The 115,343-nt window shown below is 67.3% G+C and carries 64 protein-coding genes, 3 tRNA genes, 9 pseudogenes and 1 other annotated feature (2 of these 77 cut by a window edge); of the genes and pseudogenes, 39 read left to right on the forward strand and 37 right to left on the reverse strand.

Annotated features, from left to right (window positions below; genetic code table 11):
* Nucleotides 1-795, forward strand: the 3' portion of a protein-coding gene (locus LTT61_RS24645) for a hypothetical protein (protein WP_233016421.1). The gene continues 510 nt to the left of window position 1, outside the view; only the last 795 of its 1,305 coding nucleotides appear in the window; its start codon lies beyond the left edge, outside the window; it ends in the stop codon at nt 793-795.
* A gap of 2 nt (nt 796-797) precedes the next feature.
* On the opposite strand, the gene LTT61_RS24650 is transcribed toward LTT61_RS24645, so the two are convergent.
* Together LTT61_RS24650 and LTT61_RS24655 are read right to left on the reverse strand one after the other, a co-directional pair.
* Entirely contained in the window at nt 798-1,577 is a 780-nt protein-coding gene (locus tag LTT61_RS24650) for an ABC transporter permease (RefSeq protein WP_233016422.1), read from the reverse strand.
* A 23-nt stretch (nt 1,578-1,600) separates the two neighbouring features.
* Complete coding sequence (locus LTT61_RS24655) at nt 1,601-2,548, reverse strand: ATP-binding cassette domain-containing protein (protein WP_233016423.1); 948 nt, start codon at nt 2,546-2,548, stop codon at nt 1,601-1,603.
* 92 nt (nt 2,549-2,640) lie between these two features.
* Here LTT61_RS24655 and LTT61_RS24660 point away from each other — a divergent pair, with 92 nt between their 5' ends.
* A complete protein-coding gene (locus LTT61_RS24660; protein WP_233016424.1) occupies nt 2,641-3,360 on the forward strand; it encodes a TetR/AcrR family transcriptional regulator in 720 nt (239 codons plus the stop codon).
* 9 nt (nt 3,361-3,369) lie between these two features.
* Here the strand turns inward: LTT61_RS24660 and bcp are convergent, their stop codons facing one another.
* Nucleotides 3,370-3,840: a thioredoxin-dependent thiol peroxidase gene (gene bcp / locus LTT61_RS24665; RefSeq protein ID WP_233016425.1), complete on the reverse strand. Its 471-nt coding sequence runs from the start codon at nt 3,838-3,840 to the stop codon at nt 3,370-3,372.
* A 120-nt stretch (nt 3,841-3,960) separates the two neighbouring features.
* Here bcp and LTT61_RS24670 point away from each other — a divergent pair, with 120 nt between their 5' ends.
* Nucleotides 3,961-4,182 (forward strand): DUF3618 domain-containing protein, encoded by a 222-nt coding sequence (locus LTT61_RS24670; protein ID WP_067654418.1) that lies wholly within the window; start codon nt 3,961-3,963, stop codon nt 4,180-4,182.
* A gap of 61 nt (nt 4,183-4,243) precedes the next feature.
* Here LTT61_RS24670 and LTT61_RS24675 read toward each other — a convergent pair whose 3' ends face one another.
* Nucleotides 4,244-4,537 (reverse strand): excalibur calcium-binding domain-containing protein, encoded by a 294-nt coding sequence (locus LTT61_RS24675; RefSeq protein WP_067654420.1) that lies wholly within the window; start codon nt 4,535-4,537, stop codon nt 4,244-4,246.
* Between the two features lie 163 nt (nt 4,538-4,700).
* Between LTT61_RS24675 and LTT61_RS24680 the strand changes: the two genes are divergently transcribed.
* Nucleotides 4,701-6,758 carry an acyltransferase family protein gene (locus LTT61_RS24680; RefSeq protein WP_233016426.1) on the forward strand — a complete coding sequence of 686 codons (2,058 nt, stop codon included), beginning with the start codon at nt 4,701-4,703 and terminating at the stop codon, nt 6,756-6,758.
* A gap of 18 nt (nt 6,759-6,776) precedes the next feature.
* Nucleotides 6,777-7,232, forward strand: coding sequence for a MarR family winged helix-turn-helix transcriptional regulator (locus LTT61_RS24685; protein ID WP_233016427.1), 456 nt, complete (start codon nt 6,777-6,779; stop codon nt 7,230-7,232).
* 3 nt (nt 7,233-7,235) lie between these two features.
* On the opposite strand, the gene LTT61_RS24690 is transcribed toward LTT61_RS24685, so the two are convergent.
* From LTT61_RS24690 to LTT61_RS24710, 5 genes and pseudogenes are all read right to left on the reverse strand, one after another.
* A complete protein-coding gene (locus LTT61_RS24690; RefSeq protein ID WP_233016428.1) occupies nt 7,236-7,550 on the reverse strand; it encodes a hypothetical protein in 315 nt (104 codons plus the stop codon).
* 28 nt (nt 7,551-7,578) lie between these two features.
* Nucleotides 7,579-8,181, reverse strand: coding sequence for a transglycosylase SLT domain-containing protein (locus LTT61_RS24695; protein WP_233016429.1), 603 nt, complete (start codon nt 8,179-8,181; stop codon nt 7,579-7,581).
* 380 nt (nt 8,182-8,561) lie between these two features.
* Entirely contained in the window at nt 8,562-8,831 is a 270-nt protein-coding gene (locus LTT61_RS24700) for a hypothetical protein (RefSeq protein ID WP_233016430.1), read from the reverse strand.
* A 233-nt stretch (nt 8,832-9,064) separates the two neighbouring features.
* On the reverse strand, nt 9,065-9,646 hold the full coding sequence (locus LTT61_RS24705; protein ID WP_233016431.1) for a metallophosphoesterase: 582 nt from the start codon (nt 9,644-9,646) through the stop codon (nt 9,065-9,067).
* 159 nt (nt 9,647-9,805) lie between these two features.
* Nucleotides 9,806-10,537 (reverse strand): annotated as a pseudogene (locus LTT61_RS24710) (transposase).
* 153 nt (nt 10,538-10,690) lie between these two features.
* Between LTT61_RS24710 and LTT61_RS24715 the strand changes: the two are divergent.
* Entirely contained in the window at nt 10,691-11,566 is an 876-nt protein-coding gene (locus LTT61_RS24715) for a transposase (RefSeq protein ID WP_233016432.1), read from the forward strand.
* Nucleotides 11,567-12,085: 519 nt separating this feature from the next.
* On the opposite strand, the gene LTT61_RS24720 is transcribed toward LTT61_RS24715, so the two are convergent.
* The 4 genes from LTT61_RS24720 to LTT61_RS24735 form a co-directional block, all read right to left on the reverse strand.
* The gene (locus LTT61_RS24720; protein WP_233016433.1) at nt 12,086-13,147 is read right to left on the reverse strand and encodes a sensor histidine kinase; all 1,062 of its coding nucleotides are present in this window, start codon (nt 13,145-13,147) and stop codon (nt 12,086-12,088) included.
* 1 nt (nt 13,148) lies between these two features.
* Nucleotides 13,149-13,832, reverse strand: coding sequence for a response regulator transcription factor (locus LTT61_RS24725; protein ID WP_233016434.1), 684 nt, complete (start codon nt 13,830-13,832; stop codon nt 13,149-13,151).
* Between the two features lie 913 nt (nt 13,833-14,745).
* A protein-coding gene (locus LTT61_RS24730; protein ID WP_233016435.1) for an IS5 family transposase occupies nt 14,746-15,548 on the reverse strand; the annotation gives its coding sequence in 2 pieces (ribosomal slippage) (nt 14,746-15,212 and nt 15,212-15,548; 804 coding nt in all).
* 74 nt (nt 15,549-15,622) lie between these two features.
* Nucleotides 15,623-16,425 (reverse strand): IS5 family transposase gene (locus LTT61_RS24735; protein WP_233016410.1). Its coding sequence is split into 2 segments (ribosomal slippage): nt 15,623-16,089 and nt 16,089-16,425, totalling 804 coding nucleotides; the frame shifts between segments, so codons are not numbered across the junction.
* Nucleotides 16,426-16,897: 472 nt separating this feature from the next.
* On the opposite strand from LTT61_RS24735, the gene LTT61_RS24740 reads away from it, so the two are divergent.
* The gene (locus tag LTT61_RS24740; RefSeq protein WP_233016436.1) at nt 16,898-17,698 is read left to right on the forward strand and encodes an enoyl-CoA hydratase/isomerase family protein; all 801 of its coding nucleotides are present in this window, start codon (nt 16,898-16,900) and stop codon (nt 17,696-17,698) included.
* A gap of 550 nt (nt 17,699-18,248) precedes the next feature.
* Here the strand turns inward: LTT61_RS24740 and LTT61_RS24745 are convergent.
* The 3 genes and pseudogenes from LTT61_RS24745 to LTT61_RS24755 form a co-directional block, all read right to left on the reverse strand.
* Nucleotides 18,249-18,539 (reverse strand): integrase core domain-containing protein, encoded by a 291-nt coding sequence (locus LTT61_RS24745; RefSeq protein WP_233016437.1) that lies wholly within the window; start codon nt 18,537-18,539, stop codon nt 18,249-18,251.
* Between the two features lie 19 nt (nt 18,540-18,558).
* Nucleotides 18,559-18,766, reverse strand: a pseudogene (locus tag LTT61_RS24750) (transposase); the annotation flags it as partial.
* 117 nt (nt 18,767-18,883) lie between these two features.
* Nucleotides 18,884-19,013, reverse strand: a sequence feature (AL1L pseudoknot).
* The gene (locus tag LTT61_RS24755) at nt 18,974-19,213 is read right to left on the reverse strand and encodes a hypothetical protein (protein WP_233016438.1); all 240 of its coding nucleotides are present in this window, start codon (nt 19,211-19,213) and stop codon (nt 18,974-18,976) included. (Overlaps the previous feature by 40 nt.)
* Nucleotides 19,214-19,934: 721 nt before the next feature.
* On the opposite strand from LTT61_RS24755, the gene LTT61_RS24760 reads away from it, so the two are divergent.
* The 10 genes and pseudogenes from LTT61_RS24760 (at nt 19,935) to LTT61_RS24805 (ending at nt 68,977) form a co-directional block, all read left to right on the forward strand.
* Nucleotides 19,935-21,923 (forward strand): dehydrogenase E1 component subunit alpha/beta, encoded by a 1,989-nt coding sequence (locus tag LTT61_RS24760; protein ID WP_233016439.1) that lies wholly within the window; start codon nt 19,935-19,937, stop codon nt 21,921-21,923.
* The gene (locus LTT61_RS24765) at nt 21,923-29,002 is read left to right on the forward strand and encodes a type I polyketide synthase (RefSeq protein ID WP_233016440.1); all 7,080 of its coding nucleotides are present in this window, start codon (nt 21,923-21,925) and stop codon (nt 29,000-29,002) included. Before LTT61_RS24760 ends, LTT61_RS24765 begins: the two co-directional genes overlap by 1 nt.
* Before the next feature lie 2 nt (nt 29,003-29,004).
* Entirely contained in the window at nt 29,005-34,422 is a 5,418-nt protein-coding gene (locus tag LTT61_RS24770) for a type I polyketide synthase (RefSeq protein WP_233016441.1), read from the forward strand.
* Between the two features lie 128 nt (nt 34,423-34,550).
* Nucleotides 34,551-45,656 (forward strand): type I polyketide synthase, encoded by an 11,106-nt coding sequence (locus tag LTT61_RS24775; RefSeq protein ID WP_233016442.1) that lies wholly within the window; start codon nt 34,551-34,553, stop codon nt 45,654-45,656.
* Nucleotides 45,657-45,757: 101 nt separating this feature from the next.
* Nucleotides 45,758-53,474: pseudogene (locus tag LTT61_RS24780) on the forward strand (type I polyketide synthase); the annotation flags it as partial.
* A gap of 337 nt (nt 53,475-53,811) precedes the next feature.
* Nucleotides 53,812-60,387 (forward strand): annotated as a pseudogene (locus LTT61_RS24785) (type I polyketide synthase); the annotation flags it as partial.
* 12 nt (nt 60,388-60,399) lie between these two features.
* Nucleotides 60,400-64,485 (forward strand): annotated as a pseudogene (locus LTT61_RS24790) (type I polyketide synthase); the annotation flags it as partial.
* 110 nt (nt 64,486-64,595) lie between these two features.
* Entirely contained in the window at nt 64,596-67,658 is a 3,063-nt protein-coding gene (locus LTT61_RS24795; protein WP_233016445.1) for an SDR family NAD(P)-dependent oxidoreductase, read from the forward strand.
* Nucleotides 67,659-67,706: 48 nt separating this feature from the next.
* Nucleotides 67,707-68,477, forward strand: coding sequence for a thioesterase II family protein (locus LTT61_RS24800; protein WP_233016446.1), 771 nt, complete (start codon nt 67,707-67,709; stop codon nt 68,475-68,477).
* Nucleotides 68,478-68,638: 161 nt separating this feature from the next.
* Nucleotides 68,639-68,977 carry a hypothetical protein gene (locus tag LTT61_RS24805; RefSeq protein WP_233016447.1) on the forward strand — a complete coding sequence of 113 codons (339 nt, stop codon included), beginning with the start codon at nt 68,639-68,641 and terminating at the stop codon, nt 68,975-68,977.
* Nucleotides 68,978-69,060: 83 nt separating this feature from the next.
* On the opposite strand, the gene LTT61_RS24810 is transcribed toward LTT61_RS24805, so the two are convergent.
* Nucleotides 69,061-69,417, reverse strand: coding sequence for a transposase (locus LTT61_RS24810; RefSeq protein WP_233016448.1), 357 nt, complete (start codon nt 69,415-69,417; stop codon nt 69,061-69,063).
* 6 nt (nt 69,418-69,423) lie between these two features.
* Here LTT61_RS24810 and LTT61_RS24815 point away from each other — a divergent pair.
* A pseudogene (locus LTT61_RS24815) lies at nt 69,424-70,043 on the forward strand (IS701 family transposase); the annotation flags it as partial.
* Between the two features lie 319 nt (nt 70,044-70,362).
* Here LTT61_RS24815 and LTT61_RS24820 read toward each other — a convergent pair.
* The 5 genes and pseudogenes from LTT61_RS24820 to LTT61_RS24840 all read right to left on the reverse strand — a co-directional run bounded on the left by LTT61_RS24820 (nt 70,363) and on the right by LTT61_RS24840 (nt 75,498).
* The gene (locus LTT61_RS24820) at nt 70,363-71,433 is read right to left on the reverse strand and encodes a hypothetical protein (RefSeq protein WP_233016449.1); all 1,071 of its coding nucleotides are present in this window, start codon (nt 71,431-71,433) and stop codon (nt 70,363-70,365) included.
* A 9-nt stretch (nt 71,434-71,442) separates the two neighbouring features.
* Nucleotides 71,443-72,057 carry a hypothetical protein gene (locus tag LTT61_RS24825; RefSeq protein WP_233016450.1) on the reverse strand — a complete coding sequence of 205 codons (615 nt, stop codon included), beginning with the start codon at nt 72,055-72,057 and terminating at the stop codon, nt 71,443-71,445.
* A gap of 1,032 nt (nt 72,058-73,089) precedes the next feature.
* A pseudogene (locus LTT61_RS24830) lies at nt 73,090-73,818 on the reverse strand (IS701 family transposase); the annotation flags it as partial.
* A pseudogene (locus LTT61_RS24835) lies at nt 73,811-74,811 on the reverse strand (IS481 family transposase). The pseudogenes LTT61_RS24830 and LTT61_RS24835, both read right to left, overlap by 8 nt.
* A 614-nt stretch (nt 74,812-75,425) precedes the next feature.
* Nucleotides 75,426-75,498 (reverse strand) — tRNA-Lys (locus LTT61_RS24840).
* 226 nt (nt 75,499-75,724) lie between these two features.
* Here LTT61_RS24840 and LTT61_RS24845 point away from each other — a divergent pair.
* Nucleotides 75,725-76,933, forward strand: a complete 1,209-nt coding sequence (locus LTT61_RS24845) for a L,D-transpeptidase (RefSeq protein WP_233016452.1) — start codon at nt 75,725-75,727, stop codon at nt 76,931-76,933.
* Between the two features lie 63 nt (nt 76,934-76,996).
* On the opposite strand, the gene LTT61_RS24850 is transcribed toward LTT61_RS24845, so the two are convergent.
* The 3 genes from LTT61_RS24850 to orn all read right to left on the reverse strand — a co-directional run bounded on the left by LTT61_RS24850 (nt 76,997) and on the right by orn (nt 78,244).
* Entirely contained in the window at nt 76,997-77,332 is a 336-nt protein-coding gene (locus LTT61_RS24850; RefSeq protein WP_233016453.1) for a hypothetical protein, read from the reverse strand.
* Nucleotides 77,333-77,489: 157 nt separating this feature from the next.
* Nucleotides 77,490-77,562: transfer RNA gene (locus LTT61_RS24855), tRNA-His, on the reverse strand.
* A gap of 55 nt (nt 77,563-77,617) precedes the next feature.
* Entirely contained in the window at nt 77,618-78,244 is a 627-nt protein-coding gene (gene orn / locus LTT61_RS24860; RefSeq protein WP_233016454.1) for an oligoribonuclease, read from the reverse strand.
* Nucleotides 78,245-78,364: 120 nt separating this feature from the next.
* On the opposite strand from orn, the gene LTT61_RS24865 reads away from it, so the two are divergent.
* The gene (locus LTT61_RS24865; RefSeq protein ID WP_233016455.1) at nt 78,365-80,074 is read left to right on the forward strand and encodes a helicase HerA-like domain-containing protein; all 1,710 of its coding nucleotides are present in this window, start codon (nt 78,365-78,367) and stop codon (nt 80,072-80,074) included.
* A gap of 10 nt (nt 80,075-80,084) precedes the next feature.
* On the opposite strand, the gene cmrA is transcribed toward LTT61_RS24865, so the two are convergent.
* The 3 genes from cmrA to LTT61_RS24880 form a co-directional block, all read right to left on the reverse strand.
* Complete coding sequence (gene cmrA / locus LTT61_RS24870) at nt 80,085-80,888, reverse strand: mycolate reductase (RefSeq protein WP_233016456.1); 804 nt, start codon at nt 80,886-80,888, stop codon at nt 80,085-80,087.
* A 153-nt stretch (nt 80,889-81,041) separates the two neighbouring features.
* On the reverse strand, nt 81,042-83,069 hold the full coding sequence (locus tag LTT61_RS24875) for an NADPH-dependent 2,4-dienoyl-CoA reductase (RefSeq protein ID WP_233016457.1): 2,028 nt from the start codon (nt 83,067-83,069) through the stop codon (nt 81,042-81,044).
* Nucleotides 83,066-83,617 (reverse strand): PadR family transcriptional regulator, encoded by a 552-nt coding sequence (locus LTT61_RS24880; RefSeq protein ID WP_233016458.1) that lies wholly within the window; start codon nt 83,615-83,617, stop codon nt 83,066-83,068. Before LTT61_RS24880 ends, LTT61_RS24875 begins: the two co-directional genes overlap by 4 nt.
* Before the next feature lie 62 nt (nt 83,618-83,679).
* Here LTT61_RS24880 and LTT61_RS24885 point away from each other — a divergent pair, with 62 nt between their 5' ends.
* Nucleotides 83,680-85,068 (forward strand): MFS transporter, encoded by a 1,389-nt coding sequence (locus LTT61_RS24885; protein WP_332909254.1) that lies wholly within the window; start codon nt 83,680-83,682, stop codon nt 85,066-85,068.
* A 4-nt stretch (nt 85,069-85,072) separates the two neighbouring features.
* On the opposite strand, the gene LTT61_RS24890 is transcribed toward LTT61_RS24885, so the two are convergent.
* Entirely contained in the window at nt 85,073-85,690 is a 618-nt protein-coding gene (locus tag LTT61_RS24890) for a TetR family transcriptional regulator (RefSeq protein WP_332909205.1), read from the reverse strand.
* A gap of 179 nt (nt 85,691-85,869) precedes the next feature.
* Here LTT61_RS24890 and LTT61_RS24895 point away from each other — a divergent pair, with 179 nt between their 5' ends.
* The 5 genes from LTT61_RS24895 to ectB all read left to right on the forward strand — a co-directional run bounded on the left by LTT61_RS24895 (nt 85,870) and on the right by ectB (nt 90,186).
* Nucleotides 85,870-86,934, forward strand: a complete 1,065-nt coding sequence (locus LTT61_RS24895; protein WP_233016461.1) for a ferredoxin reductase — start codon at nt 85,870-85,872, stop codon at nt 86,932-86,934.
* A gap of 10 nt (nt 86,935-86,944) precedes the next feature.
* The gene (locus tag LTT61_RS24900) at nt 86,945-88,093 is read left to right on the forward strand and encodes a fatty acid desaturase family protein (RefSeq protein ID WP_233016462.1); all 1,149 of its coding nucleotides are present in this window, start codon (nt 86,945-86,947) and stop codon (nt 88,091-88,093) included.
* Nucleotides 88,093-88,407 carry a hypothetical protein gene (locus LTT61_RS24905; protein WP_233016463.1) on the forward strand — a complete coding sequence of 105 codons (315 nt, stop codon included), beginning with the start codon at nt 88,093-88,095 and terminating at the stop codon, nt 88,405-88,407. Before LTT61_RS24900 ends, LTT61_RS24905 begins: the two co-directional genes overlap by 1 nt.
* Before the next feature lie 118 nt (nt 88,408-88,525).
* Nucleotides 88,526-88,831, forward strand: a complete 306-nt coding sequence (locus LTT61_RS24910; protein WP_233016464.1) for a hypothetical protein — start codon at nt 88,526-88,528, stop codon at nt 88,829-88,831.
* 107 nt (nt 88,832-88,938) lie between these two features.
* Entirely contained in the window at nt 88,939-90,186 is a 1,248-nt protein-coding gene (gene ectB / locus LTT61_RS24915; protein ID WP_233016465.1) for a diaminobutyrate--2-oxoglutarate transaminase, read from the forward strand.
* A gap of 78 nt (nt 90,187-90,264) precedes the next feature.
* Here ectB and LTT61_RS24920 read toward each other — a convergent pair.
* Nucleotides 90,265-90,338, reverse strand: a tRNA-Arg gene (locus LTT61_RS24920).
* Between the two features lie 125 nt (nt 90,339-90,463).
* Between LTT61_RS24920 and LTT61_RS24925 the strand changes: the two genes are divergently transcribed.
* From LTT61_RS24925 to LTT61_RS24955, 7 genes are all read left to right on the forward strand, one after another.
* Nucleotides 90,464-92,515 (forward strand): cytochrome c oxidase assembly protein, encoded by a 2,052-nt coding sequence (locus LTT61_RS24925; RefSeq protein WP_233016466.1) that lies wholly within the window; start codon nt 90,464-90,466, stop codon nt 92,513-92,515.
* Nucleotides 92,508-93,440 (forward strand): pyridoxal-phosphate dependent enzyme, encoded by a 933-nt coding sequence (locus LTT61_RS24930; RefSeq protein WP_233016467.1) that lies wholly within the window; start codon nt 92,508-92,510, stop codon nt 93,438-93,440. Before LTT61_RS24925 ends, LTT61_RS24930 begins: the two co-directional genes overlap by 8 nt.
* A gap of 123 nt (nt 93,441-93,563) precedes the next feature.
* On the forward strand, nt 93,564-94,103 hold the full coding sequence (locus LTT61_RS24935) for a single-stranded DNA-binding protein (RefSeq protein ID WP_233016468.1): 540 nt from the start codon (nt 93,564-93,566) through the stop codon (nt 94,101-94,103).
* A 75-nt stretch (nt 94,104-94,178) separates the two neighbouring features.
* Complete coding sequence (ettA, locus tag LTT61_RS24940) at nt 94,179-95,855, forward strand: energy-dependent translational throttle protein EttA (protein ID WP_233016469.1); 1,677 nt, start codon at nt 94,179-94,181, stop codon at nt 95,853-95,855.
* 358 nt (nt 95,856-96,213) lie between these two features.
* The gene (locus LTT61_RS24945; protein WP_233016470.1) at nt 96,214-101,094 is read left to right on the forward strand and encodes an NAD-glutamate dehydrogenase; all 4,881 of its coding nucleotides are present in this window, start codon (nt 96,214-96,216) and stop codon (nt 101,092-101,094) included.
* Nucleotides 101,095-101,108: 14 nt separating this feature from the next.
* On the forward strand, nt 101,109-101,570 hold the full coding sequence (locus LTT61_RS24950) for a thioesterase family protein (RefSeq protein ID WP_332909206.1): 462 nt from the start codon (nt 101,109-101,111) through the stop codon (nt 101,568-101,570).
* A gap of 4 nt (nt 101,571-101,574) precedes the next feature.
* The gene (locus LTT61_RS24955; protein WP_233021179.1) at nt 101,575-102,243 is read left to right on the forward strand and encodes a hypothetical protein; all 669 of its coding nucleotides are present in this window, start codon (nt 101,575-101,577) and stop codon (nt 102,241-102,243) included.
* Nucleotides 102,244-102,373: 130 nt separating this feature from the next.
* Here the strand turns inward: LTT61_RS24955 and LTT61_RS24960 are convergent, their stop codons facing one another.
* Nucleotides 102,374-103,078 (reverse strand): HNH endonuclease, encoded by a 705-nt coding sequence (locus tag LTT61_RS24960; RefSeq protein WP_233016471.1) that lies wholly within the window; start codon nt 103,076-103,078, stop codon nt 102,374-102,376.
* A gap of 242 nt (nt 103,079-103,320) precedes the next feature.
* Here LTT61_RS24960 and LTT61_RS24965 point away from each other — a divergent pair, with 242 nt between their 5' ends.
* From LTT61_RS24965 to LTT61_RS24980, 4 genes are read left to right on the forward strand one after another with little or no spacing between them, the layout of a single operon-like run.
* Complete coding sequence (locus tag LTT61_RS24965; RefSeq protein ID WP_233016472.1) at nt 103,321-103,722, forward strand: globin; 402 nt, start codon at nt 103,321-103,323, stop codon at nt 103,720-103,722.
* A gap of 54 nt (nt 103,723-103,776) precedes the next feature.
* Complete coding sequence (locus LTT61_RS24970; RefSeq protein ID WP_233016473.1) at nt 103,777-105,360, forward strand: glycoside hydrolase family 13 protein; 1,584 nt, start codon at nt 103,777-103,779, stop codon at nt 105,358-105,360.
* Nucleotides 105,361-105,409: 49 nt separating this feature from the next.
* A complete protein-coding gene (locus LTT61_RS24975) occupies nt 105,410-105,658 on the forward strand; it encodes a hypothetical protein (RefSeq protein ID WP_233016474.1) in 249 nt (82 codons plus the stop codon).
* Entirely contained in the window at nt 105,645-106,109 is a 465-nt protein-coding gene (locus LTT61_RS24980) for a DUF5130 domain-containing protein (RefSeq protein WP_233016475.1), read from the forward strand. Before LTT61_RS24975 ends, LTT61_RS24980 begins: the two co-directional genes overlap by 14 nt.
* A gap of 336 nt (nt 106,110-106,445) precedes the next feature.
* Here LTT61_RS24980 and pepN read toward each other — a convergent pair whose 3' ends face one another.
* The gene (gene pepN / locus LTT61_RS24985; protein WP_233016476.1) at nt 106,446-109,025 is read right to left on the reverse strand and encodes an aminopeptidase N; all 2,580 of its coding nucleotides are present in this window, start codon (nt 109,023-109,025) and stop codon (nt 106,446-106,448) included.
* A 99-nt stretch (nt 109,026-109,124) separates the two neighbouring features.
* Between pepN and LTT61_RS24990 the strand changes: the two genes are divergently transcribed.
* Complete coding sequence (locus tag LTT61_RS24990; protein ID WP_233016477.1) at nt 109,125-109,964, forward strand: phosphoribosylaminoimidazolesuccinocarboxamide synthase; 840 nt, start codon at nt 109,125-109,127, stop codon at nt 109,962-109,964.
* 34 nt (nt 109,965-109,998) lie between these two features.
* Here LTT61_RS24990 and LTT61_RS24995 read toward each other — a convergent pair whose 3' ends face one another.
* The 4 genes from LTT61_RS24995 to LTT61_RS25010 all read right to left on the reverse strand — a co-directional run bounded on the left by LTT61_RS24995 (nt 109,999) and on the right by LTT61_RS25010 (nt 113,414).
* The gene (locus LTT61_RS24995; RefSeq protein WP_233016478.1) at nt 109,999-110,487 is read right to left on the reverse strand and encodes an NUDIX domain-containing protein; all 489 of its coding nucleotides are present in this window, start codon (nt 110,485-110,487) and stop codon (nt 109,999-110,001) included.
* Nucleotides 110,484-111,707, reverse strand: coding sequence for an RNA polymerase sigma factor (locus LTT61_RS25000; protein ID WP_233016479.1), 1,224 nt, complete (start codon nt 111,705-111,707; stop codon nt 110,484-110,486). The genes LTT61_RS24995 and LTT61_RS25000 overlap by 4 nt, the downstream gene beginning before the upstream one ends.
* Complete coding sequence (locus tag LTT61_RS25005) at nt 111,704-112,096, reverse strand: YciI family protein (RefSeq protein WP_233016480.1); 393 nt, start codon at nt 112,094-112,096, stop codon at nt 111,704-111,706. The genes LTT61_RS25000 and LTT61_RS25005 overlap by 4 nt, the downstream gene beginning before the upstream one ends.
* A gap of 82 nt (nt 112,097-112,178) precedes the next feature.
* Nucleotides 112,179-113,414, reverse strand: coding sequence for an NAD(P)/FAD-dependent oxidoreductase (locus LTT61_RS25010; protein ID WP_233016481.1), 1,236 nt, complete (start codon nt 113,412-113,414; stop codon nt 112,179-112,181).
* 176 nt (nt 113,415-113,590) lie between these two features.
* On the opposite strand from LTT61_RS25010, the gene LTT61_RS25015 reads away from it, so the two are divergent.
* Complete coding sequence (locus LTT61_RS25015) at nt 113,591-114,220, forward strand: DsbA family protein (protein ID WP_233016482.1); 630 nt, start codon at nt 113,591-113,593, stop codon at nt 114,218-114,220.
* A gap of 460 nt (nt 114,221-114,680) precedes the next feature.
* Here LTT61_RS25015 and LTT61_RS25020 read toward each other — a convergent pair.
* A pseudogene (locus LTT61_RS25020) lies at nt 114,681-115,343 on the reverse strand (M48 family metallopeptidase) (its annotated part continues 216 nt past the right edge of the window); the annotation flags it as partial.

The following is a 115,343-nucleotide window of genomic DNA, read 5'->3' on the forward strand; positions in this document are numbered from 1 at the left end:
GCCCGCGACCAGCTGGACGCCGCCGAGACCAGGCCGGACGCGGTGGTGCTGATCGGCTCCGCCGCCGCCGAGCCCGCCGTCGCGGAGGCCGTGCGGGCGCTCGGCGCCCCGGTGCTGCCCTGCACGGTGGCGGCCATCGCGCCCGCGCTCGGCGCCGCGCTGGCCGTCTGCGCCGAGCCGGGCGGGGTGGCGGAGCCGCCGGTGCCGCGGTCGCGCTCGATGCGCACCGCCGCACTGCTCGGCGCGGCCGCGCTGGCCGCGGGGTTCACCGTCGCGGGCGGGGCGTACCTGATGAGCGACGCGCGGCCGGTGCCTACTCCGCCGACGGCAGCTGCCGCCGCGCCGGTCGCCCCGGCCGCATCGGCTCACGTTCCGGCCGCGCTGCACCACATCGCGGCGGTCGGGGTGCTGGAGCGGGCGGAATCGGTGCCGCAGCGGCAGGCGGTCTGGAGCCCTGCGGTGGCGCAGAGCCGGACGTACGAGCCGCTTCCGCTGGTGCCCGCCGAGCTTGCGCCGGGACCGGCGCCCGCGCCCGCAGGCAGCCTCGCCTGCCCGCCGCCCGCCGGGGCGGTCACCGCAGCCGGCCCTTCGCCATCCGCCTGCGCTCCGGAACCCGCTGTGCCCGGCACGGGCGTGCCCGCCCCGGACGACCGGGTCGGCGCCCCGGACGCCGCGCTGCTCTTCCCCGGCGAAGCACCCGCCCCGGCCCCGTTCACCCCGGAGTCGGCCGCCTGGTGGGGCAACCACGTCCGGCTCACCGTCGCCTGGGCCACCCAGCAGCTGCTGCCCGGCTGAACTCACTCCCTGGTGCGCGCCCGGAACGCGGCCAGCGCGCCCACGTACCCCAGCACCGTGAACAGCGCGCACCAGCCGACCGCGAACAGCGCGCTCGACCCGATCGGGGTGCCGATGAGCAGCCCGCGCACGGTCTCGATCACCGGCGTCACCGGCTGGTGCTCGGCCACCGGCCGCAGCCAGCCCGGCATCGACCCGACCGGGACGAAGGCGCTGCTCACGTAGGGCAGGAAGAGGAACGCGAAGGTGGAGCCGTTCGCCGCCTCCACGCTGCGGGTGAGCAGCCCGAGCGCCGCCGAGATCCAGGAGAGTGCCAGCACGAACAGCGCGACCAGCCCGAGCGCGGCCAGCCAGCGCAGCGGATCGGCGCTCGGCCGGAACCCGATCAGCACCGCCAGCACGGTGACGATGGCGGTGGTCACCAGGTTGCGCAGCAGGCTCTCGGTGACGTGCGCGTTCAGGAAGGCCGAGCGCGCCACCGCCATGGTGCGGAAGCGGTCGACGATGCCCTCGGTGACGTCCGAGCAGACCGCGACCGCGGTGGTGGCCGAGCCGAACCCGGCGCACAGCAGCAGGATTCCCGGCACCACGTAGTCGACGTAGGTGCCGCCGCCCACCTCGATGGCGCCGCCGAGCACGTAGACGAACATGAGCAGGATCATCACCGGCACCGCGATGGTCATGATCAGGGCGTCCGGGCTGCGCAGCGAGTGCCGCAGGTTGCGGTCGAGCATGGTGCGGGTGTCCAGCAGTACCCGGACTCCGGCGGTGGGGGCGGTCATGGTGGCTCCTGTCGGCACGGTGGTCACGCGGCCTCGGCCGGGGCGGGGTGCCCGGTGAGCGCGAAGAAGACGTCGTCGAGATCGGGGGTGTGCACGGTCAGCCGCGCCACCTCGATGCCGAGCTCGGCGCAGCGGTTCAGCAGCGCGCGCACCTCGGCGGCGCTGCCGTCCGACGGCAGCTGCAGCAGCAGCTGCTCCGGCTCGGCGCGCCACCCGTCGGGCAGCGGGAGCGCGGCGCGGGCGGCGCCGAGCTCGTCGGCGGTGCCGAAGCGCAGCCGCAGGTGCCCGCCGGGCGCGCGCCGCTTGAGCTCGTCCGGGGTGCCGTCGGCGACGACGACGCCGTTGTCGAGCACCGCGATCCGGTCGGCGAGCTGATCGGCCTCCTCCAGGTACTGGGTGGTGAGGAAGACGGTGGCGCCGTCGGCGGCCAGCCCCTGGATCACCGCCCAGAGCTCCCGCCTGCTGCGCGGGTCGAGCCCGGTGGTCGGCTCGTCGAGGAAGACCATGCGCGGCCCGCCCATCAGGCTCATCGCCAGGTCGAGCCGGCGCCGCATGCCGCCGGAGAAGCCCGCGGTGCGCCGGTCCGCGGCTTCGGCGAGGTCGAAGCGATCGAGCAGCTCGGCCGAGCGGCGGGCCAGCTCGGGGCCGGGCAGGTGCAGCAGCCTGCCGGTGAGGCGCAGGTTCTCCCGCGCGGTGAGCACGCCGTCGACCGCGGAGTACTGCCCGGTGACGCCGATCAGCGCGCGTACCGCGTCGGCGTCGGTCACCACGTCGTGGCCGAAGACGCTGGCGCTGCCGCGGTCCGGCGCGGCCAGCGTCGCGAGGATCCGGACCAGGGTGGTCTTGCCCGCGCCGTTCGGCCCGAGCAGGGAGAAGACGGTGCCTGCGGCAACCTCGAGATCGAGGCCGCGCAGCACCGGTTGATCGCCGAAACCCTTGTGCAGGGCGGAGATCGAGAGCGCGGAGGTCATGATGGCTCCAGACTGAGAAACTGTGTATCGAATAAACCAAGTTTATAGAGTAAACAGTTCTTCGGCGCAAGAGCGGCGATCGAGGAGGTGTGGTGGAGAAGCGGGATCCGAGCAGCGCCCTGCGGCTGCTCTGGGGGATGGAGGCGGCGGGCACGCGCGGCCCCAAGCGCGGGCTCTCGCTGGAGGGCATCGTGGACGCGGCCATCGCGGTGGCCGACGCCGACGGCTACGCGGCGCTCTCGATGAAGCGGGTGGCGGAGGAGCTCGGCTTCACCGCCATGTCGCTCTACCGCTACGTGGATAGCAAGACGACGCTGGTCGAGCTGATGTCGGACCGGGTGATCGGGCTACCGCCCGACTCGGACCCCGCGCTCGGCTGGCGGGACGCGCTGCGACGGTGGGCGGTCAGCGAGTACGAGCTGATCATCCGGCACCCGTGGTGGCTGGAGATTCCCATGGTGACCCCGCCGCTCGGGCCGAACAACATGGCCTGGCTGAACTCCGGCCTGACGATCCTGGAGCGCACCGGCCTGCCCGCGGGGGTCCGGCTGCGGCTGGTGATGAACCTGACGCTCTTCGTGATCGGCCGGATGCGGCTGAGCGTGGAGCTCGGCCAGGCCGACACCGAAGACGACACCTTCGACGGCCTCTTCGCGACCATGGATCCGCGGCGCTTCCCCGCCGTGCTCGCCGCCGCCGCCGAAGGCGCCTTCTCCGACGACGAGATCGACTGGGCCCGCGCCGATTTCGAGTTCGGGCTGGACCGCACGCTGGACGGCTACGAGCACTTCATCCGCGGCCTGCGGCCCTGACCCGGAGCGTCAGACCGACAGATCGCGCCGCAGCTTGGCGACGTGCCCGGTGGCGCGCACGTTGTACTGCGCGACCTCGATCTTGCCCTCCGCGTCCACCAGGAAGGTCGAGCGGATCACGCCGGTGACGGTCTTGCCGTACATGGTCTTCTCGCCGAAGGCGCCGTACGCCTTCAGCACCGCGCGGTCCGGGTCGGAGAGCAGCGGGAAGGTGAGCTGTTCGGCGTCGCGGAACTTGGCCAGTTTGGCTGGCTTGTCCGGCGAGATGCCGACGACGGCGATCCCGGCGCCGTCCAGTTCGGCCAGGCTGTCCCGGAAGTCGCAGGCCTGCTTGGTGCAGCCGGGGGTGCTGGCGGCCGGGTAGAAGTACACGACGACCTTGCGGCCGCGGTAATCGGCCAGGGAGACGGTGTTGCCGTCGGCGTCGGGCAGGCTGAAATCGGGGGCCGGGTCGCCGGGGGAGAGTCGAGTGTCGGTCACGTCCAGCACGGTAACCGAACCGGCGGACAGGATGGCTACGGATACACTCGGGCGAGTTCGTCAGGGCCTGCCGGTCTGTGCGGGCCCGCGGGCACATCGACCGACAGGAGGCGTGGAGACGTGGCAAGGGACACCGAGCGGATCGAGCGTGACATCGAGGCCGCGCGCACGCGGCTGGCAGGCACGCTGGACGAGCTCGCGGTGCGGGCCGATCCGCAGCGGATCGCCGGCGACACCAAGAACCTGGTGCTGGCCAAGCTGAACGAGCCCAAGGTCAAGTACAGCCTGATCGGCGCGGGCGCCGTCGTGGTCGGCCTGGTGCTGGTCAAGCTCTTCCGCTGACCCGCTGGAAACGACGACACCCGGTGCCTGCGCACCGGGTGTCGTCGTCTCATCGGGTCGCTCAGACCGTCGGGCAGGCGAAGCCGTCGCCGTCCGGGTCCAGGTGCGGGCCGTAGCCCGGTTCCCCGCGGAACAGCGGCGCGCGCCCGGCGGCCTTGGCATCCTCGCAGTTGGCGAAGGCGCCGCCCGCGGAGCCGGTCTGGGTCAGACCGGCCGAGCCGGTGAGCCCGACCCCGGCGTCGATGGCGGAGGACCCGGTTCCGGCGGAACCGGTGGGCACGGCATGGGCGGCCGGAGCCGCGAGGAGCGTGAGCCCCGCGGCGGCAGCGCTGACGGTGAGCCGGCGAACGTTCATGTATTCCTCTGTGGTGTGCTGCGGTGGATCGGCGTCCGAATCAGACGCCGCCCCCACTGTCGTGAGCCTCCGCCGCGTTGTCAACCGAGCCGCCCGCGAGCGGTGCCATCCAGACGCCGCCGATGAATTCCGTCGAAACAATCCGGTGTGATACTCCTTCGACATGCACGACGATCGACCACCGGCTCTGCGCTATCGGCACGACCTGGACGGGCTGCGCGGAGTGGCGATCGCGTTGGTGGTGGTCTTCCACGTGTGGTTCGGCCGGGTTTCCGGTGGTGTCGACGTTTTCCTGGTGCTCTCCGGCTTCTTCTTCACCGGCATGCTGCTGCGCCGCGGCGCGGGCGGCGGGGTCTCGGTGCCCGCGGTCGCCGTGCGCACCCTGCGCCGGCTGCTTCCCGCGCTGCTGGTGGTGCTGATCTCGGTGGCGGCCTGGGCGGTGGCGACGCTGCCGTACACCCAGTGGACGGAGCTCTCCCGGCAGCTGCTCGCCTCGGTCTTCTACTACCAGAACTGGCAGCTGGCCAGCGCCGCCGCCGACTACCTCGCCGCCGACCCATCGGTGAGCCCGCTGCAGCACCTGTGGTCGATGGCGGTGCAGGGCCAGTTCTACCTGGCCGTGCTGCTGCTGATCGCGTTCGTCGCGCTGGTCTGCCGCCGGGTGCTGCGCAGGCCGCGGCTGCTCCGCCCCGCGGTCGGGGTGCTGGTCGCCATCGGTGCGGCGGCGTCGTTCTGGTACGCCGCCACCCGCCCGGCCGTCGAGCAGGACTGGACCTACTACGACAGCGCGGCACGGGCGTGGGAGCTGCTGGCGGGCGCGCTGCTCGCGGTGCTGCTGGCCTCGGGGTCGCTGCCGACCGGCCGGGTGGCCCGGTTCCTGCGCGCGCTGCTCGCGCTCGGCGGGCTGGCGGCGGTGCTCGCCTGCGGCCTGCTCTTCGACGGGGCGCAGCAGTTCCCCGGCCCGGCTGCGCTCTTCCCGGTGCTCGCCACCGTCGCGCTGATCGTGGCCGGGGCGGGGGAGCGCCCGCCCGCGATCTCCCGGCTGCTCGCCGCCTGGCCCTTCGTGGAACTCGGCGCCATCGCCTACGCGCTCTACCTGTGGCACTGGCCGCTGCTCATCGGCGCGCTGATCTACACCGGCTCCGGCGGCGCCGGGGTCGGCAGCGGGATGGTGGTGGTGGGGCTCGCGCTGCTGCTCGCGGTGCTGACCAGGCACGGGATCGAGGAGCCGCTGCGGCAGCGCTCGGACCGGCGGGCCGGGGCGCCGGTGCTGGTGCGGCGCGGGATCGGCGCGGTGGTCGCGCTGGCCGGGGTGACGGTGCTCGGCGCCGCCTGGTTCTGGCAGGCCGTGCTCTTCGACAACGAAAGGCCGCTCAGCGCACTGGATCCCGTGGTCTACCCGGGTGCCGACGCGCTGGTCGCCGGGGTCGCGGCGCCGCCGGCCGCGGTCCGGCCGTCGATGCTGGAGGCCCCGCGCGACGTCCCCGCCTCGACCACCGACGGCTGCATCTCGGATTGGCACACCACCGCGGTGGTCACCTGCGACTACGGCGACCCCGACGGCGAGCGGACCATCGCCGTCGTCGGCAACTCGCACGCCGAGCACTGGCTCACCGCGCTGGACGCCATCGGCCGGGCGCGCGGCGTGCGGATCGCGGTCTACCTCAAGATGGGCTGCTCGCTGAACCTGCGCGAGGACTCGCTCTACCGCGGCGAGCCGATCTCGGACTGCCGCGACTGGTCCCGCGCGGTGCTGGACCAGCTCACCGTGGACCGTCCGGACTGGGTCTTCACCACCGCGACCGCCCCGGTCTGGCCGGTCGGCGGCGACGAGGTGCCGCAGGGCTTCGTCGAGGTGTGGGGCGCGCTGGCCGAGCGCGACCTGCGCGTGCTCGCGGTGCGCGACACCCCCTGGCTGCGCACCGCGTACGGCCGCTACAGCGCGGTCGACTGCCTCGCCGCGGGCGGCACCGCGGAGAGCTGCGGCATGTCGCGTGCCGACGCGCTCGCCCCGGTCAACCCCGCGCTCGAACCCGCCGCAGGCTTCCCGAACGTGCACCTGCTCGACCTGAGCGACGCGGTGTGCGGGCCGTACGTGTGCCGGGTGGTCGAGGGCAATGTGCTCGTGTACCACGACGAGCACCACCTGACCGCCAGCTACGTCCGCACCCTGACGCCGGAGCTGGAGCGGCAGATCGGCGCCGGGACCGGGCTGTGGTGAGCGCTCTAGGATGCGGGAATGGTCCGATGGCTCTCCGATGACGAACAGACCACCTGGCAGGCCTTCATCCGGCTGAACCAGCGGCTGGACGCGGCCATCGCGCAGGGGCTGGCCAAGCACGGATTGTCCACGCCGGACTACGAACTCATGGTCGCGCTCTCCGCCGCGCCGGACGGCGCGCTGCGCGCCAAGGATCTGGCGGCCGAGGTGTGCTGGGAGAAGAGCAGGCTCTCCAAGCACCTGGCCCGGATGGCCGGGCGCGGGCTGGTCGAGCGCAAGCCGGTGGCCGACGACGCCCGCGGCGTGCTCGTCGTCCTCACCGAGCAGGGCAGGAGCACGCTGGAGCTGGCCGCGCCGAGCCACGTCGAGCTGGTGCGCAGGCTCTTCGTGGACGCGCTCAGCGCGGACGAGGCGCGCTCGCTGCGCTCGCTCGCGGCCAAGGTGGTGACCCGCTCGGAGGCCGAGGTGCTGTGACGCTCAGTTCCATGGCGTCACCGGCGGTTTGACCCACAGCAGCTTCTCGTCGGCGTGCGGCCGCCCGGCCGCCGGGTGGTTCGGGTGCCTGGCGGCCCACGCGTCCTTCTCGGCCAGCAGCTCGGCGGCCACGTCCCAGGTCTCGCCGGTGCTCGGCGGGTTGGTGCCTGCCGCCCGCGCCAGCTTGCGCCGCGCGGCGGGGGCGAGGGCGCGCAGCTCGGCCGCGGTGATACCGCGGTCCCACAGGTAGGCGGCGAGCGCGCGGGCCTTCTCCGCCCGGCTGCGGGCGGCGTGATCGTTGTGCGTGTAGTCGGGCATCGCGGACAGTATGGCGAGCCCCACCGACTCAGTAGGCGCCGTGCACGTTGTCCATCGAGCCGTAGGTGTGCGCGGCGTAGTTGCAGGCGGCCACGATATTGGCGACCGGGTCCCAGACGTCGAACGGCGTGCCCGGGACGTGGAACTTGGCGAAGGTCGGGTCGATCACCTGGAGCAGCCCCTTCGACGGGATGCCCGCGGCGGCGTTCGAGTCGTAGAGGTTGATCGCCCGCGGGTTGCCGGTCGACTCGCGCATGATGTTGCGGTGGATCGACTCGTAGCTGCCCGGGATGCCGTTGGCGTGCATCACGTCGAGCGCCTGGCTGATCCAGCCGTGCAGGTTGTCCGGGTAGAAGGCGGTCGCCGCCCGCATCTCGGCCTGCTCCACCAGCGGCGCGGCGGCGGGCAGCACCTCGGCCACGGGCGCGGCGGCGGGCTGGGCGGCCTGCGCCTGCTCGGCGGCGGCGGGCTGCTGGTCGGCGATCAGGGCGATGCGCGACGGCACGCTGTTGTCGGCCACCGAGACGGCGGAGGACGCGCAGACGGCGACCACGCCCGCGGCCGCTACCGCGCCGGTGATGCTCTCGCGCAGGGTGGGGCGCCGCAGGGTGGACAATCGTGAGTCGGGCATGCGAATTCGATTCCTTGCTTCGGTCGGTGACGGGCCCCGAACCCGATTCCGGGCAGCACCGATCGACCGGCCGCTCGGCCGGTTCATGATTCGTGGTGCGGGGTTTTCCGGTGTCTCCGGACGATGTGCTCTTGTCGGGTTCTGTTGTCGGGGACCTACGTCCCACTCCTACTCGAACGGAGCTCGGCCGCTCGGGCCAGATTGCAGAATGGTCACGAAAGGTTAACGGAAGGTGAACGAGATCCGTCTCGATGGCGTTGGAGCATGATCGAATCCAGCACCCGTGCCGGAAATCGCGCCGTGACCGGGGTGGATAGAAGTAAACGCCTTGTGCGTAGCGTCACAGAATTACAACGGTGACGATTCGCGTTTCGCGGGTTTCAGCCCGGGAGGGAGAGGTCGATGGCGAGTTCGAACGCGGGTGTATCGATCCGGATCGGCGTCGCCGGAGTGCCCGTGCCGCCGAAGTCGCAGTGCCCGCTCGGCGCGATCGCCATCGCGCGGCCGTCCGCGCCGGGGAGTGTTATCCGCGCCGCACCGTACAGCTCGACGCCGTCCAGCGGCAGCAGGTCGTGCACCCAGGGTGCCAGGTACGGCTTCGCGACCACCGTCGTCGCCTCCAGGCTCTCGTCGATGCGTACCGGCGGCACCTGGACCGGCGAGAACTCCGGTGTGAGGTTCCGCGCCGGATCGATCCCGGCCCCGTTGGCGGGGTTGCCCGTAATCGGGCGCCGCCGCCTGCGCGCTCCCCGCCGCGAGCCCGCCCGCGATCACCCCCGCCGCGATGATCCCCGCCACGATTCGCATGGTCTCGATTGTCGCCGTGCAGTCGGGGCGGCGCGAGCATTGCGCTCGGGCCGATCCGGGCCCGGCTGTCGGCGCACTACCCCGCGCTCTCGACCTGCTCCGCGACCCACTCGCGGGTGACCGGCCGCAGCTCGTGCGCATCCAGCCCGACGTGAATCTGCCGCCCCCGCACCTTGACCTCCGAGTGCGTATGCCCGTGCAGCAGAAACTGCCCGATATCCGGAACCCGCCACTCCTCGAACCGATTCTCCGGCGTGTGATCCCCCTCCGGATCGAACCGGAACGGAAAGTGCGACAGCGTCACCCGCTGCCCCCCGATCTTGTGCACCGCCGTCTGCTGCACCGAGGCGAAGCCGCCCGCCAGGTAGGTCGCCTGCCAGGCGGCGGCGCGCGACCGCATCGGGTGGCACCCGTCATGGTTCCCGGTGATCAGGTGCTTCTCGCCCGGGCGGCGGGCGATCCACTCCAGTGCCGCGGTCTCCTGCCGTTTACCGCCGACGGAGATGTCGCCGAGCACCCACACCCGCTCGTCGGGCCCGACGAGCGCGTCCCAGCGCCGGGCCAGCTCCTCGTCGTGGGCGGGGATGTCGGGGAAGCCGCGCAGCTCGGACAGCAGCCGATGGCCGATGTGCAGATCGGCGGTGTACCAGTCGATCACATCGGCCTTCCCTATGGAACGTGCCGTAGTTCGATAGCTGACCTGCGGCTGTTCTGCATCGTACTCACTTCGGTCACAGAGCCACGCGCCGTTCGAGCACCCTAAAAGGGAATCCCGTAAGTCCTGTAGGGCTGTGCAGGCTGGCGTCGGATCCCAGGATCAGGCGGTGCGGGCGAGGTTGGCCACCCGGGCGACTCCGGCTATCGCATCTGCTACTCCGTTGCCGTGCTGGCGGCAGTCATGCAGGATCTTGCAGGTCTTCATCCGCGCCAGGACGTGCTCGACCCGTGCGCGGACCCGCCGTTGGGGGCGTTGTGTTCCTGTTTCCAGGCGGGCAGTTCGCGTTTCGGTGGCTTGCGGTGCGGGATGATCGCGGTCGTGCCCTGGTAACCGCCGTTGGCGATTACTGTCGCGTTGCGGCAGGAATGAACCGCGCCAGACTCAGCGTAGGCCCGGCAGTCGTTGCGGTTGCCCGGCAGCGGTCGCCCGAGCGCGACCACGAGTTCGGTGTCGGCGTCGATGACGACCTGGTGATTGATCGAGTACCGATAGTTCTTCGACTGCGCGGCGATGCCGCGGTCGCGGGTCGGGATCAGGGTGCCGTCCACGATCAGCACCGCCCCGCGCGGGAAACGGGCCCGGGGTCGCAGTGTCAGGGCGGGGCCGAGGTCGTCGATCACCCGGGCCGTCGCCGACTTCGAGATGCCGAATACTGCGGCGAGCTGGCGCATGGTCAGTTTCGTGCGCCAGTAGCAGGCCACCAGCAGGACCCGGTCCTCGAACCCGAGTGCCAAGGGCCGGCCTCGCAGCGGCCGGTCGGCGCCTTCGCTTCGCAAGGCGGTGATCAGCCGGGTGAACTTGCGGTCGCAGCCTACTGAACAGCTCCACCATCACCGGATCAGACGCCGAGATCAGCGCCACGACAGCACATTACCGTTGCCCCGCAACGACTTACGGGACAGCCTCTACGACCTCGTGCATGATTGGCGCCTCGGGCTGAGATGATCTTGGTGTGGGTCGTGGGGCCGCGTTGCGGCGCGGCGGGTGACGGGTCTGCCGGTGGAGTTGATCGCAGGGTTGGCGGCCGAGGTGGAGCCGGTATGGCGAGCACGTCAGGAAGCGCGGCGCGCTGTGCGGGTCCGCGCCCCAGGCGCCGGTACTCGGTATAAGCTGGTCTTCCTCGACCGGCTTCTGGTGACACTGGTCCACCTTCGCCACGGAGTCACCCACGACGTGCTCGCGGCATGGTTCGATGTGGATCGCTCCACGGTGACCCGCGCGATCGGTGAGATCCGGCCGATCCTGGCCGAGCGCGGCTGCCGCGCTGGAAACTGCACCCGGCTGCGCACGCTCGATGAAGTCGTTGAGTTCCTGGGCGCGGCAGCCGATTACGCGATCATGGACGCGACCGAGGTCCGTGTTCGCCGACCTGCCGCGCGAGCGCTGAGCCGGGACAAGTTCGTGTCCGGCAAGTCGCGACAGAACGCGATCAAGACCCTGGTGATCACCGACTCCGTGGGAAGGCTGCTGTTCTGTGGCGCCACCGCACCCGGATCGGTCGCCGACATCACCCAGGCGCGGCGCAGTGGCTTGCCCGGAATGCTCGCCGGGTCCGGTGCCCGGGTCTTGGCCGACGCCGGCTACCAGGGCCTGGGCACCCAGAACGGTGGTGCGGTGATAACCCCACCGCACCGCAAGATGCGACGCAACCCGCCAGCCTGGTACGAGCAGCTCTACCGAGAACAGCGTAAAGCACACTCGCGCCTACGGATTCGTGTCGAACATGCCATCGCACACCTAAAGAACTGGCGCTCACTGTCGCGCCACCTGCCCCGCCGCGCGTCTTTCGCGCACAACATCCTCGCCGCGGCGGGACTGCTGTCGGACTTCCAGCACGTCAGCCGCCCGCAGTCAACGTAGTGAGCCCGCGCTCCGGCGTCGCCCGAGCGCGTTCTCTCCGCAACCATGCACGAGGTCGTTAGGGCAGCTCTCGGATGGGGCGAGCTCGGTTGAGATATGTCGACGCAAATGGTCGGCCGGCTGCGCCCTCGACAAGCTTCCCAGACGGAGGAAGCGAACGCGCTTGCCCGCATCGATGTGAAGCGAAGGCCGATTCGCCGGCGAGCGGGTTGCGGAAAACGCGATGGAGCGGGCCCGTTCGCCGGGTGCGCGGCGGCGATTGCTGCGGTGTGCGCATCAGACGATGCGACGTCGAGCGATCACTGGCAACTTTTTTCGCAACATGTCGGTGGTACCCCCATACGGCGCTTGGGGTTGTGCTCGTTCGACATGAATGATCGAAGGCGGCGGGCTGCGAGTGCAAGTTGTTTCGGATGCCCGTCTTCGTGCTTTTCTAGAGAAAATCTAGCGAAATAAGACTTGAACCTTTCCGGTACTGTGCGGAGGATACTTGGTAACCGGTCGGCGCTGAGCCTACCGCTATATGCTGCGGAGGTCGAGTGTGATCGAATACGGCGTCCCGGTCGCGTCGTTCGAGTGCGGGGGTGATTCCGATGTTCTTCGGTCGAACACGACCGGAAAGTAAATGCTCACTTCGAGTCCGTGCCCCGAAGACGCGGCATCCAGAGTCAGCCGGCCCTGATTCGATTTCACCAGCATCTCTGCGATCGACAGCCCCAAGCCTCGACCGGGTATGTCACCGGAATCCGCTCGCCAACCGCGTTCGAGTGCGTGTTCTCGTTGGGTCGCGGTGATGCCTGGCCCCTGATCAACGACTCTGACTGCGACCTGCTCCCCAGTCGGGCTGACCTGTGCGGATACCAGTATCTCGCAATGCGCTGGCGAGTATTTCGTCGCATTGTCGAACAGAATGTCCAACAAATGTTCGAGGGTGCCGCGTTGCGTAACAATCACCGCCGAATCGATCGTCATCGGTCGGAGCGTGAGCGATCCGCGTCGCGCGGCCTCGTCCGACCAAGCGTTCAATCGGTCCATCACCACCTTCCGGACGTCGATTGCGGTTGGTGGCGTGGTCGCTCTGCCGGTTGGGTCATCGAGTTGCTCGGTGAGAATGTCACGCAGTCGGGCCAAATCAGCTCTCACCTTCGCGAAGATCGCCGAACGTTCCTCTGTGACAGAGGTTTCGAGCCGATCTATCCGGGCCGTCAGTAGCTGCAACACGGTACGGAGTTGGTGTGCGAGATCGGCTTTTCCGCTGCTGTTGGGATCATGCCGGGTCGTTGCGTCCTCGGTCGCAGGATTGACGAAGCAGACACGGTCGGGTACATCCGGCGAACCGTTATGTGCGTCCTGCCTGCCGATCCTGCCGCTTCCGAGCTGTATCTGCGCTCTTCTGAAGGTATCGGTGGAAGGACGTGCCCGCCGTGTGAGGGGTCGGGCGAAGAGGGCGATGGACGATCCGGCCAAGCCGCCGCAAATAAACCCGGGGAAGAATCGAGACACCCCGAGCGGCAACATCGTGAGTAGGCCGACTATAACGGCGGCGGCAATCAATCCGGCCAGGATAATTCGCTGTACCATGTTATGATGCCAAGCGAAAGCCGACGCCGCGCACGGTCTCGATCGCAGGCACACCCAGCTTTTTTCGTAGGCTGGCTACGTGAACGCCTAGTGTTCTCGTGTCACCGGCTCCGTCATGTCCCCACGCCTCGATCATGATATCTTCCCTGCTGAAAACCTTGCCCGGTTCACGAGCCAGCAGCTCAAGGAAAGCAAACTCTCGCCGAGTCAGGCTCACTTCGCGATTCTTGACGGTAACCTTGCGGCTGCCGACATCGATGCGTATCTCTCTCAACACACGGACATCGCCCTCGATCCGGGCAATGCCGGCGGGGGACGAATTTTCCCCACTCTGCCGGGCGCGGCGTATTACGGCCTCCAATCGGGCCGCGAGTTCCCGTAGGCTGTGTGGCTTGATCACGTAGTCGTCTGCTCCGAGCTTCAGCCCAAGTACTCGGTCGATCTCGTCCGATCTGCCACTCAGGATGATGATCGGTATGTTGGAGATCGTCCTGATCTTGCGGCAGACCTCCAAACCGTCCATATCGGGCAAGCCTATGTCGAGTAATACCACCTCTGCCTCGGTGTGCAGGATGAGCGCGTCGCGTCCAGTGTTGGCAACGAATCCCTGAAATCCCTGAGACTCGAGGCCCCGGTGCAACTCCTCTGCTAGATCGTGGTCGTCCTCGACGATCAGTACCTGCATAGGTCCCCCTATCCTTGTTTGTCTTTACCGAGTGTCGCTCAGTGTGTGGTGTGATACGTGACTGTCGCCCCGTGCCCCGAACTGCACCGACCTCTCGAAGTTGCCTCCCACTCGAAGTGGTTCGGCTCGGTGCCCCGAGGTCGCCACTGATAGGCGAGGGTGAGCAAGGAGCTTCGACTACCCGGCCGATCCTGCGCATCAGGCATCGCACAGACCCGCTTATCCCGGCGGCGAGGCATGTGAGCGGTGCGGAAGCGCAGCATGTGCGCGGAGCCGCGGGCCTCCGCTTCGTTGAGGCCGCGCGTCGATCGGGTCTTCCCGGTGGGAACAGGTACCGACCAGAACGCGAATGTCCAACACGAGCAGAGCGAGATGCTCTCTGCCACTTGCTCTTTCGACGCGACGACGCGACTGTGTTGATCCGACTTCTGTGCACGTTCAACGCACCCCCCGAGCTGCGGTTCGAGCCCGTACCAAATGGTACTAGTCTCCAATTGTCGCGCCTAACCGAGCGGCGTTGCGAATCTCATGTTGACACGCGCGAAACGACCTGCATCGGGCACTGGCTACCCGCATCCTCCTTTGACGCCGCACCGCTCGGGACCGGCGCCCGCCGAACGTGAGCGTGGTCGCAACAGGCGACAACGACCACATCGAGGCACTGCAGACAGCGAAAACATCCCAGTCCCCGAGTTGTCTTCGGCTACCGAAGAGGCAAGTTCGGCCGGGCTGTCGAACGATCGAGTCGTCGAAACCCTCGCTGTTCTCCGGCAGCGTGAGTGGCCGGGTGTCGGTACCGCCAGGGCAGAGCCGCCAACCGTGCCTGCTGGGGCTGTCGAGCAGGCACCGGCGCTGTTGTGTCGGTTCCGTTGGCGACGTCTGCGAAGCCGACCTACTCGAAAGCTCTTACTGATCAGTTCAGAATGAGATGTCGTAGGCAGATCATGGAGCAGGCCAGGCTCAGCAGGGCTTGATGGACATCGGCGCGGCGTTCGGTGCGGACACGCAGTCGGCGGTAGTTCTTGATCCAGGCGAAGGTCCGTTCGACCGGCCAGCGGTGGGTGCCGAGACCGGATCCGTGGCCGGTGCCGCGGCGGGCGATGAGCGGGGTGATGCCGCGGGCGCGGACCAGGCGGCGGTACTTGTCGTGGTCGTAGCCGCGGTCGGCGTAGATCCGCCGCGGCCGGCGAAGCGGGCGCCCGAGCATGCCTCGGATGGGCGGGATGGCTTCGATCAGTGGGAGCAGCTGGGTGACGTCGTGGCGGTTCCCGCCGGTCAGGAGGACTGCGAGGGGGATTCCGGTGGCGTCGGTGATCAGGTGGTGCTTGGAGCCGGGTCGTGCGCGGTCGACCGGGCTGGGGGCGGTGTGGGCCCCCCTTTGAGCGCGCGCAGGTGGGTCGCGTCGACGAGGGCGGCCGACAGGTCCAGCTTTCCGGCCGCGCGGAGTTCGGCGAGGAGTTTTTCGTGCAGTCGCTGCCACACCCCGGCCTCGTGCCACTCGGTGAGCCGCCGCCAGCAGGTGGCCCCGGAGGCGCCGAACAATGCGGTGGGCAGCCGGTTCCATCCGCTGCCGGTACGGGTGACGAACAAGATGCCCTCGAGGGCGGCACGGTCGTCGGCTCGTCTGCGTCCGGGGTAGCGGAAACGTCTGGGCTGCTGCGGGATCAAGGGTTGCAGTCGCGTCCACAGTTCATCGGTCAGGATCTCCTCACGCACACCGGCATCATCGATGCCGTTGCTGGGCAGGAGAAGACGACACGCCAGTTCATTCTGAACTGATCTCTTACTGATCAGTTCAGAATGAGATGTCGTAGGCAGATCATGGAGCAGGCCAGGCTCAGCAGGGCTTGATGGACATCGGCGCGGCGTTCGGTGCGGACACGCAGTCGGCGGTAGTTCTTGATCCAGGCGAAGGTCCGTTCGACCGGCCAGCGGTGGGTGCCGAGACCGGATCCGTGGCCGGTGCCGCGGCGGGCGATGAGCGGGGTGATGCCGCGGGCGCGGACCAGGCGGCGGTACTTGTCGTGGTCGTAGCCGCGGTCGGCGTAGATCCGCCGCGGCCGGCGAAGCGGGCGCCCGAGCATGCCTCGGATGGGCGGGATGGCTTCGATCAGTGGGAGCAGCTGGGTGACGTCGTGGCGGTTCCCGCCGGTCAGGAGGACTGCGAGGGGGATTCCGGTGGCGTCGGTGATCAGGTGGTGCTTGGAGCCGGGTCGTGCGCGGTCGACCGGGCTGGGGCCGGTGTGGGCCCCCCTTTGAGCGCGCGCAGGTGGGTCGCGTCGACGAGGGCGGCCGACAGGTCCAGCTTTCCGGCCGCGCGGAGTTCGGCGAGGAGTTCTTCGTGCAGTCGCTGCCACACCCCGGCCTCGTGCCACTCGGTGAGCCGCCGCCAGCAGGTGGCCCCGGAGGCGCCGAACAATGCGGTGGGCAGCCGGTTCCATCCGATGCCGGTACGGGTGACGAACAAGATGCCCTCGAGGGCGGCACGGTCGTCGGCTCGTCTGCGTCCGGGGTAGCGGAAACGTCTGGGCTGCTGCGGGATCAAGGGTTGCAGTCGCGTCCACAGTTCATCGGTCAGGATCTCCTCACGCACACCGGCATCATCGATGCCGTTGCTGGGCAGGAGAAGACGACACGCCAGTTCATTCTGAACTGATCTCTTAGTGAAAACCTAGTATTCGCTGTGTCGAAGTCATCGCGGTCGGCAGGCTAGGGTTCATAGTTGTGTTCGACGACGTGGCTACGACGAGACGAGACAATCAGTCACGCAGTGACATTCGGCGGCCGGGCGCAGTCTGCGCCGTCGGCGACAGGTTGTTCGGTCCGGAGCGGCGGACCTCAACCCTGGCCATCACTCCACGCGACGGCCTACTTCGGCGAGCCTCGCCCGCGGTCCGCACCGCCCGCCAGTGCGCAATCCCTGACTCACCGCTGCATACCCAAGCCAGGAGCTTCGATCGGGTAGACCACGCTACGCCACCGTGGTGCAGGACGAATGAAACCTTCCCGCGCGGCAATCGATGTCAGCTGATCGGCGTAGCACAACAGGATGACAGGAAACCGAGATGAGGAACAACTCCATACGCACTGCGCGCTTGGAGCGCCACACCACACCCCGCGGTGCGGAAACGGCGGTACTCACAATCGATCATCCCCCACGCAACCTGTTCGAGCCGGTCCTGTGGGAAGCGCTGATCGCGCATATCGCGTCGCTGCAGCAGGCGCCGCCGCGCGCGGTACTCGTACGCGCCGAGGGCCCGGTGGTGTGCGGTGGTGCGGACGTGGCAGCATTCGAAGGCCGCGACGCGGCCGGTGCCGTAGAACTCTGGCGGGATCTGCACAGTCGGATCATCGCTCCCCTGGAGGCGCTACCGTGTCCCGTGGTGTTCGCGGCGCATGCGTTGACGCTGACTGCAGGGGTCGAGATCGCGTTGGCATGCGATCTCATCGTCGCGCATCCCCGAGCGCAGTTCGGCTTCGTGGAGACGGTGGTGGCACTCACACCGTCCATGGGGGGCGTCCAGCGGCTGGCCGGGCGGGCGGGAGCAGGGCGGGCACGACAGATGGTGCTGACAGGCGAGCTGTACGGCGCGGCAACACTGCACAACTGGGGCGTCGTCGACATTCTCGCCGAGGACACCGACCGCGAAGCGCGCATGCTGACCGATCGGCTTGCCGACGGTGGAACGCGAGCGCACGCCGCAACGAAATCCATAGTCGCTGCGTGGAGTTCTGGCGGACTGGCAGCGGCGGACGCAATCACCGCACAGGTGGCGGGAGCACTGTTCGACACCGCAGACGCCCGTGACGCGATCCGGAGCTTTCTCGAGGTCGGACCCGGTAGAGCGCGGTTCACCGGCCGCTGAATCCTGCTCATGATCTCGGCGTTCCGCCAGCACAACAACCCTGGAGAGTGTGCTGAGAGCTTCTGACGAGATGCAACCGCACGGCGAGTCATGCTGTCGTACAGCCTGTTCAGCGGTGGAGCCATCCGCGGATCGCAGGCGATGAGTTGCGCGGTGATCGAGCCGCTACTACCGGTGCAGGTTCCGGGATCGCGCCGAGGTCCGGCTCGTATCGACAACCAGCCGGTGCTCCAGCGCATCCTGTTCGTACTGCTCACCGGCATCGGCTGGGAAATTCGCTCTAGTGGTCCGTATTCGAGGTCGTTGGGCGTTGGGCCTTGGCGAGGATCTCTTCGGCGGTCTTGGTCCAGACGAACGGGTGGGGCTGGGGGTCCCAGCTGATGTGATGAAAGCCCGTATCTTGGTGGGGAGTTTACCGACGTTGCGGAAGGTGCCGCGCGGTGGATGGCTTGGAGCTCGATGACGCCGAACTAGACCTCGACCAGGTTCATCCAGGATGCCGAGGTTGGGGGTGAAGTGAACCGTCACGGGTTGAGGAGCGGCTTCAGTTTCAGGCCAGCGCCGGTCGGCGTGGTGGTTGTTGAGCGTAGTAGGCGGCCTCGTACTCGGCCGGGGTCAGGTAGTCCAGCCGCGAATGCAGGTGGGCGTTGTTGTACCAGTCGCACCATTCAATGAGCGCGAACTCGACCTCGGTGAGAGTCTCGAACGGACCGTGCCGGTTGACGACCTCGGTCTTGAACAAGCCGATGATCGACTCCGCGAGCGCATCGTCATACGCGTCACCGACCGAACGAACCGACGCCGACAAGCCATGCATTGCCGGTGATTCGGTGAACTTCACCGAGGCATATTGGGTGGATTCAACCGGTCGTTGCAACACCGGGTTGTGAGAGTGAGCCGTAGCTGCTCGTCGAACACCCCGGCAGGAGTCTTCCACCCGAGGCTCTTGCGGGGCCGGTTGTTGAGCGCGAGAGCGACTGCTTCGAGGTCTTGCGCGGACCATCGTGAGAGGTCCGTGCCAAGCCCGTTGGTGTTCTCGTTCGTTGGCCGCTGCCAGGGCGAGTGCGGACGATCTCGCCGGGCGGCCCGAGCAGATGTACCGCCCCGGCGCAGTGTGTTCTCGAGGTAGGCGTCGGTCAGAATCCGGGCCGAGGGTGGCCGACTGCGGGCTCTGCGGTAGGTCCGCGGCGCGATCTGCACCCCGTGCGTGGACAAACGCACGGCAGATCGACTCGACGCCGTAGACCCGGCGATACTCGTCGACGAACCCGACGATCACCGGTGTCGCGGGTCGAGTTCCCGCGCGAAGAAGGCCGTCGCCAGCTTCAAGATCTCGTTGGCCTGCTTCAACTCCCGGTTCTCCCGGCACGGCATGCTCAGCTCGTCACGCTCGGCCACCGACAACCCCGCGCCGGCCGTTCCGCTCGGTCGGGCGCCCTCTGCCAAGGCCTTCTTGATCCAGATCCGCAACGTCTCGAAATGGACATCGACCAGCGGCGCGATGGCCTGGGCCACCGCATACAGGGTGCCGTATTCATCGAGCCGTTCCAGAGCCCAGGCGCACGGCCTTCTCAAGAACCTCGGGCGGGTATCGCTTCGACATGATGGGAACCATCTTCCTCTAGTGGGAAGCGGTACCCAACCCGTGACGGTTCACTTGGACCATGAAGTCCCCGGCGGAGTACATGGTCTGTTCTAAATCTATACAATCAGATACGTGAAGAGCTAGTTCAATCCTAGAATTCTCCGGTCTTGTATCTCACGAAAGCGGCGACGAAGATACTCATTGAATGACCGAAGGCGTCATGAATGCCTAAGGCAGTGCGATAGCGGCGAAGTGCGATCTCGATTCGAGATCGCGAGCGCTGATCGAGTATGTGGGGGTGACTGACGATTCTATCGTGGGCAGTGACGGCCGTCGGCGGCTCGACAGATTTCGAACCTTTGATATGATCATGTGGTAACGAGTGAGCAGAAGCGACTTGTACTGCCGAAGCCGAATACGGCAGCGATGGGGTGCTTCGCCGTTTCCGGGGCTCGCCCGATGTTTCACCGTCGAACGCTTACCTGCATGGCGCGAAGTCATGCGGCTGATGCAGCCATCGAGCTGGTACTGCAAGCTGCTTGCTCGCAGGGGTCGGTGCCGCGACCAGCGATCGACCTGGTGCGCCGTTTTCTCCGAATCCGTCCCGAACCCGACTAACTCGCGTCGGTTCGTCTGCAATATCGATAGTGGGTGGTTGGTTTGATCGAACAGACGACTTGCATCACGGATTGCCAGGGAATCGGCGACAGCGAATCGTTGGATCTTTTGCGCACAATGATGCGTTCGCGTGAGTTCGAGCGTCGAGCTGGCCTGCTCTGTCGGCAGGGCGTTGCTTGGTTTCATCTGGCTTCTTCCGGTCACGAAGGGCTGGCAGGCGCGGCCGCCGCTTTCGGGCCGGACGATCTCATTTTTCCACATTATCGCGATCGCGCTACTCTGATGGCGCGAAGTATGAGTATTGTCGATATGACTCGAGATCTGATAGCGAGCAGCGGATCGCACTCTCGTGGGCGAAATATGGGTTCGCATTTCTCCGACCGGCAAAGCAACATTTTTTCGATTGCTAGCCCTGTCGCGAGCCAATGTCTTCCCGCTGTCGGTGCGGCATGGGCGCAAAAGCTGACCGGCGGCGGCGGGATCGTTCTGTGCTCGATCGGCGAGGCATCCACGAGGCAGGGTGAGTTCTTCGAGGCCGTTATGTTCGCCGTTGATCGGAAACTGCCCGTTGTTTTCCTGGTTTCGGACAACGGTTACGGCATCAGTACACCTACGCGCGGACTTGCGCCTGTGCATTTACCGGTTCTGCATGATTCCCTGGTGGTTCGTGTCGACGGCGTTGATCCCGAAAACATGCGAAACGCCGCATTGGTCGCAGCGCAAAAGGCTCGGATCGGCGGCGGTCCGTCAGTGCTATGGTGCGAACTGGACCGGCTGGACTCGCACACATCGTCGGATGATCAACGAGTGTATCGAGACTCAAGTGAAATCGCATCGATGAGAGATCCCATCGTGGTGTTCACGGATCGGCTGATCGGTCGGGGGACATTGTCGAAAGAAGATGCGACGGCATTATGGGATCAGGTGCGCATCGAGGTCGAACAAGAAGTTTCGTCGGTGGTCGGCGAGGCGGTCGATGATGTCCGGAATCTTCGTTCCCATCTGTTCAGCCCTTCGCGGGGTGGCGTCATCGAAGCGCACGGCCGATTCGAAACCATTGTCGATGCAGTAAATGGCGCGCTGCGGCGCGGCCTCGCCGAGATACCGGAGATGTTGATGTTCGGGGAGGACATCGAAGATCCGAAGGGTGGTGTATTCGGATTTACGAAGGGTCTTGGCACTGCTGCTGGTAGACGTGTGTTCAACTCGCCCCTGGCCGAGGCCACGATCGTGGGCGCGGCCGTCGGTCTGGCAAGTGTGGGACTCCGACCGGTCGTTGAGCTTCAATTCATCGATTTCGTCGGGCCCGCTTGGAATCAGATAGCAAATCAAGTCGCGACATTGCGATGGCGAACTGCGGGAGAATGGTCTTGCCCGCTTGTAATATATGCGCCGTATGGCGCCTACCTGCCGGGTGGGGGAATTTGGCATTCTCAAAGCAACGAAGCGTTTTTCACGCATATGCCAGGGCTGAGGGTCGCTGTAGTCGGAAACCCGGTCGACACCGAGATGATATTCCTGGACGCATTTACTTCTAATGATCCGACCCTGATACTGGTGCCGAAGCATCTCATGCGAATACGCTATGCAGATAAACTCCTCGAACCGGTGCCGCACGGAGGCGCGAGGATTGTCGAGGGTGGTACTGACGCGACCCTGGTCACCTGGGGAAACGGCGTGGAGATCGCCACGGCGGCCGCATCCCTCCTCGCCTCGCAGGACATATCGGTAGAAGTGATCGACCTGCGTTGGCTTGTTCCGTGGGACCGAAAGACCGTCGTAGAATCTCTGCGCAGAACCGGCCGATTGATCGTGCTGCAGGAGGACAACCGGACCAGCAGTTTCGGTGCTGGACTGATTGCTGATCTGATCACCGATGACGACAATTTCGCGGAACTCCTGGCGCCACCGCGTCTGGTGGCACGCGATGACATCCATATTCCTTTCCATCCCGATTTGGAATCAGCAGTAATGCCGACGCCGGATGATGTTGTGCGCGCTGTCCTGTCGACCGTTGTTTGATGATTGAAGGCGTGATGAGTGGACCTCGTGAAGTGCGGCGACTGACGATTCCTCAGCTGGGTGAGGGGCAAGTCGACGTGCGAATCGTGCGCTTGTACAAGACACCCGGAGATGCTGTCGCCAAAGACGAACCAATTTACGAGGTGGAGACAGTTAAAGCGACTGTCGACATTGAGTCTCCGGTAGCGGGTGTGCTCGGCAGCTGGCTTGTCGAGGAAGAGGACACTGTCGACATCGGGGCGGAGGTTGTTGAAATTCTCAGCGTGGTCGCAGAAACGGGTTCGAGCCCCGAGCGCGCCGCCGTAGACGAACCGGCCAGCGGCAACATCGAGAGCCCACCCGGACGCGCTGAGCGAATAATACCTCCCAAGACACGGAAGTATGCGGGCAGCCTCGGCATTTCCGAGGAGGAGTTGGCAGCGGTACCCGGCAAGGGGAGATTTTTGGCTCCAGCCGACCTCGACGTGCATCTCAAGAATCGAGAACGCGCGGTGCGTCCCTCCTTCTCCGACCGGAGAGTCAGTGAGCGGCAACGTGTCCTGAACACAGTGATGCGTAACGGGCTGGCTTCGGTCGTGCCCGCCAGCGTTGCAGTGTCGATCGACGCCGATCTGCTCCAACGGGCTACCTGGGCGATCAGCGATGCCGGATCGGCCGGTTTCGTCACCGAATTCGAAGTGTTCTCGTACTGTGCTGCCCGTGCTGCAGCGTCCCACCCTGCTCTTCGCTCCAGAACGCTGGATCGCGACAACATCCGGGTGTTCGACAATGTGAATATTGGTATCAGCGTCGCCGCGTCTGATGGTGATCTTGAGGTCGCTGGAATTGCTGGGGTCGAGCGTCTCTCTTTCGACGAATTCCATAACAATTGGGTTCGTTCTATCGAGACTGCGCACGCAGGCACTTCGTCGGTGGATGGCAGTGCAACGCTGTTATTATCTTACCTCGGCGACAACGTGAGTGACGCTGTTCCTACGGTGGTGCCACCAGCCGTAGCTACGCTGTTTCTCGGCGGCCTGGCTACAGGAGCTTCCGAGTCGCAGCGCAGGGTCGTTGTAGCGTTCGATCACAGCGTCTTCAACGGGGTACAGGCAGCGAACTATCTGTCGGCTGTCGTCGCAGAGTTGGGTTCGATGACGAGTGGACCGGCTCTGCTACCGGTGGATGCATCGGATCAGGCACCGACTGAGCCTGCAGGCTCACCGGTGGAGCTGATCGAAGAGCTGGCCGGTGAAGTTGTCGGACGCGACCTCGATGCGTACCGCCCGATCGGCGAGTTGCGCATCAATTCTGTGCAAGCGGTAGCTATCACCGAGGCGGTGAATGCGAAGTTCGGTAGTCGGCTGCCCGCCACGGCGCTGTATCGATGCGCAACCCTCGCGGATCTCGGGGCTGCGGTGACCGGTCTGAATCCATCGGATGTCTGCGATGCGACCGATACGCTGGTATCGGCCACTGCCGCTCGGGTACGACGTGCCGCGGACTCGGTTGGCGAAGACGATCAGATTGTGATCGTGGGTATGGGTTGCCGGTACCCGGGTGGGGTTCGGTCGGCTGATGATCTGTGGTCTGTGGTGTCGCAGGGCCGGGATGTGATCTCGGGGTTCCCCGGTGATCGCGGGTGGGATGTGGAGGGTATCTACGACCCGGATCCCGATCGGGCGGGGACGTCGTATGTGCGTGAGGGCGGGTTTCTACAGGACGTGGCGGGTTTCGATGCCGAGTTCTTCAACATCTCTCCCCGCGAGGCGCTCGCGATGGACCCCCAGCAGCGCGTGCTTCTCGAAACCGCGTGGGAAGCGTTCGAATCCGCGGGAATCGTGCCCTCGGCATTACGCGGATCACACACCGGCGTATACATCGGGACGATGGGTCAGGACTATGTCGATCTGGGAGGTGCTCCGGCTCACCTGGAGGGGTATCTGGCGACGGGGGTCGGGGCCAGTGTCGCGTCGGGTCGTATCTCCTACATCTTCGGCTTGGAGGGGCCCGCGGTCACGGTGGACACGGCGTGCTCGTCGAGCCTGGTGGCACTGCACCAGGCATGCCAGGCATTGCGAGCCGGGGAATGCACGATGGCACTGGCCGGCGGCGTGACGGTGATGTCGACACCGGGATCGTTCGCGGAATTTTCCCGGTTGCAGGCGTTGACGCCGAGCGGGCGTTGTCAATCGTTCTCGGCGCGCGCCGACGGATTCGCCCTCGCCGAGGGTGCTGGTTTGGTGGTGTTGGAGCGGTTGTCGGATGCGCGTCGTCTCGGGCATCGGGTATTGGCGGTGGTCCGGGGCAGCGCGGTCAACCAGGACGGCGCTTCCAACGGTTTGACCGCTCCCAACGGCCCTGCGCAGGAACGGGTGATCCGGCGGGCGCTGGCCAACGCGGGAATCCCGGCCACCGCGGTGGATGTGGTCGAAGCACATGGCACCGGTACCTCGCTGGGTGACCCGATCGAGGCGCAGGCGCTATTGGCCACCTACGGGCGGGAACGGGATTCCGATCGTCCGCTGTGGCTGGGATCGCTGAAATCCAATATCGGCCATACCCAGGCAGCCGCGGGAGTGGCCGGGGTGATCAAGATGGTGATGGCGATGCGTCACGGGATACTCCCGCAAACCCTGCATGCCGACGAGCCCACACCACACGTGGACTGGTCCGCGGGAGTACGACTACTGACCCGTCCGACGCCGTGGGACGAGGGCGAACAACCACGGCGGGCAGCGGTGTCCTCCTTCGGTATCAGCGGCACCAACGCACACCTCATCCTCGAACAGGCACCACCACAGCCCACCGTCGACGCCGGCGACGATGCCCCACGCTCACAGGCCGCGGGTGCTCCGGCCCCGCTGGTGATTTCGGCGAAATCCGGCGCCGCGCTCGAGGAACAGGCTCAGCGGTTGTGGCAGATGCTGTCGGATCGACCCGAGCTCGACCCGGCCGCGGTGGCTCACGCCCTGGTGAACGAACGAGCGGTGTTCGACCATCGGGCAGCGGTCCTGGGAACCGGCCGAGCAGATCTATTGAATGGATTGGCGACCCTGGCCCGGGGCGGGGAAACCCCGAACCTGGTTCGCGGACAAGCCCGCAGCGGCAAGGTGGCCTTCGTCTTCCCCGGCCAAGGCGCACAGTGGGTGGGAATGGGTGCGGCGTTGATGGATGCTTCACCGATCTTTGCCGAGCACATACGGTCATGTGCGGTCGCGTTGGCAGAGTATGTGGATTGGTCGTTGGAAGATGTGCTGCGTCAGGCCCCAGGCGCGGTGGATCTGGATCGTGTCGACGTCGTGCAGCCAGCTTCGTTTGCTGTGATGGTGTCGTTGGCGGCGCTTTGGCGTTCCTGCGGGGTGGAGCCATCGATGGTGGTGGGGCATTCGCAGGGGGAGATCGCGGCGGCGTATGTAGCGGGCGCCATGAGTCTCGAAGATTCTGCTCGGGTGATCGCATTGCGCAGCAAAGCATTGCTGAAGGTGGTGGGCCAGGGTGGCATGCTCGCCGTTTCACTGCCGGTGGAACAAGTTGCTGACCGAATAAGCCAGTGGGGCGGGGCGATCTCGATAGCGGTATTGAACGGGCCTGATTCGGTTGTGGTTTCCGGCGAAGCGTCTGCACTCGCTGAACTGCGCGAGTCTTTGGAGTCATCCGGGGTTTACGTTCGGATGATACCGGTCGATTACGCCTCGCATTCGACACAGGTGGAGTCGATTCAAGCCACTGTGATCGAGGAGTTGACGCCGGTCCAGCCACGTCCGTCGGTAACGCCGTTCTACTCGACGGTGACTGGTGAGTTGTTCGATACACGAGGTTTGACCGCGGATTATTGGTATCGCAACCTTCGTCAGGCGGTCCTGTTCCAGCACGCAACCGGTGCTGTGCTTGCTCGCGGCTGTAGTGCGCTGGTCGAGGTGAGCTCGCATCCGGTGCTGACGGCCGCGCTCCAGTCGACCGTCGAGGCCGGGGCAGGGAATGGCGCGGTGGCAATACTGGGCTCACTACGTCGTGGGGACGGTGGTCTTGATCGGTTCGCCTTGTCGTTGGCTGAGGCTTTCGTGTCTGGCGTCGACGTGGAGTGGGGTCGATGGCTGGGCCCGGTCCGCGCAGGGCGGGTGGAGCTTCCTGGTTACGCGTTCCAACGTCGCCGGTTCTGGTTGGAGTCTCGTACCGGTGCCGGCGACGCGGCGTCGGTGGGTTTGTCACGTGTCGACCATCCGTTCGTTGGCGCGGGGATGGATGTGGGTGACGGCAGGGGTTGGTTGTTCACCGGCCGGTTGTCGCTGGACAGTCACCCGTGGTTGGTCGATCACGCGGTGCTGGGCACGGTGTTGTTCCCCGGGACGGGTTTCTTGGAGTGGGCGTTCACGGCAGGCAGTCGTGTCGGTGCCGAGCTGGTCGAGGAACTGACCCTGCAGAAACCTCTCGCACTGGCTGAGCGTGGCGCGGTGCAACTGCAGCTGTGGCTGACGGAGAGCAATGCCAACGGGCGTCGCACGTTCGATATCTATTCGCGTCCGGAGACGTCAGGTGAGCTCGAGGCTGGGCAGTGGACACACCACGCGACCGGAGTCTTGTCCGTTGATACGGCGCATCAACAGAGTGCATCGGGGGCGTCGGTGTGGCCGCCGGTGGGAGCGGTGGTGGTTGATGTCGGCTCTGTGTACGAGCGTCTGGCCGGGATCGGGGTGGTCTACGGTCGGGCGTTTCGAGGACTGCGTTCGGCATGGCGGCTTGGTGAGGAAGTGTTCGCCGAGGTCGAGGTGGATTCCGATCACGTGCAGCGCAGCCGGGAGTTCGGGTTGCACCCGGCGTTGTTCGATGCGGCGTTCCATCTGGCATTGGGTGTGTTGGGTGCTGCCGGTGAGTCCGGGCGCACACCGCTGCTGTTCTCGTGGTCGGGTGTGCGTCTGCGCGTTGCGGGTGTGTCGCGGTTGCGGGTGCGGGTGGTGGCGGTGGGGCCGGATGTGTATCGGCTGACCGGGTGGGACGAGTCGGGTGCGGTGGTGGTCGGTGTCGAGTCGTTGACCGCGCGGGTGGTCGATCCCGCTGCGCTCGCGGTTGCCCGGGGTAGCTACGACGACCTGTATCGGCTGGACTGGCAACGGATCGATATCGATCCCGAGGGCGACGCATTGTGTGTCGCGGTGCTCGATGCCGGTGACCGGGGTTCGAACACCCAGACCGATCCGGTGGGGGGTGTTCCCGCGGACCGCTACACCGATCTCGGTGAGCTGAGCGCGGCTGTGGCAGCCGGAGCCCAGCTCCCGGATGTGGTGGTGGTGCCGCTACCCGCCACCACCGCCCTGCCCGATATCGGTGTGGCCGATACCGGTGTGGGTGTGGTGTCGGGAGTGAAGGCGAATACGGATCGGTTGCTGGGTTTGTTCCAGGCCTGGCTGGGTGAGCGGTGTTGGGAGGGGCGCCGTCTGGTGGTGGTGACCGAGGCCGGATCGGTGACCCGAGCCGGTGAGGTCCCGGATCTGACGGTGGCTCCGCTGGCGGGGCTGGTCCGCAGCGCTGCCGCGGAGCATCCCGGCCGCTTCGCCGTCATCGATCTCGACGACGAGCAAAGCTCACGCCGGGCCCTGCCGGCGCTACTGCGGGTCGGTGACGAACCCGAGCTGGCTGTGCGTGCGGGATCGGTGTTCGTACCACGATTGTCGCCGGTGCCGGCAACGACCCCGGAAAACGGACGGCGCCGCGGTATCGATCCCGAGTCCACGGTATTGATCACCGGTGGCACCGGGGGACTGGGCGCGCTGCTGGCACGGCACCTGGTCATCGAGCACGGCGTCGGGCATCTACTGCTGGTCAGCCGCCGGGGTCCCGACGCCGAAGGAGCCCGCCGGCTGCTGAGCGAGCTGGCCGAGCTGGGATGCCGGGCCGAGTCGATCGCCTGTGACATCGCCGACCGCGATTCCCTGGCCCGGCTGCTGGCAGCGATACCGCGGCAGCACCCGCTCTCGGCGGTGTTCCACGTGGCGGGTGTGCTCGACGACGGTGCGATCGAGTCGCTGGACCGGGACCAGGTCGAGAAGGTACTACGCCCCAAACTCGACGCGGCCTGGCATCTGCACGAACTGACCGCCTCGCTGGAGTTGGCCGAGTTCACGATGTTTTCCTCGGCAGCACCTCTGCTGGGCGGCCCGGGACAGGGCAACTACGCGGTAGCCAACGCATTCCTCGATGCCCTCGCCCGATACCGGACAGCACACGGACTACCGGGGCAATCATTGGCGTGGGGTTTGTGGGCCCATACCGGTGGCGGCGGTATGCACGAACAACTCGACATCATCGAACGCCGTCGAGCCGAACGCAGAATCCGTACCCGGCTGGGACTGGTACCGATCCCGGCCCGCCGCGGTATGGAACTATTCGACCTCGCTCGACACCGACCCGACCCCCTCCTGGTCCCGATGTCGGTGGACACCACCGCGTGGCAGACACAAGCACGCACAGCAACAGCACCCGCGGCCGCACGGAACCTGATCCCCCGCACCCACCACGACCACAGCTCCGCATCGCTGGCACAACGCCTGGCCGGCATCCCCGAAACCGAATGGGACACCCTGCTCCTGACCGAGGTCCGCACCCACGTCGCGACCGTGCTCAACCACGACTCCCCCCACGACATCGGACCCGACCGCGCCTTCAAAGAACTCGGATTCGACTCCCTCGGAGCCGTCGACCTCAGAAACCGCCTCTCCCGATCAACCGGACTACCCCTACCCGCAACCCTGGTCTTCGACCACCCCACCCCCACCGCCGTCGCAACCCACCTCAGACGACAGCTGTCGTCGGTCGACGGCCATTCGGTCTCCCGCTCCGGTGCGGGGGAGAGATCTCTTATCGACGGACTGGACACCGTCGAGTCCATGCTTACGGCCCTTGCCGCGACTCAGCGGGTCGAAGGTCATCTCGAGCAGCGTTTGCGGTCATTCGGTTCGAAAGTTGATGCGCTGCTGGAAGGAATCGATGACTGGGGCACACCTGACCAGGACTTGGCGTCGGCATCAGACGACGAATTGTTCGCGGCCTTGAGCAACGAACGCGACGACGCCTTCGGTAACGAACTCGACGGGAAGGCCTGATCGTGGCGGACGAGACAGAACTGCGCGAGCACCTGCGGACAGCGATCGGCGATCTGCGTAAATCAAACCAGCGAGTACGTCAACTCGAACGTGGTGCTCGCGAACCGATCGCGATCGTTGGAATCGGCTGTCGCTATCCCGGCGGAGTCCGTTCAGCGGAACAGCTGTGGTCGGTGGTGGCCGAGGGCCGTGATGTGATTTCATCAATGCCTCGAGATCGTGGCTGGGATCTGGAGGGCCTCTATAGTCCCGACCCTGAAAAGCCCGGTACCAGCTATGCCCGTGAGGGCGGATTTCTCGACGACGCCCGAAGTTTCGATGCCGAGTTCTTCAACATCTCTCCCCGCGAGGCGCTCGCGATGGACCCCCAGCAGCGTGTGCTCCTCGAAACCGCGTGGGAAGCATTCGAATCCGCTGGTATTGCCCCAGCTGCCCTGCGCGGAACGTCAACCGGCGTTTATATAGGCGAGGTCACGATGGAGTACGGAGCGCGAGCTCCGGGAGATCTCGACGGATACGTGGTGACAGGCAATACGGGGAGTGTCGCGTCGGGTCGTATCTCCTACATCTTCGGCTTGGAGGGGCCCGCGGTCACGGTGGACACGGCGTGCTCGTCGAGCCTGGTGGCACTGCACCAGGCATGCCAGGCATTGCGAGCCGGGGAATGCACGATGGCACTGGCCGGCGGCGTTGCGATAATGCCGACGCCGCGAATGTTCGTCGAGCTGTCCCGGTTGCAGGCGTTGACGCCGAGCGGGCGTTGTCAATCGTTCTCGGCGCGCGCCGACGGATTCGCCCTCGCCGAGGGTGCTGGTTTGGTGGTGTTGGAGCGGTTGTCGGATGCGCGTCGTCTCGGGCATCGGGTATTGGCGGTGGTCCGGGGCAGCGCGGTCAACCAGGACGGCGCTTCCAACGGTTTGACCGCTCCCAACGGCCCTGCGCAGGAACGGGTGATCCGGCGGGCGCTGGCCAACGCGGGAATCCCGGCCACCGCGGTGGATGTGGTCGAAGCACATGGCACCGGTACCTCGCTGGGTGACCCGATCGAGGCGCAGGCGCTATTGGCCACCTACGGGCGGGAACGGGATTCCGATCGTCCGCTGTGGCTGGGATCGCTGAAATCCAATATCGGCCATACCCAGGCAGCCGCGGGAGTGGCCGGGGTGATCAAGATGGTGATGGCGATGCGTCACGGGATACTCCCGCAAACCCTGCATGCCGACGAGCCCACACCACACGTGGACTGGTCCGCGGGAGTACGACTACTGACCCGTCCGACGCCGTGGGACGAGGGCGAACAACCACGGCGGGCAGCGGTGTCCTCCTTCGGTATCAGCGGCACCAACGCACACCTCATCCTCGAACAGGCACCGCTGCAGGAACCGGCGTCGGATCCCGCGGCGGAGTTGCCGGGTGCGACAGCGCTGGAAGTCTTGCCGTGGATGATCTCCGCGAAGACCGAGGAGGGGGTGAGATCTCAAGCAGAACGACTTCTTGCTTTCGCGGCTACGGAAGTCAGCCCGTCGGCCGTCGGGCGTGCGTTGGCCACGCGCACGCACTTCGAACATCGCGCCGCCGTAGTGGGTCGATCCCTCGACGACTTCAGGGAGGGGCTCGTTGCCATCCTCCATGGTTCTGTTGTCGAGAACGTAACTTCTGGTGTGGTGGACGGTGGGAAAACCGCGTTTATGTTCACCGGACAAGGCGCTCAGCGTTCAGGTATGGGACGTGACCTCTATGACGCGGTTCCAGTCTTCGCTGACGCGCTCGATGAGGTGTGCGGCTATCTGTCCAGCGAACTCGGATGTCGTCTTCAGGATGTAATGTGGGCCGAGGACGGGTACCTGCTGCATCAGACCGGCTACACACAACCCGCGCTCTTCGCGCTGGAGATTGCCCTGTACAGATTGATGGAGCACTGGGGCGTCGAGCCGAAATATCTCATCGGTCACTCGATCGGTGAGATTACCGCAGCTCACATTGCGGGAGTGCTGTCGGTCCAGGACGCTGTAGTCCTTGTTGTAGCACGCGCGCGGCTCATGCAGGGCCTGGCTGCTCCTGGTGCCATGGTGGCGGTTGCGGCAACAGAGAAAGATGTCCTCCCGCATCTGACCGACGAGGTGTCGTTGGCCGCTGTGAACGGCAGCCACTCCGTTGTTGTCTCCGGTTTGGAGAGAAACGCTCTCGACCTCGCCGCTGTTCTGGAACAGAATGGCTACAAGACGCGTCGGCTGACCGTCGGCAAAGCTTTCCACTCGGCATGCATGGACCCGATTCTCGAAGAATTTCGGGAAGTAGCACTCGGTCTTGAGTACGGCGAACCGGCCATTCCGATCATTTCCAATGTCACGGGGCAGGTGGCGACCGTCGACGAGTTGCGCTCGCCGGAATACTGGGTAGAACATCTCCGGCGTACAGTGCGCTTCCATGACGGAGTCGAGACGCTTCGCGGCCTTGGCGTCACTCGTTTCCTCGAGATTGGTCCGGATGCCACGCTCTCTTCACTTGTGGATGAGGCTGGAGTCGCGGTAGTACCGCTGCTGCGGAAGAATCGGCCCGAACTCGATACGGCCGTGGGCGCGATCGCCAGAATGCATACGCACGGTTCTGTCGTGAATTGGGACGCGTTCTATCCTGTCGGCAGTCAGATCGAGCTGCCAACGTATTCTTTCCGCCGTCGGAACTATTGGCTGGATGGCTCGTCAAATATCAGCTCTCCCACCGGCCATCCACTGGTGAACGCATCAGTCGAGCTGGCGGACGGTGGGATGATCTATCAGGGCCGGATCTCCACCCGACAGCATTCGTGGCTGCTCGATCACGTCGTGCACGGGAGAGTTATTGTGCCTGGCACGACCTGGGTGGAGTTGGCGTCGTGGGCGGGACGACAAGTGGGCTGTGCCGAAGTCACGGAACTGGCTCACCATGCGCCACTAGTATTGCCATCGAGTATCTCCGTGCTGCTTCAGCTGCATATACTAAGCTCGGATGGAGCAAGCAGGCGAGAATTCTCTTTGCGATGCCGTGCAGAGCAGCTCCCCGGCACGCCATGGGTGATACTTGCGCGCGGAATCGTCAGTGCGCAGGATCGTGTCACCGCAATCGAATCCACGGCCGCTTCGGCGACGTGGCCGCCGGACGGGGCGCAGCAACTCGACATTCAGGATTACTATGCGAGTGTCGCTCGAGAAGGGTTCTACGACTGGGGCCTTGCCTTCCATTCGCTACGCAGGGTGTGGCGGCGAGATGTCGAGATATTCGCTGAGATCAGATATCCCGATTCACTCGACTCCGGCTCGTTCGAGCTGCACCCTGCGCTGTTCGACGCGACAATGCATGCGCTCGGCGTCAACGGGACGCCGGAGGTCGTCTCTGGTCTGATTGCGGATGCGGATACTGATCTCGCTCGTCCCCGCATCCCTTTCGTGTGGCAAGGCGTCACTCTCAACGTGCAGGGGCAGCGGTCGATGCGGGTTCGGATACGCGAGTCCAGCGACGAAGGCATATCAATAACGCTGTTCGATGACTCCGGCCGGATCATCGGAAACATCCGCGGGATGGTCCTGCTCCCGGTCTCCGCCGAGCAATTGCGTAGCACTGCCGGCATCGACCAGGTCAGCTCACTGTACGAAATCGGGTGGAACGACGCTTCAGCCGTTTCCACGCATGTCGATTGGGTGAGCGGATGGGTGAGTGTTGCCGCGGCCGATCTGGCCTTGCCCGGGCCGAATTACGTGTCCATGGCTGAGTTGACGGCCACGGTTCGAAGCGATGGCGGTATCCCGGAGCTGACGCTTCTTCGGTGTGCGCACGAAGTGCGTGACGACGTCGGCACGGTCGCAAGCCGGTCCGTGGAATCGGTATTGACTGCCATCCAGGAGTGGTTGTCCGAGCCGACCCTGTCGTCAGGCCAGCTGGTCGTCGTCACTCGGGGTATGGCCGTTCCCGCGGACGGGTCGGCGGGAGACCCTGTGCAATCAGCGGTCTGGGGGCTCGTTCGTTCCGCACAGGCTGAGCACCCGGGCCGGATCGTGTTGGTCGATCTGGACGATGAGGAAGATTCATTGCGGGCGCTTCCTGGATACCTGATCGGCGACACGGTCGAGCCCCAGTTCGTGATCAGGCGGGGGCGACGCCTCGTACCGCGACTGGAGCGGGTTCGAGCCACATCGCACGCGCTCTCGTCATTCGACCCCGACGGCACCGTGCTGATAACCGGTGGCACGGGTGCTCTTGGCGCGCGGATAGCTCGGCACCTCGCAGAACGCTATGGCGTGCCACGGTTGATCCTGGTCAGCCGGCGGGGGCCGAGCGCCGACGGCGCTGCCGAGCTCGAGGCCGAGGTGAAGCGTCTCGGTGCGGAGGTTGAGATTCTGGCCTGCGATGTCTCGGATCCCGAGGCGTTGGCAGCTTTGATTCGCACCGTCACCTCTCGGTACCGACTGACCACCGTTGTCCATGCGGCCGGCGTGGTCGACGACGGCGTCATCTCCGAACTGGAGGTATCGCGGATCGGGACAGTGTTTCGGCCGAAGGCTACGGCCGCATGGCATCTGCATCTGCTCACCCGCGAGCTCCAACTGGAGAAATTCATACTCTTCTCTGCGGCGGCGGGGACGATCGGGAGTGCGGGTCAGGCAAATTACTCTGCGGCGAACGCGTTCTTGGACGGGCTCGCCCGTTACCGGCGAAACAATGGCCTGCCTGCGATATCGATGGCCTGGGGACTGTGGGACGACCGACGTGGGATGGGGGCTCATCTGACCGGTGCGGACCGTGAACGTATCGCCCGCCAGGGCGTCACCGGATTGTCGACTGCGCATGGGCTCGCTCTTTTCGACGCATCGTTGGGTTACGATCGCCCGTGCCTGATTCCCGCTGGGCTCGACGAGGCCGAGTTGGGTGACACTTCGGGACTTTCGCCGATTTTCCAAGATTTGGTGACGAAGCGCTCGACCAACCGTGGCTCTCGGGACCGATCGGATACCGATCGCTCGAGTGCTCTCGCACTGCGTGCCAAGACAGGGCGCGAACGCGAACGTGCTGTTCACAATCTTCTTAGCGCCAACATAGCGGCTGTGATCGGGAAGCCGAACGAGGTCATAGATTTCGATGCTCCGTTCCGTGAAATCGGATTGGACTCGTTGATGGCGATAGAGCTCAGAAATCGGTTATCCACAGCGACAGCATTGCACTTGTCGGTTACGTTTGCATTCGACTATCCGACTGCGGACGCCGTGTTGCGGTATTTGTGCGAACTACTGGAAACCGCCGACCTGGGGCATGATCTAGGGAAGCCGGAGCCAGATCACCCGCAGCAGGGCCAGGTGGATACATTGACGCTTCAGGAAATAGATGAGATGGACGACGAGGCGCTGATTCGGCTCGCTCATAATTCTCCCTTACTCGGGGATGGCTGAAGGTAGGCCCGAGAAGGCTTCGCCGGTTGCCCGCCCGCTGATCGGTGTGAACGGCTCGTGCGCAGATCGAATTGATGGATCAAGTGTCCGAGTTCAGCTGCGATGGATATACAGATCAAGGGACCTAGATGAATTCGACAATGAAGGGCCTCGCAGAAGCGCTCCGCGCTTCGCTGAAAGACCGAGAGCAACTCCAACAAGAGGTAACGCGGTTGCGCGAGAGCGCGCATGAGCCGATTGCGATCGTGGGTATGGGTTGCCGGTACCCGGGTGGGGTGCGGTCGGCTGATGATCTGTGGTCTGTGGTGTCGCAGGGCCGGGATGTGATCTCGGGGTTCCCCGGTGATCGCGGGTGGGATGTGGAGGGTATCTACGACCCGGATCCCGATCGGGCGGGGACGTCGTATGTGCGTGAGGGCGGGTTTCTACAGGACGTGGCGGGTTTCGATGCCGAGTTCTTCAACATCTCTCCCCGCGAGGCGCTCGCGATGGACCCCCAGCAGCGCGTGCTTCTCGAAACCGCGTGGGAAGCGTTCGAATCCGCGGGAATCGTGCCCTCGGCATTACGCGGATCACACACCGGCGTATACATCGGGACGATGTACCAGGACTACTGGAATTTCGAAGGAGGCCCGGCCGATCTGGAGGGGTATCTGGCGACCGGGGTCGGGGCCAGTGTCGCGTCGGGTCGTATCTCCTACATCTTCGGCTTGGAGGGGCCCGCGGTCACGGTGGACACGGCGTGCTCGTCGAGCCTGGTGGCGCTGCACCAGGCATGCCAGGCATTGCGAGCCGGGGAATGCACGATGGCACTGGCCGGCGGCGTGACGGTGATGTCGACACCGGGGATGTTCGTCGAGTTCTCTCGGCAGCGGGGGCTGGCGCCGGACGGCCGGTGTAAGCCGTTCGCTGCAGCTGCCGATGGCACCAGTTGGGGTGAGGGTGCTGGTTTGGTGGTGTTGGAGCGGTTGTCGGATGCGCGTCGTCTCGGGCATCGGGTATTGGCGGTGGTCCGGGGCAGCGCGGTCAACCAGGACGGCGCTTCCAACGGTTTGACCGCTCCCAACGGCCCTGCGCAGGAACGGGTGATCCGGCGGGCGCTGGCCAACGCGGGAATCCCGGCCACCGCGGTGGATGTGGTCGAAGCACATGGCACCGGTACCTCGCTGGGTGACCCGATCGAGGCGCAGGCGCTATTGGCCACCTACGGGCGGGAACGGGATTCCGATCGTCCGCTGTGGCTGGGATCGCTGAAATCCAATATCGGCCATACCCAGGCAGCCGCGGGAGTGGCCGGGGTGATCAAGATGGTGATGGCGATGCGTCACGGGATACTCCCGCAAACCCTGCATGCCGACGAGCCCACACCACACGTGGACTGGTCCGCGGGAGTACGACTACTGACCCGTCCGACGCCGTGGGACGAGGGCGAACAACCACGGCGGGCAGCGGTGTCCTCCTTCGGTATCAGCGGCACCAACGCACACCTCATCCTCGAACAGGCACCACCACAGCCCACCGTCGACGCCGGCGACGATGCCCCACGCTCACAGGCCGCGGGTGCTCCGGCCCCGCTGGTGATTTCGGCGAAATCCGGCGCCGCGCTCGAGGAACAGGCTCAGCGGTTGTGGCAGATGCTGTCGGATCGACCCGAGCTCGACCCGGCCGCGGTGGCTCACGCCCTGGTGAACGAACGAGCGGTGTTCGACCATCGGGCAGCGGTCCTGGGAACCGGCCGAGCAGATCTATTGAATGGATTGGCGACCCTGGCCCGGGGCGGGGAAACCCCGAACCTGGTTCGCGGACAAGCCCGCAGCGGCAAGGTGGCCTTCGTCTTCCCCGGCCAAGGCGCACAGCGCCCCGGAATGGGAGCCGAACTTCACCGAGCTTTTCCGGTGTTTGCCGATGCGTTCGATGCCGTTTGCGAAGAGCTTGATCGGCATCTGGATCGATCCCTGAAGGAGCTTATTTTCGCAGAGCAGGGGTCGGCCGAAGCCGCGTTGTTGGATCACACTGCGTACACGCAGGCCGCGCTGTTTGCATTCGGAGTAGCGCTCTATCGACTCGTTGATTCATTAGGGGTGGAGCCGGACTACCTCATTGGTCATTCGATCGGTGAACTGACAGCTGCCTACGTTGCGGGCGTTTTCTCGCTCCCCGATGCGTGTGCGGTGGTCGCGGCTCGTGGGCGCCTGATGGGTGATCTGCCCTCGGGCGGCGCGATGGTCGTGGTGGCAGCGTCCGAAGCGGAAGTACAGGGCTCGCTGGCAGGGTTCGAAGATCACCTTTCGGTGGCTGCGGTGAACAGTCCGGCCTCCACGGTGATCTCCGGTGCCGACGAGGTGATAGAGCAATGGATCGAGCAGTGGAGTCGGGACGGTCGCAAGATTTCCCGACTGCGAGTCAGCCATGCGTTTCATTCCGCTCGGATGGATCCAATGCTCAAGCAATTCGGCGAGGTGATCGCGAGAGCGTCGTCCGGAGCCCCGAAGATCCCGATCGTGTCCAACCTGACCGGAGAACTCGCCTCGGTCGACGACCTCGGCTCGCCGCAGTACTGGATACAACATGTGCGGCGCACGGTGCGGTTCATGGACGGAGTGCGGTTCCTCGAAGACGCCGGGGTCGTCGGGTTTCTGGAGCTCGGGCCCGGCAGCAGCTCGAGTGCGATGATCGATCTCTGTCTGCGTAACGAACAGGGAACGCTGCAGATTCCGGCAGTGCGCGCAGGCCGTCCCGAGGTCGAGGCATTCACCGGATTTTTGGCCGAGGCGTTTGCGTACGGGGTGACCGTGGAGTGGGGTCGATGGCTGGGCCCGGTCCGCGCAGGGCGGGTGGATCTTCCTGGTTACGCGTTCCAACGTCACCGGTTCTGGTTGGAGTCCCGTACCAGTGCCGGCGACGCGGCGTCGGTGGGTTTGTCGCGCTTCGAGCATCCCTTCGTGGGCGCGGGGGTGGATCTCGGAGGCGGCAGGGGTTGGTTGTTCACCGGCCGGTTGTCGCTGGACAGTCACCCGTGGTTGGTTGATCACGCGGTGCTCGGTTCCGTGTTGTTCCCGGCAACTGGGTTTCTGGAGTGGGCCTTCGCGGCAGGCGCCCGGGTGGGTGCCGATACCATTGATGAATCGATCGTGCAGACACCGCTGGTGCTGGCCGAGCACAGCGCCTTGCAGATACAACTGTGCCTGGGGGAGGTCGATACCGACGGCCGTCGCACGTTCGATATCTATTCCCGCCCGGAAGACTCCGGAGGGAGTGGGAACCGGGAATGGACACACCACGCTACCGGCGCCCTGATCTCTCGTAGCAATCTCAAGGGTGTCTCCGAAGCTGTCCTTCCACAGGGAGCTTCGGAGCCGGAGGCTCTGGGGGCGTCGGTGTGGCCGCCGGTGGGAGCGGTGGTGGTTGATGTCGGCTCTGTGTACGAGCGTCTGGCCGGGATCGGGGTGGTCTACGGTCGGGCGTTTCGAGGACTGCGTTCGGCATGGCGGCTTGGTGAGGAAGTGTTCGCCGAGGTCGAGGTGGATTCCGATCACGTGCAGCGCAGCCGGGAGTTCGGGTTGCACCCGGCGTTGTTCGATGCGGCGTTCCATCTGGCATTGGGTGTGTTGGGTGCTGCCGGTGAGTCCGGGCGCACACCGCTGCCGTTCTCGTGGTCGGGTGTGCGTCTGCGCGTTGCGGGTGTGTCGCGGTTGCGGGTGCGGGTGGTGGCGGTGGGGCCGGATGTGTATCGGCTGACCGGGTGGGACGAGTCGGGTGCGGTGGTGGTCGGTGTCGAGTCGTTGACCGCGCGGGTGGTCGATCCCGCTGCGCTCGCGGTTGCCCGGGGTAGCTACGACGACCTGTATCGGCTGGACTGGCAACGGATCGATATCGATCCCGAGGGCGACGCATTGTGTGTCGCGGTGCTCGATGCCGGTGACCGGGGTTCGAACACCCAGACCGATCCGGTGGGGGGTGTTCCCGCGGACCGCTACACCGATCTCGGTGAGCTGAGCGCGGCTGTGGCAGCCGGAGCCCAGCTCCCGGATGTGGTGGTGGTGCCGCTACCCGCCACCACCGCCCTGCCCGATATCGGTGTGGCCGATACCGGTGTGGGTGTGGTGTCGGGAGTGAAGGCGAATACGGATCGGTTGCTGGGTTTGTTCCAGGCCTGGCTGGGTGAGCGGTGTTGGGAGGGGCGCCGTCTGGTGGTGGTGACCGAGGCCGGATCGGTGACCCGAGCCGGTGAGGTCCCGGATCTGACGGTGGCTCCGCTGGCGGGGCTGGTCCGCAGCGCTGCCGCGGAGCATCCCGGCCGCTTCGCCGTCATCGATCTCGACGACGAGCAAAGCTCACGCCGGGCCCTGCCGGCGCTACTGCGGGTCGGTGACGAACCCGAGCTGGCTGTGCGTGCGGGATCGGTGTTCGTACCACGATTGTCGCCGGTGCCGGCAACGACCCCGGAAAACGGACGGCGCCGCGGTATCGATCCCGAGTCCACGGTATTGATCACCGGTGGCACCGGGGGACTGGGCGCGCTGCTGGCACGGCACCTGGTCATCGAGCACGGCGTCGGGCATCTACTGCTGGTCAGCCGCCGGGGTCCCGACGCCGAAGGAGCCCGCCGGCTGCTGAGCGAGCTGGCCGAGCTGGGATGCCGGGCCGAGTCGATCGCCTGTGACATCGCCGACCGCGATTCCCTGGCCCGGCTGCTGGCAGCGATACCGCGGCAGCACCCGCTCTCGGCGGTGTTCCACGTGGCGGGTGTGCTCGACGACGGTGCGATCGAGTCGCTGGACCGGGACCAGGTCGAGAAGGTACTACGCCCCAAACTCGACGCGGCCTGGCATCTGCACGAACTGACCGCCTCGCTGGAGTTGGCCGAGTTCACGATGTTTTCCTCGGCAGCACCTCTGCTGGGCGGCCCGGGACAGGGCAACTACGCGGTAGCCAACGCATTCCTCGATGCCCTCGCCCGATACCGGACAGCACACGGACTACCGGGGCAATCATTGGCGTGGGGTTTGTGGGCCCATACCGGTGGCGGCGGTATGCACGAACAACTCGACATCATCGAACGCCGTCGAGCCGAACGCAGAATCCGTACCCGGCTGGGACTGGTACCGATCCCGGCCCGCCGCGGTATGGAACTATTCGACCTCGCTCGACACCGACCCGACCCCCTCCTGGTCCCGATGTCGGTGGACACCACCGCGTGGCAGACACAAGCACGCACAGCAACAGCACCCGCGGCCGCACGGAACCTGATCCCCCGCACCCACCACGACCACAGCTCCGCATCGCTGGCACAACGCCTGGCCGGCATCCCCGAAACCGAATGGGACACCCTGCTCCTGACCGAGGTCCGCACCCACGTCGCGACCGTGCTCAACCACGACTCCCCCCACGACATCGGACCCGACCGCGCCTTCAAAGAACTCGGATTCGACTCCCTCGGAGCCGTCGACCTCAGAAACCGCCTCTCCCGATCAACCGGACTACCCCTACCCGCAACCCTGGTCTTCGACCACCCCACCCCCACCGCCGTCGCAACCCACCTCAAAACCCACCTCCAAGGCGTGCAGAGCAGCGTTCCCGAGGCAGTGCGTGCATCAGTGTCGGTGAACGAGCCGATTGCGATTGTGGGGATGGGTTGCCGATTCCCGGGCGGAGTGCGATCCGCGGCGGATCTGTGGGGTTTGTTGTCTCATGGCCGGGACGTGATATCCGGGTTCCCGGACGATCGTGGCTGGGATCTGGGGAGCCTCTACGATCCTGATCCCGACCGGTCCGGAACCTCCTACGCACGCGAGGGCGGCTTTCTCGACGATGTGAGCGGGTTCGATGCGGAATTCTTCAACATCTCCCCCCGTGAAGCCTTGGCAATGGACCCACAACAGCGGGTACTACTTGAGGTCGCGTGGGAAGCGTGCGAGTCCGCGGGAATAGTCCCGTCCGCGCTTCGCGGGTCACAGACCGGCGTCTACGTCGGAGCGATGAATCAGGACTACCTCAATTTCGGCGCTGTGCCGGCTGACCTGGAGGGGTACCTGGCAACCGGGATCGGCGCAAGCATCACGTCCGGCCGTATCGCGTACGTCTTCGGTTTGGAAGGGCCGGCGGTCACGGTGGACACGGCGTGTTCATCATCGTTGGTGGCGTTACACCAGGCGTGCCAGGCGTTGCGCGTCGGAGATTGCTCGACGGCACTGGCCGGCGGCGTGACAGTGATGTCGACACCGGGGATGTTCGTCGAATTCTCCCGCCAGCGAGTGTTGGCGCCGGACGGCCGGTGTAAACCGTTCTCGGCTGAGGCCGATGGCACCGGGTGGGGTGAGGGTGCCGGTGTGCTGGTGCTGGAGCGGTTGTCGGATGCGCGTCGTCTCGGGCATCGGGTACTGGCAGTGGTCCGTGGCAGCGCGGTCAACCAGGACGGCGCCTCGAACGGCCTGACTGCTCCGCACGGTCCCTCGCAGGAGCGGGTGATTCGTGCGGCGCTGGCCAACGCGGGAGTATCGCCCGCCGACGTGGATGTGGTCGAAGCACACGGCACCGGCACCTCGCTGGGCGACCCGATCGAGGCACAGGCACTACTGGCCACCTACGGACAGGAACGGGATTCCGATCGTCCGCTGTGGCTGGGATCGCTGAAATCCAATATCGGCCACACCCAGGCGGCCGCGGGAGTGGCCGGGGTGATCAAGATGGTACTGGCAATGCAGCACGGTCTACTGCCGAAAACGCTGCACGCAGATACCCCGACCGCACACGTGGACTGGTCCGCTGGCGACATCAAACTGCTGACCGAGCCCACCCCGTGGCGTGCGGACGGTCGAACCCGACGAGCAGCGGTGTCATCGTTCGGGCTTTCCGGCACGAACGCGCACATCATTCTCGAACAGGCATCGGCAGAGGAACCCGCCCTCGAAACCGGGCAGAACAGGCCGCCCAAAGAGATTGCGAATACGGCGAATTCCGCTGCACCGCTGTTGATCTCGGCGAAGACCATGAATGGCCTCGGGGGGCAGGCGCAGCGTTTGCGATCGTTCCTCGGCGATCGTTCGGAGCTGGATCTCGGGGCGGTGGCGTCTGCACTGGTCAACGATCGAGATTTTTTCGAGTACCGGGCCGCGATATCGGGGACAGACCGTTCCGATCTGCTGGCCGGGCTGGCGACTCTCGTAGGTGGTGGAGTCGCAGAAAACGTTGTTCAGGGACAGGCTCGTGAGCGAAGAGTCGCCTTTGTCTTCCCCGGCCAAGGAGCGCAATGGGAGGGAATGGCCGCCGAACTGCTGGACTCCTCTCCGGTGTTCGCCGATGAGATACGGGCGTGTGCGGTGGCTCTCGACCCGTATACCGACTGGTCTCTAGAGGATGTTCTACGGCGGGTACCGGGAGCAGCTTGTCTGGACCGTGTCGACGTGGTTCAGCCGGTCTCATTCGCGGTGATGGTTTCCCTCGCCGTTCTGTGGAGATCATATGGTGTGGAGCCGTCTATGGTGGTGGGGCACTCACAGGGCGAGATTGCTGCCGCATATGTAGCAGGAGCGTTGACCCTCGATGACGCGGCCCGGGTGGTGGCTCTACGTAGCAAGGCCCTGCTCACAGTGTCGGGGCAAGGAGGAATGGCTGCGATTTCCCTGCCCGCAGACGACGTCGCCAGGCGCATCGAGGGGTCGGGGGGTGCCATTTCGATAGCGGCTTTGAACGGCCCCGGCTCAGTAGTGGTCTCCGGTGAAGTGCCCGCACTCACCGAACTGCTCGAGTCGTTGGAATCCGATGGGGTTCACGCGCGGAGGATACCGGTCGACTATGCCTCGCATTCGGCCCAGATGGAGTCGATCCGCGACACGGTCCTTGAGACATTGATGCCGATCGAACCGCGCTCCGGCACTGTGCCGTTCTATTCTACGGTCACCGGCGATCTGTTCGATACCCAGGCGCTGACGGCGGAATACTGGTATCAGAGCCTGCGCCGGACGGTGTTGTTCGAGGACGCTACGACCGTCGTGATCGACCGGGGATGTCGAGCATTGATCGAGGTGAGCTCGCACCCGGTGCTTTCCACGGCGATGCAGGCGACCATCGAAGCGGGTGGCAGCCAGGATTCTGTGGTCGTCCTCGGCTCGTTGCGTCGCGGAGAAGGCGGTCTCGCGCGGTTCACGGCGTCGTTGGCGGAGGCCTTCGTGTGGGGGGTCGAGGTCGATTGGGGGCGGCGAGTCGGCCCGATGCGCCGAAACCGGGTGGAGCTTCCTGGTTACGCGTTCCAGCATCGCCGCTTCTGGGCCGGGTCGCGTTCGGGTGGAGTCGATGTGAAATCGGTCGGTCTGTCGCCGATCGATCATCCGTTCGTCGGTGCGGGTGTGGATCTCGGGGATAATCGAGGGCAGTTGTTCACCGGCCGGTTGTCGCTGGACGGTCACCCGTGGTTAGCCGATCACACGGTGGCCGGTGCGGTGTTGTTCCCCGGGACCGGGTTCGTCGAGTGGGCCTTGGCCGCGGGTACCCGAGTGGGCGCCGGGATCGTGGAGGAGCTGGCTCTGCAGACCCCACTGGTGCTGGCGGAGCGCGGTGCCGTGCAGATGCAACTCGTGGTCGGTGAAGCCGGCTCGGCCGGGCGTCGTACGTTCGATATCTACTCACGCCCGCAGAGTTTCTTCGAAGACGACGCCGGTACCGGGCCTTGGGTGCACCACGCCTCCGGAACCCTTGTTCCGGAGCTCGCTTTGCCCGCCGGCACGCATCCCGAGCTCGGTTCGGTGTGGCCGCCTGTGGGGGCTGACGCGGTGGAGATCGGCTCGCTGTACGACCGGCTGGTAACGACAGGGGTCGATTACGGTCCGGCCTTCCGAGGACTGCGCGCGGCGTGGCACCGCGGCGACGAAGTGTTTGCCGAGGTCGAGATGGATCAGGAGCAGACAGCAGAGATCCATCGGTTCGTTGTGCATCCCGCATTGTTCGATGCGGGATTCCACGCGGCATGGGATGTGTTTGGCGCAGAGAGTGCGCGGGGGCGGACTTTGTTGCCGTTCTCGTGGTCTGGAGTAGTTGGGCAGGCGCGTGGTGTGTCGCGGTTGCGGGTGCGGGTGGTGGCGGTGGGGCCGGATGTGTATCGGCTGACCGGGTGGGACGAGTCGGGTGCGGTGGTGGTCGGTGTCGAGTCGTTGACCGCGCGGGTGGTCGATCCCGCTGCGCTCGCGGTTGCCCGGGGTAGCTACGACGACCTGTATCGGCTGGACTGGCAACGGATCGATATCGATCCCGAGGGCGACGCATTGTGTGTCGCGGTGCTCGATGCCGGTGACCGGGGTTCGAACACCCAGACCGATCCGGTGGGGGGTGTTCCCGCGGACCGCTACACCGATCTCGGTGAGCTGAGCGCGGCTGTGGCAGCCGGAGCCCAGCTCCCGGATGTGGTGGTGGTGCCGCTACCCGCCACCACCGCCCTGCCCGATATCGGTGTGGCCGATACCGGTGTGGGTGTGGTGTCGGGAGTGAAGGCGAATACGGATCGGTTGCTGGGTTTGTTCCAGGCCTGGCTGGGTGAGCGGTGTTGGGAGGGGCGCCGTCTGGTGGTGGTGACCGAGGCCGGATCGGTGACCCGAGCCGGTGAGGTCCCGGATCTGACGGTGGCTCCGCTGGCGGGGCTGGTCCGCAGCGCTGCCGCGGAGCATCCCGGCCGCTTCGCCGTCATCGATCTCGACGACGAGCAAAGCTCACGCCGGGCCCTGCCGGCGCTACTGCGGGTCGGTGACGAACCCGAGCTGGCTGTGCGTGCGGGATCGGTGTTCGTACCACGATTGTCGCCGGTGCCGGCAACGACCCCGGAAAACGGACGGCGCCGCGGTATCGATCCCGAGTCCACGGTATTGATCACCGGTGGCACCGGGGGACTGGGCGCGCTGCTGGCACGGCACCTGGTCATCGAGCACGGCGTCGGGCATCTACTGCTGGTCAGCCGCCGGGGTCCCGACGCCGAAGGAGCCCGCCGGCTGCTGAGCGAGCTGGCCGAGCTGGGATGCCGGGCCGAGTCGATCGCCTGTGACATCGCCGACCGCGATTCCCTGGCCCGGCTGCTGGCAGCGATACCGCGGCAGCACCCGCTCTCGGCGGTGTTCCACGTGGCGGGTGTGCTCGACGACGGTGCGATCGAGTCGCTGGACCGGGACCAGGTCGAGAAGGTACTACGCCCCAAACTCGACGCGGCCTGGCATCTGCACGAACTGACCGCCTCGCTGGAGTTGGCCGAGTTCACGATGTTTTCCTCGGCAGCACCTCTGCTGGGCGGCCCGGGACAGGGCAACTACGCGGTAGCCAACGCATTCCTCGATGCCCTCGCCCGATACCGGACAGCACACGGACTACCGGGGCAATCATTGGCGTGGGGTTTGTGGGCCCATACCGGTGGCGGCGGTATGCACGAACAACTCGACATCATCGAACGCCGTCGAGCCGAACGCAGAATCCGTACCCGGCTGGGACTGGTACCGATCCCGGCCCGCCGCGGTATGGAACTATTCGACCTCGCTCGACACCGACCCGACCCCCTCCTGGTCCCGATGTCGGTGGACACCACCGCGTGGCAGACACAAGCACGCACAGCAACAGCACCCGCGGCCGCACGGAACCTGATCCCCCGCACCCACCACGACCACCGCTCCGCATCGCTGGCACAACGCCTGGCCGGCATCCCCGAAACCGAATGGGACACCCTGCTCCTGACCGAGGTCCGCACCCACGTCGCGACCGTGCTCAACCACGACTCCCCCCACGACATCGGACCCGACCGCGCCTTCAAAGAACTCGGATTCGACTCCCTCGGAGCCGTCGACCTCAGAAACCGCCTCTCCCGATCAACCGGACTACCCCTACCCGCAACCCTGGTCTTCGACCACCCCACCCCCACCGCCGTCGCAACCCACCTCAAAACCCACCTCCAGCCTGTGGCAGGTAGGAGGTCTGCTCGGCACGTGACCGGCGAGCGAGGTCTGATTGATGGAATCGACAAGCTCGAGTCCATGATCGCGGCTTTCGCGGCGAACGACCACATCGAGGGTCACGTCGAGCAGCGGTTGCGGTCCTTCGGCTCGAAACTGCACGCGTGGCTGGCGGGCATCGAGGCCTGGGATACGCAGGACCACGCCAACGCGGACCTGGTTACAGCGTCCGATGACGAACTCTTCGAAGCCTTGAACAACGAGCTCGACAGCTCGAACTCTGCGGATTCCGCACCACACGACGGGAGAGCCTGACGATGGCGAACGAAACAGAGCTTCGTGAGCATCTGCGGAAAGCCATCGGTGATCTCCGCAAAGCGAACCAGCGAGTGCGGCAGCTTGAGCAGAGCGTGCACGAACCGATTGCGATCGTCGGTGTTGGTTGTCGGTATCCCGGTGGGGTAAGGTCCGCGGCCGATCTGTGGAGTGTGGTGTCAGAAGGTCGCGATGTGATTACCGGGTTTCCGGCCGATCGCGGCTGGAATGTGGAGGAACTCTACGATCCCGATCCCGACGAGCCAGGCAAATCCTACGCACGGGAGGGCGGTTTCCTCGATGATGCCGCAGGCTTCGATGCAGATTTCTTCAATATTTCTCCTCGCGAGGCTCTGGCGATGGATCCGCAGCAGCGGATTCTGCTCGAAGTGGCGTGGGAAACGGTCGAATCGGCGGGCATCGATCCTTTAGCGATGCGCGGAACACAAACCGGCGTCTACGTCGGGAGCATGACCACCGATTACGGTCGGCCGATGAGTCAAGCACCGGCGGAACTCGGCGGATACGTTCTCACCGGCAATATCGACAGCGTCACTTCTGGTCGTATCTCGTATATCTTCGGGCTGGAAGGACCCGCGGTGACGATGGACACGGCGTGTTCATCGAGCTTGGTGGCGTTGCATCAGGCATGCCAGGCGTTGCGGGCGAGAGAATGCACAATGGCACTGGCAGGCGGCGTGGCGTTTCTGGGCGATGCCCAGGGATTCGTCGAATTTTCCCGAATGCGGGCGTTGTCCTCGGACGGTAGGTGCAGAGCATTCTCTGCTGATGCCGATGGAACTGGGCTCGCCGAGGGTGCTGGCTTGTTGCTGCTGGAGCGGTTGTCGGATGCGCGTCGTCTTGGGCATCGGGTGCTGGCGGTGGTTCGTGGTAGTGCGGTGAATCAGGATGGGGCCTCGAACGGCTTGACCGCTCCGCACGGACCGTCGCAGGAAAAAGTGATCCGTGCGGCGCTGGCCAACGCGGGTGTATCACCTGCCGAGGTGGATGTGGTCGAGGCTCACGGCACCGGGACCGCGTTGGGTGATCCGATCGAGGCGCACGCACTGCTGGCTACGTATGGGCAAGAACGGGACTCCGACCACCCACTGTGGCTGGGGTCGTTGAAATCCAATATCGGTCACACTCAGCACGCTGCGGGTGTGGCCGGGGTGATCAAGATGGTCATGGCGATGCGCCACGGGCTGCTGCCACAGACCCTACACGCTGATGAGCCGACTCCTCACGTGGATTGGTCCTCCGGAAGGGTCCGGTTGCTGACTGCGGCGAGCCCCTGGGACCAGGACGGGCGGCCCCGGTTGGCAGCGGTGTCCTCGTTCGGTATCAGCGGTACCAACGCCCACGTGATCCTCGAACAGGCGCCTGCGCAGGAGCAAGCACCTGCAGGAGAACAGGCACCGGTGTCGGTGGAGGGTGGGGGGGTGGTGTGGGTGTTGTCGGGTCGTAGTGCTGAGGCGTTGACCGGGCAGGCGCAGCGGTTGCACCGGTTCCTGGCACGGAATCCGGATGTGGCTGCCGCGGATGTGGCGCGCTCGTTGCTGGGGCGGTCGCTGTTCGAGCATCGTGCGGTGATCACCGGTGAGGATCGAGCCGAGTTGACAGCTGGGCTCGCGGCGTTGGCCGAGCAGGTTCCGGCACCGGGTGTGGTCTGCGGTGTGGCGGGTCGGCAGGGCAAGACCGTGATGGTGTTCCCGGGGCAGGGTGCGCAGTGGCTGACCATGGGCCGCCGGCTGCTGAGCAGCGCACCGGTGTTCGCTGCGAAGATGGCCGAATGCGAGCAGGCGTTCGCCCCGCTGGTGCAGTGGTCGTTGTCGGAGGTGCTCACCGGTAGCGACCCGTACTGGCTCGAACGGGTCGATATGGTCCAGCCGGCACTGTTCGCGGTGATGGTGTCGCTGGCCGAGCTGTGGCGTTCGTCCGGTGTGTATCCCGATGCGGTGGTCGGTCATTCCCAGGGCGAGATCGCTGCAGCCCACGTCGCGGGAGCGCTGTCCGTCGAGGATGCGGCCAGGATCGTGGTCCTGCGTTCAGCGGCGTTGACCCGGCTCGAAGGCCTCGGGGGCATGATGTCGATCGGGTTGGCCCTGGCACAGGTCGAACATCTGCTCGAGGACTTCGACGAGTTGTCGGTAGCCGCGGTCAACGGGCCACGAGCCACGGTCGTCTCGGGCGCGACCACACAATTGGAGGCTCTGCACACGATCTGCGAGACCCGCCAGATTCGCGCACGACGAGTCCTTGCGTCGTGTGCCGGCCATTCGGTGCAGGCCGAGCAGTTGCGTGAACCGCTGCTAGAGGCCTTGGCCGGAGTGCGGCCCCGTTCCTGCTCGACAGCGTTCTACTCGACGGTGACCGGTGAAGTGATCGACACCAGCGGACTCGACGGCCGGTACTGGTACACCAACCTCCGCGAACCGGTCCGGTTCGACGACACCATCCGACAGCTCTACCAGGACGGATACACCGTATTCGTCGAAGCCAGCCCACACCCGCTACTGACCGCCGACATCGAGCAGATCGGTGAAACCCAGCACACCACCTCCTCCGCCACACCGGTGGTCACCGGAACACTGCGCCGTCACGAAGACAGCACCACCCGATTCACCCAATCGGTCGCACAACTCAACGTCAGCGGGATCGACATCGACTGGCAACCGGCACCCCACGGCCACCGGCAACAACTCGAACTCCCCACCTACGCATTCCAACGGCGCCGCTACTGGCTCGACAAGGTCGCCGATCGGACCTCCTCGAACGCGGTTGATGCCGAGTTCTGGCGTGCGGTCGACAAGGGCGATCTGGGTGCGCTGGGGATAGAGCCGGGCCGGTCTGTCGATGAGGCACTGCCGCTGCTGTCATCGTGGCGGCAGCACCAGCGAGAACTGGCCGAAGCGCAGACAGCGTTGGAGTCGGAACACGAAAAGGCCGAAATGCTGGCGGGTCTACGGCAACGACTGGCGGGTACGCCCGTATCGGGCCGGTATACGGCGGTGCTGGAAGTGGTCGTGGAGCAGATCGCGGCAGTATTGGGCCATTCCGGCGCCGAGGTGATCGGTGCCGATCGCAATTTTCGGGATCTGGGATTCGATTCGTTGACCGCCGTGGAGGCTCGCAATCGTTTCAACACTGTCACCGGGCTTCGACTACCGACCACACTGGTCTTCGACTACCCGACACCGCATGCGGTGACTACCCATATCCTCGATGAGCTGGCCGGCACGAGCGGACAGGAACCAGTGCCGGTAGCGGTCACGTCGGCGTCGGCCGCGGAGCCTGTGGCGATTGTGGGGATTGGGTGTCGGTTTCCGGGTGGGGTGTCGTCGGCTGCGGAGTTGTGGGAGTTGGTGGTCGGGGGGCGTGATGCGGTGGGTGGTTTTCCGGTTGATCGGGGGTGGGATGTGGGTGCGTTGTTCGATCCCGAGCCCGGTGTGGCGGGGAAGTCGTATGTGCGTGAGGGTGGTTTCGTCTACGACGCTGGTGAGTTCGACAGTGGTTTCTTCGGGATCAGTCCGCGTGAGGCGGTCGCGATGGATCCGCAGCAGCGGATGTTGTTGGAGACGGTGTGGGAATCGCTTGAGCATGCGGGGATCGAGCCGGGTGGTCTGCGTGGTAGCGATACCGGTGTCTATATCGGTGTGACCAACCAGGGCTACGATATCGGCGCCGATGACAGTGTCGAGGGATATCGCCTGACAGGCAATATCGAAAGCGTTGCTTCTGGGCGTATTTCGTATGTGTTGGGGTTGGAGGGGCCCGCGGTGTCGGTGGACACGGCGTGTTCGTCGAGTCTGGTGGCGGTGCATCAGGCGTGTCAGGCGTTGCGGGCGGGGGAGTGTTCGATGGCGTTGGCCGGGGGTGTGACGGTGATGTCGACTCCTATCGGGTTCGTGGAGTTCTCGCGGCAGCGTGGGATGGCGCGTGACGGCCGGTGTAAGCCGTTCGCCGAGGCCGCTGACGGCACGGGGTGGGGTGAGGGCGCCGGGGTGCTGGTGTTGGAGCGGTTGTCGGATGCGCGTCGTCTCGGGCATCGGGTATTGGCGGTGGTCCGGGGCAGCGCGGTCAACCAGGACGGCGCTTCCAACGGTTTGACCGCTCCCAACGGCCCTGCGCAGGAACGGGTGATCCGGCGGGCGCTGGCCAACGCGGGAATCCCGGCCACCGCGGTGGATGTGGTCGAAGCACATGGCACCGGTACCTCGCTGGGTGACCCGATCGAGGCGCAGGCGCTATTGGCCACCTACGGGCGGGAACGGGATTCCGATCGTCCGCTGTGGCTGGGATCGCTGAAATCCAATATCGGCCATACCCAGGCAGCCGCGGGAGTGGCCGGGGTGATCAAGATGGTGATGGCGATGCGTCACGGGATACTTCCGCAGACGCTGCACGTGGATGCTCCGTCCTCACACGTGGATTGGTCCTCCGGAGGGGTGGAACTGCTGACCCGGGCCCGGGATTGGCCGGTGACCGAGGGGCCACGCCGAGCCGGAGTCTCCGCGTTCGGCGTCAGCGGTACCAACGCCCACGTGATCCTCGAACAGGCGCCTGCGCAGGAGCAAGCACCTGCAGGAGAACAGGCACCGGTGTCGGTGGAGGGTGGGGGGGTGGTGTGGGTGTTGTCGGGTCGTAGTGCTGAGGCGTTGACCGGGCAGGCGCAGCGGTTGCACCGGTTCCTGGCACGGAATCCGGATGTGGCTGCCGCGGATGTGGCGCGCTCGTTGCTGGGGCGGTCGCTGTTCGAGCATCGTGCGGTGATCACCGGTGAGGATCGAGCCGAGTTGACAGCTGGGCTCGCGGCGTTGGCCGAGCAGGTTCCGGCACCGGGTGTGGTCTGCGGTGTGGCGGGTCGGCAGGGCAAGACCGTGATGGTGTTCCCGGGGCAGGGTGCGCAGTGGCTGACCATGGGCCGCCGGCTGCTGAGCAGCGCACCGGTGTTCGCTGCGAAGATGGCCGAATGCGAGCAGGCGTTCGCCCCGCTGGTGCAGTGGTCGTTGTCGGAGGTGCTCACCGGTAGCGACCCGTACTGGCTCGAACGGGTCGATATGGTCCAGCCGGCACTGTTCGCGGTGATGGTGTCGCTGGCCGAGCTGTGGCGTTCGTCCGGTGTGTATCCCGATGCGGTGGTCGGTCATTCCCAGGGCGAGATCGCTGCAGCCCACGTCGCGGGAGCGCTGTCCGTCGAGGATGCGGCCAGGATCGTGGTCCTGCGTTCAGCGGCGTTGACCCGGCTCGAAGGCCTCGGGGGCATGATGTCGATCGGGTTGGCCCTGGCACAGGTCGAACATCTGCTCGAGGACTTCGACGAGTTGTCGGTAGCCGCGGTCAACGGGCCACGAGCCACGGTCGTCTCGGGCGCGACCACACAATTGGAGGCTCTGCACACGATCTGCGAGACCCGCCAGATCCAAGCCCGGATCATCCCGGTCAGCTACGCCTCGCACTCACCGCAGGTCGACCGGTTGCGTGAACCGCTGCTAGAGGCCTTGGCCGGAGTGCGGCCCCGTTCCTGCTCGACAGCGTTCTACTCGACGGTGACCGGTGAAGTGATCGACACCAGCGGACTCGACGGCCGGTACTGGTACACCAACCTCCGCGAACCGGTCCGGTTCGACGACACCATCCGACAGCTCTACCAGGACGGATACACCGTATTCGTCGAAGCCAGCCCACACCCGCTACTGACCGCCGACATCGAGCAGATCGGTGAAACCCAGCACACCACCTCCTCCGCCACACCGGTGGTCACCGGAACACTGCGCCGTCACGAAGACAGCACCACCCGATTCACCCAATCGGTCGCACAACTCAACGTCAGCGGGATCGACATCGACTGGCAACCGGCACCCCACGGCCACCGGCAACAACTCGAACTCCCCACCTACGCATTCCAACGGCGCCGCTACTGGCTCGACAAGGTCGCCGATCGGACCTCCTCGAACGCGGTTGATGCCGAGTTCTGGCGTGCGGTCGACGAGGGCGATCTGGGTGCGCTGGGGATAGAGCCGGGCCGGTCTGTCGATGAGGCACTGCCGCTGCTGTCATCGTGGCGGCAACGCCATCAGGATCGGACCGAGATCGGTTCGTGGTCCTACCGAATAGACTGGAAGCTCCTGTCGAGTGAACCAGCAGATGTGACCGGAAACTGGCTTGTCGTCGGTTCCTCCGGAAAAGGTTCGGCGCAGGCTGTGCTCGCAGCACTGCGGGAGTCAGGTGCCAGTACCCGCTACATCGAGATCGATGCGGACCGCATGTCGCGCCTCGATGTCATCGATGTGCTCCGGGGCACCACCGATGTGAGCGGTGTGCTGTCGTTGGTTGCTCTCGACGACAGGCCGTGTTCGCAGAGCTTGTCGGTACCGAAGGGCCTGTTGGGGAATGTACTACTGCTACAGGCCCTGGGTGATCTGGGTGTTCGGTGGCCCCTGTGGTGCTTGACGAGCGGTGCCGTGAAGGTTGGCTCGCAGGATCGGATAATGAACGCTATGCAGGTCCAGATGTGGGGCCTGGGCCAGGTGGCAGGCCTGGAGTCTCCCGGGCTGTGGGGTGGCTTGATCGATCTTCCCGATGAATGGGACCAATCCATTGTGCAGGGTCTGCTGACTGCCCTGTCGCGCAGCGATGGGGAAGATCAATTGGCTGTCCGCTCGTCGGGAATCTACGGCCGCCGGATGGTACGGGCATCACTGCCCGGGACGGTCGCTGTCGATGGTTGGAAGCCGCGAGGAACGATCCTCATCACCGGTGGCACAGGTGGAATCGGCAGAAATCTGGCGCTCTGGGTTGCAGAAAACGGCGGTGAGCACATCGTACTGGCCAGCCGTAGCGGCTATCGGGCCTCCGGTGCTCATGATTTGGAGACGGAATTACGTGCGCTCGGATGCCGCGTCACAATTGCGGCGTGCGATATGACACGCCGCGATGATGTAGCCGCAGTACTGGCAACGATCGACGGTGGCACTGTTCCTTTGACGGCGGTCATCCACGCCGCTGGTGTCGGGTCAGTGACGCCGCTCGACGAGATCGGAATTGCGTCATTGGCCGCCGTCGTCGATCCGAAGGTCGCCGGTGCACGGTATCTCGACGAACTGCTCGGGGATCGGGCACTCGATGCTTTCGTCTTGTTCTCCTCCGGCGCAGTGACCTGGGGCAGTGCGGGAAGCGCGGACTATGCGGCCGGAAACGCCTACCTGGACGGGTTGGCCGAGAGCCGGGCTTCGCGAGGACTGATCGCCACCTCGCTGGCTTGGGGTGGTTGGGGTGGCGGCGGCATGGTTGAGACGGGCGAAAGTGCCGTGCCGCCGGTGCATGGAAGATCCGTCGCTGACTTCCTGGCTCGGAATGGTGTGCGGTTGATGGATCCCGCCCTGGCTATCCAGGCATTGAGCCACGCCGTCGGTTCTGGTGAAACGACGATGACGATCGCGGATATCGACTGGAGTCGGTTCGCGCCGGTCTACGCAGCATCGCGACATCGTCCCCTTTTACAAGAGTTGCCGGAGGCACAGGCGGCGCTTCGTGCGGAACAGGAGCACGCCGAAGTGGCAACCCTGGCGGGGTTCCGGGAGCGGATGGCGGGCCTGTCCACATCGGATCGGTACGACGCGGTGGCCGAAGTGGTCAGCAGTCAGGTCGCGGCGGTGTTGGGCCATTCAGATGTCGAGGCAATCAGCGCCGATCGCAACTTCCGGGATCTGGGATTCGATTCGCTGACAGCGGTGGAAGTCCGAAATCGGCTCAACACCGCCACCGGGCTACGACTCCCGGCCACATTGGTCTTCGACTGGCCTACGCCGGATGCGGTGACGATCCATATCCTCGACCAAATATCCGACAGCGACCTCTCCGAGCCACTCGCGCGCCTGGAGAAAGAGATAATGGAGATGGTCGAGAGCGACACGCTTACGGACGAAATTTATGCCCGGTTGTCGCATGTGATGCGATTAGCCGATCGGGCGAAAAGTCATGGAGCGGTCTCGGCCGCCGATTCGGAAGACCTCATGTCCATAAGTGATGATGCGCTTGTGGAGGTTTTGGGAGATGAGTTCGGAATCTCGTAGCCTTCCACCTTTTCCGATACAGCAGGCAGAATTCTTCGAAGGATCCGACAGTGACTGACTCGCAGAAAATTAATCACCTCCTGAGGAAGGTTACGGCCGAGCTACGAGAAAGCCGGGCAAGAGAATCTGCCCTGCAGAATCGTGCGTCGGAGTCTGTGGCGATTGTGGGGATTGGGTGTCGGTTTCCGGGTGGGGTGTCGTCGGCTGCGGAGTTGTGGGAGTTGGTGGTCGGGGGGCGTGATGCGGTGGGTGGTTTTCCGGTTGATCGGGGGTGGGATGTGGGTGCGTTGTTCGATCCCGAGCCCGGTGTGGCGGGGAAGTCGTATGTGCGTGAGGGTGGTTTCGTCTACGACGCTGGTGAGTTCGACAGTGGTTTCTTCGGGATCAGTCCGCGTGAGGCGGTCGCGATGGATCCGCAGCAGCGGATGTTGTTGGAGACGGTGTGGGAATCGCTTGAGCATGCGGGGATCGAGCCGGGTGGTCTGCGTGGTAGCGATACCGGTGTGTATATCGGTGTGACCGGTCAGATCTATGGTGTGGGCGCCGAGCACGGTGCTGAGGGGTATTTGATGACCGGCGCCGCTGGGAGTGTGGCTTCTGGGCGTATTTCGTATGTGTTGGGGTTGGAGGGGCCCGCGGTGTCGGTGGACACGGCGTGTTCGTCGAGTCTGGTGGCGGTGCATCAGGCGTGTCAGGCGTTGCGGGCGGGGGAGTGTTCGATGGCGTTGGCCGGGGGTGTGACGGTGATGTCGACTCCTATCGGGTTCGTGGAGTTCTCGCGGCAGCGTGGGATGGCGCGTGACGGCCGGTGTAAGCCGTTCGCCGAGGCCGCTGACGGCACGGGGTGGGGTGAGGGCGCCGGGGTGCTGGTGTTGGAGCGGTTGTCGGATGCGCGTCGTCTCGGGCATCGGGTATTGGCGGTGGTCCGGGGCAGCGCGGTCAACCAGGACGGCGCTTCCAACGGTTTGACCGCTCCCAACGGCCCTGCGCAGGAACGGGTGATCCGGCGGGCGCTGGCCAACGCGGGAATCCCGGCCACCGCGGTGGATGTGGTCGAAGCACATGGCACCGGTACCTCGCTGGGTGACCCGATCGAGGCGCAGGCGCTATTGGCCACCTACGGGCGGGAACGGGATTCCGATCGTCCGCTGTGGCTGGGATCGCTGAAATCCAATATCGGCCATACCCAGGCAGCCGCGGGAGTGGCCGGGGTGATCAAGATGGTGATGGCGATGCGTCACGGGATACTTCCGCAGACGCTGCACGTGGATGCTCCGTCCTCACACGTGGATTGGTCCTCCGGAGGGGTGGAACTGCTGACCCGGGCCCGGGATTGGCCGGTGACCGAGGGGCCACGCCGAGCCGGAGTCTCCGCGTTCGGCGTCAGCGGTACCAACGCCCACGTGATCCTCGAACAGGCGCCTGCGCAGGAGCAAGCACCTGCAGGAGAACAGGCACCGGTGTCGGTGGAGGGTGGGGGGGTGGTGTGGGTGTTGTCGGGTCGTAGTGCTGAGGCGTTGACCGGGCAGGCGCAGCGGTTGCACCGGTTCCTGGCACGGAATCCGGATGTGGCTGCCGCGGATGTGGCGCGCTCGTTGCTGGGGCGGTCGCTGTTCGAGCATCGTGCGGTGATCACCGGTGAGGATCGAGCCGAGTTGACAGCTGGGCTCGCGGCGTTGGCCGAGCAGGTTCCGGCACCGGGTGTGGTCTGCGGTGTGGCGGGTCGGCAGGGCAAGACCGTGATGGTGTTCCCGGGGCAGGGTGCGCAGTGGCTGACCATGGGCCGCCGGCTGCTGAGCAGCGCACCGGTGTTCGCTGCGAAGATGGCCGAATGCGAGCAGGCGTTCGCCCCGCTGGTGCAGTGGTCGTTGTCGGAGGTGCTCACCGGTAGCGACCCGTACTGGCTCGAACGGGTCGATATGGTCCAGCCGGCACTGTTCGCGGTGATGGTGTCGCTGGCCGAGCTGTGGCGTTCGTCCGGTGTGTATCCCGATGCGGTGGTCGGTCATTCCCAGGGCGAGATCGCTGCAGCCCACGTCGCGGGAGCGCTGTCCGTCGAGGATGCGGCCAGGATCGTGGTCCTGCGTTCAGCGGCGTTGACCCGGCTCGAAGGCCTCGGGGGCATGATGTCGATCGGGTTGGCCCTGGCACAGGTCGAACATCTGCTCGAGGACTTCGACGAGTTGTCGGTAGCCGCGGTCAACGGGCCACGAGCCACGGTCGTCTCGGGCGCGACCACACAATTGGAGGCTCTGCACACGATCTGCGAGACCCGCCAGATCCAAGCCCGGATCATCCCGGTCAGCTACGCCTCGCACTCACCGCAGGTCGACCGGTTGCGTGAACCGCTGCTAGAGGCCTTGGCCGGAGTGCGGCCCCGTTCCTGCTCGACAGCGTTCTACTCGACGGTGACCGGTGAAGTGATCGACACCAGCGGACTCGACGGCCGGTACTGGTACACCAACCTCCGCGAACCGGTCCGGTTCGACGACACCATCCGACAGCTCTACCAGGACGGATACACCGTATTCGTCGAAGCCAGCCCACACCCGCTACTGACCGCCGACATCGAGCAGATCGGTGAAACCCAGCACACCACCTCCTCCGCCACACCGGTGGTCACCGGAACACTGCGCCGTCACGAAGACAGCACCACCCGATTCACCCAATCGGTCGCACAACTCAACGTCAGCGGGATCGACATCGACTGGCAACCGGCACCCCACGGCCACCGGCAACAACTCGAACTCCCCACCTACGCATTCCAACGGCGCCGCTACTGGCTCGAAACCGGCAGTTCCGCAAACGCGGCATCGCTGGGGTTGAGCGCGGCCGGGCATCCACTGCTGGGTGCTGTGGTGGTGTCTCCGGATTCCGGTGCCGTGGTGATGACGGGCAGATTGTCGGTGGCCACCCAGCCCTGGCTGGCCGATCACGCCGTCGACGGTGTGGTGTTGTTGCCGGGTACGGGGTTCGTGGAGTTGGCTTTGCGCGCCGGTGTGCAGGTGGGGTGCGCGAGACTGCAGGAACTGACGCTGGTTACGCCGCTGGTGCTGACCACCGATACGGCAGCCCGCATTCAGGTGGTCGTCGATGACGCCGACGACCGGGGGGCGCGTGCGGTCACGGTGTACTCGCGATCGGAGATCGGCGACGACGCCGATTCCGATGCCGGCGAAGCGGTGTGGGTGTTGCATGCGCAGGGAGTACTGACCGGTGCGGTGGAACAGGCCCCGCCGATCGCGGAGTTGACCGTGTGGCCACCGCACGACGCGGTCGAGGTGCCGGTGCAGGGCTGGTACGAGCTGCTCGCCGAGCGAGGCTATGAGTACGGTCCCGCTTTCCGGGGCCTGCAGTCGGTATGGCGACGTGGTGCGGAGGTGTTCGTGCAGGCGGCGCTGCCCGACACCGTCACCGACGCCGGACAGTTCGGTCTGCACCCGGCATTGCTGGACTCGTTGCTGCACGGCATGGCCGCCGACGCCGCTGATGCCGAATCGGGACAGGGTGTTTCGCTGCCCTTCGAGTGGCGGGACGTGTCGTTGCACGCCGCCGGCGCCTCACAGCTGCGCGGCTGGATGTCTCCGGCGGCCTCCGGTGGTGAGGCGGTCACGATCCGGGTGGCGGACTCCACCGGCGCACCCGTGCTGAGCGCGGGCTCACTCACGGTACGACCGATCACAGCCGGACAACTCGGCACAGCCGGGCACGTGCAGCGACTGTGCGCATTGAGCTGGGTGCCGCTGACACCACCGACGCCGGCCACCGGGCAAGCGGCCACACCCCGGACAGCGACGTTCGCCCTCGAAGCCGATTTCCTGACCTGGGCGAGCGAGCAGGACGCCATCGTGCCGCCGGTAATCGTGCTGGACCGGCGTAACGCCACCGCTACCGGTGCTGGTGACGATGAGCCACAGCGGGTGCACACCGCCACGACACGAATGCTGACGGTACTGCAGACCTGGTCGGGCGAGCCCCGGTTCGCCGAGAGCGCACTGCTGATCCTGACCCGGGGCGCGGTCGGCCACGATGGTGACGAGGTCAGCGATCTGGCCGGAGCCGCGGTCTGGGGATTGGTGCGTTCTGCCCAGTCCGAAGACCCGGGCCGGATCATCCTCATCGACACCGACACCGACACCGACACCGACACCGACACCGACACCGACACCGACACCGACACCGACACCGGCACCGGCACCGGCACCGGCACCACACCCGGCAGCAGTCCCGAGCCGGACGTGCCGGTCGAGGCGATACTCGCGTGTGGTGAGTCCCAGCTGATGATCCGCAGCGGTGTGTTGCACATGGCCCGCCTGACCCGCCTGCCCGCGCAGCAGGGGCTGGTGGTTCCGGAGTCGGCGTCGTGGCAACTGGAGGCGGGCGACCGGACCGTGGACGGGCTTGTCCTGCGGCCGAACCGAGCCGATAGTGAGCCGCTGGACACCGGACAGGTACGGATTGCGGTACGGGCCGGCGCCCTGAACTTCAAAGATGTCCTCATCTGCCTGGGCATGGTGCCCGCAGAGGACTTCCGTATGGGACGTGAAGCTGCGGGAGTGGTCACCGAGGTCGGCCCCGGTGCCGAGGGATTCGAACCGGGTGACCGGGTGATGGGATTGATCCTCAGCGGTCTGGGCCCCGTCGCGGTGACCGACCACAGAATGATCACCCACATGCCCCGGGGCTGGTCGTTCACCGACGCGGCAGCGGTCTCGGTGGTATTCCTCACCGCCTACTACGGACTGCACGACCTGGCGCGCATCCAACCGGGCGAACGGCTGCTGGTCCATGCCGCGGCGGGCGGTGTGGGAACAGCGGCCACCCAGCTGGCCCGCCACTGGGGTGTGGACGTGTACGGCACGGCAAGCAGGAACAAGCAAGACACTCTGCGGTCCACGGGATTCGATGAAGAACACATCGCAGACTCCCGCTCACTCGATTTCGAGGACACGTTCCGGGCAGCCACCGACGGCCACGGTGTGGATGTAGTCCTGAACTCGCTGACCGGCGAGTACATCGATGCCTCCCTACGGCTCCTACCCCGCGGTGGACGCTTCCTCGAAATGGGCAAAACAGATAACCGCGACCACAGCGATATCGCGATACACCACCCCGGGGTGCAATATCAGACCTTCGATCTGATCGAAGCCGGCCCAGACCGTGTCCAACAGATGCTCCAAGAGCTCAAAACACTCTTCGATACCGGCGCATTGGATCCACCGCCGGTCAAGGTATGGGATATCCGTCGAGCACCGGAGGCCTTCCGCTACATCAGCCGTGCGCGGCACATCGGCAAAGTCGTCTTGACGATCCCCCCGAACACCGGCACCGGCCCCACCATCTCGACCGGCACAGTGGTGATCACCGGCGGAACCGGAGGACTGGGTGCCATGCTGGCCCGCCACCTGGTGACCACACACGGAGTGCGATCGCTGGTACTGGCCAGCCGCCGCGGACCACACGCCCAGGGCGTCACCGAACTGGTGACACAACTGAGCGAACTCGGCGCCCAGGTGCAGGTGCTGGCCTGCGATGTATCGAACCGCGACGCGGTAGCCCGACTACTGGCCGCGGTACCCGCCCACGCACCACTGACCGGCGTGATCCACGCTGCAGGCGTGCTCGACGACGCAACGATCACCTCACTGACCGAAGAACGCATGACACCAGTGCTACAGACCAAGGTCGACGCCGCCTGGCACCTCCACGAACTGACCCGCAACACCGACCTGGCACTGTTCGTGTTGTATTCCTCGGCATCAGGTGTAGTAGGTAACCCAGGCCAAGCCAACTACGCCGCAGCCAACACCTTCCTCGACGCACTGGCCGAACACCGCCACGCCCGAGGACAGACCGCGACCTCGATCGCATGGGGACTATGGAGCTCCCGCACCGGGATGACCGGACACCTCGATGACACCCACACCGGACACAGCGGCGTCACAGGCCTGTCGCCCCAGCAAGGACTGGCCATGTTCGACGCCGCCCTGCAACAACCCAGCCCCGCAGTCGTCGCCGTCCACTGGGACACCACAACCCTGACCACACAAGACCGCGCAGGCACACTGCCACCACTCCTACGCGGACTGATAGCAACCAACACACCACGCGCCACAACCAACAACGGAACCGGACTACGCGAACGACTCACCCCACTATCCCGATCGGAACGACACACAACCATCCTCGAAACCATCGCCAACCAAGTCGCAATCGTGCTCGGCCACTCCAACACCGACACCATCACCGCCGACCACAACTTCCGAGACCTCGGATTCGACTCCCTCACCGCAGTAGAAGTCCGCAACCGCCTCAACACCACTACCGGACTACGACTCCCAGCCACACTCGTCTTCGACCACCCGACGCCGGCTGCGGTGGCTACCTACATCCTCGAAGAACTCTTCGGCACCACCAAGCCTCGGTCGGTCGAAGATGACTTTCTGGAGGGTCTGGAGAAATTTGAATCAATTATTCTCCGAGTTGAACCCGAGATTGTCGTGAGTGAATCTTTGAGCCATCGTGTCGATGGTATTCGTGAGAAGCTTCGTCAACTGAGAACGTTGGACAATCGCGATCGAGAAGGCTCCAGCTCGATCGACTCGATGGATCCCGAAAGTCTCGTCCGGCATATCATCGAGAAGCAGATGGACTGAGTAGGGGATCTCGTGCCTATTTCGATTGACGACCTGACCAAAGCTCTGCGTATTTCCGCGCGAGAAAATGAATCTTTACGGCGAGAGAATCGCGAATTCCGTGCGCGTGCGTCGGAGTCTGTGGCGATTGTGGGGATTGGGTGTCGGTTTCCGGGTGGGGTGTCGTCGGCTGCGGAGTTGTGGGAGTTGGTGGTCGGGGGGCGTGATGCGGTGGGTGGTTTTCCGGTTGATCGGGGGTGGGATGTGGGTGCGTTGTTCGATCCCGAGCCCGGTGTGGCGGGGAAGTCGTATGTGCGTGAGGGTGGTTTCGTCTACGACGCTGGTGAGTTCGACAGTGGTTTCTTCGGGATCAGTCCGCGTGAGGCGGTCGCGATGGATCCGCAGCAGCGGATGTTGTTGGAGACGGTGTGGGAATCGCTTGAGCATGCGGGGATCGAGCCGGGTGGTCTGCGTGGTAGCGATACCGGTGTGTATATCGGTGTGACCGGTCAGATCTATGGTGTGGGCGCCGAGCACGGTGCTGAGGGGTATTTGATGACCGGCGCCGCTGGGAGTGTGGCTTCTGGGCGTATTTCGTATGTGTTGGGGTTGGAGGGGCCCGCGGTGTCGGTGGACACGGCGTGTTCGTCGAGTCTGGTGGCGGTGCATCAGGCGTGTCAGGCGTTGCGGGCGGGGGAGTGTTCGATGGCGTTGGCCGGGGGTGTGACGGTGATGTCGACTCCTATCGGGTTCGTGGAGTTCTCGCGGCAGCGTGGGATGGCGCGTGACGGCCGGTGTAAGCCGTTCGCCGAGGCCGCTGACGGCACGGGGTGGGGTGAGGGCGCCGGGGTGCTGGTGTTGGAGCGGTTGTCGGATGCGCGTCGTCTCGGGCATCGGGTATTGGCGGTGGTCCGGGGCAGCGCGGTCAACCAGGACGGCGCTTCCAACGGTTTGACCGCTCCCAACGGCCCTGCGCAGGAACGGGTGATCCGGCGGGCGCTGGCCAACGCGGGAATCCCGGCCACCGCGGTGGATGTGGTCGAAGCACATGGCACCGGTACCTCGCTGGGTGACCCGATCGAGGCGCAGGCGCTATTGGCCACCTACGGGCGGGAACGGGATTCCGATCGTCCGCTGTGGCTGGGATCGCTGAAATCCAATATCGGCCATACCCAGGCAGCCGCGGGAGTGGCCGGGGTGATCAAGATGGTGATGGCGATGCGTCACGGGATACTTCCGCAGACGCTGCACGTGGATGCTCCGTCCTCACACGTGGATTGGTCCTCCGGAGGGGTGGAACTGCTGACCCGGGCCCGGGATTGGCCGGTGACCGAGGGGCCACGCCGAGCCGGAGTCTCCGCGTTCGGCGTCAGCGGTACCAACGCCCACGTGATCCTCGAACAGGCGCCTGCGCAGGAGCAAGCACCTGCAGGAGAACAGGCACCGGTGTCGGTGGAGGGTGGGGGGGTGGTGTGGGTGTTGTCGGGTCGTAGTGCTGAGGCGTTGACCGGGCAGGCGCAGCGGTTGCACCGGTTCCTGGCACGGAATCCGGATGTGGCTGCCGCGGATGTGGCGCGCTCGTTGCTGGGGCGGTCGCTGTTCGAGCATCGTGCGGTGATCACCGGTGAGGATCGAGCCGAGTTGACAGCTGGGCTCGCGGCGTTGGCCGAGCAGGTTCCGGCACCGGGTGTGGTCTGCGGTGTGGCGGGTCGGCAGGGCAAGACCGTGATGGTGTTCCCGGGGCAGGGTGCGCAGTGGCTGACCATGGGCCGCCGGCTGCTGAGCAGCGCACCGGTGTTCGCTGCGAAGATGGCCGAATGCGAGCAGGCGTTCGCCCCGCTGGTGCAGTGGTCGTTGTCGGAGGTGCTCACCGGTAGCGACCCGTACTGGCTCGAACGGGTCGATATGGTCCAGCCGGCACTGTTCGCGGTGATGGTGTCGCTGGCCGAGCTGTGGCGTTCGTCCGGTGTGTATCCCGATGCGGTGGTCGGTCATTCCCAGGGCGAGATCGCTGCAGCCCACGTCGCGGGAGCGCTGTCCGTCGAGGATGCGGCCAGGATCGTGGTCCTGCGTTCAGCGGCGTTGACCCGGCTCGAAGGCCTCGGGGGCATGATGTCGATCGGGTTGGCCCTGGCACAGGTCGAACATCTGCTCGAGGACTTCGACGAGTTGTCGGTAGCCGCGGTCAACGGGCCACGAGCCACGGTCGTCTCGGGCGCGACCACACAATTGGAGGCTCTGCACACGATCTGCGAGACCCGCCAGATCCAAGCCCGGATCATCCCGGTCAGCTACGCCTCGCACTCACCGCAGGTCGACCGGTTGCGTGAACCGCTGCTAGAGGCCTTGGCCGGAGTGCGGCCCCGTTCCTGCTCGACAGCGTTCTACTCGACGGTGACCGGTGAAGTGATCGACACCAGCGGACTCGACGGCCGGTACTGGTACACCAACCTCCGCGAACCGGTCCGGTTCGACGACACCATCCGACAGCTCTACCAGGACGGATACACCGTATTCGTCGAAGCCAGCCCACACCCGCTACTGACCGCCGACATCGAGCAGATCGGTGAAACCCAGCACACCACCTCCTCCGCCACACCGGTGGTCACCGGAACACTGCGCCGTCACGAAGACAGCACCACCCGATTCACCCAATCGGTCGCACAACTCAACGTCAGCGGGATCGACATCGACTGGCAACCGGCACCCCACGGCCACCGGCAACAACTCGAACTCCCCACCTACGCATTCCAACGGCGCCGCTACTGGCTCGAAACCGGCAGTTCCGCAAACGCGGCATCGCTGGGGTTGAGCGCGGCCGGGCATCCACTGCTGGGTGCTGTGGTGGTGTCTCCGGATTCCGGTGCCGTGGTGATGACGGGCAGATTGTCGGTGGCCACCCAGCCCTGGCTGGCCGATCACGCCGTCGACGGTGTGGTGTTGTTGCCGGGTACGGGGTTCGTGGAGTTGGCTTTGCGCGCCGGTGTGCAGGTGGGGTGCGCGAGACTGCAGGAACTGACGCTGGTTACGCCGCTGGTGCTGACCACCGATACGGCAGCCCGCATTCAGGTGGTCGTCGATGACGCCGACGACCGGGGGGCGCGTGCGGTCACGGTGTACTCGCGATCGGAGATCGGCGACGACGCCGATTCCGATGCCGGCGAAGCGGTGTGGGTGTTGCATGCGCAGGGAGTACTGACCGGTGCGGTGGAACAGGCCCCGCCGATCGCGGAGTTGACCGTGTGGCCACCGCACGACGCGGTCGAGGTGCCGGTGCAGGGCTGGTACGAGCTGCTCGCCGAGCGAGGCTATGAGTACGGTCCCGCTTTCCGGGGCCTGCAGTCGGTATGGCGACGTGGTGCGGAGGTGTTCGTGCAGGCGGCGCTGCCCGACACCGTCACCGACGCCGGACAGTTCGGTCTGCACCCGGCATTGCTGGACTCGTTGCTGCACGGCATGGCCGCCGACGCCGCTGATGCCGAATCGGGACAGGGTGTTTCGCTGCCCTTCGAGTGGCGGGACGTGTCGTTGCACGCCGCCGGCGCCTCACAGCTGCGCGGCTGGATGTCTCCGGCGGCCTCCGGTGGTGAGGCGGTCACGATCCGGGTGGCGGACTCCACCGGCGCACCCGTGCTGAGCGCGGGCTCACTCACGGTACGACCGATCACAGCCGGACAACTCGGCACAGCCGGGCACGTGCAGCGACTGTGCGCATTGAGCTGGGTGCCGCTGACACCACCGACGCCGGCCACCGGGCAAGCGGCCACACCCCGGACAGCGACGTTCGCCCTCGAAGCCGATTTCCTGACCTGGGCGAGCGAGCAGGACGCCATCGTGCCGCCGGTAATCGTGCTGGACCGGCGTAACGCCACCGCTACCGGTGCTGGTGACGATGAGCCACAGCGGGTGCACACCGCCACGACACGAATGCTGACGGTACTGCAGACCTGGTCGGGCGAGCCCCGGTTCGCCGAGAGCGCACTGCTGATCCTGACCCGGGGCGCGGTCGGCCACGATGGTGACGAGGTCAGCGATCTGGCCGGAGCCGCGGTCTGGGGATTGGTGCGTTCTGCCCAGTCCGAAGACCCGGGCCGGATCATCCTCATCGACACCGACACCGACACCGACACCGACACCGACACCGCACCGACACCGACACCGACACCGACACCGACACCGGCACCGGCACCGGCACCGGCACCACACCCGGCAGCAGTCCCGAGCCGGACGTGCCGGTCGAGGCGATACTCGCGTGTGGTGAGTCCCAGCTGATGATCCGCAGCGGTGTGTTGCACATGGCCCGCCTGACCCGCCTGCCCGCGCAGCAGGGGCTGGTGGTTCCGGAGTCGGCGTCGTGGCAACTGGAGGCGGGCGACCGGACCGTGGACGGGCTTGTCCTGCGGCCGAACCGAGCCGATAGTGAGCCGCTGGACACCGGACAGGTACGGATTGCGGTACGGGCCGGCGCCCTGAACTTCAAAGATGTCCTCATCTGCCTGGGCATGGTGCCCGCAGAGGACTTCCGTATGGGACGTGAAGCTGCGGGAGTGGTCACCGAGGTCGGCCCCGGTGCCGAGGGATTCGAACCGGGTGACCGGGTGATGGGATTGATCCTCAGCGGTCTGGGCCCCGTCGCGGTGACCGACCACAGAATGATCACCCACATGCCCCGGGGCTGGTCGTTCACCGACGCGGCAGCGGTCTCGGTGGTATTCCTCACCGCCTACTACGGACTGCACGACCTGGCGCGCATCCAACCGGGCGAACGGCTGCTGGTCCATGCCGCGGCGGGCGGTGTGGGAACAGCGGCCACCCAGCTGGCCCGCCACTGGGGTGTGGACGTGTACGGCACGGCAAGCAGGAACAAGCAAGACACTCTGCGGTCCACGGGATTCGATGAAGAACACATCGCAGACTCCCGCTCACTCGATTTCGAGGACACGTTCCGGGCAGCCACCGACGGCCACGGTGTGGATGTAGTCCTGAACTCGCTGACCGGCGAGTACATCGATGCCTCCCTACGGCTCCTACCCCGCGGTGGACGCTTCCTCGAAATGGGCAAAACAGATAACCGCGACCACAGCGATATCGCGATACACCACCCCGGGGTGCAATATCAGACCTTCGATCTGATCGAAGCCGGCCCAGACCGTGTCCAACAGATGCTCCAAGAGCTCAAAACACTCTTCGATACCGGCGCATTGGATCCACCGCCGGTCAAGGTATGGGATATCCGTCGAGCACCGGAGGCCTTCCGCTACATCAGCCGTGCGCGGCACATCGGCAAAGTCGTCTTGACGATCCCCCCGAACACCGGCACCGGCCCCACCATCTCGACCGGCACAGTGGTGATCACCGGCGGAACCGGAGGACTGGGTGCCATGCTGGCCCGCCACCTGGTGACCACACACGGAGTGCGATCGCTGGTACTGGCCAGCCGCCGCGGACCACACGCCCAGGGCGTCACCGAACTGGTGACACAACTGAGCGAACTCGGCGCCCAGGTGCAGGTGCTGGCCTGCGATGTATCGAACCGCGACGCGGTAGCCCGACTACTGGCCGCGGTACCCGCCCACGCACCACTGACCGGCGTGATCCACGCTGCAGGCGTGCTCGACGACGCAACGATCACCTCACTGACCGAAGAACGCATGACACCAGTGCTACAGACCAAGGTCGACGCCGCCTGGCACCTCCACGAACTGACCCGCAACACCGACCTGGCACTGTTCGTGTTGTATTCCTCGGCATCAGGTGTAGTAGGTAACCCAGGCCAAGCCAACTACGCCGCAGCCAACACCTTCCTCGACGCACTGGCCGAACACCGCCACGCCCGAGGACAGACCGCGACCTCGATCGCATGGGGACTATGGAGCTCCCGCACCGGGATGACCGGACACCTCGATGACACCCACACCGGACACAGCGGCGTCACAGGCCTGTCGCCCCAGCAAGGACTGGCCATGTTCGACGCCGCCCTGCAACAACCCAGCCCCGCAGTCGTCGCCGTCCACTGGGACACCACAACCCTGACCACACAAGACCGCGCAGGCACACTGCCACCACTCCTACGCGGACTGATAGCAACCAACACACCACGCGCCACAACCAACAACGGAACCGGACTACGCGAACGACTCACCCCACTATCCCGATCGGAACGACACACAACCATCCTCGAAACCATCGCCAACCAAGTCGCAATCGTGCTCGGCCACTCCAACACCGACACCATCACCGCCGACCACAACTTCCGAGACCTCGGATTCGACTCCCTCACCGCAGTAGAAGTCCGCAACCGCCTCAACACCACTACCGGACTACGACTCCCAGCCACACTCGTCTTCGACCACCCGACAATGACCGATCTGGCGGACCATATTCTGACCGAGCTCGACCAACGATGGTCGCGGTCTCCATCCTCGGACAGAGAAATTGAAGGCGCTGACAGCGATCTGTCTTTGGTAGCGCTCTACAAGCGAGCCGTCGAGTCCGGTCGGGTGGAAGCGGGAATACAACTGAGTCGCACCGCGGGACTACTGCGCCCGTCTTTCGGGACTGCCGAAACGCCCTCCCAGGCAACTGTTCACGCGGAACTCAGTAGCGGGCATCGACAGCCGCAGCTTATTTTGTTGACCACTCCGACTGTCACCAGTGGTGTGCATCAGCATGCGTCGATGGCCAAAGAGTTCAGGGGAAACAGGAAAGTGACAAGCATTGCGCTTCCGGGTTTCAAGAGCGGTGAGCTCGTACCGGATTCGTTGTCTGCGGCCATTGATGATCTCGCTGCGGCGGTTAGATCGGTCGCAGGCGGAGATCCATTTGTTCTGGCTGGATTCTCTTCAGGTGGAGTGCTCGCACATGCGGTCGGCAACAGGATGGAGTCGGCTGGGCAGTCGAATCTCGCTGGTATCGCCCTTCTCGACAGCTTGTCGATGGAACAAGCGAAAGAAATCGACCCGGACGATTTCCTGAAAGATCCACTGGTTCGTGAATCAGAGTTTTGGAAGATCAGTAACGCGAATTTGACGGCATCTGCGGTATGGCTAGGCCTTCTCGAAGAGTACAAAGCGTCTCCTCTGAATGTGGATGTGCTGTTCGTGCAGTGTGTGAACCCGCTCTTCCACGTTAAATCGCCGGGCGGAAAACTAGAATACGTTCTGGCCGAGCCGTGGTCGTCCACCCAAATCGTACGCAAAGTTCAAGCAGACCATTACTCGATAAATACAGTCGATGCTCCGGCGGTGGCCGGGATTATCGAAGAGTGGTGCTCGGGTTTGATCGCGTACTAAAGACGTGTTCATGGCCTGATCCGACGCTTCATCGAAAAGGAAACAAATATGGATGGAAATGCGAAGTCGAGTTTGTGGGTAAGGCGCTACTACCCGTCGGCGGAGCCGGAAGTGCGACTGGCATGTTTTCCGCACGCCGGCGGCGCCGCCAGCTTCTATCTTCCCGTCGCCAAGGCGTTTTCGCCGTCCTGTGAGGTCCTGGCGATTCAGTATCCGGGACGACAGGACCGTCGGTCGGAGTCACCGATCGGCAGAATAGATGCGATTGCGGACGCTGTGGCAGTCCAGCTCAAATCCGAAAACGACCGACCTCTTGCGCTTTTCGGCCACAGCATGGGGGCATTGATTGCCTACGAGGTAGCCCTACGACTGCAAAGTTTCGGTATCAGTCTGGTGGCGCTATTCGTATCTGGTCGCCGTGCACCGTCTCTGTACAGCAGTGAGAGGGCTCATCTCCTGAGTGATGACGCCCTGATGGCGGAGATCGTCAAGATGGAAGGAACCGATGGTCGAATACTAAATGACGCAGATCTGATGTCCTCGCTATTGCCGGTGATCCGAGCGGACTACTGTGCGGTGGAGACTTACAAGCACGATCCGAACTCCCGATTGACCGCCCCGATCTATGCTCACTGTGGCATCGATGACCCAAGAGTCAGTGTCGACGAAGCCCATAGCTGGAGGTTCCATACATCCGGAGCATTTGCGCTGGATACCTACCCGGGCGGTCATTTCTATTTGATCAAGGAAAGTGAAAGTCTCATTGCGTCGATTAAGCGCGTTCTGTCTGGTTGTACGCCGGATTGCGTCGGCACCTGACAGTACAGGTGCTCGAGTTCCGAACAGACGACACCGCGGGAAGGCTCGGCGCTGTTTTCCGAACGTCGGCAGTCGGTTCGACGAGCCGTAACGGGTTCGCGCGGTGGGTATCTCATGTTGAAGGAGTTTTCGTGTTAGACCGACATGGCTGGCCTCTGGAAGTGGGTGACGTCGTCACCGTGGTTGGCGCCTGCGAAGGCAAGTCTTATCTTTATGGCTCCAGTGGGGTCGTAGTTCGAACTATTGCGACGCGGGCGGAAGTGGCGCTGACGGAATCTGGACATGCCGAGATGGCTGATCGTGTCGTCGTGATCGAGACTTCCAACCTCCAATTCGGCCGAACCGACCACGCGTCTAGCCGTGCGCTTTTCGCGGATGTCGAAAAGGACATCGCGAAGCGATCCGTGCAGGAAGCCGTGATGAGCGCGGTTGATCGATCGATTATAAGTAGTGAACTAGGTGGGAAAATCTTGGACGACTGGATCCGGAAAAATACGTAGACACCTTGATGCACTTCGACATCGGAATCATCTCAACCCGACAGTTTGCCGAGTGCAGGCTCGGTAATGACGCAATAACGGTCCTAGGTGGTGTCTCCTAGTGCTCTCAGCCATTCGATGATCAAGGCCAGCACAACTCCGGCGTGGTAGGTGTGGGCCAGTTTGTCGAATCGGGTGGCGACCGCGCGCCAGTGCTCGGCCCTGTTGAAAGCCCGTTCGACGACGTTGCGCGGCTTGTAGGTCTGCCGGTCGAAACCCGGAGGCCGTCCACCGCGGCTGCCGCGGCGTTTGCGGTGACCGATCTGATCGGACCGCTTCGGGATCACGGTGCGGATACCTCTGCGCCGCAGCAAGGCCCAGTTGGCCGCGGAAGAGTAGGCCTTGTCGGCGATAACCACCTGCGGAGTGCGCCGGGGCGGGCCACCGGCCAGTCGCGGCACCGCCGCCTGTCCGAGCAACGGCGCCAGCTGCCCGAGTCCTGGACCGACGATCGCGAGCGCTGCCGCGGAGCGGGGGTTCCCGACGAGGTCGGGTTCGTGACCAAGCCGCGGTTGGTGATGGCGATGCTGGAGCGTGCTCTGGCCGCGGAGGTGCCGTTTCGCTGGTTTGCCGCCGCCGAAGCCTACGGGCAGGTCAAATACTTGCGGTTCCGGCTCGGACAGCACGACCTCGCCCACGTGCTGGCGACCCGCCGCAACGACACCCTCAGCACCCGCGGGCTGGGCCAGGTCCGCGCGGATGGGTTGGTGGCGGCGGTGCCGGCGCGGGGGTGGCAGCGGATCTCCGCCGGTGCCGGGGCGCACGGGCCTCGTGACTACGACTGGGCGCGGGCACCGGCTGCTGGCCCGGCGCAGCATCACCGACCGGGCGAGATCGCCTACTACGTGTCTGCTACGGGCCCCGCCGGTCGACCACCGACGATCTGGCCTGGATCGCCGGATCGCGACGGCGGATCGAGGAATGCTTCCAGCAGGCCAAGAACGAAGCCGGCTTGGATCGCTACCAGGTTCGTTCCTGGCGAGCCTGGTATGCCCACATCACCTTGTCGATGCTCGCCCTGGCCTGGCCTGGCCTGGCCTGGCCTGGCCTGGCTCGCCGAGGCGAAAGCCGTTGCCGCAAAGGGGGAACCGGTGTCGGCGATCCGGGCAGGATCGCGTTCACGCTACCGGAGATCCGACGCCTCACCAGCGCCCTTGCCCAACCGGCACTACGGTGAGCCCGGCAGGTCTGGGCGTGGCCGGACTGGCGACGCCGACGCCAGCGCCAAGCCCGCCTATCGCACTACCGCCGACGCGGACACCCACTCACCTAAATGCCGTTGCAGTACTAAATCTTGCGGCGACAAGCTTATCAGTACGACGCCTTGCAAGTGCTCACCGCACGTGTTACACCCGCCCCGACGAGCCAATATGCTGAGGGCATAGCAGCACTTCCCCTTCAGCCGCCCATCCACGACGAAGAAGCAACCGAATAACGGTTTCAGGTACCCGGCCACCCGAGGAGTGAGCGTCTTCGGCGAGCTGCCCACCCAAGATAGGCCCTTCTTCGCAAGATTGAAAAGCACATGAAACAGGAAAACGTACAGCAGGTTGGCATGCCACGCAGTGTCTAGTTACAATCAGGCCTCCGGCATTATCGGTAGAAGTGTCCAACTCGAACCAACGAAATTCGATATCGGACGAAAGTTGAAGCTTTCCGTAACCTGCGCTTGGTCGCGTGCCGCATGTGGGACATGTCACCTGCCGGCGCTTCTGTTCGGCGAAATCACGCATAACCCGCACATCTTGAGAACCATTACCCGCCCCAAGACGGTCAGCAACTGCGAGACCGCGCTCCGGGATTACGAGCTGATCATTCGACTCACGCGTACTCAACATCGCCTTAGCGGTCTCCAACCGAGCTTCTTGCGACAGAGATGCTATCCATTGTTTAGCGATATGATGCGGCACATCGTAGTGGCGCGCTACTTTTGTGATACTTCCGAGCCGCCAGTAATTGACGCCGAAGTCCGAGGGCATATCCGTGCTGCTGTGGCTCGGTCGCCGCTTCGAGGGTTCCGAGTTCGGCTGCGAATCTGTCCCGTTGTCAACCGCGTTGGGGTTCGCCCGATCTTCGTTTTGCAGCACAGAGGGTGAATCCATCGTAGGCTCGGCAGGTACCACATCTTCGGCCGGAATTTCCGCCGCACAGACAACTGAAGATGGCTCCGACGGCACAGGCGCTTCAGCAGCAACGCTCCTCGCCTCTGATTGTTTCAGGTCCGCTAACATACGTGCCATTTGAACAATCAACTTAAAATCAGCGCTCTCTAGCGCTTCGGGAAGCACTGGGAGTCGCCCAGCAACCGCCCGCACTTCGAGTGAGCGTACTTCGCCGTCGCCCACGCCTAATTTTGCTGACGCCAAGGTTATTCCGGTTGCCACCTCAGCTATGGATACAATAAAATCTTCAGTCATCTCCAACTTTCAATTCCGTCGCCGCAACGGCCGCGAACTCTTCGGCGGCCAAGCTCCGGAGAGATTCCCGCTTTCCTGCAGTAATCTAATCCAATCTTTAGCGATATGATGCGGCACATCGTAGTGGCGGGCTACTTTTGTGATACTTCCGAGCCGCCAGTAATTGACGCCGAAGTCCGAAGGCATACCCGTGCTGCTGTGGCTCGGTCGCCGCTTCGAGGGTTCCGAGTTCGGCTGCGAATCTGTCCCGTTGTCAACCGCTTTGGCGTTCGCCCGATCTTCGTTTTGCAGCACAATGGGTGAATCCATCGTAGGCTCGGCAGGTACCACATCTTCGGCCGGAATTTCCGCCGCACAGACAACTGAAGATGGCTCCGACGGCACAGGCGCTTCAGCAGCAACGCTCCTCGCCTCTGATTGTTTCAGGTCCGCTAACATACGTGCCATTTGAACAATCAACTTGAAATCAGCGCTCTCAAGCGCTTCGGGAAGCATCGGGAGTCGCCCAGCAACCGCCCGCACTTCGAGTAAGCGTACTTCGCCGTCGCCCACGCCTAATTTTGCTGACGCCAAGGTTATTCCGGTTGCCACCTCAGTTATGGATACAATAAAATCTTCAGTCATCTCCAACTCTCGTACATTGATTTCCGACAGTGCATGTCAGATATCACCCTGACCCATTTTTCGCAATCGCCCTATCCATCCTTGGGCAGTATGGCGCGGAACTCCATAATGCTGGGCCACAGCAGTAACGGTCCCAAGAATCGCATACTGTCCGGCAAGCTCCTCCGGATCCGGCATCTTTCGGTAGGATCGTCGTGGCCCCTCCTCGTTGGTTACTGAAGCGGAACTCTCGCTACGATTACCCCTTTCAGGGCGATCAGAATCTTTGCCAGAAACCCGTGCTGCGACCTCACTGTCTCTGCGGCGCTCGCGTCTCGACTCGGACGGTGAGTCTCGACCGAAATATGTAACCAATGCATCAATAACGACCGGCACGTTAAGTGCTGCGATGTCACGAGCAGTTAATTCAGAATTTTCGGCGGAACTGATCGCGATACCGGTAACGCCCAAGCCGGGCGCCGAAGAATCGATATCAATCCTGAGACTCGGGCGATCCGCGCCACTTGCGTCTACCGCCGCTAGATTCGCAGTGATAACTACTGTGTACTGGACCAACTTGCACGTCTCCTATCAGGAAGTGTCGGGTGTGAGGCATGTTGACGCTAGCACAACCCCTTACTGGAGCACGCGCTTGATGTCGCAGCCTCCTCGGAGGTTGCTCCAGGTGCCTCGCACATACCCTTCCGAATTCCGGACCACCGGTGTCGACGGCATCCGGACCAAAGAGCTGGTCAAGTAGACCACCTCCGAACCCGGCATTCACTCGGCCATTTTTTTCGAGAGGCTTCGCAAAGACGAGATCACTCATGGCTCTCGGCCGCCAAGTCGTTAGATGAGTCGACCGAACTGCGAGTCGCTCCACGCTAACGGCCTCGTACTGATAAGCTTGTCGCCGCAAGATTTAGTACTCCAGCATCACTTCGTGATGTTGTCGGTGTTGTCGCTGGTAGTGGGCCTGTTTTGCTCGGTGTTGGTGTCGTCTGCGCCAGGCCGACCACCGCAGTGCCGCGGTGAGGTCCGGGCGGGGTGGGGTCAGGTGTGCCAGGAGACGGCGGATCTCTCCGAGGGTGAGCGGGATGAGTTCGCTGCCAATGCTTTTGGGGAGATCGCGGCGGTGACGGCGAGGTAGGTGTAGGCGAGCATGGCCAGGGTGATGTGGCGGTACCAGGCGTCGTAGCGGCGGACCTGGTAGTGGTCGAGCCCGACCTCGGTTTTCGCGGTCTGGGAACAGTCCTCGACCGCCCAGCGGGCGCCGGCGACCCGGATCAGCTCGTCGTCGGTGGTGCCGAGCGGGGCGCCGCACAGGTAGTAGGCGATCTCGAACTCCCCCTTGGGACCGGGAGTCAGCGATCGCCGGGCCAACAGCCACCGTCCCCAGCCCGGCCCGGCCAAGCTCTCGGTCGGCACGGTCGCCGTCGCCCAGTCGAAGACCCGGGCGCCTTTCGCACCGTCACCACAACTGCGGCGCTTCCACGCCTGCGCCGGGGCGTCGGCGACGAGCCGGCCGGTACGCAGGCTGCCACCCAGACCCATCAAGACCGGCGCGTTGCTCGCCACGGCGACCACATACCCGACCCTGCGGCGCTCTAGCCAGGTCCGGAACTTCGAATCACTCCCGTACGCCTCGTCCGCAGTCACCCACCGCGCAGGCACACCAGCATCCAGCGCCCGGCCCAGCATCCGCTGCGCCAGAACCTGTTTCGTCGCGAACTCCACCTCATCCGGTACGCCGGCGACGCGGCAGCGTTCCCGATCAGCGGTATGAGGCCTCGACGTTGGTGACGCCGGTGTGGAGTCGGCTGGCGGGTGGCTGGTTCCCGGCGGCTGAATGGGGGGCGATGGTAGTTGAAGTGGATGTTCCAGACCGCGAGGACTCGGGTTCGCTGGTTTTCGCTGGTCCATTCGCGGGCGTAGAGCAGTTCCTCGGCCAGGATCCGCTGGTAGCGCTCGACCTTGCCGTTGTGGCGTGGTGTGTAGGGGCGGGTGCGCTGGTGACGAGCGCCGTGCAGGACTTTCGCGAAGTCGTGGGCGCGGCAGCAGGGCCGTTGTCGGTGACGATGCGATGAATGTGGCTGATGCCGTGGGCGGCGAAGAACACCCGGGCCCGGAAAAGGAATCGATTGCCGTGGCGGCGGTTTCGTCTCCGAGGGCTTCGGTGTAGGCCAGCCGGGAGAATCCGTCGACCGCGGAGTGCACGTAGGTGTAGCGGGCTCGGGTGCGGTGTTTCTTGGCACGGGCCACGGCCTTGTCCTGATCAGAGCCCTTGCCGTGGGTGCGCCAGCCGCCGCCGTCGGGGATCTGTCCAACTTTCTTCACGTCGAGGTGGACCATGTGCCCGCGCCAGCGGGCGATGATCCGGCCCGGTGCCCGGTTGTTCGCGCCGCTGGGGTCGATGAACCAGCGACGATTCAACCCCAGGTGGTTCAGTTGGCGGGTCACGGTGCGCACCGCGATCTCGATGCCCTGGATGTGGAGTTCGAAAGCGATCCGTCGAGCCGACCATTTGTGGTCGCGGCGCAGTCGTTCGATCCGGGCTACGACCGGCGGTGGGGTCGCACTCGGCTGATGGTGCGGGACCGATGGGCGATCGGCCAGGCCGAGTTCGCCGTGCCGGCGCCATCGGTTGACCCACTTGCTCGCGCATTGGCGTGAGATTCCCATCTCGGCGGCGACGTGAGCGATCGGGCGGGTCCGGCAGCGGTGCACGAGCCGGCGACGGCCCTCGACGGACAACGGGGCATTACGGTGGGTCACGGGACGGGTCTTTCCGGTCAGGCGGATGGGGATTGGCGTTTCCATCCTGCCGCCGGGAGACCCGTCTCCTCTTCACCTCACCCCGTCCCGGGCGACACCAACCTCATGACCCGCAACAGTTAGCTGTCGCGTGCTGGGCGCCTTCCACTAATGCAATGGGCGAGATTGCTGGGTGATCCGGGGCGGGCTGCGTCCGGCAGCGCCTCGAGCAGCAGGCGGAGAGGCATTGTGGGCACCGGCGAGGGTCCGTGGTGAAGCCGGTGGCCTATTGCCACCGCGTGGTGGCTGGCAGCCATCGGCCAGCTCGGTCGCCGAGGGAATCGGCCTCACGTTGCCGATGACGAGCGCGATAGGCTGGCACTGTTCGATCCTGCCGCACTGACGCTGTTCGACATCGCCGCTTGCTCGCTTACCACCTCGCCGAACGATCGGGTGATGCGAATGATCGTCGGGGACCTGCAGCTCCCTTACAGGTGAAGCCCGGCTGTCGGATCGGTGTGCACGTTTCGCTGGATGATGAACGGCCGACTGCGTTGTTTGGTGTTTTCTTGGTGATCGTCCAGTAGAACGAGTCAAGCCCAACCGTTAGGTGGGGCTTGACCTGGTAGTTCGTGTGCGCCATCAGGGACTTGAACCCCGAACCCGCTGATTAAGAGTCAGCTGCTCTGCCAATTGAGCTAATGGCGCGTGCTCCGCTGTGTTCCGGTGCGAGAGAGACTTTAACAGGCCGGGGGCCGGAAAGTGAAATCGGTATCCGGTGCCCCCGCGCGCCCACCGTGACCTGCTGTTAACGCTTTCGCGGCCGCCCGCGATCCGCAGGGAGGTGCCGTGCGAGAACGGGGCCCGGTCGAGCACGGCCGGCCCCGTTTTGCTGGCAGAATGACAGAAGAGGTCATCGGGAACGGGGTTTGACATGAGAGTTGATCGAGCGCGGCCGAGGTGGAAGAGGGCATCCGTGCCGCTGGTGGTGCTGTCGGTACTGGCGCTGGCGCTGTCGGCGTGCTCGACCTCGTCGGGCGTCGAGGCGGACAGCGTCGCCATCGACCGCAACCCCATCACCGAGCTGATCAAACCCAAGCTGGTGTCCCCGGTGAAGGACGGCGACAAGGGCGTCTCGCCTGCCATGCCGATGACGTTTCAGGTGAACGACGGCAGGTTCACCGAGGTGAACCTGCTGAACAACCAGGGCAATCCGGTGAACGGCACGCTCTCGCCGGACGGCCGCACCTGGCAGACCGCCGAGGTGCTCGGCTATGGCCGCACCTACACGATGAAGGCGAAGGCGATCGGGCTCGGCGGCGCGCAGACCGCCGCGGTGAGCTTCACCACAAGCTCGCCGGACAGCCAGACCAAGCCGTACCTGAACGTCGCCGAGGACGCGGTGGTCGGCATCGGGCAGCCGGTGGCGATCCAGTTCGACGAGAACATCCCGGACCGCAAGGCCGCGCAGGACGCCATCACCGTCACCACCACCCCGCCGGTCGAGGGCGCCTTCTACTGGGTGAACAACCGCGAGGTCCGCTGGCGGCCGGAGCATTTCTGGGCGCCGGGCACCAGGGTCGAGGTCAAGGTCAACGTCTACGGCCGTGACCTGGGCGACGGGCTCTTCGGCCAGGAGGACGTGAACACGCACTTCACCATCGGCGACGCGGTGGTCTTCACCGCCGACGACAACACCAAGCAGGTGGTGGTCGAGCGCAACGGCGAGGTGATCCGGACCATGCCGACCTCGATGGGTAAGAGCAGCACCCCCACCGACAACGGCGTCTACATCCTGGCCGACCGGCACGAGCACATCATCATGGACTCCTCCACCTACGGCGTCGCGGTGAGCTCGTCGGACGGCTACCGGACCCCGGTCGACTGGGCCACCCGGATGTCCTACAGCGGCATCTTCTTCCACTCGGCACCGTGGTCGGTGGGGCAGCAGGGCTACTCGAACACCAGCCACGGCTGCCTGAACCTGAGCCCGGAGAACGCCCGCTGGGTGTACGAGAACGCCAAGCTCGGCGATATAGCCATCGTCAAGAACACCGTGGGCGGCACGCTCTCGCCGGTGGACGGCCTCGGCGACTGGAACATGCCGTGGGCGCAGTGGAAGGCGGGCAACGCCGACGTCTGACCCACCCCCGACGTGAAAGGCCCCCGGTACCCGTACCGGGGGCCTTTCACGTGGGCGGAGTGCTCAGGGGATGACCGGCCCGGCGGTGCCGGGGCAGGTGAGGTTGCGGTTCATCGCGCTGCCGATGGCGGCGCAGAGCAGCGGCCCGCCGAAGAGCAGGCTCTCCAGCGCGGTCGCCGAGCCGGTGCCGGAGGAGCCGGTGGTGGTGGCGCCCGCGGAGGAGCCGGTGTCGAAGGCGGCGGCGGAGCCGGTACCCGCGGAGCCGGTGCCCGCGTTCAGCTGAACGGGCTGCACGGCATCGCCGGCGACGGCCTTCGGGGCAGGGGCCGCGGCGGCGGTGGCCGGGACCCCGGCGAGCAGCGTGGCACCCGCGACGGCGGCGAAAACTGCGGAACGCATCACAGGCGGATCGTCTTTCTGTCGAACGGAACGACATTCCGACGACGCCGCTCCGAACGGGGAGTCTACGGAGTGAAAAACGTTTCTGTCACATGGTTGCCCGCTACTGGCAGAAAGGGAAAGGGCCCGGGAGCGAAACGCTCCCGGGCCCTTCTCGGGTGAGTGACGGGGCTCGAACCCGCGACTTCCAGGATCACAACCTGGTGCTCTACCAGCTGAACTACACTCACCATCAGCACCGGAGTTCCGGCGCGCTCGATAGTAGCGTGCCCGGCGCCGGAATCGCTAATCGCCCTGGCTCCCGTGCGTCCGCGGGGAGCTGAGCTCGGCCGTCACGGCGGCTATCTCGGCGCTCGACGGCCCGGGCGGCGCCACGAACGCGGTGCGCCGGTAGTAGTCCAGTTCGCGGATGGACTCGGTGATGTCGGCGAGCGCGCGGTGCGCCAGCCCCTTCTCCGGCTGGCCGAAGTAGACCCGCGGGTACCAGCGGCGGCACAGCTCCTTGATCGAGCTGACGTCGATCATCCGGTAGTGCAGGTGCGCGTCCAGCTCGGGCATGTCCCTGGCCAGGAAGCCGCGGTCGGTGGCTATCGAGTTGCCTGCCAGCGGCACGGTGCGCGGGGCGGGCACGAACTCCCTGATGTAGGCGAGCACCCGCTCCTCGGCCTCGGCCAGGGTGACGGTGGAGGCGCGGACCTCGTCGGTGAGCCCGGAGCGGGCGTGCATCTCGGTGACCACCGGCGGCATGGCGGCGAGCGCGGCGTCGTCGGCGTGGATGACGATGTCGATCCCGTCACCGAGCACGTTGAGGTCGCTGTCGGTGACGAGCGCGGCCACCTCGATCAGCTTGTCGCTGTCGAGCCGCAGCCCGGTCATCTCGCAATCCATCCACACCACAAGTTTGTCCGACATCCGAGCACCATAACGCGGGCGCCGCACGCACCGGTGCCGCCACGGACCGGATCGGCGCGGATAGAGTGTGTCCCGGTTCGCCCCGGAGTTGCCATGGTTTCGAGTACAGGAGGACACGCGATGACGACCCCGCAGCAGAGGGCCGCCGCGGCGAGGCGGGCCGCCGACGAGGCGGCGCGGGTCGCGGCCGAGGCGGTCGCCGCGGCGGAGGCGGCGGAACTCGAGGTGGCGCTCGGGCAGCCCGCGGTGACCGGTGCGTCGGCGGTGGCGGGCGAGGTGGCCGCGGTCGAGGCGGCGACCGCGGGCTACGCCGTCGCGGGCGAGCCGGGCGCGGCGCGCGAGATCGCGGCGGGGTACGCGGCCGACGGCGCGGCGATCACGCTCGGTGCGGTGCTGGTGGACGGCGTCGTCGACGCCGAGGCGGTGGTCCGGCTGCCGCTGCGCACGGTGAACCGGCACGGCCTGGTCGCAGGCGCGACCGGAACCGGCAAGACCAAGACGCTGCAGGGGCTGGCCGAACAGCTCTCGCGCGCGGGCGTCCCGGTGGTCATGGCCGACGTGAAGGGCGATCTCTCCGGGCTCGCGGCCAGGGGCGTGCGCACCGAGCAGCTCACCGCCCGCGCCGCCGAGACCGGCGCGCGGGACTGGGCACCGGAGGAATTCCCGGTCGAGTTCGTCTCGCTCGGCACCGCGGGGATCGGGGTGCCGATCCGGGCCACCATCACCTCCTTCGGCCCGGTGCTGCTGAGCAAGGTGCTCGGGCTCAACCCGACCCAGGAGTCCACGCTCGGGCTGATCTTCCACTGGGCCGACCGCAACGGCCTCGCGCTGCTCGACCTGAAGGACCTGCGCGCCGTCATCACGCATCTGACCAGCCCGGACGGCAAGGCCGAGCTGGCCGGCATCGGCGGTGTCTCGACGGCCACCGCCGGGGTGATCCTGCGCGCCCTGGTGAACCTGGAGGCCGAGGGCGGCGACACCTTCTTCGGCGAGCCGGAGCTGGACCCGGCCGACCTGGTGCGCCGGGTGGACGGCCGCGGCGTGATCACGCTCTTCGAGCTGGGCGAGCAGGCGGCGCGGCCGGTGCTCTTCTCCACCTTCCTGATGTGGGTGCTGGCCGAGCTGTTCCAGACCCTGCCCGAGGTCGGCGACGTGGAGCGGCCGGAGCTGGTCTTCATCTTCGACGAGGCGCACCTGCTCTTCGCCGACGCCTCCAAGGCGTTCCTGGAGCAGGTGGAGCAGACGGTGAAGCTGATCCGCTCCAAGGGCGTCGGCGTCTTCTTCTGCACCCAGCTGCCCGCCGACATCCCGAACGCGGTGCTCTCCCAGCTCGGCGCGCGGGTGCAGCACGCGCTGCGCGCCTTCACCCCCGACGACCAGAAGGCGCTGGCCAGGACGGTGCGCACCTACCCGCGGACCGAGGTGTACGACCTGGAGTCCGCGCTGACCTCGCTCGGCACCGGCGAGGCGATCGTCACCGTGCTCTCCGAGCGCGGCGCGCCGACCCCGGTGGCCTGGACCAGGATCGTCCCGCCGCGCTCACTCATGGACACCATCGGCGCCGAGGCGATCCGCTCCCGCGCGCTCTCCTCCGGGCTGCACGGGAAGTACGGGCAGACGATCGACCGGGAGTCGGCGTACGAGATCATGGCGGCGAAACTGGCCGCCGCGCAGCCGGAGCCGGTGCCGGGGCGCGCCGAGCGGGCCGAGGAGTCGGCGGCCGACCGCATCCTGAAGAACCCGGCGGTGAAGAGCTTCCTGCGGTCGGCCGCGAGCGCCGCGGGCAGGGAGATCAGCCGATCGATCTTCGGCACCCGCAAGCGCCGCTGACCGGTCGGGCCTAGCTCCCGAGCCTGCGGTAGAAGGCGCCGGCGACCGGGGCGGTGACGGCGCGCGGGCCGTACTGCCCGGCGACGCTCATGCCCTTGCTGATCAGCCCGGGGACCACGCGCATCTTGTTCTTGGCCAGCGCGTCCAGCGACACCTTTGCGGTGTACTCGGACGAGACCCACATGAAGCCGGGCACCAGCCGGTCCACGATGGAGGCATCGGCGGGGTCCGGGATCTCGGTGCGCACCGGGCCGGGGGCGAGCAGCGTGACGTGCACGCCGGTGCCCTTGAGCTCGCCGCGCAGCGACTCGGAGAAGGTGTTGGCGAAGGCCTTGCTGGCGGCGTAGGTGGTGTTGTTCGGGATCGGCATATTGCCCGCGGCCGAGCCGCTGATCAGGATGCCGCCCGCGCGGTTGGCCAGCATGCCGGGCAGCACCGCGAGGCTGAGGTCGTGCACCGCGACGGCGTTCAGCTCGAGCTGGTCCCGCTCGTAGGCGGGGTCGAGTTCGGCGACCGCGCCGAAGGTCGCGATGCCCGCGTTGTTGCAGAGCACCGCGATGTCGCGGCCGGCCAGCTCCGCGGTGAGCGGCGCCCGCGCGGCCCGGTCGGCGAGGTCGACCGCGCGCACCTCGGCGGTGATGCCGTGCTTGGCGGTGAGCTCGTCGGCGAGCGCGGTGAGCAGCTCCTCGCGCCGGGCGACGAGGATCAGCGAGTAGCCGCGGGCGGCGAGTTCGGCGGCGAGCGCGGTGCCGATGCCGGAGGAGGCGCCGGTGACGACGGCGCGGTTGTCGGTGGTGGGGGAGGGCAGGCTCACCCGGGTGAGCCTAGGGGATGGCGGGCCTGGCCCCCGAGCCCCCGGCCGATCCGGTCGATGTCGGCGGCCTGCGGTCGGCGGCACTGCACTGTCACTCGGCGCAAGCGCCGTTCGACTGAATTTTGCCGCGGTGGGCCAGTCCGGCGATGCGGATCAGAGCCGCGCGGCCAGGCGGGTGCCCTGGTCTATGGCGCGCTTGGCGTCGAGTTCCGCCGCCACGTCGGCGCCGCCGATCACGTGCGGGGTGACGCCCGCGGCGCGCAGCGGGTCGGCCAGCTCGCGGACCGGCTCCTGACCGGCGCAGATCACCACGGTGTCCACCGGGATCAGCCGGGGCCGCTTGCGCTCGGGGCCGAAGCTGATGTGCAGTCCGGCGTCGTCGATGCGCTCGTAGTTCACCCCGCCGATCCGCTCGACGCCCTTGGCCTTCAGCGCGGCCCGGTGCACCCACCCGCTGGTCTTGCCGAGCGTGGCGCCGAACGCACCCGGCTTGCGCTGTAGCAGCACCACATCGCGGGCGGCGGGCGCGGGGCGCGGGGCAGTGAGCTGCCCGGGCAGCTCCTCGTCGAGGCTCACCCCCCACTCCGCCTTCCACTCGTCGAGCTTCAGCGTGGGATGACCGTCGACGGTGAGGAATTCGCTGATGTCGTAGCCGATCCCGCCCGCGCCGATCACCGCGACCCGCTCGCCGGGCTGCTTCTCCGCGCGCACCAGCTCGGCGTAGGAGATCACCATCGGGTGGTCGATGCCGGGGATGTCCGGGATCCGCGGCCGCACCCCGGTGGCCAGCACGACCTCGTCGTACCCGCCCGCGATCAGCTCGGCGGCCGTGACCCGGCGGCTCAGCCGCACCGTGACGCCGGTGACCTCGAGCATGCGGGTGAAGTACCGGATCGACTCGTCGAACTCCTCCTTGCCCGGAATCCGCCGCGCCAGGTCGAACTGCCCGCCGATCCGTTCCTCGGCCTCGAAGAGCTCGACGGCGTGCCCGCGCTGCGCCAGCGCGACCGCCGCGGCGAGCCCGGCGGGCCCGGCCCCGACCACCGCGACCCGCTTGCCGCGCCGGGTGGGCAGCAGCGTCAGCTCGGTCTCGTGGCAGGCGCGCGGGTTGACCAGGCAGGAGACGGTCTTGTGCCGGAAGGCGTGGTCGAGGCAGGCCTGGTTGCAGGCGATGCAGGTGTTGATCTCGTCCGCCCGGTCGGCCGCGGCCTTGCGCACCCAGTCCGGGTCGGCCAGCAGCGGCCTGGCCATGGAGACCAGCGCGGCGTCGCCGCGGGTCAGGATCTCCTCGGCCACCTCGGGCATGTTGATCCGGTTGGAGGCGCAGACCGGGATCGAGACGGCGCGGGTGATCCGCGCGGTGAACTCGGTGAAGGCGGCGCGCGGCACCGAGGTGACGATGGTCGGCACCCTGGCCTCGTGCCAGCCGATATCGGTGTTCAGGATGTCCACCCCGGCGGCCTCGAGTTCCCGTGCCAGCGCGGTGATCTCGGTGAGCGTCTGCCCCTGCTCCACGAACTCGGCCATGGAGAGCCGGAAGAGCAGCAGGAAGTCGGTGCCGAGCTCGGCGCGGATCCGGCGCACGATCTGCACCGCGATGCGCTGCCGGTTCGCCGCCGAGCCGCCCCAGCGGTCCGTGCGCCGATTGGTGCGCGGGGCGAGGAACTGATTGAGGAAATACCCCTCGCCGCCCATGATCTCGACCCCGTCGTACCCGGCCAGCCGGGCCAGCCGGGCGCAGCGCACGTAGTCGTCGATGGTGCGCTCGATGCCGCGGGCCGACAGCGCGCGCGGCCGGAACGGGTTGATCGGCGCCTTGATCGCGGAGGCGGAGACGCTGGCCGGCCAGTACGAGTAGCGCCCGGCGTGCAGGATCTGCAGCGCGATCAGCCCGCCCGCCTCGTGCACCGCGGCGGTGACCTCGCGGTGCCGCAGCGCCTCGGCGGTGCTGGTCAGCTTGGCGCCGAGCGGGAGCAGCCAGCCGGTGCGGTTCGGCGCGTAGCCGCCGGTGACGATCAGCCCGACCCCGCCGCGCGCGCGTTCGGCGAAGTACGCGGCGAGTCTGGAAATGTCGCGGGCCCGGTCCTCCAGCCCGGTGTGCATGGAGCCCATGACCACCCGGTTGGGCAGCGTGACGTGCCCGAGGTCGAGCGGCTCGAGCAGGTGCGGGAAGCGAGTCATGCGGGCCCGGCCTTTCCCGGGCGCAGCGCCCGGAGTACTTCGTCGCACCAGTCGACGAAGCCGGTCTCGACGCGGATGCCGCCGCGCAGGACCAGGTACTGGTGCAGGGTGGTGCCGGAGAGTTGCTCCGGCGCGGGGAAATCACGCTTCTCCAGCATGCGGAAGACCTCGAGCCGGGCGGCGTGCTGCTCGCGGTGCCGCTCCACCTCGACGCAGAGCGCGGCGACGTCGCCGTGCGCGGCGCCGCGGATCTTCACGCCGAGCTCGTTGCGCGGCATTCCGGTGTCGGTGGGCTCGGCGATCCAGCGGGCCAGCTCGGCCCGGCCCGCCGCGGAGACGGCGTAGACCTTCTTGTCCGGCCTGCCCGCCTGCGGCACCGATTCGCCGACCACCCAGCCGGATTCGGCCATCCGCTTGAGCACCCGGTAGATCTGCTGGTGCGTGGCGCGCCAGAAGTAGCCGATGGACTTGTCGAAGCGGCGCGCCAGTTCGTACCCGGAACCGGCCCGCTCGGTGAGCGAGACCAGCAGGGCGTGCTCGAGGGCCATGCCGGAAGGATAGTCGTAACACCGAGTACTATGCAATTGGTTGCATAGGGCGTTTCGCTGCGATTCCCGGCCCCGACCCGGATAGGCTGCCCGGTATGACGGAGGTGAACGCCCGGGCCACCGTCGGTGGCGCGGCCACGCGCGGACAGGTGGTGGCCTGGGGGCTGTGGGACTGGGGCTCGTCGGCGTTCAACGCCGTCATCCTCACCTTCGTCTTCTCGGTGTACCTCACCGACACGGTCGGCGACGACCTGCCCGGCGGTACCTCGGCCAGCGCCTGGCTGGCCTGGGCGCTCGCCGCGGGCGGGCTGGTGGTGGCGCTGACCGCCCCGGTCAGCGGGCAGTACTTCGACGCGGCGGCCGGCCGCAAGCGCGCGCTCGGGGTGCTCACCGGCCTCACCGTCGCCTGCATGACCGGCATGTTCTTCGTGCACGACGACCACGGCGACCTCTGGCTCGGGCTGGTGCTGCTCGCCTTCGGCGCCGCCTTCTTCGAGCTGGCGAACGTGCCCTACAACGCCATGCTGCGCCAGGTCTCGACGCCGCGGACCATCGGCCGGGTCTCCGGCTTCGGCTGGGCCATGGGGTACTTCGGCGGGATCTTCCTGCTGCTGATCTGCTACTTCGGCTTCATCGCCGGGGACGGCGACAGCCGCGGGCTGCTCGGCGTCCCCACCGACGACGGGCTGAACATCCGCCTGGTGGCGATGCTGGCCGCGGTCTGGTTCGCGGCCTTCGCGCTGCCGGTGCTCTTCGCGGTCCCCGAGCTGCCGCGCACCGACGCCGACCCGGGCGCCGCCGACGCCGGGCTGCTCGGCTCGTACCGGGTGCTCTGGCGCGACCTGCGCGAGCTCTGGCGCGTCGACCGCCGCACCGTGCAGTTCCTGCTGGCCAGCGCGGTCTTCCGGGACGGGCTGGCCGGGGTCTTCACCTTCGGCGCGGTGCTCGCGGTGAACGTCTACGGCATCGCCGACTCCGATGTGCTGCTCTTCGGCGTCGCCGCGAACGTGATCGCCGCGATCGGCGCGGTGGCCGCCGGTCGCTTCGACGACACCATCGGGCCGAAGCCGGTGATCGTGGTCTCGCTGGCGGGCATGGTGATCTGCGGGATCGGGCTGCTGCTGGTGTCCGGGCCGGTGCTGTTCTGGGTGTTCGGGCTGCTGCTCACCGCGTTCGTCGGGCCCGCGCAGGCGGCGGCGCGCTCGTTCCTGGCCCGGCTCGCCCCGCCCGGCCGGGAGGGGCAGCTGTTCGGGCTCTACACCACCACCGGGCGCGCGGTGTCGTTCCTCGCGCCCGGGCTGTTCGGGCTCTTCGTCTGGATCTTCGACGCCGACCGCGCCGGCATCGTCGGGCTGGTGCTCGTGCTCGCGGCGGGGCTGCTCGTCCTGCTCCCGGTGCGCAGCCCGGACCGGGCCGAGGTGGCGGAGCCGCCCGGCGCGAAGGAGTACTGAGCGCTCAGCCCCGCGGCGGTTTCCAGGAGCCCATGCCGACGCCGATCAGCGTGACCTTGCGCACAGTCAGCTCCACGATCGCGGACTCCTCGCGCTCCGGCACCGAGACGAACGCGGCGATTCCGTCCGAGACCGTTGCCACGAGCAGCTCCGCCGCGATCTCCAGATCGTCCGAGCTCCAGGTGTCCAGCGTCGGCACCCGGGAGAGGTCGGTGACGAGCTCGCGCACGATCAGCTGGATCTCCAGCGCGATCGCGCCGCGGATCACCGCCGAGCCACCGTGCCGCTCGCGCGCGAAGAAGCCGAACAGCTCCCGCTTTGCGCGCACCTGATCGAAGACGAAGCGCACGATCTCCGAAAGCTGCGTCCCGGAATTCCGCCTGACCTCGCGCAACGCCAGCCGTAGCGCCTTCACCCCGTCGTCGACCAGGGCCCGGCCCAGATCGTCGAGGGAGGGGAAGTGGCGGTAGAAGGCGGTCGGTACGATTCCCGCCGACCGGGCGATCTCGCGCAGGCTGAGGGCGGCGAAACCCCGCTCGGCGGCGAGCGTGAGCGTGCCGTCGAGCAGTGCCTGCCGCGTGCGCTCCTTGCGCTCGCCCCGGGTGGCCGCCTGCTCAGTCACATCGCTGAGCATACATGCGTTCACCACGACTTCCTCGCGTCATTGTTGCTGCCGTCACACGTGTGCGCGGTTGACACCGCCCTGTCCCTATCCGTCACACTAGGTGAGTGTACAGGCGTGCACTGAAATTTACGGGGCATGCCTATCGGCGACAGTCATCGACGGTATGGAGCAGCGACATGGTGGATCTCGTCAACCTTGTGCAGACCCTCACCTCCCCGCACCCGGTCGACCGGTACCTGGAGCTGGTGCGCCCGACCCTCACCATCGGGCGCATGCGCGCCGAGGTGCAGCGGGTGAACCGCTCCGCCCCCGGCTCGGTGACGCTCACCCTGCGGCCGACCAAGCAGTGGCGGGGCCATGTCGCCGGCCAGTACGTCACGCTCGGCGTCGTCGTCGACGGGGTGCGGCACACCCGCTGCTACTCGCCGGTGAATGCCGAGCTCGGCCGCGAGCGCAGGCTGGAGATCACCGTCAAGGCGCACTCCGGCGGCATCGTCTCCGAGTACCTGTACCAGCACGCGGCGCCGGGGCTGGTGGTCGATCTGGAGCCCGCCGCTGGCACCTTCGCGCTGCCCGAGCCGCGCCCGGAGCGGGTGCTGCTGGTCAGCGGCGGCAGCGGGATCACCCCGGTGCTCTCCATGCTGCGCACGCTGGCGGAGGAGGATCACCGCGGCGATGTCCTCTTCCTGCACTTCGCCAAGGCCGAGGTCTTCGTCCCGCACCGGGACGAGCTGGCGCGCATCGCCGCCGAGCACCCGAACCTGCGGGTAGAGTTCCGCTATCCGGACCGGCGCACGGGCACCGGCTACTTCGACCGGGCCGAGCTCGAACGGCTCGCCCCCTGGTACCGCGAGGCGGAGACCTTCGTCTGCGGGCCGGCCAAGCTGATGGACGGGGTGCGCGAGGTCTTCGAGGCCGAAGGGCTCGGCACCCGGGTGCACAGCGAGGAGTTCACCCTCTCGCCGGCCCCGGTCAGCACCGAGGACGTGCACGGCGCCACCACCTTCTCGGCCAGCGACGTCCGCTCCGACAACACCGGCGAGAGCCTGCTCGAGCAGGCCGAAGCCGCCGGGCTCACCCCCGAGTTCGGCTGCCGCATGGGGATCTGCTTCTCCTGCACGGCGGTCAAGCGCACCGGCTGCACCCGCAACCTGCGCACCGGGGAGACCGACAGCGATCCCGACCAGCCGATCCAGCTGTGCATCAGCGCCGCCGTCGGCGACGTCGACATCGAGATCTGAAGGAGTCAGCATGACCATCCTCACCGAGACCAAAGACGGCCCGCTCGTCCTCAGCCCCGAGAACATCGAGGAGATCGGTCGCGCCCTCGACGAGCTGCGCGACCGCGTCGTCGCCGACCTGGGCGAGCGCGACCGCGAGTACCTCTACAAGGTGATCAAGGCCCAGCGCGGCTTCGAGGTGGCGGGCCGCGGGCTGATGTACCTCGGCTTCCTCCCGCCGTTCTGGCTGGCCGCGGTGGCCTCGCTCTCCGTGTCGAAGATTCTCGACAACATGGAGATCGGCCACAACGTCATGCACGGCCAGTACGACTGGATGCGCGAGCCGGACATCAACTCCCGCGAGTTCGAGTGGGACAACGTCTGCCCCGCCGACCAGTGGCGGCACTCGCACAACTACATGCACCACACCTTCACCAATATCCACGGCATGGACCGGGATATCGGCTACGGCGTCCTGCGGATGGACGAGGGCCAGAAGTGGAACCCGTACTACCTGGGCAACCCGCTCTACGCCTTCCTGCTCATGGTGCTGTTCGAGTGGGGCGTCATGATGCACGACGCCGAGGCGGAGAACATCGTGCAGGGCAAGCGGAAGTGGTCCGACCTCAAGCCGCTGCTCAAGGGCTGGTGGAAGAAGGCCGGGCGGCAGACGCTCAAGGACTACGTGGTCTTCCCGGCGCTCACCGGCCCGCTGTTCCTCAGCACGCTGGCGGGCAACGCCACCGCGAACCTGGTCCGGAACGTGTGGGCGTTCTCGATCATCTTCTGCGGCCACTTCCCGACCGGCGTACAGACGTTCACGCAGGACGAGACGATGGACGAGACCCGGGGCGAGTGGTACATCCGGCAGATGCTGGGCTCCGCGAACATCGAGGGAAGCAAGCTCTTCCACATCATGTCCGGCAACCTCTCGCACCAGATCGAGCACCACCTCTTCCCCGACCTGCCCGCCAGCCGGTACCCGGAGATGGCGCCCGAGGTGCGGGCGCTCTGCGAGAAGTTCGGGCTGCCCTACAACACCGGGCCGTTCAGCAAGCAGATCGGCTCGGTCTGGGCCAAGATCTTCAAACTCGCGCTGCCCGACAGCTTCACGGAGGGCGATCCCACCCCCGGTGTTATCGTCATGCGAAAGCGAGAGGCGACCGAAGCGGGCGTGTGATGATCGGGAAATTCGAGAGCAACAAGGATCTCATCCAGGAACTGACCGTGTCGGGGGCGAAGCGGGTCGGCAATATCGCCTCGATCATCACCGGCACGGTCGGCGCGGTCACCCGCGAGATCGGCGACTGGATGACCGACGCCATCGAGATGCGCGAGGCGGCCGCCGCCGCCAAGCGCGACGCCGAGGCGCAGCGCGCGGAGGAGGCGGCCGACGTGGCGCCGCAGCCCGCGGCCGCCGCGCCCGTGCCGAAGCCGGAGAGCTCGATCCTCGATGCCGAGGTGGTCGACCACCCCGGTGACGGGGTCCGCTGACTCCCGGCATCCCCGGAATGCCCCGGCCGTGTACTCGGCCGGGGCCTTCCTGTCTCCGGGCCCGTCACCGAAATCGCGAGACCGCCGCCGCGGCGAGCTATCAGCTAATCTTCGGATCGTGCCCGCGTACGTCTCCTCCCCGGAACTCACCTTCGGGTTCCTGTTCGCGCTGGAGGATCCGGAGCGGATCGCCGACGTGGTGCGCGACCTGGTGGTCGGCAAGACCGTCTCGGTCTTCCGGCTGGCCCGGCTCTCCGACGACGACGCGCTGCCCGAGCGATTCGTGGTGAACTGGGCCGCGATCCCGCAGATCAACGTCACCACGAAGGCGCCGGAGCCGGATCAGCTCCGGGCCGACGGCATCCTGCTGGTGAACGCCTTCCTCGGGGAGAACGGCGAGGTCAGCCTCTACTCCGCGCACTGACCATCCGGTTTTGCGCAAAAACCGTGCAGAACCCGGTTGCGCAGTGTTAGAAACGCATGCGCTTCAGAAAGCTCGGAGCATCGTCGCTCACCGATCGGGGACCGCCCATGACCGCCTCTGTTTTCGAGACCGTCGAGTCGAACGTGCGCGGCTACTGCCGGGTCTGGCCGACGGTCTTCGCCACCGCGAGCGGCAGTTGGCTGCGCGACGAAGCCGGCCGGGAGTACCTGGACTTCTTCGCCGGAGCGGGCGCGCTCAACTACGGCCACAGCAACCCGGTCTTCAAGCAGGCGCTGGTCGACTACATCCTGAACGACGGCATCATCCACAGCCTCGACATGGCGACCATCGCCAAGCGCGACCTGCTGGAGACCCTGCGCGACCTGGTCTTCGTGCCGCGCGGGCTGGACTACAAGGTGCAGTTCCCCGGCCCGACCGGCGCCAACGCGGTGGAGGCCGCGCTCAAGCTCGCGCGCAAGATCACCGGCAGGCAGACCGTGCTGAATTTCACCAATGCCTTCCACGGCATGTCGCTCGGCGCGCTCTCGGTCACCGGCAACGCCGCCAAGCGCGCGGCCGCTGGCGTCCCGCTGCCGTACACCAACCCCATGCCCTACGACGGCTTCCTCGGCGGCGAGGACGAGCTGCGCTGGATGCGCCGCGCGCTCGACGACACCTCCTCCGGCCTGGACAAGCCCGCCGCGGTGATCGTGGAGACGGTGCAGGGCGAGGGCGGCATCAACCTCGCCCGGGTCGAGTGGCTGCGCGAGCTCGCCGAGCTCTGCGCCGCCCGCTCCATCCTGCTCATCGTGGACGACGTGCAGATGGGCTGCGGCCGCACCGGCCCGTTCTTCTCCTTCGAGATCGCGGGCATCACCCCCGACATCGTCGCCATGTCCAAGTCCATCGGCGGCTACGGCCTGCCCATGGCGCTGGTGCTGTTCAAGGCCGAACACGACCAGTGGACCCCCGGCGAGCACAACGGCACCTTCCGGGGCAACAACCCGGCCTTCGTCACCGCGCGGGTCGCGCTGGAGCAGTACTGGTCCGACGACGTCCTGGAGCGCGCGGTGCTGGCCAAGGGGGAGCGGCTGGCCGCCGGGCTCGGCGAGATCGCCGCGGGCTACCCGGGGACGACCACCCGCGGCCGCGGCCTCATCCACGGCCTGGTCTTCGCCGACCCCTCGCACGCGGGCAAGGTCTCGCAGGCCGCCTTCGAGCTGGGTTTGCTGGTGGAGACCTCCGGCTCGACCAACCAGGTCGTCAAACTCATGCCGCCGCTGACGCTGAGCGAGGACGAGCTGGACCACGGGCTCGGGCTGATCGGCACCGCGGTGGCGGCGGTCTGCGGCTGAGATTGCCGGTTTGCCCGCGATACGCGGCGGGTACATTTCCGGGGACATGCGCGTGCGCCGCCCATGGAAAGTGGTGTGCGCCCCCGGCAGGAATCGAACCTGCGACCTAGGGATTAGAAGGCCCTTGCTCTATCCAACTGAGCTACGGAGGCAGTCGCATCCACGGTGGCCGGTGGCATCCCCGCGTGCACCGGCACGGCGAGTATAGCGACCCGGCGCGCCGGAGACCCGGCAGCCGTCCGTCACGGAGTTTCCCGCTCGCACTACGCTGGGTCGTATGTCCGCCCCGCACGAATCCGCTCCGGTGAGCGATGTTCCCGCGGACGCTCCGGCGCCGGTCGCGGGGCCCTTCACCTTTCCGGTCCTGCTCGCCGTCGCCGGTGCCGTCGGCGCGGTGGTCGCCGCGCTCGTCGTCGGGCTCTCGGCGGCCGAGGCGCTGACCCTGCTCGGGATCCCCGATCCGGGGCCGCTGACCACCTACGGCCTGCCCGCGGTCCGGGCGCTCGCCGATCTGGCGGCGGCGCTCACCGTCGGCTCGCTGCTCTTCGCGGCCTTCCTGGTGCCGCCGCAGCGGGACGGCCTGCTCGACGTGGCCGGGTACCGCGCGGTCCGCCGCGCCTCCGACGCCGCGCTGGTCTGGGCCTGCTGCGCCGCGCTGCTCGTCCCGCTCACCGCCTCGGACACCACGGGGCGGCCGGTGCGCGATGTCTGGCAGCCCGCCGAGCTGTGGCGCGCCGTCGGGCAGATCGAGCTGGCCGGGGCCTGGCGAACCACGGTGCTCTGCGCGCTGCTCGTCGCGGTCGGCGCCCGGCTGGCGCTGCGCTGGGGCTGGACCCCGCTGCTGCTGCTCGGCGCGGTGATCGCCATGATGCCGCTGGCGCTGACCGGGCACTCCTCGTCCGGCGGGGCGCACGACGTCGCCACCAACTCGCTCATCCTGCACCTGATCTCGGCCGCCGTCTGGGCGGGCGGGCTGGCCGCGGTGCTGGCGCACGCGCTGCGCGACGGCGCGCACACCGCGCTCGCCGCGCGCCGGTTCTCCGCCGTCGCGGCGGTGGCCTTCGCCGTGATCGCGGCGAGCGGGGTGATCAACGCCTGGGTCCGGATTCCGCCCGGCGACCTGTTCGACACGACCTACGGCCGGTTGGTGCTGGCCAAGGCGGCCGCGCTGATCGTGCTCGGGGTCTTCGGGTACCTGCAGCGGCGGGCCGCGCTGCCCGCGCTGGCGGCCGATCCCGGCGACCGCGGGGCGCTGCTGCGCTTCGCCGGGGTGGAGGTGCTGCTGCTGGCGGCGACCTTCGGGCTGGCCGCCGGGCTCGGCCGGACCCCGCCGCCCGCCCCGACCGCCGTTCCCTCGCCGACCGAGGTCGAGCTCGGCTACGACCTGGCCGGGCCGCCGACCTTCGCCCGGCTCGCCTTCGACTGGCGCTTCGACCTGCTCTTCGGCACCGCCGCGGTGGTGCTGGCGGTGCTCTACCTGCTCGGCGTCCGACGGCTGCGGGCGCGCGGCGACCGCTGGCCGGTGGGGCGCACCATCGCCTGGCTCTCCGGCTGCCTGGTGCTGCTCGTCGCGACCTCGTCCGGGGTCGGGCGGTACTCGCCCGCCGTGTTCAGCGTGCACATGGGCGCGCACATGGCGCTCTCCATGCTGACCCCGATCCTGCTCGCGCTCGGCGGCGCGGTGACGCTGGCGCTGCGCGCCCTGCCGCCGGCGGGCCGGGAGAACCCGCCGGGGCCGCGGGAGTGGCTGCTGGCCGCGGTGCACAGCCCGGTGTCCAAGTTCCTGACCCACCCGATCGTCGCCTCGGTGATCTTCGTCGGCGGCTTCTACGCGCTGTACCTGGGCGGCATCTTCGACGCGTACGCCGATTCGCACGCCGCGCACGTCCTGATGAACCTGCACTTCCTGCTCAGCGGCTACCTCTTCTACTGGGTGGTGATCGGGATCGACCCCAAGCCGCGCCGGGTGGAGCCGCTCACCAAGCTCGCCATGGTGTTCGGCTCGCTGCCGTTCCACGCCTTCTTCGGCATCGCGCTGATGAGCATGACCACCGTCATGGGCGCCTGGTTCTACCGCAGCCTCGGCATCGACTGGAACGCCGACCTGCTCGGCGACCAGCGCACCGGCGGCAGCCTGGCCTGGGCCAGCGGCGAGGTCCCGCTGGTGGTGGTGATGCTGGCGCTGCTCATCCAGTGGTCGCGCGGCGACGAACGGCTGGCCCAGCGCACCGACCGCGCCGCCGACCGCGATCACGACGCCGAGCTGGCCGCGTACAACGCCATGTACGCCGAGCTGGCGCGCCGCGACCGTGGGCCGCGCGGTGACTGACTCCGCGACCACCGCCGCGCCGCCGCGGGTCTTCCGCTCCGACGTGCGCGCGGCCCGCAGGCGGCTCGCGGGGCAGCTCCGCAAGACCCCGGTCTTCCACACCACCGTCGCCGGATTTCCGGTCTCGCTCAAGCTGGAGTACCTGCAGCACGGCGGCACCTTCCAGCTCCGCGGCAGCCTGAACGCCCTGCTCACCGCGGCCGCGCGGCCGACGCAGGTGGTGCTCGCCGCCGGCGGCAATGCCGGGATCGCGGCCGCGCTCGCCGCCGCGGGGCTCGGCCGGACCTGCACCGTCGTCGTCCCGGAGACGGCGCCGCACAGCAAGGTCGCCGCGATGTGGTCGCACGGCGCCGAGGTGCGCTGGCACGGCACCACGCTCGCCGAAGCCTGCGCACACGCCGTCGAGCTCGCGGCCGGGAGAGGGGCGCTGTACCTGCCGGTGCACGACACGCCCGCGGTGGTCGCGGGTATCGGCGTACTCGGGCTGGAGCTGGAGGAACAGGTGCGCGGCAGGCCGCCGGTGCTGGCCGCGGTCGGCGACGGCGCGCTGATCGGCGGGCTGGCCGCCGCGCTCGGCAGGCGGCAGCAGGTGATCGGGGTGGAGCCGGAGCGCAGGGCGCTGCTGCGCGCCGCGCTGAGCGCGGAGCGGCCGGTCGGGGTGCCCGCCGCCGACTCCGCGGGGCCGGACCGGATCGGGGCGATCGCGCTCGACCTCGCCCGCCGCACCGAGGTCCCCGCGCTCACCGTGACCGACGACGCCGTCGACGCGGCCCGCGACCTGCTCTGGCGCGAGTTCCGGATCGCGGTGGAGCCGTCCGCCGCGGCGGCGCTCGCCGCCCTGCTCAGCGGTGCTTTCGTCCCCGAGCCGGGGCGCCGGACCATCGTGGTGCTGTGCAGCGCGAACGGCGACCCGGCCGCGCGCTGAGCCCGGGTTGTCCACAGGGGCGGAGTTATCCACAGCCCCCCTCGTGGACGGGGTCGTCCCCCGCCCCGCTGCGGCACCCTGGGAGCCGGACACGAAGAGCGTGGATGTGAAGGGGGCGCGACGATGTACGAGGCGATGGCGACGGTGGCGGGCACGGTGGTCACCCACCCGGCCAAGCGGGAGCTCGCGAACGGGGAGCCGGTGATCACCTTCCGGGTGGCGAGCAATTCCCGGCGGTTCGATCAGGCGTCGGGGGAATGGGTGGACAACGGCACGTTGTTCCTTACGGTGAGCTGTTGGCGGCGCTTGGTCTCCGGCGTGCACGCCTCGATCCGCCGCGGTGACCCGGTGCTGGTGCACGGCCAGCTGCGGACGCACGAGTACCGCGCCAAGGACGGCGTCGAGCGGCGCGACCTGGAGATGCGGGCCGTCGCCATCGGCCCCGATCTGGCGAGGTGCACGGCGGCGATCACCCGGCGCGCCGAACGGCAGAAGCCGGAGGCAGGGGAGTCGGAGGTGGCCACCGCGCCGATGCCGGAGGCCAGGGTGGCGCCGCGGGAGCTGCCGGAAGCCGCCGACGGGCCGTTCCCGGATCGCGCGGTCGAGTCGGGTACGGTGAGCCGCCCGGGTCCCACCCGCATCGCCGAGCCGGTCGACGCTTGAGCGCACGGTCGGCGGGCGCCCGCAGGGCCCGCTCCCGCACGGTATCCGTTTCCTTCCACCGATAGGCTTTGCTCCATGGCTGAGTTCATCTACCAAATGAAGAAGGTTCGCAAGCGGCACGGCGACAAGGTCGTACTCGACGACGTCACGTTGAACTTCCTTCCCGGTGCCAAGATCGGTGTCGTCGGTCCGAACGGCGCGGGTAAGTCGAGCGTGCTGAAGATCATGGCCGGACTGGACCAGCCGAACAACGGCGAAGCGTTCCTCGCGCCCGGCGCGACGGTCGGCATCCTGCAGCAGGAGCCGCTGCTGAACGAGGAGAAGACCGTCCGCGGCAATGTCGAGGAGGGGCTCGGCGAGATCAAGGTCAAGCTCGACCGCTTCAACGAGATCGCCGAGCTCATGGCGACCGACTACTCCGACGAGCTCATGGACGAGATGGGCAGGCTGCAGGAGGATCTGGACCACGCCGACGCGTGGGACGTCGACTCCCAGCTGGAGCAGGCCATGGACGCGCTGCGCTGCCCGCCGCCGGACGAGCCGGTCACCAACCTCTCCGGTGGCGAGCGCCGCCGCGTCGCGCTCTGCAAGCTGCTGCTGAGCAAGCCCGACCTGCTGCTGCTGGACGAGCCGACCAACCACCTGGACGCCGAGTCGGTGCTCTGGCTGGAGCAGCACCTGGCGCAGTACGCCGGCGCCGTGCTCGCCGTCACCCACGACCGGTACTTCCTGGACAACGTGGCCGGCTGGATCCTGGAGCTGGACCGCGGCCGCGCCATCGGCTACGAGGGCAACTACTCCACCTACCTGGAGAAGAAGGCCGAGCGGCTGGCGGTGCAGGGCAAGAAGGACCAGAAGCTGCAGAAGCGGCTCAAGGAGGAGCTGGCCTGGGTGCGCTCCGGCGCCAAGGCCAGGCAGGCCAAGAACAAGGCCAGGCTCGACCGCTACGAGGAGATGGCCGCCGAGGCCGAGAAGACCAGGAAGCTCGACTTCGAGGAGATCCAGATCCCGGCCGGGCCGCGGCTCGGCAGCGTGGTGGTCGAGGTGGAGCACCTGGACAAGGGCTTCGGCGACCGCCAGCTGATCAAGGATCTGTCGTTCACGCTGCCGCGCAACGGCATCGTCGGCGTCATCGGCCCGAACGGCGTCGGCAAGACCACGCTGTTCAAGACCATCGTGGGGCTGGAGCAGGCGGACAGCGGCATCGTCCGGGTCGGCGAGACGGTCAAGCTGAGCTACGTCGACCAGAGCCGCGGCGGGATCGATCCGACCAAGACGGTGTGGCAGGTGGTCTCCGAGGGGCTCGACTACATCCAGGTCGGCCAGCAGGAGATGCCGTCCCGCGCCTACGTGTCGGCGTTCGGCTTCAAGGGCCCGGACCAGCAGAAGCCGGCCGGGGTGCTCTCCGGCGGTGAGCGCAACCGGCTGAACCTGGCGCTCACCCTCAAGGAGGGTGGCAACCTGATCCTGCTCGACGAGCCGACCAACGACCTCGACGTGGAAACTCTGAGTTCGCTGGAGAACGCGCTCGAGCAGTTCCCCGGCTGCGCCGTGGTGATCTCGCACGATCGCTGGTTCCTCGATCGCACCTGCACGCACATCCTGGCGTGGGAGGGCGACTCGGCGAACGAGGCCGCGTGGTTCTGGTTCGAGGGCAACTTCGAGGCGTACGAGGCGAACAAGATCGAACGTCTCGGCCTGGAGGCGTCCCGCCCGCACCGGCTCACGCACCGCAAACTGACCCGCGACTAGTTTTTTCCGGCCGGAATTTCCGGGTGGGTTCGATCGCGACCGGTCGGACCCATCCAGCCGGTCCGTTCTCCCACTCACCACGGCCCGCAACTTATTGCCCCACCAGTAGCTTCCGTACTGTCGCGCCGTATTCGCGCGGAGTCGATAGTGTGGGTTACGTGCAATTCCAGGTTCGGTCTGAACCTTCCTCGCTCCGCCGTGCACTCGCCCTCGATCGCCGAGTGGTGAAATCCGCCGTCGCAGTGCGCGTTCCCGGACCCGCTGGAGTGTCCGGCGTGCACCGTCGAGGTGGTTCTCCCCGCATCATGGCCGATGCACGGCTGATCACCGAATCCGTACCGAGGGAGATGTCAGGAGCATGACGGTGTCGTCCGAAGTGTCCACAGAGCAGTGGTCCGAGAGTTTGCCGGAGCAGGTGCGCGTGTCGCTCACCGAGCTCGGGGAGGCGTACTTCCGGCATGTCGACGCCGGCGACGTCGACTACGCCATCCACGGCGGCACCGACATCTTCCGCCTGCACATCGAACTCGCCCGCGTGCGGCGGCCCCGCGAGGCCGTGGTGCGGGTCTTCCACCCGGACGCGTCGGACTTCGGCCCCGCGCTGCAGATCGTCACCGACGACATGCCGCTGCTGGTCGAGTCGGTCTCCGCGACGCTCGGCAAGCTCGGCGTCCGGATGGTCGAGCTGGTGCACCCCATCTTCGAGGTGCGCCGGGAAAACGGCGTCCTCACCGCGGTGACCCCGCACGGGGCGGGGAACCGGGGCGACGACTGGATCTCCGAGTCCTGGATGTTCGTGCAGCTGCCGCCGACGGTGAGCTCCGCGCTGCTGGAGAAGGTGCGCTCCTCGATCACCGAGGTCATCGAGGATGTGCGCCAGGTGGCCGCCGACACCGGCGACATCCTCCGGCAGCAGCAGGCGGTCGCCGGGGCGCTGCGCGCCGCGGCCGAGCGCGGCGACGCGCCGTTCCCCGCCGATGACCTGCTGGACACCGCGAAGCTGCTGGACTGGCTGGCCGAGGGCAACTTCACGGTGCTCGGTTACGGCCGCTACCGCTACCACGACGGCGACGAGGTGCCGGAGCCGATGCGGGAGAGCTGCCTCGGCGTGCTCGCCCCCGATGTCGGCACCGACTTCGCGGTCCCCTTCGCCGGCGCCGACCGGCCGCTGCTGGTGCTGACCCAGGGGCTGGTCCGGGCCACCGTGCACCGGGCGGCGTACCCGTACTTCGTCGGGGTCGCCGACTTCGACGAATCCGGCGCGGTGATCGGCGAGCACGTCTTCCTCGGCGTCTTCACGGTCACGGCCGTGCACGAGAACGTGCTCGACATCCCGGTCATCGCCCGCCGGGTGGAGACGGCCATCGAGCGCAGCGGCCACGAGCTGTCCTCGTACTCCGGCCAGGCGATGCTGGAGACCATCCAGTCGCTGCCGCGCACCGAGCTCTTCTCCTCCGACGCGGACAGCCTCGGGCACACCGCCTCCGCCGTGCTCACCGTGCGCCAGCGCAGGCAGGTGCGGCTGTTCCTGCGCGCGGACCGGCAGGGCCGCTTCGTCGCCTGCCTGGTGTACATGCCGCGGGATCGCTACACCACCGAGGTGCGGCTGCGGATGCAGGGCATCCTCGGGCAGCAGCTCGGCAGCGACGACATCGAGTACTCGGTCCGGGTCAGCGAAAACGAAATCGCCAGCGTGTATTTCACGATCCGGATGCCGCGGGGGACCGACCTGCCCGACACCGGCGACGAGAACCGCAGGCGGATCCAGCGGCTGCTGGTGGAGACCAGCAAGTCCTGGCAGGACCGGCTGGACGAGGAGCTCGCCACCACCGCCGTCGTCACCACCGAGGTGCTCGACCGCTACATCGGCGCCTTCCCGGAGAGCTACAAGCAGGACTTCGACTCGGCCCGCGCGCTGGCCGACATCGTGCGGCTGGAGCGGCTCGGCGCCGACTCCATCGACCAGTTCCTCTACCGCACCCCGGATTCCGCCCCCGGCTCGTGGCGGTTCAGCCTCTACATCGGCGGCTCCGGGGTCTCGCTCAGCCAGGTGATGCCGGTGCTGCAGAGCCTCGGCGTCGAGGTGGTCGACGAGCGGCCGTACCGGATCACGCCGCGCGCGGGCACCGCCGGGCGCGGTGAGTGGTGGATCTACGACTTCGGCGTGCAGGCCCGCCCCGAGCTGCTGCGCGACGCGCTGGACAAAGACCTGGACGCCGAGCTGCTGCGCTCGCCGAACGGCGCCACCGCGGTGCACGCCCCGCCGGAGGGGCTGCGCGACCGGTTCGTGCAGGCCTTCGAGGCGGCCTGGTTCGGCCGGGCCGAGGCCGACGGGCTGAACGAGCTGGTGCTGCGCGCCCGGCTCGCCTGGCGCGACGTCTCGGTGCTGCGCGGCTACGCGAAGTACCTGCAGCAGGCGGGGTTCCCCTACAGCCAGGTCAATATCGCCCGGGTGCTGCTGGTCTACCCGGAGGCCGCCCGGCTGTTGCTCGACCTCTTCGCCGCCCGGTTCGACCCCGATGCCGAATCCGCGGAGCGGGCCGCCGAGTTGGAGGGGCGGCTGCGCACCAGGATCGACGAGGTGGTCAGCCTGGACGCGGACCGCATCCTGCGTGCCCTGCTCGGGCTGATCCGCGCGACCCTGCGCACCAACTACTACGTCACCGGCGCCGACGGCGAGCCGCGCGACTTCCTCTCGATCAAGGTCGAGCCCGCCGAGATCGCCGAGCTGCCCAAGCCGCGGCCGAAGTACGAGATCTTCGTCTACTCGCCGCGGGTCGAGGGCGTGCACCTGCGCTTCGGTTCGGTGGCGCGCGGCGGGTTGCGCTGGTCGGACCGGCTGGAGGACTTCCGCACCGAGATCCTCGGGCTGGTGAAGGCGCAGGCGGTGAAGAACGCGGTGATCGTCCCGGTCGGCGCCAAGGGCGGCTTCGTGGTCAAGCGCCCGCCCGTGCCCACCGGTGACGCGGCCGCCGACCGCCAGGCGCTCGCCACCGAGGGTGTCACCTGCTACCGCACCTTCATCGCCGGGCTGCTCGACCTCACCGACAACGTCGACCTCGGCACCGGCGCGGTGCGCCCGCCCGCCCGCGTGGTGCGCCGCGACGGCGACGACACCTACCTGGTGGTCGCGGCGGACAAGGGCACCGCGCGCTTCTCCGACGAGGCCAACGACGTGGCCGGGCGGTACGGCTTCTGGCTCGGCGACGCCTTCGCCTCCGGCGGCTCGGCCGGGTACGACCACAAGGCCATGGGGATCACCGCGCGCGGTGCATGGGAGAGCGTCAAGCGGCACTTCAGCGAGCTCGGCATCGACACCCAGACCCAGGACTTCACCGTGGTCGGCGTCGGCGACATGTCCGGCGACGTCTTCGGCAACGGCATGCTGCTCTCCGAGCACATCCGGCTGGTGGCCGCCTTCGACCACCGGCACATCTTCCTCGACCCGGACCCGGTCGCGGCCACCTCGTACGCCGAGCGGCAGCGCATGTTCGCGCTGCCCCGTTCGTCCTGGGCGGACTACGACACCTCTCTGATCAGCGCGGGCGGCGGCGTCTGGGAGCGCACCGTGAAGGCGGTGCCGATCAGCGCGCAGGCCAGGCAGGCGCTCGGGCTGGCGGACGGCGTCACCTCGCTCTCCCCGCCGGAGCTGGTGCGGGCCATCCTGAAGGCGCCGGTGCAGCTGCTCTGGAACGGCGGCATCGGCACCTACATCAAGGCGAGCAGCGAGACGAACGCCGACGTCGGGGACAAGTCGAACGACCCGGTCCGGGTGAACGGCAACGAGCTGCGCGTCCACGTGATCGGTGAGGGCGGCAACCTCGGCGTCACCGCGCTCGGCCGGATCGAGTTCTGCCTGGACGGCGGCAAGATGAACACCGACGCCCTGGACAACTCGGCCGGTGTCGACTGCTCCGACCACGAGGTCAATATCAAGGTGCTGCTGGACGGCGTGGTCAGCGGCGGCGAGCTGGCCGCGGCCGACCGCAATCCGCTGCTCGCCTCGATGACCGACGAGGTCGCGGAGATGGTGCTGCGCGACAACGTCACCCAGAACATGCTGATGGGCGTCTCGCGCACCGAGGCTCCGCACATGGTGAGCGTGCATCGCAGGCTCCTCGACGACCTGGAGCGGCGGCGCGGGCTGGACCGGGAGCTGGAGGCGCTGCCCACCGACGACGAGCTGCAGCACCGCTACGAGCACCACAGCGGGCTCACCTCGCCCGAGCTCTCCAACCTGATGGCGCACGTGAAGCTGGCGCTCAAGGCGGACCTGCTCGATTCCGACCTGCCGGACATCCAGCACTTCTCGAACCGGCTGCCGCTGTACTTCCCGACCCCGCTGCGCGAGCGCTTCGCCCCGGCCATCAAGCGGCACCGGCTGCGCCGCGAGATCATCACCACGATGGTGGTCAACGAGGTGGTCGACTACGGCGGCATCACCTACGCCTACCGGCTGCGCGAGGAGATCGGCGCGGGCACCACCGACGCGGTGCGCGCCTTCGCCGCCGCGGCGCAGATCTTCGACCTGCCCGCCCTGTGGCAGCGGATCCGGGACTGCGATGCCCCCGCCGCGGTGCGCGACCACCTGGAACTCGAGACGAAGCGCACACTCGATCGCGCTTCGCGCTGGTTGCTGATCAATCGCCCGCAGCCCATCGCGGTGGGCGCGGAGATCAACAGGTACGCCGCCGGGGTGGCGGAGCTGCGCGAGGCGGCGCCGAACTGGCTGCGCGGGCCGCACGTCGCCAGCCTCACCGACCAGGCCTCCGACCTGATCGCCCGCGGCGCGCCGACCGGCCTCGCCACCGAGGTGTTCGGCCTGCTCAACCTGTATCCGCTGCTCGACATCCTCGACGTCGCCGACATCGTGAACCGGGACGGTGACGAGGTCGGGGCGCTGTACTACGCGCTGAACGAGCACCTCAAGATCGACTGGCTGCTCGCCGCGGTGAGCGGCCTCGAGCGCGGGGATCGCTGGCACGCGCTGGCCCGGCTCGCGCTGCGCGACGATATGTACGGTTCGCTCCGCTCGCTCACCATGGACGTGCTCAGTGACTCGGAGCCGGACGAGGAGCCCGGCGACAAGATTGCATACTGGGAGTCGAGGAATCAGTCCCGCCTCGGGCGCGCCCGGGCGGCACTGGCCGAACTGTTCGAGTCCGGCACCCACGATCTGGCCACCCTCTCGGTTGCGGCGCGGCAGGTCCGAAGCATGGTGAGCGGCGTGGGTGCGTAACCGGAGGTAGCAATGTGACCATCGTCGACGTACGTGACAGTGTCCGGGGAGCGGGGGCGCTCCCGCTCCGCTTCCACGCGAAGGTGGATATCCGCTGGTCCGATATGGACGTCTTCCAGCACGTGAACCACGCCAGGATGGTCACGCTGCTGGAGGAGGCGCGGATCCCGTGGCTCTTCGAGGACGGCAGGCCGACGGCGGCCATGCGCGAGGGCTGCGTCCTCGCCGACCTGCACGTTCGCTACCGCGGGCAGCTGCGGCACGAGGACACGCCGCTCGATATCGCGATGCGCATCACCCAGCTGCGGGCGGTCGATTTCACCATCGGGTACGAGGTCAGGGCGGCGGGCGCCGCGCCGGACTCCACCCCGGCGGTGACGGCGACGACCCAGATCGCCGCCTTCGACATCAGGACGCAGCGGCTGCGCCGGCTCACCGAGGCAGAGCGCGGCTACCTCGAGGAGTGGATGGAGTGAGCCACTGACCGGGGACCAGCGGGTCCTGCACGTCGCCGACCCGGCGGAGCGGGAGAACCTGGCGACCTTCGCGAACCGGGCGGTCCGGCTGGACCCGGCGGCGGTGATCCGGCTGCGCAGGCGCGGGCCGGAGCTGGTCTCGGCCTGGGCCGCGACCGGCTTCGAGACGCTCGCGGTACGGACGGTTTCCGCCGATCTGGCGCTGGACGACGTGACCGTCTCCGCCGACCTGCTGCTGAACGGGCTCGGCAGCGGGCTGCCGATCGACCTCGGCTACTCGCTCGACTCCGCCTGGCGCGGTGCGCTGCCGCCCGGCGGCGGGTGGGCGCACGTGGACGACGTGCCCGCGCGCACGCTCGTCGAGCTGGCCGAGCGCGGGGTCGAGCTGGCCAGGGAGCACGGGAGCGGGCACGGGCCGCCCGCCTCGCTGCTCGACCAGCCGGTGCTCACCGTCACCGGCGACGGCGCCGAGGTGGCGGTGCCGATGCGGGTGGTCTTCGCACTCACCGCGATGGACTTCATCCCGCATTCCGGGGAGAAGGCGGATCCCCGCCGCATCGCCGCCGACGAGATCGTCCGGGTGCGCAGCACCCGCACCTGGTTCCGCATCGACGCCCGCTATGGATCGGTCGCCCGCAGGCACGGGGGCGGAATCCCGCTCATCGCCAACTGAGCGTCAGGCGACGCCGAACAGGCGGAGCCCGGCGGTGACCCTCGCCGCGGCGAGCACAACCACGAGCAGCGGGGCTCTGCGCGAGGCCGGGACGCCGACGACCGCGACACCGCAGGGCAGCACACCCGACTCAGGCGGCGCCCTCGCCGAGGTACTGCAGCCACTGCGGGTCCAGCTCCGCTGTGGTGGAGAGCAACCGCCAGTGCGGCCCCTTCGGCGAGACCAGCGGGGCACGAAGCACCCAGCCCAGCTCGCTGAGCATCTTGTCGGCCTTGCGGTGGTTGCACGGCGCGCAGCTGGCCACGCAGTTCTCCCACGAGTGCTCGCCGCCGCGGCTGCGCGGGATCACGTGGTCGATGGTCTCGGCCTTGCCGCCGCAGTAGCCGCAGCGGTAGCGGTCGCGGTGCATGAGCGCGGCCCGCGTCATCGGGACCCGGGCGCGGTAGGGGACGCGCACGTAGGTGCGCAGCCGGATCACCGACGGCACGGCGACAGCGGCCTCGGCGGAGTGCACTACCGGGTTCTCCGGGTCCTGGTGCACCGGGTCGGCCTTGCCGCAGATGAGCAGCACGACGGCGCGCCGGGCGGAGAGCGCGGTGAGCGGCTCGAAGGTGGCGTTCAGCAGCAGCACCCGGCGCTTCAACCAACTGGGAGCCTCGGGCGGCGGGGCCGATCGCAGGACCGGCACGTGGCCGGTGGGGTGGTGCGAACCCGGATATCGGTCGGACAGAATGTGCAGCGGAGTAGCCCCCGACCCACGATTGTGGACGTCGGCGGGCTGGAGTTGTCGGTGCCCACGCGCCTCGGGTGACCGGGCGCTGTGCCGCTGCTTCATCGGGAGACCTCGATTTCATGATTGGCAGGATCATGTGTTATCTCGGCTGAGACTGCCCCCCAGTTGACCACGGTTCCCCCTGGATTGCACGGTGATTTCGAGCAATCTCCGGTTAACGGCGGCTGAATCACACGGGGCGGGGAACTCGGTATCCCTGGCTCCGGCCCGTGGCGGCGCGGTCGCCGGGCAGGCGGCAGAATGGAGCCGCGGAACCGCACCCAGACCAGCCCCCGAGAGGACCCATGACTTCCGGCGAGCAAGCGACGTCGTTCTACGAGGAGATCGGCGGAGCCGAGACGTTCCGGCGGATCCTGACGACCTTCTACCGCGAGGTGGCGGTCGACCCGGTGCTCCGGCCGCTGTACCCGGAGGAGGATCTCGGCCCGGCCGAGCGCAGGCTGCGGATGTTCCTCGAGCAGTACTGGGGCGGCCCGCGCACCTACTCCGACGAGCGCGGCCACCCCAGGCTGCGGATGCGGCACATGCCGTACAGCATCGGCCCGATCGAGCGGGACGCCTGGCTGCGCTGCATGCGCACTGCGGTCGCGGAGATCGAACCCGAGGTCCTGGACGACGCGCACCGCGCGAAGCTCCTCGACTACCTGGAGATGGCGGCGAATTCGCTGATGAACGCGACGTGGTGAGCGGCATGGTGCCGCGCCGGGCGTAATGCCCGTTTGTTCGGGCAGTATGACGGCATGACCGTTTCCCCCGCAGAGTCCACGCCCTGGTGGAAGTCGGCCGTCTTCTACCAGGTGTACCCGCGCTCGTTCGCCGACTCGAACGGTGACGGGGTCGGCGATCTCGGCGGCATCCGGGAGCGCCTCGGCTACCTGGAGCAGCTCGGGGTCGACGCGCTCTGGATCTGCCCGGTGATGCGCTCACCGATGGCCGACGGCGGCTACGACGTGGCCGACCCGCGCGACATCGACCCGCTCTTCGGCGGCCTGCCCGCGATGGACGAGCTGATCGCGGCGGCGCACGAGCGCGGCATCCGGGTCACCATGGACCTGGTCCCGAACCACACCAGCAGCGAGCACGCCTGGTTCCGGGCGGCGCTGGCCGCCGGGCCTGGCAGCCCCGAGCGGGCCCGCTACATCTTCCGCGACGGCAGGGGCGCCGACGGCTCCGAGCCGCCGAACAACTGGCCGAGCATCTTCCGCGGCCCGGCCTGGACCAGGATCGTGGAGCCGGACGGCAGGCCGGGGCAGTGGTACCTGCACATCTTCGCCGCCGAGCAGCCCGACCTGAACTGGGAGAACGCCGACGTCGTCGCCGACTTCGAGCAGACCCTGCGGTTCTGGCTGGACCGCGGCGTCGACGGCTTCCGGATCGACGTCGCGCACGGCATGGCCAAGCCGCCCGGGCTGCCGGACATGGCCAAGGTGGATACCAAGATGCTCGTCCACGACGACCACGACCCGCGCTTCAACAACCCGGGCGTGCACGACATCCATCGGCGCATCCGCAAGGTGATCGACGAGTACCCCGGCGCGGTGAGCATCGGCGAGGTCTGGGTGGACGACAACGTCCGCTTCGGCGAGTACGTGCGCCCGGACGAGCTGCACCTTGCCTTCAACTTCCGGCTCGCCGAGACCTCCTTCGAGGCCGCCGACATCCGCGACGCGGTGGAGAACTCGCTGGCCGCGGTTGCCCCGGTCGGGGCGACCCCCACCTGGACGCTCTCCAACCACGACATCGACCGCGAGGTCAGCCGGTACGGCGGCGGGGCGCCCGGCGTCGCGCGGGCGCGGGCGATGGCGCTGCTCGAGCTCGCGCTGCCCGGCGTGGTCTTCGTCTACAACGGCGCCGAGCTCGGGCTGCCCAACGTGGACGACCTGCCGGACGAGGTGCTGCAGGACCCGGTCTGGGAGCGCTCCGGGCACACCGAGCGCGGCCGCGACGGGTGCCGGGTGCCGCTGCCCTGGTCCGGTGCCGCGCCGCCGTTCGGCTTCACCGACGGCGAGCAGAGCTGGCTGCCGATCCCCGCGGCGTGGGCGGATCGCACCGTCGAGGCGCAGCTGGCGCAGCCCGGCTCCGTGCTCGCGTTCTACCGCGCCGCGCTCGAGCTGCGCCGTAGCAGGCCGGAGTTCGCGGCCGACGGGCTGGAGTGGCTCGACGGCCACGCCGACACCGTCACGGTGCGCAGGCCGGGCGGGCTGACCTGCGTACTGAACGCCTCGAACGCCCCGATCGCGCTGCCGACGGGCGAGCTGCTGCTGGCCAGCGGGCCGCTCGCGGACGGCGCGCTGCCGCCGGATACCGCCGCCTGGCTGGTCTGACGGTGGGTCGGAGGAAGAACTACTACACAGGATCGGATATCTTGGAGCCGTGAGCATTCTCGAGACTGTGCTGATTTTCGGCGGCGTTCCGCTGGTGATCTACGGTGCGATCGCCGGCCTGTCGTACCTCGGCAAGCCGCTGCCCGGCGAGAAGCCGGCGCGCTACGAACTCGGTCAGCCGTGGACGGGTGAGCCGGTGCTGTGGAGTGCCACCGACGAGGTGATCGGGCACGGGCACCACGGTGGGCACGGTGCCGCCGCGGAACTGATCGGAGGCCGGGCAAGTGGCAAGTTCTAAGTGGCCCGCGGTGGTCGAGACCGACCTGCCGCACGGGTACGCGCTGACCAGCAGCGGCCGGGTCTCCGGAGTGCACGAGCCTGGCACCGAGTTCCGGCGGGCGCCGTTCTCCGACCACGAGCTGGTCGCCTTGGACAACGCGCTCATCGAGGGGACAAGGGCCACCGGGGTCCGGTTCACCGTCTTCATCGGTGACCTCGGCGGCGATCCGGCGGCGGGCGCGGACGCGCTGCTCCCGACCGTCCCCGACCCGGAGCGAGCCGTGCTCATCGCGGTCTCGCCCAACGACCGCGCCATCGAGGTGCGCTCCGGGCACGACATCGAGGACCGGGCCAACGACCGGGTCTGCCAGCTCGGCGTCACCGCCGCCTCCAGCTCGTTCCGCCAGGGGCAGCTGATCGACGGTCTCGTCTCCGCCGTCCGAGTCATGGCGGCGGCCATCGGCCGCTGACGCGGCCGTGTCCTTCGGCGCTACCGCGCCGGGCAGGTTCCGCGCTGGCGCGGCGGGAAGTTCTGCGCTGGCGCGCCGCGAGGTTCTGCGCTGGCGCGCCGCGAGGTTCTGCGCTGGCGCGCCGCGAGGGTTCCCCTCTGGCACGGGGGAGGGTTCGGCGCTGGCGCACTGGAAGGTTCTGCGCCGGCACGGGCGAGGTTCCGCGCGGGCGCAGTAGACGTCTCGGCTGAGCGTTCTCGTGGCGCTCACCGGCTGGCCGGCGGTCGGCCTAAACTGCGCGGCAGCATTCTCTCGCGTCCGGCGCGGTCCCGTTCGGGACCGCGCCGGACGCGTTTTCTACTCCCGGTCGAAGGCGCGGGCGCGCAGGGCGCGCTCGACACCGGCTTTGCCCTCGCTGACCAGCCGGTACAGCGCGGGCGGGTGATCACCCGCGAGGAACTCGTCCGCCTTGGCGACCGCCTCCTCGGTGATCACCCAGGACGGGTACAGCCCCACCACGACGGTCTGCGCGACCTCGCTGGAGCGCCGCTCCCACACCCGCGCGATATCGCCGAAGTAGCGGTCGAGGTACGGCGCGACCAGCTCGCCCTGCCCGGTCGGCGCGAACCCGCCGACGATGGCGCGCGCGGTGATGTTCGGCACCGCGTCGTCCTCCATGACGGTCGCCCACGCCTGCGCCTTGACCTCGGCGATCGGCCGCGCCGCCGCGGCGGCCGCCGCCTGCCGCTTGCCCGCCGCGGTCGGGTCGCCCGCCAGCTCCTTGTCGATGGCGGGCGATTCGGTGCCGTCGGCGTCGAGCTCGCCCGCCGCGGCCAGCGCCGCCACGATTCGCCAGCGCAGATCGGTGTCGACCAGCAGCCCGGGCAGCCCGACCCCGGCCGGATCGCCGTCGAGCAGCTCGCGCAGCACCTCGGTGTGCCAGGCGGAGAGCCGCGCCGCGGCCAGCGCGTTGACGAAGGCGAGCTGGTGGTCCGAGCCGGCCTCGGCCTCGCGCGCCAGCTCCAGCAGCCGGTTGGCGAAGTCCGGCCAGCCGGTGCTGCTCGCCCACTCCGGCTCGGCGTAGGAGGCCAGCGTGGCGTGCGCCTGCATGAGCAGCCGCTGCACCACGCCGATCTCGGACTCCGCGCCGACCCCGCGCTGCACCAGCGCGACGAAATCGCGGGCCTTGAACTCGGCCTGCCTGGTCATCTCCCAGGCCGCGGACCAGGCCAGCGTGCGCGGCAGCGGCTCGGCGATATCGGCGATCCGGTTGACGAGCACGTCCAGCGAATCCGGGTCCAGCCGCACCGAGCAGTAGGTCAGGTCGTCATCGTTGACCAGCACGAACTTGCCGCGCGGGACGCCGATCAGCTGCGGCACCCCGGTGCGCTCGGCGGCCTCCAGATCCAGCTCGATCCGGGTGGTACGGACCAGCTTGCCGTCCTGCTCGTCGTAGACGCCGACGGCGAGCCGGTGCACCCGCTGCTCGCCCGCGCCCGGCGCGGCGCCCTCCTGCACCACCGCGAACGAGGTGAAGGCGCCGTCCGCGCCGACCTCGAACTCCGGTCGCAGGATGTTCAGCCCGGTGGTCTTGAGCCACTGCGCGCCCCAGCCGGAGAGATCGCGCCCGGACGACTTCTCCAGCGCGGCCAGCAGGTCACCGAAGGTGGCGTTGCCGTAGGCGTGGTCGGCGAAGTAGGCGCGCAGCCCGGCCAGGAACGGCTCCAGCCCGACGTAGGCGACCAGCTGCTTGAGCACGCTGGCGCCCTTGGCGTAGGTGATGCCGTCGAAGTTGACCTCGACCGCGGCCAGGTCGGGGATGTCGGCGGCGATCGGGTGCGTCGACGGCAGCTGGTCCTGCCGGTACGCCCAGGACTTCTCGACGTTGGCGAAGGTGGTCCAGGCGCTGGTGTACTCGGTCGCCTCGGCCTGGCAGAGCACCGAGGCGAAGGTGGCGAACGACTCGTTCAGCCACAGGTCGTCCCACCACTTCATGGTGACCAGGTCGCCGAACCACATGTGCGCCATCTCGTGCAGCACGGTCTCGGCGCGGCGCTCGTAGGAGGCCCTGGTCACCTTGGAGCGGAAGACGTAGTCCTCGAGGAAGGTGACGGCGCCCGCGTTCTCCATGGCGCCCGCGTTGAACTCGGGCACGAAGAGCTGGTCGTACTTGCCGAAGGCGTAGGGGACGCCGAAGTTGCTGTGATAGAAGGCGAAACCCTGCTTGGTCTCGGTGAAGAGCCGCTCGGCGTCCATGAACTCGGCGAGCGAGGAGCGGCAGTAGATGCCGAGCGGGATGGTGCCGTGCTCGTCGGTGTAGGCATCGGTCCACTGCGCGTACGGCCCGGCGATCAGCGCCACCAGGTAGGTGCTCAGCCGCGGCGTGGTGGCGAAGACATGGGTGCCGGGCGCGGCGCTCTCCCGCGCGGCGCCCGCGCCGTTGGAGATGACCTGCCAGTCGGTGGGGGCGGTGACCGTGACGTCGAAGGTGGCCTTGAGGTCCGGCTGGTCGAAGCAGGCGAACATGCGCTTGGCATCGGCCGTCTCGAACTGCGAGTACAGGTAGACGCTGCCGTCGGTCGGGTCGACGAAGCGGTGCAGCCCCTCGCCGGTGTGCGAGTACTCGCAGTCGGCCTCGACCACCAGCTCGTTGCGCTCGGCCAGGTCGGTCAGCGCGATGCCGGCGGACTCGTCGTAGCCGCTGACGTCGAGCGCGGTGCCGTTCAGCACGGCGGAGCGCACCGAGCGGGCCACGATGTCGACGAAGGTGCTCGCACCCGGGGTCGCGGTGAAGGTGATCACGGTGTGGGAGCGGAAGGTTCCCTCGCCCGGTTTGCCCGCGCCGTCGGTCAGGTCGAGGTCGATGCGGTAGTTCTCGACCTGCACCACCGCGGCGCGCTCGATCGCCTGGTCGCGTGTCAGGTTGGGTGCGGACACAGTGCTCCTTCTGGGTTCGGGTGACTGCAACGATGCCACTGTCTGTAGTTTTCACCCTACGAAATAAGGTGTTGTCCACAACCTGCGACGGAGGTCCGAGTGAAGCACGTGCACGCCGGAAAGGTCAGGGACCTGTACGAGGACGGCGACACCCTGCTGCTCGTCGCCTCCGATCGGGTCTCGGTCTACGACGTGTCACTGCCCACCCCGATCCCGGAGAAGGGCGCGCTGCTCACGCAGCTCTCGAACTGGTGGTTCGAGTTCTTCGGCGACATCCCGAACCACGTGCTCTCCACCACCGACGTCCCCGCCGAGTTCGCCGGGCGCGCCATCCGGGTGCAGCCGCTGCGCATGGTCCAGGTCGAGTGCATCGCCCGCGGCTACCTGGTCGGCATGGGGCTGCGCGAGTACCAGCGCGACGGCGCCGTCTCCGGCGTGCGGCTCCCCGCCGGGCTGCGCGAGGGCGATCGGCTGCCCGAGCCGATCTTCACCCCGACCACCAAGATCTCCGATACCGGGCACGACGAGTTCCTCACCTTCGCCGAGGTGGTCGACCAGGAGGGCCGCGAGGTCGCCGAGCGGCTCCGCGACCTGACCCTGGAGATCTACTCCCGCGGCGCCGCGCACGCCGCCGAGCACGGCGTGATCGTGGCCGACACCAAGGTCGAGTTCGGCTGGGACGGCGACGTGCTCACCCTCGGCGACGAGGTGCTGACCTCGGACTCGTCCCGCTTCTGGCCCGCCGCGGAGTGGGAGCCGGGGCGCCCGCAGCGCTCGTTCGACAAGCAGTTCGTGCGCGACTGGGCCACCTCGACCGGGTGGGACAGGGAGCCGCCCGGGCCGGAGATCCCGGCCGATATTGTCGAGGCGACGCGGGCCAGGTATGTGCAGGCGTACGAACTGGTCACCGGCCGCGCCTGGGCCGGCGTCCCGGTCTGACCGGCACCGCGGCCCGCGCGCCGCGGGGCCGGGATCAGCCCGGCTCGCCGCCCAGGTGCCGCGCGAGCCGGTCCAGGAACGGCCGCGGCCCGGAGCCGAGCTTCTCCCGTGCGGTCGCCAGGTCGAACCACTCCACCCGATCCAGCTCGGGGAACGCGGTGATCTTCCCCGAGCGCGGCGGCCACTCCAGGTCGAAGGTGCCCGGCACGATCGCCGCCGGATCCAGCTCGCCGCGCACCGCCCAGGCCGTCAGGTTCTTGTGGTTGCGTCCGCTGCGGTAGCGCACCGCGCCGAGCGAGCTCCATTCGCCCTCCGGCACCGGAAGCCCCAGCTCCTCGGTGAACTCCCGCGCGGCGGCGGCCTGCGCGTCCTCGCCGTCCGGGTCGTACTCACCCTTGGGCAGCGTCCAGGCGCTCGCGTCCTTCTTCGCCCAGAAGGGCCCGCCCATGTGCCCGAGCAGCACCTCGGTGACCGCCTCCGACTCCCGGTACAGCAGCACGCCCGCGCTGAACGTTTCGCTCACGGTCCAGCAGTATGCCGCAGCCGGGCGGCGCGCAGCGTGAGGTAGTCGCGCTCGGGTGTGCTCGTGGTCGCCGCCGCGGCCGCGTCGTAGTGCGCGACGGCGGCCGCGGTGTCACCGGCGATCTCGCGCAGGTGCCCGCGCACCGCGTCCAGCCGGTGGCTGCTGGCGAAGGCCGCCGCCAGCCCATCGGTCGCCGCCAGCCCGGCGGCCGGGCCGTGCACCATGGCCACCGCGACCGCGCGGTTCAGCGTGACCACCGGGCTCGGCGCCACCCGCTCCAGCACGGTGTAGAGCGCGAGGATCCCCGCCCAGTCGGTCTCCTCGACCCGCAGCGCCTGCGCGTGCAGCGCCGCCACGGCCGCCTGGATCCGGTACGGCCCGCCCAGCCCGGCGCCGATCGCCGCGGTCGCCAGCCGGACGCCCTCGCCGATCATGGCGCGATCCCAGCGCCCGCGGTCCTGCTCGGTGAGCGGGATCAGCTCGCCGTGCGGCCCGGTGCGCGCACCCCGCCTGGCATCGGTGAGCAGCAGCAGCGCGAGCAACCCGGTGACCTCGGGGTCGTCCGGCAGCAGCCGGTGCAGGGCGCGGGTCAGCCGGACCGCCTCGGCGGCCAGATCGGGGCGGTCCAGCTCGGCGCCCGCGCTGGCGGTGTGGCCCTCGGTGAAGATCACGTACAGCACCCGGAGCACCGGCTCCAGCCGCTCCCGCCGGGCCGCGGGGTCCGGCCGGACGAACGGCAGCCCGGCGAGCCGCTTCTTCGCGCGCGAGATGCGCTGCGCCATCGTCGCCTCCGGCACCAGGAAGGCGGCGGCGATCGCCCTGGTCTCCAGGCCGCCGACGGCGCGCAGGGTGAGCGCGACGGCCGCCGCCTCCGGCAGCGCCGGGTGGCAGCAGAGCACGTACATGGCGAGGGTGTCGTCGCGGGCGGGCACCTCGGCGTCGGTGACCTCCCGGTCGAAGACGGCCTCCTCGCGCCTGCGCCTGGCGACCTCGGCGCGCACGGCATCCACCAGCCGCCGCTGGGCGACCTGGAGCAGCCAGCCGCGCGGATTGTCCGGCAGCCCCTCGTCCGGCCACTGGGTCGCGGCGGCGATCAGCGCCTCCTGCACCGCGTCCTCGGCGGCGCCGAAATCGCCGGATCGCCGGGCGAGCACCCCGAGCACCTGCGGGGCGAGCTCGCGCAGCAGCAGTTCGAGCTCGGGCGGCTGCCCCGCCCTCACTGCCCGGCGGACATCACGGCGCGCACCTCGATGAACTCGCCGATCGGCGCACCGCCCGGCCCCGGCGCGGCCGACATCAGCGCGGCGATCTCCACCGCGCGCTCCCGGCTCGCCACGTCGACCACCAGGTACCCGGCCAGGAATTCCTTCGTCTCCGGAAACGGCCCGTCGGTGACCACCGGCGCGGTGCGCCCGTCCGAGTGCACCACCAGCGCCTGCTCCGGCCCGGCCAGCCCCTGCGCGTCGACCAGCTCGCCCGTGGCGGCCAGCTGCGCGCCGAGCGTGCGCTGGAAGTCGATGTGCGCGGCGATGTCCGCCGGGTCCCACCCGGACAGCGCGGTGCCGCAGTAGGCGGCGGGGGAGTGCGATTTCAACAGCATGTACTTCACGGTTCGCTCCTCGGTGCGGGCGCCCGGCGGGCGCGCTCACAGCATGGTCGGAGCCGATCGCGCCCGCTCGACACGGTTCGGGTCACAGCTCGGCGGCGGTGTCGGCCAGCCGCTCCGGATCGACCGGCTCGCCCGCGGCGACGAGCTCGCGGATCCGGTCGGTGACGTCCCAGACGTTGACGTTCATCCCGGCCAGCACCCGGTTCTCGCCGTCCAGCCAGAAGGCGACGAACTCCCTGGCCCGGGTGTCCCCGCGGACCACGACCCGCTCGGCGGCGCCGCGCGCGACGTAGCCGGTGTACTCCATGCCGAGGTCGTACTGGTCGGTGAAGAAGTACGGGATCCGATCGTAGCTCGCCTCCCGGCCGAGCATGGTCTTCGCCGCGACCCCGGGCTGGTTCAGCGCGGTCGCCCAGTGTTCCACCCGGATCCGGCCGCCGAGCACGGGGTGCTGCTGCTCGGCGATATCGCCGACCGCGACGATGTCCGGGTCGCTGGTGCTCAGGTGCTCGTCGACCAGGACGCCCCCGTCGGTGTCGAGCCCGGCCGCCTCGGCCAGCCCGATCTCCGGGACGGCGCCGACCGCGATCAGCACGGCATCGGCCTCGATCTCCGTGCCGTCGTCGAGCCGCAGCCCGGTCGCGACGGTGATCGCGCCTGCGTCCCGGGTGGTGATCTCCGCGACGCCGGTGTTCAGCCGCAGGTCGACGTCGTGCTCGCGGTGCAGTTCGGCGAAGACCGCCCCCATCTCCGGGCCGAGCACGCCGAGCAGCGGCTGCTCCGCGTTCTCCACGACGGTCACCGCGACGCCCGCGTTGCGCGCCGCCGCCGCCACCTCCAGCCCGATCCAGCCCGCGCCGATCACCGCGAGCCGCCGGGTGCCGCCGGCGAAGAGCTCGCGCAGCGTGTCGGAGTCGTCGATGGTGCGCAGCGTGTAGACGTTCGGGGCGTCCGCGCCCGGCAGGTCGAGGGTGCGCGGGCGGGAGCCGGTGGCCAGCGCGAGCTTGTCGTAGGCGAGCGTGGACCCGTCCGGCAGCGTGACGGTGTGCGCGGCCGGGTCGATCGCGCGCACCTCGGTGCCGAGCAGCAGCTCGACCCGGTGGTCGCGGTACCAGGCCTCCGGCGCGACGGTGAACTCGGCGAACGGCTTGTCGCCCGCCAGGTGTTCCTTGGAGAGCGGCGGGCGCTCGTAGGGCAGCTGCTCCTCCGCCCCGATCACCGTGATCAGGCCGTCGAAATCGTTGTCCCGCAGCGCCTTCGCCACACCCGCACCGCCGAGACCTGCGCCGACGACGATGAAACGACGATCCGAGGTCATGACGGACTCCTCACGGTGGAAGGGCCTGGCGGCGACCCCGCCCACCCTAGTGCCGGTCGCCGCGCGCGAGCCGGGGAATCGCGGCGCGGTTCGGGAACGATTCGCCACCCGGGGTGGTTGCTGCTGGAGAGGGTGGCGCGCGCCACCGCGACCGAAGCTGTGGAAGGACTCCGACCGTGAGCAAGGATGTTGCCGACTTCTGGTTCGACCCGCTGTGCCCGTGGTGCTGGATCACCTCGCGCTGGATCCTCGAGGTGGAGCAGGTGCGCGATATCGACGCCCGCTTCCACGTCATGAGCCTCGCGGTGCTCAACGAGGGCAAGGACCTGCCCGAGGAGTACCGCGAGATGATGAAGAGCGCGTGGGGGCCGGTCCGGGTGGCGATCGCCGCCGCGCAGAAGCACGGCGACGAGATCCTGCCCGACCTCTACACCGCGCTCGGCTCCCGCATCCACAACCGCAAGGACGAGTACGAGCGCGAGACCCGCGAGGAGTCGCTGGCCGCCGTGATCGCCGACTCGCTCGCCGAGCTGGGGTTGCCCGCCGAGCTCGCCGAGGCGGCCGGGAGCACCGAGTACGACGAGGCGCTGCGCGCCAGCCACCACGCGGGCATGGACAAGGTCGGTGACGACGTCGGCACGCCGACCATCCACATCAACGGCGTCGCCTTCTTCGGCCCGGTGCTCTCCCGCATCCCGCGCGGCGAGGACGCGGGCAAGGTCTGGGACGGCGCCGTCGCGCTCGCCTCCTACCCGCACTTCTTCGAGCTCAAGCGGAGCAGGCACGAGGGGCCCGAGTTCGACTGAGCGGCGGGTTCCGGTTCGCCGGGGCCGCGGGGTGCGGCCCGTGGAGCCGCAGTCAGTCGTGCGGACCCGCGCCGCCGGGGCCGGTGTTTCCCGTCGTGCCGGAGCCGGGCGGACCCGCGCCGTCCGGGCCGGTGTTCCCCGGCGTGCCGGGATCGGCTGATCCGCCGTCGCCGACGCTGCCGGGAGCCGCGGGCGCGCCGGGGCGCCACTGCGCCGTCGCGCCGAAATCCCCGTACCCCGCACCGGAGGGCGGCGTTCCGCCCTGGCCCCACGGCGGCACGGCGCTCCACGACGGTCCCGTTGCGTACGGGTTTCCGTACGGGCTCGCGCCCCCGTAGGGGGTCCCCGGCCCCCGGCCATACGGCTGAGCCCCGGTGCTGTACTGCCCGGCTCCCGTCTCATACGGCGCCCCCGCTCCGTAGGGCGCGTCCCCCTTGCCCAGCGGCACCGCACCGTACGGCGGCGGATACGGCCCCGCCCCGTACGGCGGCTGCACCGGCGCCGCCGGCCACCAGAACAACTTCCCGTGCCTGCTCCGATCCCGCAGCGCCCACATCCGCCAGGTCAGCACCGGGTGCGAGGAGAGCGCGTTCACCAGCCAGATGAAGAACGCCCGCTCCGAGGCGGCTCGATCCGCCATCTCGTCGAACCGCACCGACGAGTTCAGGTACTTGCCCGCGCCGAGCGTGCCCATCGCCCCCGCCGCCCCGGTGTGCCGGTTGCAGTACCCGTGGTTGTCCGCGGTGTACTCCTGCGCGCGGATCAGCGCGGAGCCGAGCAGCGGCAGGAACGGCGCGAGGAACATGCCGAGCTGCCGCCAGTAGGAGACGTGCCCGGCCGCGATGTGCCCGACCTCGTGCCCGATGATGAACGCCAGCCCGTCCGGCTCCCGCGCCGCGCCGCCGATCTCGAACAGATCGCTGTACACCACCACGTACCGCCGGAACCCGTGCCCGGAGGCGAAGGCGTTGATCTGCCCGTTGCCGAGCAGCACGTACGCCTCCGGCGCTTGTTTCATCCCGAACCGCGCCGCGGCCTCCTGCACCAGGCGGTAGCCATCGGGGAACTGGGTCGGCGACATCTTGACCGCGCCGACCCGCTGCGACGCGTAGTTCACGCCGCG

This window comes from Nocardia asteroides (genome assembly GCF_021183625.1).
Lineage (GTDB): Bacteria > Actinomycetota > Actinomycetes > Mycobacteriales > Mycobacteriaceae > Nocardia > Nocardia asteroides_A.

Excerpts from the sequence above, each read along its gene's own strand:
- LTT61_RS24650 (WP_233016422.1), bottom strand. The coding sequence starts at position 1,577 with ATGACCGCCCCCACCGCCGGAGTCCGGGTACTGCTGGACACCCGCACC.
- LTT61_RS24655 (WP_233016423.1), bottom strand. The coding sequence starts at position 2,548 with ATGACCTCCGCGCTCTCGATCTCCGCCCTGCACAAGGGTTTCGGCGAT.
- LTT61_RS24675 (WP_067654420.1), bottom strand. The coding sequence starts at position 4,537 with ATGAACGTTCGCCGGCTCACCGTCAGCGCTGCCGCCGCGGGGCTCACG.
- LTT61_RS24680 (WP_233016426.1), top strand. The coding sequence starts at position 4,701 with ATGCACGACGATCGACCACCGGCTCTGCGCTATCGGCACGACCTGGAC.
- LTT61_RS24685 (WP_233016427.1), top strand. The coding sequence starts at position 6,777 with ATGGTCCGATGGCTCTCCGATGACGAACAGACCACCTGGCAGGCCTTC.
- LTT61_RS24690 (WP_233016428.1), bottom strand. The coding sequence starts at position 7,550 with ATGCCCGACTACACGCACAACGATCACGCCGCCCGCAGCCGGGCGGAG.
- LTT61_RS24695 (WP_233016429.1), bottom strand. The coding sequence starts at position 8,181 with ATGCCCGACTCACGATTGTCCACCCTGCGGCGCCCCACCCTGCGCGAG.
- LTT61_RS24720 (WP_233016433.1), bottom strand. The coding sequence starts at position 13,147 with ATGGTACAGCGAATTATCCTGGCCGGATTGATTGCCGCCGCCGTTATA.
- LTT61_RS24725 (WP_233016434.1), bottom strand. The coding sequence starts at position 13,832 with ATGCAGGTACTGATCGTCGAGGACGACCACGATCTAGCAGAGGAGTTG.
- LTT61_RS24740 (WP_233016436.1), top strand. The coding sequence starts at position 16,898 with ATGAGGAACAACTCCATACGCACTGCGCGCTTGGAGCGCCACACCACA.
- LTT61_RS24765 (WP_233016440.1), top strand. The coding sequence starts at position 21,923 with ATGATTGAAGGCGTGATGAGTGGACCTCGTGAAGTGCGGCGACTGACG.
- LTT61_RS24775 (WP_233016442.1), top strand. The coding sequence starts at position 34,551 with ATGAATTCGACAATGAAGGGCCTCGCAGAAGCGCTCCGCGCTTCGCTG.
- LTT61_RS24800 (WP_233016446.1), top strand. The coding sequence starts at position 67,707 with ATGGATGGAAATGCGAAGTCGAGTTTGTGGGTAAGGCGCTACTACCCG.
- LTT61_RS24820 (WP_233016449.1), bottom strand. The coding sequence starts at position 71,433 with ATGACTGAAGATTTTATTGTATCCATAGCTGAGGTGGCAACCGGAATA.
- LTT61_RS24825 (WP_233016450.1), bottom strand. The coding sequence starts at position 72,057 with ATGACTGAAGATTTTATTGTATCCATAACTGAGGTGGCAACCGGAATA.
- LTT61_RS24845 (WP_233016452.1), top strand. The coding sequence starts at position 75,725 with ATGAGAGTTGATCGAGCGCGGCCGAGGTGGAAGAGGGCATCCGTGCCG.
- LTT61_RS24850 (WP_233016453.1), bottom strand. The coding sequence starts at position 77,332 with ATGCGTTCCGCAGTTTTCGCCGCCGTCGCGGGTGCCACGCTGCTCGCC.
- orn (WP_233016454.1), bottom strand. The coding sequence starts at position 78,244 with ATGTCGGACAAACTTGTGGTGTGGATGGATTGCGAGATGACCGGGCTG.
- LTT61_RS24865 (WP_233016455.1), top strand. The coding sequence starts at position 78,365 with ATGACGACCCCGCAGCAGAGGGCCGCCGCGGCGAGGCGGGCCGCCGAC.
- LTT61_RS24875 (WP_233016457.1), bottom strand. The coding sequence starts at position 83,069 with ATGACTCGCTTCCCGCACCTGCTCGAGCCGCTCGACCTCGGGCACGTC.
- LTT61_RS24880 (WP_233016458.1), bottom strand. The coding sequence starts at position 83,617 with ATGGCCCTCGAGCACGCCCTGCTGGTCTCGCTCACCGAGCGGGCCGGT.
- LTT61_RS24895 (WP_233016461.1), top strand. The coding sequence starts at position 85,870 with ATGGTGGATCTCGTCAACCTTGTGCAGACCCTCACCTCCCCGCACCCG.
- LTT61_RS24900 (WP_233016462.1), top strand. The coding sequence starts at position 86,945 with ATGACCATCCTCACCGAGACCAAAGACGGCCCGCTCGTCCTCAGCCCC.
- LTT61_RS24905 (WP_233016463.1), top strand. The coding sequence starts at position 88,093 with ATGATCGGGAAATTCGAGAGCAACAAGGATCTCATCCAGGAACTGACC.
- ectB (WP_233016465.1), top strand. The coding sequence starts at position 88,939 with ATGACCGCCTCTGTTTTCGAGACCGTCGAGTCGAACGTGCGCGGCTAC.
- LTT61_RS24925 (WP_233016466.1), top strand. The coding sequence starts at position 90,464 with ATGTCCGCCCCGCACGAATCCGCTCCGGTGAGCGATGTTCCCGCGGAC.
- LTT61_RS24935 (WP_233016468.1), top strand. The coding sequence starts at position 93,564 with ATGTACGAGGCGATGGCGACGGTGGCGGGCACGGTGGTCACCCACCCG.
- ettA (WP_233016469.1), top strand. The coding sequence starts at position 94,179 with ATGGCTGAGTTCATCTACCAAATGAAGAAGGTTCGCAAGCGGCACGGC.
- LTT61_RS24945 (WP_233016470.1), top strand. The coding sequence starts at position 96,214 with ATGACGGTGTCGTCCGAAGTGTCCACAGAGCAGTGGTCCGAGAGTTTG.
- LTT61_RS24960 (WP_233016471.1), bottom strand. The coding sequence starts at position 103,078 with ATGAAGCAGCGGCACAGCGCCCGGTCACCCGAGGCGCGTGGGCACCGA.
- LTT61_RS24965 (WP_233016472.1), top strand. The coding sequence starts at position 103,321 with ATGACTTCCGGCGAGCAAGCGACGTCGTTCTACGAGGAGATCGGCGGA.
- LTT61_RS24970 (WP_233016473.1), top strand. The coding sequence starts at position 103,777 with ATGACCGTTTCCCCCGCAGAGTCCACGCCCTGGTGGAAGTCGGCCGTC.
- LTT61_RS25010 (WP_233016481.1), bottom strand. The coding sequence starts at position 113,414 with ATGACCTCGGATCGTCGTTTCATCGTCGTCGGCGCAGGTCTCGGCGGT.